This window comes from Algoriphagus yeomjeoni, from assembly GCF_049821175.1.
GTDB lineage: Bacteria > Bacteroidota > Bacteroidia > Cytophagales > Cyclobacteriaceae > Algoriphagus > Algoriphagus yeomjeoni_A.
Map to the genome: position 1 here is coordinate 807,398 of NZ_CP187512.1, position 115,343 is coordinate 922,740.

Annotated in this window: 107 protein-coding genes and 1 pseudogene (1 of these 108 cut by a window edge); 57 read left to right on the top strand and 51 right to left on the bottom strand. The window is 39.8% G+C overall.

Annotated features, from left to right (window positions below; genetic code table 11):
- The first annotated feature begins 68 nt into the window (after positions 1–68).
- Positions 69–989, top strand: a complete 921-nt coding sequence (locus ACPUEN_RS03150) for a 2-hydroxyacid dehydrogenase (protein ID WP_425638380.1) — start codon at positions 69–71, stop codon at positions 987–989.
- A gap of 27 nt (positions 990–1,016) precedes the next feature.
- Complete coding sequence (locus ACPUEN_RS03155) at positions 1,017–1,859, top strand: universal stress protein (RefSeq protein WP_425638381.1); 843 nt, start codon at positions 1,017–1,019, stop codon at positions 1,857–1,859.
- 119 nt (positions 1,860–1,978) lie between these two features.
- On the opposite strand, the gene ACPUEN_RS03160 is transcribed toward ACPUEN_RS03155, so the two are convergent.
- On the bottom strand, positions 1,979–2,692 hold the full coding sequence (locus ACPUEN_RS03160; RefSeq protein ID WP_425638383.1) for a tetratricopeptide repeat protein: 714 nt from the start codon (positions 2,690–2,692) through the stop codon (positions 1,979–1,981).
- Positions 2,693–2,915: 223 nt separating this feature from the next.
- Here ACPUEN_RS03160 and holA point away from each other — a divergent pair, with 223 nt between their 5' ends.
- The 15 genes from holA to ACPUEN_RS03235 all read left to right on the top strand — a co-directional run bounded on the left by holA (position 2,916) and on the right by ACPUEN_RS03235 (position 20,418).
- Positions 2,916–3,944: a DNA polymerase III subunit delta gene (gene holA / locus ACPUEN_RS03165; protein WP_425638385.1), complete on the top strand. Its 1,029-nt coding sequence runs from the start codon at positions 2,916–2,918 to the stop codon at positions 3,942–3,944.
- Positions 3,945–4,165: 221 nt separating this feature from the next.
- Complete coding sequence (locus ACPUEN_RS03170) at positions 4,166–7,168, top strand: tetratricopeptide repeat protein (RefSeq protein WP_425638387.1); 3,003 nt, start codon at positions 4,166–4,168, stop codon at positions 7,166–7,168.
- A gap of 3 nt (positions 7,169–7,171) precedes the next feature.
- On the top strand, positions 7,172–8,890 hold the full coding sequence (locus ACPUEN_RS03175; RefSeq protein WP_425638389.1) for a TonB-dependent receptor: 1,719 nt from the start codon (positions 7,172–7,174) through the stop codon (positions 8,888–8,890).
- A 69-nt stretch (positions 8,891–8,959) separates the two neighbouring features.
- The gene (locus ACPUEN_RS03180) at positions 8,960–9,745 is read left to right on the top strand and encodes a hypothetical protein (RefSeq protein ID WP_425638390.1); all 786 of its coding nucleotides are present in this window, start codon (positions 8,960–8,962) and stop codon (positions 9,743–9,745) included.
- Position 9,746: 1 nt separating this feature from the next.
- Positions 9,747–10,436 (top strand): MotA/TolQ/ExbB proton channel family protein, encoded by a 690-nt coding sequence (locus ACPUEN_RS03185; protein WP_111610408.1) that lies wholly within the window; start codon positions 9,747–9,749, stop codon positions 10,434–10,436.
- Between the two features lies 1 nt (position 10,437).
- On the top strand, positions 10,438–10,827 hold the full coding sequence (locus ACPUEN_RS03190; protein WP_111610407.1) for an ExbD/TolR family protein: 390 nt from the start codon (positions 10,438–10,440) through the stop codon (positions 10,825–10,827).
- 4 nt (positions 10,828–10,831) lie between these two features.
- On the top strand, positions 10,832–11,788 hold the full coding sequence (locus ACPUEN_RS03195) for an energy transducer TonB (protein WP_425638392.1): 957 nt from the start codon (positions 10,832–10,834) through the stop codon (positions 11,786–11,788).
- A 3-nt stretch (positions 11,789–11,791) separates the two neighbouring features.
- On the top strand, positions 11,792–13,126 hold the full coding sequence (locus ACPUEN_RS03200; RefSeq protein WP_425638393.1) for a bifunctional folylpolyglutamate synthase/dihydrofolate synthase: 1,335 nt from the start codon (positions 11,792–11,794) through the stop codon (positions 13,124–13,126).
- Positions 13,127–13,786, top strand: a complete 660-nt coding sequence (gene trmB, locus ACPUEN_RS03205; RefSeq protein WP_425638394.1) for a tRNA (guanosine(46)-N7)-methyltransferase TrmB — start codon at positions 13,127–13,129, stop codon at positions 13,784–13,786. It begins immediately after the preceding gene.
- A 165-nt stretch (positions 13,787–13,951) separates the two neighbouring features.
- Complete coding sequence (locus ACPUEN_RS03210; protein ID WP_425638395.1) at positions 13,952–14,650, top strand: SIR2 family NAD-dependent protein deacylase; 699 nt, start codon at positions 13,952–13,954, stop codon at positions 14,648–14,650.
- A gap of 49 nt (positions 14,651–14,699) precedes the next feature.
- Complete coding sequence (locus tag ACPUEN_RS03215; RefSeq protein ID WP_425638397.1) at positions 14,700–15,635, top strand: DUF5996 family protein; 936 nt, start codon at positions 14,700–14,702, stop codon at positions 15,633–15,635.
- Positions 15,636–15,727: 92 nt separating this feature from the next.
- On the top strand, positions 15,728–16,846 hold the full coding sequence (locus ACPUEN_RS03220) for a serine hydrolase domain-containing protein (RefSeq protein ID WP_425638398.1): 1,119 nt from the start codon (positions 15,728–15,730) through the stop codon (positions 16,844–16,846).
- Between the two features lie 13 nt (positions 16,847–16,859).
- On the top strand, positions 16,860–18,194 hold the full coding sequence (locus ACPUEN_RS03225) for a YfcC family protein (protein WP_425638400.1): 1,335 nt from the start codon (positions 16,860–16,862) through the stop codon (positions 18,192–18,194).
- A gap of 23 nt (positions 18,195–18,217) precedes the next feature.
- Positions 18,218–19,237, top strand: coding sequence for an L-glyceraldehyde 3-phosphate reductase (gene mgrA, locus ACPUEN_RS03230; protein ID WP_425638401.1), 1,020 nt, complete (start codon positions 18,218–18,220; stop codon positions 19,235–19,237).
- Complete coding sequence (locus tag ACPUEN_RS03235) at positions 19,234–20,418, top strand: MFS transporter (protein WP_425638403.1); 1,185 nt, start codon at positions 19,234–19,236, stop codon at positions 20,416–20,418. The genes mgrA and ACPUEN_RS03235 overlap by 4 nt, the downstream gene beginning before the upstream one ends.
- Before the next feature lie 112 nt (positions 20,419–20,530).
- Here the strand turns inward: ACPUEN_RS03235 and ACPUEN_RS03240 are convergent, their stop codons facing one another.
- Positions 20,531–21,322 (bottom strand): hypothetical protein, encoded by a 792-nt coding sequence (locus ACPUEN_RS03240; protein ID WP_425638404.1) that lies wholly within the window; start codon positions 21,320–21,322, stop codon positions 20,531–20,533.
- Positions 21,323–21,520: 198 nt separating this feature from the next.
- On the opposite strand from ACPUEN_RS03240, the gene ACPUEN_RS03245 reads away from it, so the two are divergent.
- Together ACPUEN_RS03245 and ACPUEN_RS03250 are read left to right on the top strand one after the other, a co-directional pair.
- Positions 21,521–22,645 (top strand): pyridoxal phosphate-dependent aminotransferase, encoded by a 1,125-nt coding sequence (locus tag ACPUEN_RS03245; protein WP_425638405.1) that lies wholly within the window; start codon positions 21,521–21,523, stop codon positions 22,643–22,645.
- Positions 22,645–23,193 (top strand): GNAT family N-acetyltransferase, encoded by a 549-nt coding sequence (locus tag ACPUEN_RS03250; protein ID WP_425638406.1) that lies wholly within the window; start codon positions 22,645–22,647, stop codon positions 23,191–23,193. The genes ACPUEN_RS03245 and ACPUEN_RS03250 overlap by 1 nt, the downstream gene beginning before the upstream one ends.
- On the opposite strand, the gene ACPUEN_RS03255 is transcribed toward ACPUEN_RS03250, so the two are convergent.
- The 3 genes from ACPUEN_RS03255 to ACPUEN_RS03265 form a co-directional block, all read right to left on the bottom strand.
- On the bottom strand, positions 23,190–24,089 hold the full coding sequence (locus tag ACPUEN_RS03255) for a hypothetical protein (protein ID WP_425638408.1): 900 nt from the start codon (positions 24,087–24,089) through the stop codon (positions 23,190–23,192). The genes ACPUEN_RS03250 and ACPUEN_RS03255 overlap by 4 nt on opposite strands.
- Positions 24,090–24,097: 8 nt before the next feature.
- Positions 24,098–26,137 (bottom strand): hypothetical protein, encoded by a 2,040-nt coding sequence (locus tag ACPUEN_RS03260; RefSeq protein WP_425638409.1) that lies wholly within the window; start codon positions 26,135–26,137, stop codon positions 24,098–24,100.
- Between the two features lie 247 nt (positions 26,138–26,384).
- Positions 26,385–27,614, bottom strand: coding sequence for an Nramp family divalent metal transporter (locus ACPUEN_RS03265; RefSeq protein ID WP_425638410.1), 1,230 nt, complete (start codon positions 27,612–27,614; stop codon positions 26,385–26,387).
- Between the two features lie 96 nt (positions 27,615–27,710).
- Between ACPUEN_RS03265 and ACPUEN_RS03270 the strand changes: the two genes are divergently transcribed.
- From ACPUEN_RS03270 to ACPUEN_RS03285, 4 genes are all read left to right on the top strand, one after another.
- Positions 27,711–28,721 carry an alpha/beta fold hydrolase gene (locus ACPUEN_RS03270; RefSeq protein WP_425638411.1) on the top strand — a complete coding sequence of 337 codons (1,011 nt, stop codon included), beginning with the start codon at positions 27,711–27,713 and terminating at the stop codon, positions 28,719–28,721.
- Positions 28,711–29,955, top strand: coding sequence for a DNA recombination protein RmuC (gene rmuC, locus ACPUEN_RS03275; protein ID WP_425638413.1), 1,245 nt, complete (start codon positions 28,711–28,713; stop codon positions 29,953–29,955). The genes ACPUEN_RS03270 and rmuC overlap by 11 nt, the downstream gene beginning before the upstream one ends.
- Before the next feature lie 163 nt (positions 29,956–30,118).
- On the top strand, positions 30,119–31,465 hold the full coding sequence (gene trkA, locus ACPUEN_RS03280; RefSeq protein WP_425638415.1) for a Trk system potassium transporter TrkA: 1,347 nt from the start codon (positions 30,119–30,121) through the stop codon (positions 31,463–31,465).
- 3 nt (positions 31,466–31,468) lie between these two features.
- Complete coding sequence (locus ACPUEN_RS03285) at positions 31,469–32,917, top strand: TrkH family potassium uptake protein (protein ID WP_425638416.1); 1,449 nt, start codon at positions 31,469–31,471, stop codon at positions 32,915–32,917.
- On the opposite strand, the gene ACPUEN_RS03290 is transcribed toward ACPUEN_RS03285, so the two are convergent.
- The gene (locus tag ACPUEN_RS03290) at positions 32,914–35,373 is read right to left on the bottom strand and encodes a ligase-associated DNA damage response DEXH box helicase (protein ID WP_425638419.1); all 2,460 of its coding nucleotides are present in this window, start codon (positions 35,371–35,373) and stop codon (positions 32,914–32,916) included. The genes ACPUEN_RS03285 and ACPUEN_RS03290 overlap by 4 nt on opposite strands.
- 143 nt (positions 35,374–35,516) lie before the next feature.
- On the opposite strand from ACPUEN_RS03290, the gene ACPUEN_RS03295 reads away from it, so the two are divergent.
- Positions 35,517–36,029: a hypothetical protein gene (locus ACPUEN_RS03295; RefSeq protein WP_425638421.1), complete on the top strand. Its 513-nt coding sequence runs from the start codon at positions 35,517–35,519 to the stop codon at positions 36,027–36,029.
- A gap of 71 nt (positions 36,030–36,100) precedes the next feature.
- Here ACPUEN_RS03295 and ACPUEN_RS03300 read toward each other — a convergent pair whose 3' ends face one another.
- Both ACPUEN_RS03300 and ACPUEN_RS03305 read right to left on the bottom strand, forming a co-directional pair.
- The gene (locus ACPUEN_RS03300; protein WP_425638423.1) at positions 36,101–36,700 is read right to left on the bottom strand and encodes a hypothetical protein; all 600 of its coding nucleotides are present in this window, start codon (positions 36,698–36,700) and stop codon (positions 36,101–36,103) included.
- A gap of 11 nt (positions 36,701–36,711) precedes the next feature.
- Positions 36,712–39,018, bottom strand: coding sequence for a TonB-dependent receptor (locus ACPUEN_RS03305; RefSeq protein WP_425638424.1), 2,307 nt, complete (start codon positions 39,016–39,018; stop codon positions 36,712–36,714).
- A 220-nt stretch (positions 39,019–39,238) separates the two neighbouring features.
- Between ACPUEN_RS03305 and ACPUEN_RS03310 the strand changes: the two genes are divergently transcribed.
- Positions 39,239–40,603 carry an exonuclease domain-containing protein gene (locus ACPUEN_RS03310; protein WP_425638427.1) on the top strand — a complete coding sequence of 455 codons (1,365 nt, stop codon included), beginning with the start codon at positions 39,239–39,241 and terminating at the stop codon, positions 40,601–40,603.
- 6 nt (positions 40,604–40,609) lie between these two features.
- Here ACPUEN_RS03310 and ypfJ read toward each other — a convergent pair whose 3' ends face one another.
- Positions 40,610–41,512 carry a KPN_02809 family neutral zinc metallopeptidase gene (ypfJ, locus tag ACPUEN_RS03315; RefSeq protein ID WP_425638429.1) on the bottom strand — a complete coding sequence of 301 codons (903 nt, stop codon included), beginning with the start codon at positions 41,510–41,512 and terminating at the stop codon, positions 40,610–40,612.
- 207 nt (positions 41,513–41,719) lie between these two features.
- Here ypfJ and ACPUEN_RS03320 point away from each other — a divergent pair, with 207 nt between their 5' ends.
- On the top strand, positions 41,720–42,493 hold the full coding sequence (locus ACPUEN_RS03320; protein WP_425638432.1) for a 3-keto-disaccharide hydrolase: 774 nt from the start codon (positions 41,720–41,722) through the stop codon (positions 42,491–42,493).
- Between the two features lie 531 nt (positions 42,494–43,024).
- On the opposite strand, the gene ACPUEN_RS03325 is transcribed toward ACPUEN_RS03320, so the two are convergent.
- Positions 43,025–43,492 carry a SixA phosphatase family protein gene (locus ACPUEN_RS03325; protein ID WP_425638434.1) on the bottom strand — a complete coding sequence of 156 codons (468 nt, stop codon included), beginning with the start codon at positions 43,490–43,492 and terminating at the stop codon, positions 43,025–43,027.
- Positions 43,493–43,646: 154 nt separating this feature from the next.
- On the opposite strand from ACPUEN_RS03325, the gene topA reads away from it, so the two are divergent.
- Together topA and ACPUEN_RS03335 are read left to right on the top strand one after the other, a co-directional pair.
- The gene (topA, locus tag ACPUEN_RS03330) at positions 43,647–45,974 is read left to right on the top strand and encodes a type I DNA topoisomerase (protein WP_425638437.1); all 2,328 of its coding nucleotides are present in this window, start codon (positions 43,647–43,649) and stop codon (positions 45,972–45,974) included.
- A 26-nt stretch (positions 45,975–46,000) separates the two neighbouring features.
- A complete protein-coding gene (locus ACPUEN_RS03335) occupies positions 46,001–47,125 on the top strand; it encodes a carboxypeptidase-like regulatory domain-containing protein (RefSeq protein ID WP_425638440.1) in 1,125 nt (374 codons plus the stop codon).
- Between the two features lie 53 nt (positions 47,126–47,178).
- Here the strand turns inward: ACPUEN_RS03335 and ACPUEN_RS03340 are convergent, their stop codons facing one another.
- The 3 genes from ACPUEN_RS03340 to ACPUEN_RS03350 form a co-directional block, all read right to left on the bottom strand.
- Positions 47,179–49,566 (bottom strand): 7TM diverse intracellular signaling domain-containing protein, encoded by a 2,388-nt coding sequence (locus ACPUEN_RS03340; RefSeq protein ID WP_425638442.1) that lies wholly within the window; start codon positions 49,564–49,566, stop codon positions 47,179–47,181.
- 75 nt (positions 49,567–49,641) lie between these two features.
- Entirely contained in the window at positions 49,642–50,520 is an 879-nt protein-coding gene (locus ACPUEN_RS03345; RefSeq protein ID WP_425638445.1) for a 3-hydroxyacyl-CoA dehydrogenase, read from the bottom strand.
- An 8-nt stretch (positions 50,521–50,528) separates the two neighbouring features.
- On the bottom strand, positions 50,529–51,296 hold the full coding sequence (locus tag ACPUEN_RS03350) for an SDR family NAD(P)-dependent oxidoreductase (protein WP_425638447.1): 768 nt from the start codon (positions 51,294–51,296) through the stop codon (positions 50,529–50,531).
- 111 nt (positions 51,297–51,407) lie between these two features.
- Between ACPUEN_RS03350 and ACPUEN_RS03355 the strand changes: the two genes are divergently transcribed.
- The 3 genes from ACPUEN_RS03355 to fabF all read left to right on the top strand — a co-directional run bounded on the left by ACPUEN_RS03355 (position 51,408) and on the right by fabF (position 54,371).
- The gene (locus ACPUEN_RS03355) at positions 51,408–52,388 is read left to right on the top strand and encodes a zinc-dependent alcohol dehydrogenase family protein (protein ID WP_425638449.1); all 981 of its coding nucleotides are present in this window, start codon (positions 51,408–51,410) and stop codon (positions 52,386–52,388) included.
- Between the two features lie 73 nt (positions 52,389–52,461).
- Complete coding sequence (locus ACPUEN_RS03360; protein WP_111610375.1) at positions 52,462–52,884, top strand: hypothetical protein; 423 nt, start codon at positions 52,462–52,464, stop codon at positions 52,882–52,884.
- A 233-nt stretch (positions 52,885–53,117) separates the two neighbouring features.
- Positions 53,118–54,371: a beta-ketoacyl-ACP synthase II gene (gene fabF / locus ACPUEN_RS03365; RefSeq protein WP_425638451.1), complete on the top strand. Its 1,254-nt coding sequence runs from the start codon at positions 53,118–53,120 to the stop codon at positions 54,369–54,371.
- Between the two features lie 436 nt (positions 54,372–54,807).
- On the opposite strand, the gene trpS is transcribed toward fabF, so the two are convergent.
- A complete protein-coding gene (gene trpS, locus ACPUEN_RS03370) occupies positions 54,808–55,782 on the bottom strand; it encodes a tryptophan--tRNA ligase (RefSeq protein WP_425638454.1) in 975 nt (324 codons plus the stop codon).
- Positions 55,783–55,852: 70 nt separating this feature from the next.
- On the opposite strand from trpS, the gene ACPUEN_RS03375 reads away from it, so the two are divergent.
- Both ACPUEN_RS03375 and ACPUEN_RS03380 read left to right on the top strand, forming a co-directional pair.
- Entirely contained in the window at positions 55,853–56,947 is a 1,095-nt protein-coding gene (locus ACPUEN_RS03375; protein WP_425638457.1) for a DUF1573 domain-containing protein, read from the top strand.
- A gap of 122 nt (positions 56,948–57,069) precedes the next feature.
- The gene (locus ACPUEN_RS03380) at positions 57,070–60,999 is read left to right on the top strand and encodes a T9SS type A sorting domain-containing protein (RefSeq protein WP_425638459.1); all 3,930 of its coding nucleotides are present in this window, start codon (positions 57,070–57,072) and stop codon (positions 60,997–60,999) included.
- 108 nt (positions 61,000–61,107) lie between these two features.
- Here the strand turns inward: ACPUEN_RS03380 and ACPUEN_RS03385 are convergent, their stop codons facing one another.
- The 10 genes and pseudogenes from ACPUEN_RS03385 to ACPUEN_RS03430 form a co-directional block, all read right to left on the bottom strand.
- Entirely contained in the window at positions 61,108–61,434 is a 327-nt protein-coding gene (locus ACPUEN_RS03385) for a helix-turn-helix domain-containing protein (RefSeq protein WP_425638461.1), read from the bottom strand.
- A 16-nt stretch (positions 61,435–61,450) separates the two neighbouring features.
- Positions 61,451–61,789, bottom strand: coding sequence for a type II toxin-antitoxin system RelE/ParE family toxin (locus ACPUEN_RS03390; RefSeq protein ID WP_425638463.1), 339 nt, complete (start codon positions 61,787–61,789; stop codon positions 61,451–61,453).
- A 457-nt stretch (positions 61,790–62,246) separates the two neighbouring features.
- On the bottom strand, positions 62,247–62,534 hold the full coding sequence (locus ACPUEN_RS03395; RefSeq protein ID WP_425638465.1) for a DUF86 domain-containing protein: 288 nt from the start codon (positions 62,532–62,534) through the stop codon (positions 62,247–62,249).
- Positions 62,535–62,572: 38 nt separating this feature from the next.
- Positions 62,573–62,875, bottom strand: a complete 303-nt coding sequence (locus tag ACPUEN_RS03400; RefSeq protein ID WP_425638466.1) for a nucleotidyltransferase domain-containing protein — start codon at positions 62,873–62,875, stop codon at positions 62,573–62,575.
- A 143-nt stretch (positions 62,876–63,018) separates the two neighbouring features.
- On the bottom strand, positions 63,019–64,059 hold the full coding sequence (locus ACPUEN_RS03405; protein ID WP_425638468.1) for a serine hydrolase domain-containing protein: 1,041 nt from the start codon (positions 64,057–64,059) through the stop codon (positions 63,019–63,021).
- Positions 64,060–64,239: 180 nt separating this feature from the next.
- Positions 64,240–64,665: a hypothetical protein gene (locus ACPUEN_RS03410; protein WP_425638471.1), complete on the bottom strand. Its 426-nt coding sequence runs from the start codon at positions 64,663–64,665 to the stop codon at positions 64,240–64,242.
- Between the two features lie 164 nt (positions 64,666–64,829).
- Positions 64,830–64,994: pseudogene (locus tag ACPUEN_RS03415) on the bottom strand (acyl-CoA dehydrogenase family protein); the annotation flags it as partial.
- A 38-nt stretch (positions 64,995–65,032) separates the two neighbouring features.
- Positions 65,033–65,950 (bottom strand): ORF6N domain-containing protein, encoded by a 918-nt coding sequence (locus ACPUEN_RS03420; RefSeq protein WP_425638473.1) that lies wholly within the window; start codon positions 65,948–65,950, stop codon positions 65,033–65,035.
- Positions 65,951–66,315: 365 nt separating this feature from the next.
- Entirely contained in the window at positions 66,316–66,933 is a 618-nt protein-coding gene (locus ACPUEN_RS03425) for a hypothetical protein (protein WP_425638475.1), read from the bottom strand.
- Positions 66,934–67,011: 78 nt separating this feature from the next.
- The gene (locus ACPUEN_RS03430) at positions 67,012–68,217 is read right to left on the bottom strand and encodes an acyl-CoA dehydrogenase family protein (RefSeq protein WP_425638477.1); all 1,206 of its coding nucleotides are present in this window, start codon (positions 68,215–68,217) and stop codon (positions 67,012–67,014) included.
- A 118-nt stretch (positions 68,218–68,335) separates the two neighbouring features.
- Here ACPUEN_RS03430 and ACPUEN_RS03435 point away from each other — a divergent pair, with 118 nt between their 5' ends.
- From ACPUEN_RS03435 to ACPUEN_RS03465, 7 genes are all read left to right on the top strand, one after another.
- On the top strand, positions 68,336–69,295 hold the full coding sequence (locus ACPUEN_RS03435) for a tryptophan 2,3-dioxygenase family protein (RefSeq protein ID WP_425638478.1): 960 nt from the start codon (positions 68,336–68,338) through the stop codon (positions 69,293–69,295).
- Positions 69,296–69,569: 274 nt separating this feature from the next.
- Positions 69,570–70,958 (top strand): MATE family efflux transporter, encoded by a 1,389-nt coding sequence (locus ACPUEN_RS03440; RefSeq protein WP_425638480.1) that lies wholly within the window; start codon positions 69,570–69,572, stop codon positions 70,956–70,958.
- A 24-nt stretch (positions 70,959–70,982) separates the two neighbouring features.
- Positions 70,983–71,696, top strand: coding sequence for a 6-phosphogluconolactonase (locus ACPUEN_RS03445; protein WP_425638482.1), 714 nt, complete (start codon positions 70,983–70,985; stop codon positions 71,694–71,696).
- Positions 71,697–71,837: 141 nt separating this feature from the next.
- Positions 71,838–73,217: an MATE family efflux transporter gene (locus ACPUEN_RS03450; RefSeq protein ID WP_425638483.1), complete on the top strand. Its 1,380-nt coding sequence runs from the start codon at positions 71,838–71,840 to the stop codon at positions 73,215–73,217.
- Positions 73,218–73,280: 63 nt separating this feature from the next.
- Positions 73,281–73,577, top strand: a complete 297-nt coding sequence (locus ACPUEN_RS03455) for a hypothetical protein (RefSeq protein WP_425638485.1) — start codon at positions 73,281–73,283, stop codon at positions 73,575–73,577.
- 45 nt (positions 73,578–73,622) lie between these two features.
- Positions 73,623–74,069, top strand: a complete 447-nt coding sequence (locus ACPUEN_RS03460) for a VOC family protein (RefSeq protein ID WP_425638487.1) — start codon at positions 73,623–73,625, stop codon at positions 74,067–74,069.
- Between the two features lie 114 nt (positions 74,070–74,183).
- Complete coding sequence (locus tag ACPUEN_RS03465) at positions 74,184–74,774, top strand: DUF1456 family protein (RefSeq protein WP_425638489.1); 591 nt, start codon at positions 74,184–74,186, stop codon at positions 74,772–74,774.
- On the opposite strand, the gene ACPUEN_RS03470 is transcribed toward ACPUEN_RS03465, so the two are convergent.
- Complete coding sequence (locus tag ACPUEN_RS03470) at positions 74,775–74,990, bottom strand: YwbE family protein (RefSeq protein ID WP_425638491.1); 216 nt, start codon at positions 74,988–74,990, stop codon at positions 74,775–74,777.
- Between the two features lie 169 nt (positions 74,991–75,159).
- Between ACPUEN_RS03470 and ACPUEN_RS03475 the strand changes: the two genes are divergently transcribed.
- Both ACPUEN_RS03475 and ACPUEN_RS03480 read left to right on the top strand, forming a co-directional pair.
- Positions 75,160–75,618 carry a hypothetical protein gene (locus ACPUEN_RS03475; protein WP_425638494.1) on the top strand — a complete coding sequence of 153 codons (459 nt, stop codon included), beginning with the start codon at positions 75,160–75,162 and terminating at the stop codon, positions 75,616–75,618.
- A gap of 22 nt (positions 75,619–75,640) precedes the next feature.
- Positions 75,641–76,117: a hypothetical protein gene (locus tag ACPUEN_RS03480; RefSeq protein ID WP_425638497.1), complete on the top strand. Its 477-nt coding sequence runs from the start codon at positions 75,641–75,643 to the stop codon at positions 76,115–76,117.
- A gap of 95 nt (positions 76,118–76,212) precedes the next feature.
- On the opposite strand, the gene ACPUEN_RS03485 is transcribed toward ACPUEN_RS03480, so the two are convergent.
- The 8 genes from ACPUEN_RS03485 to ACPUEN_RS03520 form a co-directional block, all read right to left on the bottom strand.
- Positions 76,213–76,461: an acyl carrier protein gene (locus tag ACPUEN_RS03485; RefSeq protein ID WP_425638500.1), complete on the bottom strand. Its 249-nt coding sequence runs from the start codon at positions 76,459–76,461 to the stop codon at positions 76,213–76,215.
- 282 nt (positions 76,462–76,743) lie between these two features.
- A complete protein-coding gene (locus tag ACPUEN_RS03490; protein ID WP_425638502.1) occupies positions 76,744–78,642 on the bottom strand; it encodes a monovalent cation:proton antiporter-2 (CPA2) family protein in 1,899 nt (632 codons plus the stop codon).
- 11 nt (positions 78,643–78,653) lie between these two features.
- On the bottom strand, positions 78,654–79,214 hold the full coding sequence (locus ACPUEN_RS03495; protein ID WP_425638505.1) for an NAD(P)H-dependent oxidoreductase: 561 nt from the start codon (positions 79,212–79,214) through the stop codon (positions 78,654–78,656).
- An 11-nt stretch (positions 79,215–79,225) separates the two neighbouring features.
- Complete coding sequence (locus ACPUEN_RS03500) at positions 79,226–79,660, bottom strand: (4Fe-4S)-binding protein (protein WP_425638507.1); 435 nt, start codon at positions 79,658–79,660, stop codon at positions 79,226–79,228.
- 181 nt (positions 79,661–79,841) lie between these two features.
- On the bottom strand, positions 79,842–80,336 hold the full coding sequence (locus ACPUEN_RS03505; RefSeq protein WP_425638508.1) for a hypothetical protein: 495 nt from the start codon (positions 80,334–80,336) through the stop codon (positions 79,842–79,844).
- 68 nt (positions 80,337–80,404) lie between these two features.
- Positions 80,405–80,749, bottom strand: a complete 345-nt coding sequence (locus tag ACPUEN_RS03510; RefSeq protein ID WP_425638511.1) for a hypothetical protein — start codon at positions 80,747–80,749, stop codon at positions 80,405–80,407.
- 63 nt (positions 80,750–80,812) lie between these two features.
- Positions 80,813–82,300, bottom strand: a complete 1,488-nt coding sequence (locus ACPUEN_RS03515) for a glycoside hydrolase family 32 protein (RefSeq protein WP_425638512.1) — start codon at positions 82,298–82,300, stop codon at positions 80,813–80,815.
- Between the two features lie 9 nt (positions 82,301–82,309).
- Positions 82,310–83,587 carry a glycosyltransferase gene (locus tag ACPUEN_RS03520; RefSeq protein ID WP_425638514.1) on the bottom strand — a complete coding sequence of 426 codons (1,278 nt, stop codon included), beginning with the start codon at positions 83,585–83,587 and terminating at the stop codon, positions 82,310–82,312.
- A gap of 303 nt (positions 83,588–83,890) precedes the next feature.
- Between ACPUEN_RS03520 and rfbA the strand changes: the two genes are divergently transcribed.
- A complete protein-coding gene (gene rfbA, locus ACPUEN_RS03525) occupies positions 83,891–84,751 on the top strand; it encodes a glucose-1-phosphate thymidylyltransferase RfbA (protein ID WP_425638516.1) in 861 nt (286 codons plus the stop codon).
- A 6-nt stretch (positions 84,752–84,757) separates the two neighbouring features.
- Here rfbA and ACPUEN_RS03530 read toward each other — a convergent pair whose 3' ends face one another.
- The 5 genes from ACPUEN_RS03530 to ACPUEN_RS03550 form a co-directional block, all read right to left on the bottom strand.
- Complete coding sequence (locus ACPUEN_RS03530; RefSeq protein WP_425638517.1) at positions 84,758–85,780, bottom strand: hypothetical protein; 1,023 nt, start codon at positions 85,778–85,780, stop codon at positions 84,758–84,760.
- 3 nt (positions 85,781–85,783) lie between these two features.
- Complete coding sequence (locus ACPUEN_RS03535; protein WP_111610342.1) at positions 85,784–86,101, bottom strand: DUF3817 domain-containing protein; 318 nt, start codon at positions 86,099–86,101, stop codon at positions 85,784–85,786.
- Positions 86,101–86,676 carry a hypothetical protein gene (locus ACPUEN_RS03540; RefSeq protein WP_425638520.1) on the bottom strand — a complete coding sequence of 192 codons (576 nt, stop codon included), beginning with the start codon at positions 86,674–86,676 and terminating at the stop codon, positions 86,101–86,103. Before ACPUEN_RS03540 ends, ACPUEN_RS03535 begins: the two co-directional genes overlap by 1 nt.
- An 89-nt stretch (positions 86,677–86,765) precedes the next feature.
- Positions 86,766–87,284, bottom strand: coding sequence for an acyl-CoA thioesterase (locus ACPUEN_RS03545; RefSeq protein ID WP_425638521.1), 519 nt, complete (start codon positions 87,282–87,284; stop codon positions 86,766–86,768).
- Positions 87,285–87,424: 140 nt separating this feature from the next.
- A complete protein-coding gene (locus ACPUEN_RS03550; protein ID WP_425638524.1) occupies positions 87,425–88,087 on the bottom strand; it encodes a protein-L-isoaspartate(D-aspartate) O-methyltransferase in 663 nt (220 codons plus the stop codon).
- A gap of 110 nt (positions 88,088–88,197) precedes the next feature.
- Between ACPUEN_RS03550 and ACPUEN_RS03555 the strand changes: the two genes are divergently transcribed.
- On the top strand, positions 88,198–88,794 hold the full coding sequence (locus ACPUEN_RS03555) for a riboflavin synthase (RefSeq protein ID WP_425638527.1): 597 nt from the start codon (positions 88,198–88,200) through the stop codon (positions 88,792–88,794).
- A 58-nt stretch (positions 88,795–88,852) separates the two neighbouring features.
- Here the strand turns inward: ACPUEN_RS03555 and ACPUEN_RS03560 are convergent, their stop codons facing one another.
- From ACPUEN_RS03560 to ACPUEN_RS03575, 4 genes are all read right to left on the bottom strand, one after another.
- Positions 88,853–89,950 carry a formylglycine-generating enzyme family protein gene (locus ACPUEN_RS03560; protein ID WP_425638528.1) on the bottom strand — a complete coding sequence of 366 codons (1,098 nt, stop codon included), beginning with the start codon at positions 89,948–89,950 and terminating at the stop codon, positions 88,853–88,855.
- A 72-nt stretch (positions 89,951–90,022) separates the two neighbouring features.
- Positions 90,023–91,033 carry a hypothetical protein gene (locus tag ACPUEN_RS03565; RefSeq protein ID WP_425638530.1) on the bottom strand — a complete coding sequence of 337 codons (1,011 nt, stop codon included), beginning with the start codon at positions 91,031–91,033 and terminating at the stop codon, positions 90,023–90,025.
- Between the two features lie 199 nt (positions 91,034–91,232).
- A complete protein-coding gene (locus ACPUEN_RS03570; protein WP_111610334.1) occupies positions 91,233–91,775 on the bottom strand; it encodes a ferritin in 543 nt (180 codons plus the stop codon).
- Between the two features lie 100 nt (positions 91,776–91,875).
- Entirely contained in the window at positions 91,876–93,222 is a 1,347-nt protein-coding gene (locus tag ACPUEN_RS03575; RefSeq protein ID WP_425638531.1) for a M20/M25/M40 family metallo-hydrolase, read from the bottom strand.
- Positions 93,223–93,290: 68 nt separating this feature from the next.
- Here ACPUEN_RS03575 and ACPUEN_RS03580 point away from each other — a divergent pair, with 68 nt between their 5' ends.
- The 4 genes from ACPUEN_RS03580 (at position 93,291) to ACPUEN_RS03595 (ending at position 97,000) form a co-directional block, all read left to right on the top strand.
- Entirely contained in the window at positions 93,291–93,806 is a 516-nt protein-coding gene (locus ACPUEN_RS03580) for a DinB family protein (RefSeq protein WP_425638533.1), read from the top strand.
- Between the two features lie 132 nt (positions 93,807–93,938).
- Positions 93,939–94,733: a PhzF family phenazine biosynthesis protein gene (locus tag ACPUEN_RS03585; RefSeq protein ID WP_425638535.1), complete on the top strand. Its 795-nt coding sequence runs from the start codon at positions 93,939–93,941 to the stop codon at positions 94,731–94,733.
- On the top strand, positions 94,734–95,438 hold the full coding sequence (locus ACPUEN_RS03590; protein ID WP_425638537.1) for an ion channel: 705 nt from the start codon (positions 94,734–94,736) through the stop codon (positions 95,436–95,438).
- A gap of 80 nt (positions 95,439–95,518) precedes the next feature.
- Positions 95,519–97,000, top strand: a complete 1,482-nt coding sequence (locus ACPUEN_RS03595) for a S10 family peptidase (protein ID WP_425638539.1) — start codon at positions 95,519–95,521, stop codon at positions 96,998–97,000.
- Positions 97,001–97,078: 78 nt separating this feature from the next.
- Here the strand turns inward: ACPUEN_RS03595 and ACPUEN_RS03600 are convergent, their stop codons facing one another.
- Positions 97,079–97,957, bottom strand: a complete 879-nt coding sequence (locus ACPUEN_RS03600; RefSeq protein WP_425638541.1) for a glutamate--tRNA ligase family protein — start codon at positions 97,955–97,957, stop codon at positions 97,079–97,081.
- A 132-nt stretch (positions 97,958–98,089) separates the two neighbouring features.
- Between ACPUEN_RS03600 and ACPUEN_RS03605 the strand changes: the two genes are divergently transcribed.
- Positions 98,090–98,821, top strand: coding sequence for a carboxypeptidase-like regulatory domain-containing protein (locus tag ACPUEN_RS03605; protein WP_425638542.1), 732 nt, complete (start codon positions 98,090–98,092; stop codon positions 98,819–98,821).
- Here ACPUEN_RS03605 and ACPUEN_RS03610 read toward each other — a convergent pair.
- A complete protein-coding gene (locus ACPUEN_RS03610; RefSeq protein WP_425638547.1) occupies positions 98,818–99,264 on the bottom strand; it encodes a DUF4442 domain-containing protein in 447 nt (148 codons plus the stop codon). The genes ACPUEN_RS03605 and ACPUEN_RS03610 overlap by 4 nt on opposite strands.
- Positions 99,265–99,406: 142 nt before the next feature.
- Here ACPUEN_RS03610 and ACPUEN_RS03615 point away from each other — a divergent pair, with 142 nt between their 5' ends.
- On the top strand, positions 99,407–100,201 hold the full coding sequence (locus ACPUEN_RS03615; protein WP_425638549.1) for a M48 family metallopeptidase: 795 nt from the start codon (positions 99,407–99,409) through the stop codon (positions 100,199–100,201).
- 35 nt (positions 100,202–100,236) lie between these two features.
- Here ACPUEN_RS03615 and ACPUEN_RS03620 read toward each other — a convergent pair whose 3' ends face one another.
- A complete protein-coding gene (locus ACPUEN_RS03620) occupies positions 100,237–101,040 on the bottom strand; it encodes an exonuclease domain-containing protein (protein WP_425638551.1) in 804 nt (267 codons plus the stop codon).
- A gap of 91 nt (positions 101,041–101,131) precedes the next feature.
- Positions 101,132–102,487, bottom strand: coding sequence for a UDP-N-acetylmuramate--L-alanine ligase (locus ACPUEN_RS03625; protein ID WP_425638553.1), 1,356 nt, complete (start codon positions 102,485–102,487; stop codon positions 101,132–101,134).
- A 325-nt stretch (positions 102,488–102,812) separates the two neighbouring features.
- Here ACPUEN_RS03625 and dnaB point away from each other — a divergent pair, with 325 nt between their 5' ends.
- Together dnaB and ACPUEN_RS03635 are read left to right on the top strand one after the other, a co-directional pair.
- Positions 102,813–104,393 carry a replicative DNA helicase gene (gene dnaB, locus ACPUEN_RS03630; protein WP_111610322.1) on the top strand — a complete coding sequence of 527 codons (1,581 nt, stop codon included), beginning with the start codon at positions 102,813–102,815 and terminating at the stop codon, positions 104,391–104,393.
- Between the two features lie 9 nt (positions 104,394–104,402).
- Positions 104,403–105,401, top strand: a complete 999-nt coding sequence (locus ACPUEN_RS03635) for a quinone oxidoreductase family protein (protein WP_425638556.1) — start codon at positions 104,403–104,405, stop codon at positions 105,399–105,401.
- On the opposite strand, the gene ACPUEN_RS03640 is transcribed toward ACPUEN_RS03635, so the two are convergent.
- Together ACPUEN_RS03640 and ACPUEN_RS03645 are read right to left on the bottom strand one after the other, a co-directional pair.
- Positions 105,402–105,887, bottom strand: coding sequence for a hypothetical protein (locus ACPUEN_RS03640; protein ID WP_425638558.1), 486 nt, complete (start codon positions 105,885–105,887; stop codon positions 105,402–105,404).
- A 112-nt stretch (positions 105,888–105,999) separates the two neighbouring features.
- The gene (locus ACPUEN_RS03645) at positions 106,000–106,332 is read right to left on the bottom strand and encodes a tetratricopeptide repeat protein (RefSeq protein ID WP_425638560.1); all 333 of its coding nucleotides are present in this window, start codon (positions 106,330–106,332) and stop codon (positions 106,000–106,002) included.
- A 74-nt stretch (positions 106,333–106,406) separates the two neighbouring features.
- Between ACPUEN_RS03645 and ACPUEN_RS03650 the strand changes: the two genes are divergently transcribed.
- The 5 genes from ACPUEN_RS03650 (at position 106,407) to ACPUEN_RS03670 (ending at position 111,204) form a co-directional block, all read left to right on the top strand.
- On the top strand, positions 106,407–107,144 hold the full coding sequence (locus ACPUEN_RS03650; protein WP_425638562.1) for an electron transfer flavoprotein subunit beta/FixA family protein: 738 nt from the start codon (positions 106,407–106,409) through the stop codon (positions 107,142–107,144).
- A gap of 34 nt (positions 107,145–107,178) precedes the next feature.
- On the top strand, positions 107,179–108,147 hold the full coding sequence (locus ACPUEN_RS03655; RefSeq protein WP_425638563.1) for an electron transfer flavoprotein subunit alpha/FixB family protein: 969 nt from the start codon (positions 107,179–107,181) through the stop codon (positions 108,145–108,147).
- A 6-nt stretch (positions 108,148–108,153) separates the two neighbouring features.
- A complete protein-coding gene (locus ACPUEN_RS03660) occupies positions 108,154–108,750 on the top strand; it encodes a bifunctional nuclease domain-containing protein (protein ID WP_425638566.1) in 597 nt (198 codons plus the stop codon).
- Positions 108,751–109,276: 526 nt separating this feature from the next.
- The gene (locus ACPUEN_RS03665) at positions 109,277–110,563 is read left to right on the top strand and encodes a NupC/NupG family nucleoside CNT transporter (protein WP_425638568.1); all 1,287 of its coding nucleotides are present in this window, start codon (positions 109,277–109,279) and stop codon (positions 110,561–110,563) included.
- A 161-nt stretch (positions 110,564–110,724) separates the two neighbouring features.
- Positions 110,725–111,204, top strand: a complete 480-nt coding sequence (locus ACPUEN_RS03670) for a hypothetical protein (protein WP_425638569.1) — start codon at positions 110,725–110,727, stop codon at positions 111,202–111,204.
- Between the two features lie 434 nt (positions 111,205–111,638).
- On the opposite strand, the gene ACPUEN_RS03675 is transcribed toward ACPUEN_RS03670, so the two are convergent.
- From ACPUEN_RS03675 to mnmA, 3 genes are all read right to left on the bottom strand, one after another.
- Entirely contained in the window at positions 111,639–113,114 is a 1,476-nt protein-coding gene (locus ACPUEN_RS03675; protein WP_425638570.1) for a M28 family peptidase, read from the bottom strand.
- Positions 113,115–113,257: 143 nt separating this feature from the next.
- A complete protein-coding gene (locus ACPUEN_RS03680; RefSeq protein ID WP_425638572.1) occupies positions 113,258–113,965 on the bottom strand; it encodes a pseudouridine synthase in 708 nt (235 codons plus the stop codon).
- Positions 113,966–114,177: 212 nt separating this feature from the next.
- Positions 114,178–115,343, bottom strand: partial view of a tRNA 2-thiouridine(34) synthase MnmA gene (gene mnmA, locus ACPUEN_RS03685; protein ID WP_425638573.1) — the 3' portion only. 49 nt of this gene lie beyond the right edge of the window; 1,166 of the gene's 1,215 nt are visible here — the last part of the coding sequence; its start codon lies off the right edge, out of view; it ends in the stop codon at positions 114,178–114,180.

Consider the following 115,343-nt stretch of genomic DNA (forward strand, 5'->3'; position numbering starts at 1 on the left):
TTTTGCAACAAATTCGAACCTTTTCCAATGATTTCCATCTTCAATTAATATCCTTCGTATAGAACAGTATGAGTTTAGCTATTATTAGTCCCGGTAAGAATCCTGATATATGGATCGAACAATTCAATAAACTTGATCCTGAGCTTTCTATTAAAGTATATCCTGAGATCACCGAACCCGAAAAAGTAGAGTATGTCTTTCTTTGGCAACATCCCGAAGGTATCCTTTCGGACTTTCCTAATTTGAAGCTGATCAGCTCAATGGGAGCTGGAGTCGATCATATTTTGCGCGATAAATCGATTCCAACAGATATACCAATTGTGAGAATTGTTGACGATAAACTCACCTTTTCCATGACTAATTATGTGGTGATGGCTGTTTTAAATTACCACAGGCAGATTTCTCGCTACCAGATGAACCAAACTCGAAAAGTCTGGGATATGAGTACTCCTGAATTGGATGTTACGATTGGAGTGATGGGAGTAGGGGCTTTGGGTAAAGATGTTATGGATAAGCTGAGCTATATGGGGTTTCCTGTTGTTGGCTTTGGATTTTCTGAAAAGACGGATTTCGAATATCCATATTATGCCAAAGACCAGTTAGATGAGTTTTTGAAAGAAGTGAATGTGTTAGTCTGTCTTCTTCCGCTCACGCCAGACACGGAGAATATTCTTAATGCTGAGCTTTTTGAAAAATGCAATCCGAATACCTACCTCATCAATGTAGCTCGAGGAAGACATTTGGTTGAAGAAGATTTGACAAAAGCCTTGGAAACAGGTCAGCTTTCAGGTGCTATGCTTGATGTGTATCGTGAAGAACCTTTGCCAAAGGGTCATCCGTTTTGGGAGAACTGGAAAATAACCATGACTCCACATATTGCTAGCGTAACTAATCCACAGGCAGCTGCCCCTCAGGTAATAGAGAATATTAAGAGAATCCGCGAAAACAGGGAGTTAGTTAATGTTGTCAATCGTGTAAAAGGATATTGATTACCTAGAGGTTAAAAAAGGAATAAAATGGATCAGACTTTTAAGATATTGTGCCCTACAGATTTTTCTGAATGCTCCTTGAATGCCATCGAGTATGCGACAAGGTTGGGTGAAAAGTACAAGGCTGATCTAGTTCTTTTTCACGTGCTCAACCGGGAGGATTATGAAAAGCTCTCTCCCTCCGACACTGATGGAAAGCATCAGATGGATTTTGTATTAGAAAAACTACAGAATTTACAAAATGCGGTTTTGAAAGAGGGAATAGGTAATGGATTACTTAGCTGCACTTCTGTTGTAAGAGAGGGGAGTATAGTCAAGGAAACTTTGGCTTTTGCTTCTGAACTGGATGCTGATTTGATTGTGGTTGGCACGGAGGGTGTGAATGATTTCCGGGAAAATATGATAGGATCTCGGGCGAGTAGGATAGTGGAGCAGTCAAGCACGGATATTTTGGTTGTCCCTCGGAAAGTATATTTCAAAGCTCCCCGTAAGTTGGTTTATGCGAGTGACTACCTGGAAGAGGATAAAATAGCTATTCAGAAAATCGTTGAATTTGCGAAGTTTTATGATTCCGAGATTGATTTGGTGCATATCAGTTCTACGCATAAAGCACTTGACAAATCGCTTCATATGACGATGGTTGAAGAGATTGAACCCTTTATAAAATACGATAAAGTAAATTTTGTCTTGAAATCTTTCCGAGATGATATTGCCTTAGGTTTGGAGAATTACCTACAAACTGCCAAAGGTGATATTCTGGTGACTTTGAGTGAAAAAAAGTCTTTTTTTGATCAGATTTTCTCGAAAAGTTTATCAAAAAAAATGGCCTATTTTATCAATAAGCCACTTTGGGTTATTAAATCGTTTTAGGTTTTTTTTAACTACTGAGTGCGCCAAGAATGGCACGGAGGACGCTGTAGTTAATTCCTATTTAGTTATAGATCTCGACTCCACTTGATCTGACATGCATGGATATTCAATGTATGCTATTAACTCTTTTTCCCTCCAAACAAGCCCTTCAAATAATTTCCAAATTCCTTTCTGGTATGTGGATTATTGAAAACAGAGCCGAGTGTATTCAGGAAATGATTAAATGTCATTTCCTTTTTTTGCGCGGGGACAATGGGTTTTGCATCTGGTTTTGAACCTATTTTAGGAAGGTCAGAGCTTTCTTCTGGAGATTTTGGAGTTTCAGTTGGCTTGTAACCAACCAGGTCATCTGCTTTTTCGAAGCTCTTTTTTGACTTAGACTGGTAACCCATTTTCTCTTCGACCAATCCTTTATTGTTGTGAGAAACTGCGTCTTCAGGGTCTAACTCAATTGCTTTTTCATAATCGGCTATTGCGCCTTCCAAATCGCCGATTCTATCTTTTAGATAGGCTCGGCTACTGTAACGATAGGGGTTTTTAGGATCAAGATTAGCCGCTCTATCAAGTTCTGAGAGAGCCTCCTCATTTCTTTTGAGTAAATGCAAAACCACTGCCCGATCAGAGATGAAATCTGTATTGTAAGGCTCTAGTGAAATAATGAGATCAAAATCTGCTAAAGCTTCTTCTGTTTTTCCAAGTCTGGAAAGGATCCTTCCGCGACCAAGGTGTAGCTGCGGCTGGTCTGGAGTGGCTTTAACCAGTCCATCAAAAATGACCAATGCTTCCTCAAACTTACCTGTTTTGTATAATTCTACTCCTTTTTCGAAACTCATAATATTTTTTTTAACGGTAAAGGACACAAATGTTAACGCATTCGATCTTTTGAAACCTGTCCTTAATTGAAAACTTTCCCACTTTCATACTTTCCCACTTTTCACTCTTCTCATTTACTAAGACAAATTTAACCCCTGAATAGTTTAGCGAAGAATCTTTCATAGGTTTTTGTAGTCAAATGGATAGGCCTGTTATCTTTAAGCCTGAGAATCTTCTGAATTTATGCCCCAACAACCACAAGCTGTACTTAAAGATCTGAAAGAGAAAAAGTTTGCTCCAATTTACTTTTTGGATGGGGAAGAACCTTTCTTTATAGATCAGATTACGGACTTTATTGAAAAGAATGCAATAGCAGAGCATGAGCGTGGATTCAATCAAGTTGTCCTGTATGGAAAGGATTCCAATGTTGGGCAAATTCTGAATAATGCTAGGAAATTCCCCATGATGGCAGATCGGCAAGTAGTTATCATCAAAGAAGCTCAAAGTCTAGCAGATTTGGGCAAAGAGGATATGCAAAAGCTATTGATCAGCTATGTGCAGAACCCGCTTCCAAGTACCATTTTAGTTTTTGCGCATAAGTATAAAAAGCTGGATGGAAGATCTGCCCTTTACAAAGAACTGGACAAAAAAACTGTCTATGTACGCTCTGATAAAGTCAAAGATTATAAACTAACTGACTGGATAGAAGACTTTATCAAAGAAACTGAACACTCCATTGATAATCGTGCGGCTCAACTTCTTGCTGATTCCATCGGCAATAATCTGGAAGTACTTTCGAATGAAATTGGGAAGATGTTGATCAATTTTCGTGAACCCACGAAGATCACCAACGAGCATATATCCAAGTACATTGGCATAAATAAGGATTACAACAACTTTGAATTTTTAAAAGCCATTGGTTTTAAAGATGTGGTCAAGGCAAATAAGATCATTCATTATTTCATCCAAAACCCTAAGGCGAACCCAGTGATTCCTATGTTTTCGCTGATGTTTAACTATTTCACTAGAATTGCTTTGATTCATCAGGCAAAAAAAACTGGTGCCTCAGAACAACAACTTGCCAGCCTCTTGGGACTACCTCCTTTTGTGGTCAAAGAATACATGGTGGCGTCCCGAAACTACAATTTGGGCAAGGTAATTGATGTGTTCGCATACATCAAAGAGGCCGATCTTCGTTACAAAGGAGTTGACTCCGGAAGTCTCAGCGAAGCCGAAAACCTCCGAGAGCTTGTTTACAAGATTTTGCATTGATTACCTAAGCCACACTATGAAATCGAGTAGTTTTTGATTGTCTTCCAACGACATGATTTTCACTTTTCGAGATTCCCTATCCGACTGGAGTCAGCCGGGCGGGCATATGGCTTTTAAAGGATAAATTTTAATCATATGAAATCGAGCATACCCGAAGGAAAGTCAAATTGGGATGATTACATGCGAGATTCCATCTGGCCATAAGAGAAAAATACAAACAGATGAAATATCACCTTTTGCTCCTTGCGAGCCTACTCGTGCCGAGCCTTGGACTTAGTTTGGAGGCGTATTCTCAGTCTTCCCTCTATCAAACTAGTCCTCAACAGAAGCTAGACCACAATCTGGAGCTTTTTGATAAGCAGCTATTTTCAGCAAGCATTTATGATAATTCAAGACTTTTAGCAAAGCCAGTGAATTCAGGCCAGGCCAAAGCTGCAGAATTGAATCGTGCCATGGCAGCTCTCCAATTGGAAAGTCCAGATGGTCCAGGTTTAATGAAAAGCTATATTTATGAGCATGGAAATGATCCGTCAGTTACTACTGCGGGGTTGTACTTGGGAGATCATTTCTTCTTTAAAAAGAATTTCGCTGAGGCAATCGATAGCTATAAATTAGTAGATGCAGGAAAGTTACCTGTAGAACAGCAAGCCGAAGTGCTTTTTAAGCAAGGTTATTCTCATTTTCAGCTGAATCAATACGCACAAGCTGCGCCTTACTTTGATGCTGGCAAAGCACTAAATCAGCAAGCGAGTTTTGATTCCTATTATTACAGCGGATTCATCGCTATGGAAAATGGGAATACAACAAAAGCCATTTCTGATCTTCAAACGGCCTCTCAATCTCCTTACTATGCCAATAAGGTTCCTTACCTACTAGCAGCTCTGTATTACAAGCAAGAGAGCTATGATCAGTTAATTAGCTATGCAGAACCTAAATTGACGAATGGTCAAAATCTGGAGAAAAGAGAAGTAATCCATCTTTATTTGGCAGAAGCATATTTTGCGAATAAGAACTTTGCAAAAGCTGCTGAAAATTATGATGCATTCATCAATTCCCGAAAAGGTGAGTTAGGACGAGAAGAGATTTATAAGGCTGGGATTTCTCAGTTTGAAATCCAAAACTACCAGCGAGCTACAGATTACCTGAAAGTGTCCGCTTCATCATCCGATGAGATAGGCCAAGCTTCCAGTTATTATTTGGCTCAGGCTTACTTGAAGTTGGAGAATTATCAATTTGCTTCTACGAGTTTCCAATCAGCTGCAAAATCTGATTTTAATCCAGCCATCAAAGAGGAATCTATTTTCAACTATGCTAAAGTGAATTTGCAGAAAGGTAGTTTTCAGTCTGCAATCACAGCCTTGGATGAATATGTAGAAAGTTATCCTTCAGGGAAATACAGAGTAGAGGCTGAGAATTTGCTTTCTGAAGCATTGGTCAATACCAACGATTATCTGCGTGCAATTGAGCAGATGGATAAAATCACCACTAAATCTCCTAGAATTCAAGAAGCTTATCAAAAAGTGGCTTTCTATCAGGCAATGGTCTATTACCGTGACCAGAAGTGGAATCCAGCTTTAGCCTATTTAGATAAGTCTCTGAAGTTTCCTGTTGATAAAAACTTGGTATTGGATACTTATTTCTGGAAAGGAGAAATCAGTTCTGCAGCGGATAATTTGTCGCAGGCGATCAAATCCTACGAGCAAGTGCTAAGCAATCGTCCTTCTGGTACGAATGGTACGGTTACCAAAACTTATTATGGTCTTGGCTACGCATATTTCAATTCCCAGCAATACCCAAAGGCTGAAGATCAATTCAGGAGATTTACTGAGAACAGACAGATCATTGCAAATAAGCAGCAATATGACGATGCAATCTTGAGACTTGGGGACTGCTATTATGTTCAGAAGAGATTTCCTGAGGCTGCTGCTACTTTTCAGAGAGCTATCAATGAGGGGAATTCAGGAGTTGATTACGCTTACTATAGATTGGCAGTGGTCCAAAATTTCCAATCCAGAAACCAAGAAGCTCTTGGTCAATTGGATGTGCTGATTTCTCGCTATCCAAATAGTCTTTATTACGAAGATGCACTATTCCAGAGAGGGCAGATTTACATGGAAGAGACCAGCTACCAAGCTGCTTCTGTTTCTTTCTCTGATTTAGTGAATTCTAAGCCAAATAGTCCATTTGTTCCTTATGCCTTGGAAGGAAGAGCTGTTGCTAATTTCTCATTACAAAATTACGATCAGACGATTAGGGATTACAGCACCATTTTAAACAATCATCCAAATGCTCAAAATGCAGAAACGGCATTGAAGGGACTTCAGGAGACGCTAGCGCTGCAAGGTAGATCTGGTGAGTTCTCAGATTATTTGGACAAATACAAAGGAGCAAATCCAAGTAATGGATCTGTGCAATCATTGGAATTCGAAGCGGCTAAAGGCACATTTTTCGATAAAAATTATACCCAGGCTATTCGTGGTTTTGAAAATTACCTGAAGAGTTATCCTCAATCGGCACAACGAGCAGATGCTTTATATTTCTTAGGAGAAAGCTATTTGCAAGTTGGAGATGAAGATAATGCGCTGGTTCAATTCAAAACTTTAGAAAGAGAGCCGGCTTCTCCCCAGCGAATTAGAGCAATGCAAAAAATAGGGGTGATAGAGCTGGAAAAAGGGAATTATGCTCAGGCAATTCCTTATCTAGAGACCTCCGTACAAAATGCCCGTAGTAAACCGGAAGAAGCCGAAGCTGTTCAGGGTTTGATGATTGCCAATTTTGAAACAAGGAAATATCAACAAGCAATCACTCAAGCAGAGCGCTTGGCATCATTAGATGGGGTAATTCCTGAGTCTTCGCCAAAAGCTTTACTCATCAAAGCGAAATCACAGATTGCGCTGAATCAAAAGCCTCAAGCTGAATTAACACTGACTGCTTTGGTTGCTGATTACAAGACTGAGCAAGGAGCTGAAGGGCTTTATCTGCTGGCACTTGCTTTACAGGAAAAAGGTGAGATCACTCAATCGAATGAGTTGATATTTGACCAGTCTGGGTCATTTGTCAATTATGATTATTGGTACGGCAGGATCTTCTTGCTCTTGGCAGATAACTATGTGAAAAGCGGGGAGGAGTTCCAAGCGAAAGCGACTTTGGAATCCATAGTAGAAAACTCTACAAATGCAGAAATTAAAGAAATGGCTCAATCCAAACTTCAAACCCTTAAGTAAACCATGAAAAAGCTAGCGAAAACTATCCTTTTTACAGGAATTATCGGTTTGATATCTGGATTAGCGATGGCTCAAACCCAAGAAAGAGGTGCAGTCACAGATCAGGAATTTGTGATTAGAAAAGATCGAGTATTGACTGTTCCAGTGCAGCCTAGGATGTATGAGAAACTTCCCGTATTACCAAAGCCAACAGGGCTAAATGAGTATAAGTACCTGGTAAGTAGCTACCCTCTAAATCTAAAGCCCCTGGATTTGAAGGCTGAACCTTCACAAAAAGTTTATTCACCTGAGCAACTTGACTTATACCAAGGATATATTCGTGCAGGCTATGGGAACTTTGCTTCGCCACTTTTAGAGGCTAGGTATATGGGAACGGACATAACAGACTTTAATTATTCTTTGCAGCTCAATCATCAGAGTTTTGGAAAAGGCCCAGTTTTGGCTGAAGAGTCCAAGGAATCGCATACTAATTTGGGATTTGACGGAAGCTATTTTACAGATCTCTTCGAGGTTTTCGGTGGGCTGAGTTGGAATCAGGACAGCTATCAGTTTTATGGATTAGATCCAAATTATTTGGTAGATGAAACGGGACAGTTTACCGGCTTTGATGGAAATGTCTTGCAGACGGTAGAAGCGAAAGCAGGGATCCGTGAATTAGAAAAAGTTGGTCCGATTTCCTATGAGGGTCAGTTGAGCTTCAGAAACTTCACTGATAGCTACATGGTGAAGGAAAACCAATTCGGAGCTGAGGCAAGTTTGACTTTCAGACCTACAGAAGATTGGGCTGGGAAAGTTGGGTTGTCTTATTTCTCTACGAATCCTGAAGACGTAAACTATTCTTTAAAGAGAACCTATTTTGCTGTTCGTCCTACGATTTCCTATAAATATGAGGCATTTAACTTCACAGCTGGCTTGAATCTAGTTTCGGAAAATGATTCTCTGGAGGATAAATCAAGTGATTTTCATGTATTTCCAGTACTGAAAGCGAACTATCAGTTTGCTGAAGAATTTGGCTTTTTCGCAGAATTCTCTGGGGATGTACAGAGAAATACCTACTACAGTTTTGTCAATGAAAATCCTTATTTGGGTCCAAGTGATCAATTGCTTAACACCATTCAGAATTACAAAGTAGAAGGCGGGATAGAAGGTCAATTCAATGGTGCGTTCAGCTATCACGGGGCTATAAACATGAGCCGATACAATCAGATGCATTTCTTTGTGAATAATTACACCAACAACCTCGTTACAACTGATTCGGCTAGGTTCAGCTTGGTGTATGATGATAAGACAACTGTTTTCAATATCAATGCAGAACTGGGATATAAATTCTCAGATATGTATACGCTTAACAGTAGATTGGATTTGTACCAATACGATCTAAGTACGCAGGCTGAAGCATGGAATAGGCCTATCTGGGAATTAAGAGTAAATAATCAGTTCACGCCAATTGCTCGCTTGATAGTTCAGGCTAATTTGAATTTGATGGGTGGAGTTAAAGCACGTGGACAGGATGTAAGCGATATCTTTGGAGAATCTGGACCATATGAGGTTGTTAAACTTAAAACCATCACAGATTTACAATTAAAAGCGGACTACGGAATCACGGATAGAATCTCAATTTTTGCCGAAGGAAACAATCTCCTGAATGCACGAAATATGCGCTGGTTGAATTATCCAGTTCGAGGAATTCAGTTTATTGGTGGGGCTTCTTTTAAATTCTAAGATTTGTTTAAGCCTTTCGGTTGGGCTTTAGGCTCATTTCGCTTAGTTTCGTAACATTCCCCGAAAGCAATGACTGATAAAACTGCAGATAATAAGCATTGGACTGATCCAAAGGATTATGGACTTCCATTTGTAGAAATAGTGCCATTGGCTCAGGCCGAAACTCCTAAAAAAGAGGAAGAAAAAGCAGCTCCAATTGATGTCAGTGAGGTTAAGAAGAGAACCATTCAATCCATAAAACCTCCTGTAACCGAAGCGGAAAAAGTAGCTAAACCAGCGCCTAAAGTAGAGGCAAAGAAATCCAATAGTTCTTGGATATGGATAGCCGCAGTTATGACATTAACTGTAGTAATGGTCATTATCTGGCAAATGAATAAAAGCAGTATCCCAGTTCAAGGTTCAGAGGGCCTAGTTTCTGAATCTACAGAGGGTTCAGAAACGGAAGAGAATGATGCAGTTGCACTCAATTCTAGCCCAAGTGAAGAAACACAAACGATTGATAATCAAGAAAATATTTCAGATTCTATAACTTCTGTTTCACCTGTCGCAGAATCAGCTCAAACTGGTACAACTATTGCGTCAGAGGTAGCTGGAACTTTGGTTCGAGTTGAAGAAAAAGCTGAACGAGCTCAATTCTATATTATAGTGGGAAGCCTTCCAAATGAGGCTTTGGCTTTGGAAGAGGCAGAACAATATAAGAATAGAGCAGAGACGATTTACCTCATCACGCCATACGAAGATGTCACAAATTATCGTTTGGCTATAGGAACTTCAAGAGGATGGACTGCCATCAATGAAGAGCTAGCTCGGGTCAAAGATCAGTACACAGAAGATTTATGGATTTTGAAATATTAATATGATTCTACTTCAAACGCTCTCTACAGATACACTTTCTGCAGCAGATAGCCTGGCGATGGGTGCCACCAATAATGACATCGGACTTCTTGACCTTCTAATCAAAGGCGGATACATGATGGTTCCGCTTTACCTTTTATTCATTTTGGCTATTTTCATTTTTGTGGAGCGATTAATTACACTCAATAAAGCCTCAACAACCTCTTCGCACCTGATGGATCAAGTGAAGGTCTTGGTACAAAGTGGTCAGACTGAAAAAGCGAAAATCCTTTGTGCAGGTGAACGTACTCCAGTTGCAAATATGATTGCTAAAGGTATTGAACGAATTGGTTCTCCTTTGAAAAATATTGAAGTAGCGATAGAGAACGTCGGGAAAATCGAGATTTATAAATTGGAAAAAAATCTAAATCTTCTGGCAACTGTCTCCGGTGCTGCGCCAATGATAGGTTTCTTGGGCACTGTGGCCGGTATGATTCAGGCTTTTATTGCCATTGCGCAGGAGGAAGGAATGGTTTCTCCAAAGCTTCTTTCCGAAGGTATCTATGAAGCCATGATCACTACAGCAGCTGGTTTGGTGGTAGGTATTATTGCCTATTTAGGATATAATTTTCTAGTATCGAAAGTTTCGAAGCTTGTCCATAACATGGAGTATTCTTCGATCGAATTTATTGACTTGTTACAAGATAAATAAAATGGGACTTCAGGCTAAAAATAAAGTAGATCCAGCATTCAGCATGTCATCCATGACAGATATCATCTTTCTGTTGTTGATCTTTTTTATGCTTACCTCTTCCTTCATTACACCTTCAGGATTGCCTGTGAATTTGCCTTCCAGCGAGACATCTGATATCGTAATGCAGGAAGTTACCGTTACAGTTACTAACGACTTGAAGTATTCGGTAAATGACAAAATCGTCTCAAGGGAACAAATCAAGGACGAATTGACTTCTCTACTTAAGGGAAAAGATAGTCAGGTTGTTTTACACATAGACAAAGATGTCCCTGTAGAATACCTAGTAGAAATCGGAGGAATTGCAGCGGGATTGGAAGCAAATGTTTCAATTGCAACAAAACCATTCTAAATCAATGGAATACTGGAATGCAGATAAAATAGAGAACGAGAGCAAAAAGAAATCGTGGATAATCACCATTATCTTCAACGTGTTGCTTTTGATTGCGCTCTATTTTATTGTGGTTTGGAAGCAACCAGTTCCGCCATTACCCACCTTCGGTTTGGAGTTGAATCTTGGATTTACTCCTACAGGTTCGGGTGAAAGAAACAGTCCAGTAGCACCTTCAGAGACACCTACTCCGGTAGTGGAGGCTGCTGCACCTGGGGAAATAGCTGAAGCAGTCAGCAAACCAGCCACACCTCCACCAAGTCCAAAAACAGAAACTGCAAAGCCAACAGCTCAGCCAAAACCATCAGTAAATAAAGCTGTGACTACAAAACCTTCTCCAATCAGAGGAGAGGAAAAAGCTACAGAGCAGACTAAAAAACCAGAACCAGTTAAAAAGGAAGTTGCCAAGCCAGTAGAAACCCCTGCCAAAGCTGAGGAAAAAGAAACTGTACAAAAAGCACCTGAAAAGCCAAAAATCGATCAGCGGGCTGTCATGGGAGCTGGAGGTACATCCGGAACAGGTACAAAACCAGCTTCTGGTGGAGCTCAGGGCACATCTAACGAAAAAGGCGATGAAGGCGATCCGAAAGGAACTGTTGATGGTAGAGCAATCATGGGCGTTGGTTCTGGAAAAGGTGCAAATTCAGGCGATGGCTATAGCCTAGACCTTGCAGGTTGGGATTTCGCCCAGCGACCTAACATCAATGATAGAGTGTCTACCCGTAATGGTAGAATAGTTTTTAAAATCACCATTGATGATTTGGGGAGAGTAGTTCAAGCAGTTCCTTTGGAATATAATGTGTCCAATGATGTATTGGCTTATTACCGTCAGGTAGTAAATCAGATTTCCTTTAAGAAGCAAGGTGGCGCAGCTGCTGAGTTTTCTACTGGTAAGATTACATTTGTTATTAAGGTGGATTAAGTAATGAATTACCAGGAGACGCTGGATTATTTATTCAATTCTCTTCCCATGTTTCAGCGAGTGGGAGCTTCAGCTTTCCGAAAGGACCTTCGAAGCACGATTTTGCTTTGCGATCATCTCGGAAATCCTGAGCGTAAATTCAAATCAATTCACGTGGCAGGTACCAATGGGAAAGGAAGTTCTTCCCATTGTTTGGCTGCTATTTTTCAGAGTGCTGGTTACAAAACAGGACTTTATACTTCCCCCCATCTCAAGTCATTCACTGAGCGAATCAGAATAAACGGTTTGGAAATCAGTCCTGATTTAGTGGTACAGTTCGTAGAAGAAAACAAAACCTTTCTTGATGAACTGAAGCCTAGTTTCTTTGAAATGACTGTCGGAATGGCTTTCTGGCACTTTGCGCAGCAAGAAGTCGATATAGCTATCATAGAAGTGGGCATGGGTGGGAACTTCGATAGTACTAATGTTATTACGCCCGAACTTTCTTTGATCACCAATATTGGTTTTGATCATATGCAGTTTTTGGGTGATACTCTGCCGTTGATTGCAGGTGAAAAAGCTGGGATTATCAAGGCAAATGTACCTGTGGTAATCAGCGAAACACATGAGGAAACAAGCTCTGTTTTCCTTGAAAAAGCCAAGAAAATGAATGCTCCGATCACTTTTGCGGATGAAAAGTGGAAGGCTGAGAAAATTGCGGAGGAAGATGGGAGGGCTAGGTATCAGATTAACTCTAAGAAAGCAGTGTTTCTGTCTGGAAAGACACAGACCAAAGCGGCGGCCAAGGAGAAATCGTATGATTTGACTTTTGGGCTGAATGGAAATTACCAGAAATATAACCTTCCTGGAATCTTAGAATCCGTCTCTCAAATGAGGCATATGGGATGGAGCTTGCCTGATGAAGCTGTATTCGAAGGATTGAAAAATGTCACAGAATTGACTGGACTGAAAGGAAGATGGCAAACGATCTCTTTGAACCCTACAGTGATTTGTGACACGGGTCATAATGAAGCTGGGTTTCGAGAAATTCTTTCTCAATTGGAAACCTACAACTATGAGCAGTCATGGTTTGTCATAGGAATGGTTCAGGATAAGGATATATCCAAGGTGCTTTCTATGCTTCCAAAATCTGCAAACTATGTCTTTTGTGAAGCGAAACTTCCTAGAGCTTTACCGGCAGTGCAATTGGCAGAGAAGGCGCTTTCTATGGGTTTGAAAGGTGACATAATCCCAGATATCAATGAAGCTTTAGCATTTGCCAGAAAAAATGCCGACAAAGATGACTTGATTTTTGTGGGAGGGAGTACTTTTGTGGTTGCAGAAATCGAAGAGCTTTAGATGAGTAGAAAAAAACTGGTTCGCTTCCAAGAGAACGACGAGAACCCAAATGTAATCCAGGCTGGTAAGCCAATTTTTGAAACGATCAAAGGAAATTGGAAAGAAGTTCAGTTTCAAAATCAGAATCCTTTAGTCGTAGAACTTGCTTGCGGAAGAGGTGAATTCACAGTTGGTTTAGCTCGTAATTTCCCAAACCAGAACTTTATTGGCGTAGATATCAAAGGAAGCCGTATTTGGAAAGGTAGCTCTACCGCCACCAAAGAAGGTATTCACAATGTGGCTTTCCTCAGAACACAGATAGAGCTGTTAGAGAAATATTTCGCCGCAGATGAGATTTCTGAGCTGTGGATCACATTCCCTGACCCCTTTCCTAGAGATGGAGATGAGAAGCGTAGATTGACTTCTCCACGCTTTTTGGATATGTATAAGCCCATGCTGAAGAAGGACGGCTTTTTACATTTTAAAACCGATAATACAGACCTTTTTAATTATTCATTGGAGCTTTTTCAAAGTAGAGAAGATATTGAAGTCTTAGGATTTACGCATGATTTTTACCAATCTGAATGGAAAGATGATCATTTTGGGATTCAGACACGATACGAAAAGATGTTTTCTGAAAAGGGGGAGAAAATCAAGTATTTGAAGTGTAGGTTTATATAGGATTCAGCAGATTTATTTTCTTCGGATTCATTTCCTGCAGATTTGCGCGGATAAAAACCGCAGATTATCGGATATTTTAAATTCTGGACCAATTGAATCAAATCGAATCATCAGCGAATATCTGCGACATTTATCTGCGAGAATCTGCGGGCAAAAAATAAGATCATGAGCAAAAAGAAACATTTGGTAATTCTGAGCGGTGCAGGAATTTCTGCTGAAAGTGGTATCAAAACTTTTAGGGATTCTGGAGGACTGTGGGAAGGTCACGATGTGATGGAAGTAGCTTCACCGGAAGGTTGGAGGAGGAATCGAGCACTCGTTCAGAATTTTTACAATCAACGGAGGAAGCAATTGCTGGATTGCGAGCCTAATGAGGCACATACGATTTTAGCGGAGCTGGAGAGAGACTTTCAGGTGTCCATCATCACTCAAAATGTCGATGACCTACATGAACGTGCTGGTTCTACCAAAGTCATTCATCTTCATGGAGAATTGAAAAAAGCGCAGAGTAGTCTTGACCCTAGTTTGGTTTACAACTTAGATCATTGGGAGATAAAAGAAGGAGATAAATGTGAAAAGGGAAGCCAACTGCGCCCACATATTGTGTGGTTTGGTGAGCAGGTTCCTATGATGGAAAATGCCATAGAAATTGCCACTACTGCAGATGTTTTTGTGGTGATCGGAACCTCACTTCAAGTATATCCAGCCGCTAGCTTAGTTGATTTTGTCCCAGATGACACACTTATTTATGTGATTGATCCAAAAAATCCAGAGGTAAATTTTAGAAGAAAAGTGGTTAATATCCTTGAAAACGCCACAAAAGGCATGAAAACTTTGGAGAAATTGTTAAAGTCTCAAATTTAATTTTTGTTCAGGAAGGAAAACCTATAAATTGAAGGATAAACTTTTACTTATGGCATCTAAAAAGAATTCTTGGCCAGTATTTCAATTTGAGGAGAATAAAGACACCATTTATCTCTTACATCAGTGGACGCAGATAGTAGGGAAGGTGAGGCTAAAAAAATCTCCATGGCAAAATCACTCCTGGCATGTGTCATTATATGTGGATGCGCAGGGATTAACAACGGGAAATATCCCTTATGACGGTGGCGTTTTCGAAATCAAATTTGATTTCATTCATCATGAATTGCGGATAAAAACCAGTAATGGTTCCCGTGATCGATTTGCACTTGGAGGTCAGACTGTTGCTAGCTTCTATGAACAGTTGATGGAGAAATTGAAGTTTTTGGGAATTAATGTGAAAATACATGAGAGTCCCAATGAAGTTCCTGATCCAATTCCATTTCCAAAAAACAAGAAAAGAATCATTTACCAAGCAAATACAGCCCAAAGTCTTTGGAAAGTGTTGGTTCATATTCAGAATGTTTTTGGTTATTTTAGAACGAAATTCACTGGAAAAAATAGTCCAATTCACTTCTTCTGGGGGTCTTTTGATTTAGCGTACACACGATTTTCAGGAAATAAAGCTCCGGAATTTACTGGTCAGGTTCCAAATATTCCTACTTCAGTGATGCAGGAGGCTTATTCACATGAAGTATTTAGTGTTGGGTTTTGGCCGGGCAGTGAAGCCTTCAAAACTCCTATTTTCTACGCATACACTTATCCAAATTATCCTGACTTTAAGGATGCAAAAATATCTCCTGAGAAAGCCTTTTGGAGCAAAGAAATGGGTGAGTTTATGCTGACTTATGAAGATGTACAGAAGTCGTCCGACCCAACTAAGACCCTTCTTGAATTTTTACAAAGTAGCTATGAAGCTGCTGCTAAATGTGGGAATTGGAACCGTGAGGAACTTGATTGTGATTTTTCACACTTGGAAAATAAATAGGATATGCACGCTTTTCTTGGATCATAAATTAATCCTGAAAGCACTGATAAAGAGGGAATACAATTTTAAATTGATTAAAAGTTCTTTTATCTATGGCCAAGAAAATCAAAGTGTTAGCAGCTGTTTTGGTTTTCTGGACTGCTCTTTTTATAGCTTGGGAATGGTGGAATAGCTTTCCTAAAGTTCGTATAGCCCCCAACGCCAAAGTGAATAGCATGCAAGACGGAGTAGATTCTATTTTGCGAGAATCAATGTTAACTTACTTATTGCCAGGAATATCTGCTGCAGTAGTCAAAGATGGAAAGGTGATTTATTTGAATGCCTTTGGTTTTGAAAACCTGGAAACAAAGGATTCACTAACAGTGGATAGCAAAATTTTAGTTGCTTCCATTTCCAAACTATTCATTGCTTTAGGAGTGGCAAGTTCTTTTCAGGATAAAGAAATTCGCGCCACGGACTCTTTATATTCTCTTAAACTGGATGAAATCCCTAATTCCTCCAGCCTTACCAATATTCAAATTGATAATCTTTTATTACATCAATCAGGAATCCGAGACAAAAGTTTTTCTGAGCAAATCCTTTCTTTTTCAAAATCTCAAAACCTAAGTGAGTGGGGGATGGGATTTGTCGGGGATGTGACTAGCTATCACTCAGATTCGATTACCTATGAGTATGCTGATTCAAACTATGACTTATTAGGTTTTCTGCTTTCAGCTCTTGATGATTTTGAGTTGGATTCCATTGTCAAAACTCATGTTTTTAAACCTACAGAAATGATAAACTCTGAATATGTGAGTGACTGGCCTTTGGAGGAAAATGGTCTAACAGGATATCAGAAAACCTTTATTTGGAAAAGAATAGAGCCAAAAAGAATTAAGTTCAAAATTCTGCCATCACCTTCTTCTGGATTAGTTACGACTACAAAAGACATGAGTATTGCTTTGATCCATTTATTGAATGACCAAAGAGGGAAGTTTTCTAAACATCTTAGCTGGCTCACTACTGATTCCGAAGTTCCTTTGGGTTTTCAGAAAATCCAAGTTAATGGCTCAGACTGGGTTGGTCATTTTGGAGGCCAAGCTGGTTATTCAAGCTTATTTTTTTATTCCGGCGAAGAGAACACTGGTATATTCCTCTTTTCTAATTCAAAAGATGAAGAGGGTTTTAGAACTAAAATTGCAAATCAAGTCCTTTCATATATTTCACCTTGAATTCTGTTTTTAAATGAGGTTATCTTTTCCACATCCGATTATTATTCTTTTAGGATTTGTTGTTTTGGCTGGATTGTCTAGCTATTTTATTCAATCAGGCAGCTATGAACGGATACTGGATTTAGAAACTGGCAGAGAGGTGATAGTTCCCGGCAGTTTCGACTCAATTGAAGATCACAATGCGTCTATCTATGACATAGCTTTAGCGGTCCCTGAAGGGATTATTTTAGGAGCTGACATCGTTGTTTTGATTTTACTTATTGGAGGAGCTTTTTATGTGGTTGAGAAAACCGGAGCACTTCAGGAAGGGATCGAAGCTTTGATTTATAGGTTTAGGAATAAGAAATATTTGCTTCTCTATTTCATCGGGTTTGTTTTTGCTTTTTGTGGCGCCACGATTGCGATGCAGGAGGAACTGATTGCTATGGCGCCTATTTTCGTGCTTTTAGCAAAGAAAATAAACTATGATATAAGATCGATTATTGCACTGGCATTAGGCTCTGCACTTGTTGGTGCAAGTTTTTCTCCTGTCAATCCCTTCGGCTCTTTGTTGTCACAAACTATTGCTGAACTTGATTTTCAGGAAGGGTTTGCCTTCAGGATTTTATTTTGGGTTGTAGCTATCTTGATTTGGTGTGCTTACCATATTAAGTACGGTAAACTGAATAAATCAACCTCCGAATCCTATGAAATGAAACCTGTTAAGATTTCACTGAGACATACAGTGATTTTGATACTAACCTTTAGTGGGATTGGAATAATGGCTTGGGGCATTGTTTATCAAGATTGGGGTTATAATGAAATGAGTGCATTGTTTTTTGTTGTTGGGATGAGTTGTGGTTTGGTTGGAAAATTAGGGCTTAATGGCACTGCTAGAGCATATACAGAGGGTTTTGGTGAGTTGATTTTTGCTGGAGTTATTGTGGGATTAGCTCGAAGTGTTTATTTGATTCTTCAGAAAACAGCTATCATTGACCCGATCATTCATGGATTATTTGTCCCTTTAGAAAGTTTACCTATTCAATTTGCAGCTATTGGACTATATCTAAGTCAAGCTATAATTCATATTCCTGTGCCAAGCACTTCAGGACAGGCGGTCCTGACTACGCCTCTTGCAGTCCCTTTAATGGATCTATTAGGGATTTCCCGTCAAGTAGCTGTACTCACCTATCAGTATGCTGCGGGATTAATGGATCTTATTACCCCTACAAATGGTGGGATGATGGCGGTAATTGCAGCTGCGGGAATCAAATTCAACAATTGGATCAGCTACTTATGGAAAAGTTGGTTACTTCTTATGGGCTTAGGTTTGATATCAGTTTTAATCGCTCTATTTTGGTTTTCCTAAACTAACATATAAACCTTCAATAAATGGACATTAACGATCATTCCCCACTTTTACCTTATCAACCTGCGGCTGATCGCTACCATCAGATGAAATACCGTAGATGCGGTAAAAGTGGCTTAGTTCTACCAGAAATCAGTCTTGGACTTTGGCACAACTTCGGTCACAACGCAGATTTTACACTAGGTAGATCTATTCTTCGTCGGGCTTTCGATCTTGGTATTTGTCACTTTGACCTAGCCAACAATTATGGGCCTCCTTTTGGATCCGCGGAAGAGAATTTTGGAAGAATCTTGAAAAAGGACTTCGCTTCCTTGAGAGATGAACTGATTTTATCTTCAAAAGCAGGCTGGGATATGTGGCCAGGTCCTTATGGAAACTTTGGTTCCAAAAAGTATCTAGTAGCCAGCTGTGATCAAAGCTTGAAAAGAATGGGAGTGGATTATGTAGATATTTTCTATCATCACAGACCTGATCCAGATACTCCACTTGAGGAGACAATGGGTGCCCTTGATCTTTTAGTAAGACAAGGCAAGGCACTTTACGTTGGTATTTCCCAGTACAGCGCAGAAGATACTGCCAAAGCTTACGCTATCTTAGAACGCTTGGGCACACCTCTTTTGATTCATCAACCACGCTATTCCATGATCGATCGCTGGGTGGAAAATGGCCTGATGGATGTTTTGGGTGAAAAAGGAGTAGGGAGTATAGCTTTTTCTCCATTGGAGCAAGGACTACTTACCGACAAATACTTAAAAGGTATTCCTGAGGATTCCCGAGCTGCAAAAGATGGTAGGTACCTGAAAGCCGCACAGATTTCAGAAGAGAAGATTAGCATGATTTCAAGATTAAATGATATTGCGATTGGCAGAGGCCAAACACTTGCTCAAATGGCTATTGCTTGGTTATTAAAAGATGAGCGAATCACATCAGTTTTGGTGGGAGTATCGAAGCCAGAGCAATTAGACGATAATGTAAATGCTGTGAAGAATTCTGTTTTCAGCACTGAAGAAGTGACTATGATCAGCCGAATCTTAGGAGCTTGAAATCCCAATTAACAGCTGGAAGTGCCTTAATCTTGATCGTTGTAGCTCAATTTCTAGGCACTTCTCTTTGGTTTGCAGGAAATGCTGTGGCGCCAGAAATCAGCCAACTTCTTGAAGTTCCTGAGATTTTAGCTACAATCACTTCAGTGGTGCAGTTAGGATTTATTTTGGGCACCTTATTGTTTGCTGTTTTTTCTATTCCAGATCGTTTTTCTCCGAGCAACGTGTTTTTGGTCAGCTCTATTCTGGCAGCTAGCTTTAATCTCCTAATTGTCCTTTTACCCATTCAATTGACAGTGGTGCTGATCTGTCGTTTTATGGTTGGGTTTTTCTTGGCGGGTATTTATCCTGTGGGAATGAAAATCGCTGCGGATTACTTTCAAAAAGGTCTAGGTGCAGCTTTGGGTTTTTTGGTTGGTGCTTTGGTTTTAGGAACTGCTTTTCCTCACCTTTTGAAAGGATTAGATCTGAATTTTTCATGGCAACAAGTACTCTTGTCTACCTCTGTCCTAGCAATGATAGGAGGGGCTGTAGTTGGTTTTTTTGTTCCTGATGGACCTTTTCATAAAATCAACTCACAATTTGATATTCGGCTTTTGCCAAAGCTCTCTAAAATCAAAGCATTGAAAAGTGCAGCTTCAGGGTATTTTGGACATATGTGGGAGCTCTATACTTTCTGGGCTTTTGTACCTGTTCTGGTTATTTTTTTTAATGGAAATGAAGCAATGCAGGCAAGTGATAGTTTACTTTCATTTTTTGTGATTGCAATAGGAGCATTTTCTTGTGCTTTTGGAGGGGTAGTAGCCAAGCGAATTGGCAGCTCAAAAGTCGCTCAGGTGGCACTTTTTGGCTCCGGTATATGCTGTGTTTTAGTCCTATTTACCGGTGGTTCTTCAAGTTGGATATGGATGAGTCTACTGTTATTCTGGGGAATGTTTGTTACGGCAGATTCACCACAGTTTTCCACTTTGGTAGCTCAAAGTGTTCCGGCAGAGTATCGAGGAACTGCACTTACTCTTGTCAATTCCATGGGTTTTGCCCTTTCTATCATAAGTATTCAACTTGCTCAATTTTTACTTACTTGGTTGAGGATTGATGTAGTATTGGCTTTGCTATTTATCGGTCCAGTTTCAGGGTTATTCTTTTTTAGGTTGTACGCCAACCAAAAGACTTCTATATAAAATAGGCCATACAATTACATAAAAAGTACATAAACCAGATTCACCACTGATTTAAAATAAATAAAAAAAAGGAGGCTTTTTTCAAAACCTCCTCACGTAAGTTACAACCGGACTATCGAACTACGTTTTCTAATGTTGCTAGATAAACCCATTTTTGGTCTCTTGAGTTTAAGCCTTCATTTACAGCTATTCTTTGCTCCTCAGTTTGAGTCATATCCTCATAGGATTGAGCGTTAAAGAACTGCATATAATCTTTGTATATATTCATTGTCAAGTGAGTTGATTTGGCTTCAGATCCAAGTGGTAGTGCCGTTCTTAGCAAACTCCAGTGACCCATTAAGCCTTGCTCTACAAATTTCTGATGTATAGGTTTAAAAACCTCTGATTCAGCTTCCTCATACGCTTCGAAGTTTCCTTCTTTTGCTTTCATCAAATCGAAGGAAGCCAATACTCCAGGTTTCATTTGGAAATTATCATTTGTTTCAGCGATTTCCCTCATATACAGCCGCATAGGCATATCCCGCATACTAAGAGACTCCTGAAACAAATTGCTTACTTGAATGCTACTCAGATGAGGATATGCTATTCTAGTATATTCCATCATAGATTTTTCATCTAGCCCATTCATCATTTTGACAGGGTCATCGTAATAGGTGACCATGATGTATTGAAAATCTGAGTGATCGCCACCAGATTGAAGTGACCAAAAATCCCAACCTTTAATTCTTTTGTCGCTCAGAGCCTGGCGATAAACTTTTTCCATTAAATCTTTAAACTCGATGTAGTCAAACAGTTGATCATTTTCAACCTTGACAAATTCGAATACCATATACTGTGATTGTTGAGCCTTGAGACTACTTACCCAAAGCATCCCAAAGACTAAGAAAAGTAATAGCTTTTTCATGAATATTAGGGTTTAGGGTTAATTTCGCTTTTGTATAATTTAAATAATTATTTTGAGCCACAAACAAATAATAATAGATAATTTTACGGGGACCCACTTTTTCCAAATATGCTATTATTAATAAAAATACTTTAATGATGAAAATATTATAATATGTGTGGTTGTACATTATTATTTTAACAATTAAATGGTAAAATCATGTCAGGAATTTCAAGAAGATCATGGCTAAAAAAAGCTTCTTTTGGTAGTGGATTAGCTGCCTTAGGAACGACTGGGATATTCAGTTCTCTTTCTGCCGAGGAAATCAGAAAGTATAATCCTAGACCCATTGATTCACCAATTCGCCTGGGTTCTAATGAGAATCCGTACGGCCCATCAGAATCCATGCGAAATGCTATGATAAAAGGATTTGATAATGGCTGTCGCTACCCTTGGGGATTCAATGGTGACTTAGTCAAAATGATCGCCGAAAAAGAAGGAGTTCCTGAAGACCACATTGTGTTGGTAGCAGGTTCTACCGAAGGATTGAAAATAGCCGGGATCACTTTTGGAGGTGGGGGAGAGATCATCTCATGTTCACCTACCTTTTTATCAATGATGAGCTATGCTGAGCTTTGGGGCACAGATATCAATTGGGTGCCATTGAACAAGGACTTGGATTTTGATTTGGAGGAAATAGAGAAACGGGTTTCCTATAAAACCAAAATGGTTTTTCTTTGTAATCCCAATAACCCAACTGGTAAATTACTTCCTGCAGATCAAGTGGTGGATTTTTGCAAAACAGTGAGCAAGCAAGCTGTAGTTTTCTCTGATGAAGCCTACTATGATTACATCACCGAACCGGATTACCCATCGATGGTTGAGTTGGTGAAACAAGGTTACGATGTGGTAGTTTCCCGTACTTTTTCAAAAGTTTACGGTCTGGCAGGGATTAGGATGGGTTATTTGATTGCAAAGCCTGAGTTGGCCAAATTACTTTCGGATCGAGTAGTTGCCAATACTAATATAATGGCTATTGAAGCAAGTAAGGCTGCGCTCCTTGACAAAGACTTTTACCAATTTTCTCTTCAAAAAACTGCGGAAGCTAAATCTTTGCTTACAAAAACACTGAATGATTTGAAGTTGCCCTATTTGGATTCGCATGCGAACTTCATTTTTTTTCACTCAGGAAGGGATATCAAAGAATTGAATAAGACGATGTTTGATAAAGGGTTTATTGTCGGTAGGCCTTTCGAACCGTTGAATGACTGGTGCAGAATTTCTACCGGTACTATAGAAGAAGTAGTACTTTATAACGAAGCAATAAAAGAAGTTTTAGGCTAATGTTGAATTCCAATATAGTTTTAGAAAATGATAAAATCCTGCTCAGACCTCTTACAGAGCAGGATTTTCCAATTTTGATGCCACTGGCAAATGATCCAAATCTTTGGACTTACTTCACATATGACCTGAGTATTCCTTCAGAATTTGAGGAATGGGCAAAGCCTGCTTTAGCTGGAGCTCGCCTGCAATTTTTGGTTTGGGATAAACAATTAAACCAAGCAGTAGGGAGCACTGCTTTTGGAAACTATTCTGAAAGAGACCAAAGGATAGAAATTGGTTGGACTTGGCTCGGCAGGGAATTTCATGGTACAGGCATCAATCAGGCCATGAAGCTTTTGATGCTTGAATATTGCTTTGAGACTTTAAAACTCAAGCGTGTTGAAATCAAAACCGATGTACTGAATTTACCTGCTCGAAAGGCATTGATGAAATTTGGGGCGGTCGAGGAAGGAGTACTAAGAAGCCATACTTTACTCACTCACGGTAGACGAAGAGATACTATTTATTATAGCGTGCTGGATAGTGAGTGGAGACCCAAGCTGGCTTAATTTTGATCTCCTATGCCCGCGTGTACCCAAGGATTTCCGAGGAGATAGTAGTTTCTAAGTACTTCGGTTATTTCTTTTGATTCTTCCTGAATCAGTTTTAAGATAACAGCAGCAATACTTGCTATTGGTGGAGATTTTGAAGCGGCTAACCAAGCTGCCGAAAGCATCTGGTTTGCTTCTGTATTTATTTTATTCGGACTTGCTAAAAGACATTTGGTTGCGCCGCTACGATACCAGCTGAGAGCAATATTTTCAGTTGAATGCTTTTCAAGAGTGGAACAGGTAAACCAAAGTGTGGCATTCAGTGGTTTAGCTGGAATATGAGCTAGTAATTCGTCCTTTTCGAGATGGCCATAGCCTCTCAGAAGATTTGCCTCCCCATGGCCCCAATACACCCAATTTCCAGTCATAGTCGAGATTGCAGAAAGAATCTCGGTTTTGTAAAAATCGCCTGGGTGAAAATCTTCGGCTCCGGCTTCCGACCACAGTTTTAGCATTTTAGTGTACGGTTGTTGATATTGACAAGTCAAATGTGTTTTAGGAGCCAAATCAATTTTATCACAGAGAAAATCCAATAGCGCATTCTCCAATTCCTTCCATTCATCGGCAAAAAAGATTGAGTTTACCACTGGTCGAAATTTCTCATTGCATACAATAGGAGGCCAATCTTGCATTTTATTAACCTTAGCCCAAGAATGTGGCAATACGACCAATGCTGAATTTGCAGCATGCTGATCAACTGCGGCATATAGCTTAGTTAAAAATGACTCGGAGTCCAAATAAACAGCATCTGGAATGGAAATGGTGAAAAAGCGAGGTTGAAATTTATTCAACCTCGCTACAAAAAATCCAGCTGGTATAGACCATGATTCTGGTATTACAATCGCTTTATTCATTTAAAAAATTATTTAGTTGCGAAAATAAGTTTGCTACTAAGCTGTAAATCCTTTAAAGCAAATCGGTTGATTACAAATCGAGATTTGTGGACTTGCTTAGCATAAGGCCGAAGAAGGTCAACTGGAATCATGGTCCTTTGCCCGTCAAATTCTGCTTTCCAAAATTCCTGAACTACTACAGCTTGTTGCTCTCTTTCCAAATTCAGTAATTTACCTCCGGCATTTCTCAGATCATCTTCTGATAGGTTATAGGCTTTGCCAAAGAACTGAGAATGCAATGCCTCAATCATATATACACCACCAGAAGTAACTGCCTGCCAAACGTGAGTCAATTCATGGATCAAGACGTCCATGCTTAGGGTCGCACCAGACTTATGATTGATGACGTACATCGTTGTAAATGGACGGTTTTTGTTCATCCACATAATCAAGTCTGCGGCTAAACTTGCATCAGTTAATTTCACTCGATCCAAGTCAATTGAAACCCCAAACACTTTTTCAGCCTCAGCTCTTTCACTTGCATTGAGGCCCCGGTGTGACCCAAAAATATCCATCAAAATAGCAAAAGTAACTGCAGCAATACTTGCTCCTAGCTTTGTTGCTTCGATCATCAAAGTCACAGCAGATTTGCCAATTTCGATTAAGCCTTTAATTAGTCCTTCTCTGAAAGCGTCTCTGACATTGGTGATGATTTCCTTAAACACTTCGCGCCAATGATTAACAGTGCCAACGATCGCTGTAATCAACGTACGAATAACAGAAACTGATTTTTGGGCAATAACTTCAAGGATCTCTTTCATTCTAGTCCAAATGATTCGTAATGCCTGCATGAGTTTTCTAGCTTCAGCTGCTACAAATCGTGCAATGTCATTGATGATAGCGCTTAGGGAAATTGCCATATCTTTCATTGCTCCAATAATTACTGCCAATTGCTGGGCTGTTCGAGAAATCACCTCTTTCAGCATGCTAAATACTGTAGTTCCCAAATCCTTCAATGCTTCTATCACCACTCTCGCTATTAAACGAGTTTGATTGATCACTGCCAGCATTATTTCCCGGACAGTTCTTCCAATTTTTTTCAGTTCTTGAACCAGCCTTTTCCCAAAATCAAGCGCAAATCGATTCAATCTGGAAATGAAGTCTATCACTCTTTTTCCAGCACTTACTAGGGCTCTTACTATCGCATTTAGCCTGGATGCTGCCATTTTTGCTACTTCAATCAATAAAGAAGTGAATGAACCAAGAAGTTCTTCTAGCTTTTTGAGTACTTCTTTTAAAATGTTTGTTGCTTGGCCGATTGCCCAGTTAAGAATATCCAGCGCTTTTTTACCAGCTTCGATGATTGCTTGAACAAATTTCTTCACAGCCGATAGACCCTTCTTCACAGCTTCAGATAATAATTGAGAAATGGATTTTCCGGCAGCGAGAACTGCCTCTACAAAGTCATCTATTTTAGCTTGTGTCCAGGTTACTACCTTAGCTACCGCATCTGCCAAATTTTTGCCGGCAGCAGCAATAGCATCTGCCACAGTATTAATGGCTCCCACCACGGCATCTACTACATTGCTAGCTGTATCTTTGATCCAGCCCCAAAGCCCATCTGTTTCGTCTGGTACCACACCAGTTTTCAAGATTTTGCCCGCTGCACTCATCCATTCTGCTACGTCCTTTATATCTCCACCTTCTCCGAAGTAATCCTTCATCATATCCCCAGCTTCAGATCTTTTCAGCCTCGCAATCTGATGAACTAAAAGGGGAGCCTGTCTATTTTTCAAAAAACTCTTCACTACCACTTTTCGGGACTCAGGATTTGCTTTTGATGACCAGGAAGCCAATTCAAAAGCTTCTTCGAAATCCCCTTGTTGGCTTCTTAGTAGAATTGCTTTAGATGTAAGGTCTAGGTCTGCTTTGCTTTTGCCCTCGCTACCTTTCAAGACTTGCGTGATGTTTTTTCTATCTACCTGCAGGAGCTGCATTGCCTGAAATTTTGTCTTGAGGCTTCTACTTGCCTGTATTTTTTTTAATTGAGCATCATTAAGATTTCCCATTTTGATAAAAATTTAGAGTATAAAAATTGATGTTAAATAATATCCCAAAGGTGACTCCTTAAGGTTTTCTATTGAAAAAATAAGACCAGTGTTATTATTGATTTGAGCCATTTCCAGAATAAAAATTGGCAAAAAATGCACCTAGCACTTAAAGTTTGACAGGGTTGCCCGCTTTTCAGTTAGAAAATACGTAAGATGAAATGAAGGATTTAAAAAAAAATGTGGTAAAAAAAATGAAGGAATGTGTCTAAAGACTAACCCCCAAAACCGCCAAAATGCTTTTCAATCCAAGTGCTAAAGTGACAAGCCAGATTAACACTGCTAGGATTGTTTGAAATGGCTTATTTCGGAAATCTCCCAAGACCGACTTTTGTGAAGCAATCCAAATAATCCAGCCACTGATGAGAGGAAGTAGAACTCCATTTGCCAGTTGGGCGAGGGTGATTAATTGCACAGGTTTGATTCCAAGTGAGGCAAAGAGAAGTCCAAGACCCACGATTACCCCCATAGATATGCGCATGGATCTTGAGCGGATTTCCTGACTCCATCCCATTATTCCGCATATTACAAGTCCTGCTGCAAGCGGTGCTGTGATGCTGGATGTAAGTCCTGCAGCCATCAATCCAAAGCCCATTAAGTACTTTGCATAGCTCCCAAATACTCCCTCCAGACCTTTGGACACGTCAATCGCGCTAGAGATTTGATTGCTGGTATTCGCTGCTCCTACCATCAAAATAGCCATGGAAACGAGTCCGCCAAGAATGATGGAGATAGCAATATCTCTTCGCATCCAAGAGATGTCATCAGCTCCTGACCAGCGATTTTTAGCCAAGCTGGCGTATAGAAATAGATTGTAAGGAACGACTGTAGTCCCGATCAAAGCAACCAAAGTAGGTAGATTGTCATCATTCCATTTTGGAACAAAGCCTCCAAAAACAGCCGACCAATCGGGCTTTGTCAGTATGGCTGTTACAGAAAAAGCAATAGACATGAAAATAACTAAGCCCACAAGCACCCGCTCCAAGGCTTTGTAATTACCCAGCCAAAGTAAAATGAAAGCAAAAATACCTAAGATTAAATTTCCAGTCTGAATCTCAAAACTTGCAAAATTTAACGTTGGAGCTTCCCAGAAAACCTGAAGTCCTAAGTTTGTTCCCGATATATTCCCCGATTCATAAGCTGCATTTCCGAGGCCAATTGCAGTTAGCACCAGAATCATTGAAAAAATCCTGAAAAGCGGCTTTCCGGACTGATTTAGAATCAATTGGCTAAGATCCTGACCTGTAACTAGACCTATTCTGCCGGAGATTTCTTGTAAAATCACGGTAGAAATAATTGATAAACCCAAGGCCCAAAGTAAGCTGAAGCCGAAATTCACTCCGGCTAAGGTACACACGGTCACAGTGCCAGGACCGATGAAAGCCGCTGCGATAATTGGGCCTGGCCCAAGGTTATTAATGAATGATTTAAATCTCAAAGTTTATCTTTAAATATCAAGCTAAAGAATAGGGTAGGATTTTTGTACTTTTTTAATTCTGGAGCAATTAATCACAAACTCAAAAAAGCCGATTTTATGGTTTGGATCAAACGAATTTTAAAAGTATTGACGGTTATAGTTTTATCGTTTGTATTCTTTTTGATTTTACTTTTTAGGAATGATATTCCGACCGAGGAAGTTGACCAGAAATATGCTACGCCCGAATCACATTTTATATCCATCAATGGAATGAATGTACATGTGCGGATCATGGGAGAGGGAGAACCGATAATTCTGCTTCATGGAAGTTTTTCTTCACTTCATACCTGGGATAGCTGGCAGCAGGAATTGAGTCCTTACTTTCTTACGATTTCAGTTGATTTTCCTGGTCATGGACTTACAGGTCCAGATGAGTTGAAGCGATATAGTTTAACGGATTATTCACTTTTGATTTTGGAATTATCCGAAAAGCTGAACCTTGATAAGTTTCATTTGGCAGGAAATTCTATGGGAGGAGCTGTAGCGATGCAAATTGCATCAACTCGGTCGGATAAAGTTCTATCATTAAACCTCATCGATGCCTCCGGAGCACCTTCTATTCCTGAGTTGAGGATGGATGAGCAAGCGCCTGAGAAAACTGATCCCTGGATTATTAAAGTGGCTAAGAATCCGGTTTTTTCATCTATACTTTTGAAATGCACACCTAAGTTTCTTTTCGGGATGAATATGAAGCAGGTCTATGCAGATCCCGATAAGGTCACTGATCAGGCAATCACCCGATATTATGAATTAATGCTTCGTGCAGGCAATCGGAAAGCTACGTTGGATAGATTAGAAGCACCTCGCGAGACGCGTATAGATTTTGAAAGGCTGAATATGCCAACTTTGATTATGTGGGGAAAGGAAGATTCCTGGATTCCTGTGTCTCAGGGATATGCTTTAGAAAAAGCTATTCCAGGTTCTAAATTGGTAGTTTTTGATAATGCAGGTCATGTGCCTATGGAAGAAATACCGACGGAGTCTGTCGCTAAATATCTCTCGTTTTTAGGGGTGGAGGTACGAATGGACTACTTTCAGGAACCCAAACTAATGACATATGCCGATTGAATATTTGATTGTTTTAGTGATCATTCTTCAAGTGATCTTCATAGTTCTATTTTTCCTGCGAAAGAACAATGAGCAGGAAAAAACTTTTTTGCAAGCTGAATTGGCTAGAATGAGCAAGGAATTAGAAATAGCTTTAGCTCAATCTAGAAGAGAGGCAAGTGAGAATCTAACGAACCAGTTTCAGCTGGTTTTCAACAGTATTCGTGCTAATTCCAAGGATCAAAATGAGGCTTTGAAATCCTTTGGAGAGGTTTTTAGGCAAAATGTCCAAGAATTCAATACTCTTCAAAGAGAGAAATTTACCGAGCTCAATCGTAGGCAAGAAGACCTAATGAAGACTACCGAATTGAGACTGGAAAAGATCCGGGAGACTGTGGATGAAAAGCTACAGAAGACTCTTGAAACGCGATTAGGACAGTCTTTCGAAATGGTCAGCAATCAGTTGCAAGCCGTTCAAAAAGGCTTGGGCGAAATGCAAAGCCTGGCATCTGGTGTTGGGGATTTGAAGCGTGTTTTGACGAACGTAAAGAGTCGAGGCGTTCTAGGGGAATATCAGTTGCAGGCTATTTTGGAGAATTTACTTTCTGCTGAGCAATATGTTTTGAATGCTGAAGTAGGCAAGGGGAATCGGGAGCGGGTGGAATTTGCTGTGAAAATGCCAGGACAAAATGATCCTGTTCTCCTACCAATAGATTCTAAATTCCCACAAGAATCTTATTTAAGACTGGTTGACGCCTATGAAATAGCCTCTAAGCCGGAAATAGAAATGAACCGAAATGAGCTTTTCAAAGCAGTTAAAAAAGCAGCACTTGATATTCAGAATAAATACATAAACCCGCCTTACACTACTGATTTTGCCATACTTTTTCTTCCCGTAGAAAGTCTTTATGCTGAAATCCTCCGGGAACCTGGACTCACTCAGCAAATCCAGCAAGATTATAAAGTGCTGGTAACGGGCCCAACTACACTTTCTGCCATCTTAAATAGTCTCCAAATGGGATTTAGAACCTTGGCGATACAGAAGAGAAGTTCTGAGGTTTGGCAAGTTTTGGGAGCGATCAAAACCGAGTTTGGGAAATTCGGTGAGCTGATCGAAAAGACCCAGAAGAAGCTTTCAGAGGCAAATTCTGAACTAGACAAACTGGTGGGAGCAAGAACAAGAGTGATTCAGCGGAAGTTGAAAGATATCCAGGAATTGCCAGAAGCTGAAAGTAGTAAACTGCTCGAGGACTGATGTTTTAGAATAGAGGAAGGTTGAAAAAACCTCTCAAAAAGTGAATTTTTAGATTTTAGGTTTGTTACTTTGACTCATAAGGCCAAAAGAAATTGCTTATTATCTGATTACCATTTAGAAAGCTATTATTTTTGCCAATTCAAAAATCACCTGAATTACCTCTATGGGGATGAATATAGTGATTGCCGGTGCTGGAGATATGGGTTACCACCTCGCTGAGCAATTAAGTTTTGATAATAAGGACATCACGCTGATCGATACAGACAGAGAAGTCCTGGACTATGTGTCCTCCAAACTCGACGTATTAACAGTTCAGGGAGATGCTACCTCTTTTGAAATTCTCAAACGTGCCAATGTGAACAGAGCCAGCATGGTTTTGGCCGTTACAACCTCCGAGAAAACCAATATTGTTACTGCTGTATTAGCAAAGCAACTTGGAGCAAAACGTGTGATGGCTAGAGTGAGAAATCACTCGTATATGGAGTCTGATAATTTAGCCTATTTCAAAAATTTAGGCATTGACAATCTGATTTCGCCTACAATGCTTTGCAGCAAGCACATATTTAACATGATCGAAAACTCCAGCTTCACGGAAGTTTTCGATTTTGAAGGCGGAAAACTCAATATTGTTGGAATCACCTTAGATCAAAGCAATCCTTTGGTCAACCAGCGGATTATGGATACCAAATCCAATCCAATTTTTGATGACATTCGAATAATAGCGATTCTGAGGGATCAAAAAACACTAATACCTAGAGGGAGCACGATCATTCGTAACAATGACCACGTATTTTTTATTTCGAATAAGAAAAATACACAGACTATCATGGAAGTGCTAGGTCAAGAAAAGCATACCATCAAAAATGTGATGATTATAGGTGGTGATGACATGGCCTTGACTACTGCGCTCAGGCTAGAAGATCATTTCAGAGTAACTCTAATCAATAAGGACAAGGAACGCTGTAAATGGCTAGCTGAGAATCTTAAAAATTCGCTAGTGATCAACGGCGATTATAAAAATGTAGAATTACTTATTGAAGAGGGCTTGGAGCAAATGGATGCATTTCTAGCGTTGACCGAATCATCTGAGACGAATATTATTGCGAGTTTGACTGCCAAAAATCACGGTGTCTACAAAACAATTGCTCACGTGGATACGCGGGAGTATATCCATATTTCTCATAGTATTGGTGTGGATTCTCTTATCAACAAGAAGCTGGTTGCAGCAAATGAGATTTCAAGATTCTTGAAAAAGGGTACAGTAGAGGCTGTTTCTGGTATTTATGGTGTAGACGCTGAGTTTATCCAATACTCCGTTTGTAAGAATAACAGATTAATTAAAAATCCACTTAGAGAGTTGCACTTTCCAGATTCGGCTATTGTAGCTGGAGTTATCCGTGGGGAAGAAGTCTTTATTCCAGATGGGGATTTTCAGCTGGATTTGAACGATAAAGCTATTGTATTGGCATTGCCAGAAGCCAAGAATGCACTAGAAAAACTGTTTCATTAAGGGATGATCCATTTTAAAGAAATCGGGAAGATCATGGGAGCACTCTTGGTGTTAATTTCCCTTTTAATGCTTCCTGGAATTATTTTTTCAATTCATTTCGATGAAGACCCTTGGCCTATATTGAGTTCAGCCCTGATTACTATGGTTATCGGAGCCACACTGTTTTTCTCATTTTCTAAGCAAGATCAGAATATTCGGAAGCGGGAAGGGTACCTCATAGTTGCCCTGAGCTGGGTTTTTATGGCAGGATTTGGAATGCTTCCATATGTGCTGAGTAACCAGATAAATGGATTTTCGGATGCGCTTTTCGAGACCATGTCTGGCCTCACTACCACAGGAGCTTCTATTTTGACAGATATTGAAGCTATGCCTAAGGGGTTGCTTTTTTGGAGAAGTATGACACAGTGGATCGGTGGATTGGGAATCATCGTTTTGACAGTTGCTATTTTCCCGCTGTTGGGGATAGGCGGGATTGAGCTCTTTGTAGCAGAATCTCCTGGACCTACTTCTGATAAAGTTCACCCGAGAATTTCTGAAACAGCGAAGCGTCTGTGGTACGTCTATGTAGGGCTTACTGTCTTGGCAACTTTACTTTATTGGGTGGGAGGAATGACCTTTTTCGATGCGATCAATCATGCCCTTACCACGCTAGCTACCGGAGGATTCTCTACCAAGAATGCGAGTATGGCTTATTACGATTCAGCATTCATTCAGTATGTAGCCATCTTCTTCATGTTTTTGGCGGGCACAAACTTTACAGTGATTTATTTTGGTCTGATCGGGAAATTCAAAAGAGTGTTGCAAAGTGATGAGTTCAAAACCTATGGGTTTACCCTTCTTGCCCTGGCAATTATCCTGTATTATCCGATTTTCGCAAATGGTGGTGTAAGCCATGAATTGGCCTTCCGCAAATCTTTATTTCAAGTTGTTTCGATTGTTACAACTACCGGATACGTAACAGATGATTATACCCAGTACAGTCAAGGTCTGACATTCATCTGCTTTATGTTGTTGTTTTTAGGTGGTTGTGCAGGCTCAACTGCCGGTGGGATCAAGTTTGTAAGACATCTGACATTCATTAAGAATTCATGGCTTGAATTTAAGCGTTTGGTTCATCCAAGAGCGATTGTCCCTTTGATGATCAACGGGGATAGAGTTACAGGTAGAATCATCACGCATATCATGAATTTCTTGTTGATCTACCTGCTTACTTTTGTACTTGGGGCCTTGGCTCTTTCTCTGATGGGCTATGATTTGGCCACTTCGCTAGGCTCTGTCGCCACTTCACTCGCCAATGTCGGTCCAGGAATCGGCAAAGTAGGTCCGGTTGATAATTTTGCTTTTTTCTCGCCTTCGGCAAAAATCTTCCTATCTGTAATTATGCTTCTTGGACGATTGGAGCTATTTACGCTCTTGATTTTATTTACTCCATTCTTCTGGAGAGCTAATTAATCTGTCACCTGAAACTGCGCCTGGATCTTCGCTATTCGGTCTTCAATTGATTCCGAACTGATCGATGTTCTGCTCAATCTATCCACCATTATTGGAAAGGAAAAAGGAGTGAATTGTACAGGATGTTTCACTACCAATCGCTGACGATTGATTTTTTGCAATGCATGAATCATTTTATCTTCTTCCATCTGTTGATCTATAGCCTCGCCGTGTGCTTGTTTTAGCAATAAATTCTCAGGATCATATTGCTCAAAAACCTGAAAAAGTAAACTTGAATTAGCTTGGATATGCTTGAAGGTAGTTGGCTTTCCCGGATAACCCTGAAAGACTAACCCTGCAATACTTGCGATTTCCCTGAATTTTCTTCGTGTCATTTCCGTCTCATTTACACAGCGAAGGATATCTTCCCGAAGGTTTTTGAGAGAAAAAAGATCCTCCTCAAGTATTTCTTCGATATTCACATAGCTGTCGCAAAGCAGTTCAAACCCATAATCATTCATGGCCATGCTAAAAGTAACCGGATAGCTGACGCTGATTCTGTAGGCGATTAATGCGCTCATTAATTCATGAATTGCCCTACCCTCGAATGGATAAAAGAAGATGTGAAATCCTTGATTAGTCTGGTGTGATTCTATCAAAAAGGTATCCCTGTTTGGGACGATAGAAAGACGGTTTTGCAGTTCCAAAATTGGGGATGCCTGGACAATTTCTTCTGAGATTGAAATTCCCTGATTGTAGAGTTCGAAGATCTCCCGAATCTTGTCAGCCAATTTAGATGAAAGTGACATTCTTGCGCCCATCCAACTTACTACATTAGTCGTCTTTTTTTCTGAAACTTTTACCGTGGCTATCAATCCATTTACTCTTAGCAATTCAAGGCTTCTTCCAGTAAAGAAAAATCGGTCGCCAATTTTCATTTTTGAAATAAAGGACTCTTCCACAGTACCGAGGTAAGCTCCATTTTTGAACTTTACTTTAATCATAGCCTCTGAGACGATTGTTCCCATGGACAAGCGGTGCTTCATCGCTATCTTTTTATTCGTGACCTTATAAAGTCCATCCTCAGTTTGAATTACCTTCAAAAAGTCCTCATAACTTGCCAATGAAGCACCTCCTTTTGTGATAAAGTCCATAACCCAAGACATCTCCGCTACAGATAAATTTTTATAGGAATGACACTTTTTCACAACTTCATAAATTGACTTTTCATCAAATCCATCACCGACAGCCAAGGTCACCAGAAATTGAATCAAGACGTCATAGGCTAGAATAGGTGGGAATTGGGACTCCATTTCTTCCTTCTCGATCGCATCTCGGAGTGCAGCAGCTTCGATTAACTCCAGTGAATTAGTTGGCACAAAAAATATCTCCGAAGGTAATCCAGGCTGATGGGAAGCACGCCCGGCACGCTGCATGAATCGAGAGACTCCTTTTGGACTGCCAACTTGAATAACTCGGTTCACAGGCCGGAAATCTACACCTAGGTCTAAACTGGAGGTACAAACTACCAGTTTTAATTTTCCTTCATGTAGGGCGTTTTCTACCCATCCACGAACAGACATATCTAATGAACCATGATGCATAGCAATCCAGCCTGCCCAATCCGGTCTGGACTCGAGGATCTTTTGATACCAGATTTCAGTTTGCGATCGGGTATTGGTGAAGAGTAAAACGGTTTTGCCTTCTTCTATAATTGGAATAACCTGGTCAAGCATTCTGATTCCCAAGTGACCATGCCAAGGGTATTTCTCAACCTCCTCGGGGATCACCGTATTTAGAATTATCTGTTTCTTTATATCTGCTTTGACGATATGTACTGGAAAATTTTCTCCCAAAAGTGTCTTTGCGGCAGCTTCCAAGTTTCCGATTGTCGCGGATACTGCCCATCTACGAAAAGTATCTGGGCAGATGGATTGAATGTATTCAAGTGCTAACTGAACCTGCACGCCACGCTTGTTCCCAACCAGCTCATGCCATTCGTCTACAACTACAGCCTGTACATTTTGAAATAAATCTGCATGGTCTTTCTGGGAAATCAGCACATGAAGGGTTTCAGGTGTGGTAATCAAACACTCAGGTGGCCGTCTTTTAATAGCCGCACGAGTTTTAGCATCTGTGTCACCATTTCTTACTACTACTTGCCACGGAAGACCGATGGTCTCACAGACTTCCTGCATTGCTTTTTGGATATCCTGAGCCAAAGCACGAAGGGGAGTTACCCAGATCAACTGAACCCCATTTTTCTTGTGGCTCTGCCAGGAATCGGGATTATTTTTTATGTATTCCAAAATGACAGGAAACCAAAGGGCAAAAGTTTTACCTGAGCCTGTAGGAGCATTGAGAAGCCCGGATTTCCCGTCGAGGTAATCATTCCAAGTTTGCTCCTGAAATGGAAAAAGCGTCCAACCTTTCTTTTGAAAATAATCCAAACCAACTGCTAGACGCGTTTCTTTCATTAGTAAAATTTATAAGGAGATTTAGTTAAGTTTATGAAGCTAATCGATTTGAAAAAACGGGAAGAACTCCAAATGAATTGATAATTTTAGAAATAACCGAACAGGTGGAAATCTGTTTGCGTTGAGTTTAGAAAAAAAGATCTATGAGAAATGTAATTATAGTACTTCTGGTTTTGATTTGCTTTGGATCTTGTACTGAGAGTGATCAAGATCTTTATACTGGACAAAGATTGGATTTTCAATTGTTTAAAGCCAGTGATTTTAACTACAGTGGGACGTTTTCCGTCCGGGAATTGATAGATGGTAATTTGGAGGCTACCATTCAGTTAGTAGGAGAAAGAAGTTCTGCTGCCACTACTTTTCCGGCCCATTTACATCATGGAGATTATACTGACCCAGAAGCGCCAATGGCTCTGATGCTTACTCCGGTAAGTGGAGATGACCTGCAGAGTAAAACCGTTCTTGGTAGTTTGATGGATGGTACAAAGCTAAGCTTTGAGGATATGAAGATTTTTGATGGACATGTTAAAGTGCATTTGGCGAGTGAAGGTCCGGATTATCAAGTGATTTTAGTCGCTGGCAATGTTGGGTCGAATGTAGATGAGGTTGGAGGTTTCGATGCGGGTTTAATAACGATTTGCTCTCCTGATTTTTAATAGTCTGAATTTACTCTAAACATAAAAAGCAGCTCTAAAGCTGCTTTTTATGTTTACTACTAGAATAAAAATTACTCTACTACAACAGGGAAAGTGATATCCAGATCAGATTCTCCGCCTGCCTGAGCATAGTCTGTGAAATTTGGATTGTCTGCTCCCGGGTAGTTTTTGTCCAAATCATGACGAAGGATCACACGCATTTCAGCGTTGTTGAATCCTGGAAATTCCTGTACAGTTACGATGCCTTTCAGTCCTATCAACTCACCACCTTCATCATCATAGGAATACGAAAGGAATGGAGAGCTATTGAATGCAGAACCCAAGAAATAGAATTGATGCTCATCACCTTCTTCTTGAATCTCTTCAGTGATATCTTCATTTTCGATGGAGTTATAAACTTCGATAGACATTTGATACGTTTTACCCTTTGTCAACCTGACGGTTTCAACCGTTGGCACTCCACCCACTTCAATTCCTTCTGCGTCAGAAGCTGTAAATTCAAAAGGCGAGCCCACTGCATTTCCGCTGGCGTCGATTTCTTGGAACATCAGCGTGACATCTGTGATCACTTCTCCGTCATTTTCTGGAACAGGATCTTCACTTTCGCAGCTCGAAATTGAAAATGCACCTAATGCTAGTGCAAGGAGGTAAAGTTTGTTTTTAGTGTTCATAAAATAATTGGTTAGAATTCGTAGTTGATTTTTAATAAGATATTTCTTCCCATATCATAGGTGAAGTATCGAAAGCGGTTCATATAATCTTTATACTCGGTGTTGAATACATTTTGTACCTGAAGGCCAAGATTCATCTTGTTTTCACCGATGTTTATTTGCTTGGTGTATGCTAGGTTGAATAAACCATAAGCTGGAGGAGCAGGAGCAATGTCAAAATCCGGCTCTCTGTTTTGCTTTGCGACCAAAACATTACTTAAAGTGATTTTATTTGTTTTGGGATCAGAATCCATTGCAAAGCTGTATGAGACGCCCCAGTCCATTCTATTAGATGGAATAAAAGGGAAGTAGCTGTCATCTTCTGTGTTCTTTGCCTGCACGATTGATCCTTTTAAATATCCACTGATTTTCTTCGAGAATTCATAGCTTCCTGCAAAGTCGAATCCATAAAAAAATGCATTTGCTTGCAAGTACTCATAGACATTGAATGTCCCTCTCAAACTCACATAGGTTTCACCCGTAGGATTTAGGTAAATGTAATCTTGAATAGGATTCAGGTAGGCTGTGAATTCCAGATGGGTTTTGTTTCCGTCGTATTGAAGCTCATTTATCCATTTAAGTGACTTCTCAGAATTCAAATCAGCATTGCCAATTTCTACCGCAGCAGCGCCATGATGAAGACCTTCAGAGAATAATTCATTCACATTAGGCGGTCTCCATGCAGAGCCTAGATTGGAGTTGAAAGTTAGGTCTGGACTGATGTGATATAGACCACCTAGAAATGCTGAGAAATTTTGATAATCCAAATCAGCAGTTCTTAGCTCATTATCAATATATCTGGCAGTATTCACATTTCTGAAGTCATATCGTACTCCAGCTTCTACTTCGAGTGGACCTTTGGAATATTTCTCCATAGCGTACATTCCTACATTGACCATGTCGTAATTGGGGATCAAAGGAGTCACACCCGTTCCCGGAACATTACTGTTTGCCTGCTGTATAAGGTTTACGCCCCAAGTGCCACTTAATTCATTTTTATGCGTGTGATTTACATAGAGGTCTAGCGTATTGGTAAAAAGCTCCAAATCCAAACTTGCTTTTTCATTCAGATCTCCTCTTCGTTTGTCAAATTCCTGTCGGTGATTCAATTGAAAGCCGTATTGAAAATTAACTTTCCAACTTTCGGAAATGTGATAATGAGATTTCAACTTCGCCAAATGATGCGTTACCCGTTGTTTTGGGTTGAGTATATCATAAGTGAATTCTCCATCTGAGAATGGCCTTCCATTTTCAATAATGTTTTCTAAATCAGAAAGATTCCCAGTATGTGAATCGTTCAATATCCCCAATTCAGAATGGAATAAACTGTAATAAGCTTCCACACCAAGTTTTGAACTGCTATACCCTAGGGAACTGCTTAGATTAAGCTCACTGACACCTGTATTGTCCTGAAAATATCCAGGTGATTTTATATTACCTGATCTTTTAGCAGATCCTTGAATTCTGTACCCTAGGCCTTTAACTTTTTCCAAACCTCCCACATGCACCAGATTGATATTACCCATTCCTCCATTTGTTGCACCGATCAGGTTTAGACTTGTCTTGCTAAATTTATTTGTTGGAAGTGGAGCAGGATTCACTAGAATAACACCTCCCATTGCTTCTGGGCCATATCTTACTGTCTCGGCACCTTTTACCACGGTGATCTCATCTGCTAGAAAAGGGTCAATTTCCGGCGCATGTTCTGCTCCCCATTGCTGTCCCTCCAGTCGAATCCCATTATTCATGATCATGATTCGATTGCTGTGCATGCCGTGAATCACAGGTTTGGCTATGCTATTTCCGGTAGAAAAAGTAGACACTCCAGATATTCTCTTTAGACTTTCTCCGAGGTTTTCTCCTCTTGCTTCAAGTAGATTTTCTCCGTAAAGAGCAGAGACAGATGTAGTAGTCTGAACAGCATCTCTGTGTCCGTGAACTTCTACGCCTTCCAGACCTAGCGCTTCATCTTCCAGCCTATAGGTTTTACTAAAGGTGTTTGATTCTAATCGTATAGTGTCTTTAATGTCTTTATGTCCTAAGTATTGTATAGTTAATGTGTATGTTCCGCTGCAAAGATTTTTGACTGTGAAATTACCGTTCTGATCACTAACGGCACCTTCTTCAGCTTCGACTACCCAAACATAAGCAGCTTCGATAGGTTCGTTATTTTCCAGATGGATGATTTTACCTCTAATGGATAGCTTACAATCCTGCGCCTGAAGCGTAGTGTAAACCAGTAAAATCAATGGTATTAGTATTCCTGTTTTCAAATTCACGTTGCAAAAATAGCTGGCGTTGAATTTATAAACTAGTATAAATGAAACAAAGTTGCATTTATAGGATAAATGGTGAAAAAATAAAAGGAACCGATTCTTTGCGGTGTGATTGGACTGGAGAATTGAGCTTTTACAGGTGTTGAAAATCTAATCCTGTTGATTCTTTGTCATTCTCTGACATCTTTGCTTATCTGAAATTTCTAATACTTACTTTTAGCCAATGGAATTTGCCATAGTAGATATTGAGACCACAGGCGGTGCACCCAAGCATGGTGGTATTACAGAAGTTGCCGTGTTGATTCATGATGGAGAATCAATTATCAGAGAATATCAGACTCTTCTTAATCCTGAACAGGCAATCCCAACTTACATCACTGGGCTGACTGGAATTGACAATTTCATGGTTAGACATCAGCCAACTTTTGAAGATATTCATGAGGAGTTGTGGGAATTGCTGAACGACAGAGTGTTTGTCGCTCACAATGTCAGTTTCGATTATGGGTTTCTTCGTGAAGCATTTTTTAAAGTTGGGAAGGAGCTTAAAACTCCAAAACTGTGTACGGTTCGGCTTAGCAGAAAAGTATATCCGGGGATGAAATCTTACAGTCTGGGCAGACTCTGTGAAAGTCAGAAAATAGAGATTGAAGCTAGGCACAGAGCTATGGGCGATGCGAAAGCCACAGCTATTTTGTTTGATCGAATGATCAAATCAGACTTTCAGATCATTAATCAATCGCTTAAGAAAAATACAGGAGAGTCCTTTCTTCCACCCAATTTCCCTCACTCCAAATTCAAAGAAATACCAACCACCTGCGGCGTATATTATATGGTGGATGAGCGCGGAAAGGTGATTTATGTTGGGAAGGCAATTAATATAAGAGAGCGTTTTAAAAACCACTTTTCCGGTCAATTACTTCCTAACCTCAAGCAAAAACTGAAGACTGAAGTCTTTGATTTGAAATGGGAATTGACCGGAAGTGAAATAATGGCTCTTTTATTTGAGGCTATGGAAATCAAGCGGTTATGGCCTAAATATAATTCTGCTCTGAAGTTACCAAAACGACTTTTTGGCTTATTCCATTACGAGGATAATTCCGGGTATGGGAGATTTCAAGTTTCGAAGATCACTAAATTTTTCAAGCCACTTGAATCATTTTTCTCCATGGAGGAGGCAAATACTTTTCTCAAAACTGGGATCAAAACTTACAACCTTTGTCCCAAATTATGTGGACTCAGGAAAGTGAATTGCTCTCCTGAGGAAGAATTGCACTGTGACGGAGCATGTCATTTCACAGAAAAACCAAAGGATTACAATGAGAAGGTTGCGGAGTTTGTAGGGAAAATCAAGGAAAGCCAAAAAGAACTCCTGATTAGCTTAGAAGGCCGTAACTCTAATGAAACTGCTTACTGCATGTTTGAAAGTGGGATGCTCAGCAGATTTGCCTACTTGGAAAATGATCAAATTACAGATGATATTCCTTCCCAACTAACTGTGGTTGCACAGGTGCCAGAGACCTATTATATCTTACGGCAATACATACATCAGATAAACCCAGAGCAGATTCAAGTATTGGAAACGAGTTGATCTTACCTACAAGTCATTTGTATTAAAGGTATCACCCTGATTGATGTCTCCAGTTTCAAACCCTTTTTTAAACCACTTCATTCTCTGAGCGGATGTTCCGTGGGTAAAAGAATCTGGAGTCACTCGGCCGCTTGATTGTTTTTGAAGACGGTCATCTCCGATAGCATTTGCAGCATTTAGGGCTTCATCCAAGTCGCCCTTTTCCATCCAGCCTATAGATTTTTGACTATGATTTGCCCATACACCAGCTAAGAAATCAGCCTGAAGCTCGAGTTTTACTGAAAATTGATTGTACTCTTTTTCACTCACTTGGCCTCGAAGTTTATCCATTTCAGCAGTGATTCCAGAGATCTTTTGAATATGATGCCCGACTTCATGAGCGATTACATAAGCCTGTGCAAAATCTCCCGGAGCATTCAACTTAACTTCCATTTCTTTAAAGAAACTCAAATCTATGTATAGCTTTTCATCACCTGGACAATAGAATGGGCCGGTGGCGCTGGATGCCATTCCGCATGCAGAAGATACCTGCCCGCTAAAAAGAACCAGAGTGGGCTCTCTATAATTTTCTAGTATGTTATTCCAGACGTCTTCTGTATCGGCCAAAATAGTTTCACTAAAAGCTGCTAATCGATCTTCTTCCGCAGAGGGAGTGTAATTGGTCTCAGTAGTGAACCCCTGTCCACCCCCTTCTCCTATAAAGTTTCCCAAAAAGGTGAGAGGATTAGTGCCTGTGATGACAGAAATGGCAATTATTATTCCGACGATTATGAGTCCGGTTTTGGAGAATAAAACCTTAAGGAGTGGTCCGATGAGCATGGGACTGAATCCTCCTCCGCCCGATCCTCCAACTCGTTGACCGCGTCTATCTTCTACATTAGAGCTTCGTCTTCTTCCTTCCCATTTCATAGGTATTTTATTTAGTTTTTTGGGGTATTATAGTCTATCCAACCCTGTTCACCGAAACTGAGGGAGTGATTATTCTTCCATCTTCGTCGTTCCAGTTAATGTAGTATTCAGATAATAAAAGGTTCAATTTTGTTTAAAATTAACCAAATTGGGCAATTGCACATTGACTTATACTTAATTTGCCAAATTAATTAAACCCTAAAATCCATGAATAATAAAGTTTTTCAAAGACTTGCACTTACACTTTCACTTGCCTGTGTCTTTACCGTAGTTCAAGCTCAAACGGGAGTAGGCGTAAAACCTGAGAAGGGTTCCAAATTATATCTGGACGGCTCTAAAAAATCCCTTGAAAAAAATTGGGAGTATTGGGAAGGACCTAGGTTTATGGCTGAAAAGCCAATTAAATGGCCTGAAGTGACTGATCCGGTAGATGGAGGAAAAGCAATAAGTAGTAATGACCCGGCAGCAGCTGGAGGTCTTTATGGCGCTGCTGATATCGTTACCAAAGATAAATTTGAAGATTTTCGTGCCCATGTAGAGTTTTACATAAAAAATGAAGGCGGAAATAGTGGAGTTTATTTACAGAATAGGTATGAGGTACAAATTCTTGATGGTGATTATGGTGATCATGGAATGGCCGCACTGATAAACGAACATATTCCTACTTCTAAAGAGTATTATGGAATAGGAAAGTGGAATGCTTATGATATTATTTTTAAAGCAGCTCGTTTTGAAAATGGGAAATTAGTTGCAAAGCCTCGAGCGACAGTCTATTTAAATGGTGTGAAAATTCATGAAGACAAGGAAATTCAGCAGGTTTGGGGTGGCCCAAACTCAGGTCTTGACGGAGGAAATGATGGAGGTAAAGGAATTACGGATACCCCAGGAGGATTGAAACTTCAGGCTGAAGGACATGATGTCTTTTATAGAAATGTCTGGATCAAAAAGTTAGATTTAGATGGGAAATCAACTGATTTCTAATCGTATTTATCAAGCATTAAAAAGCCCTGAATTTTATTGTTCAGGGCTTTTTGCATTTAATTTTGTTTCTCAGCAACTCATAAGTCTTTTTGTTTTTCTAAACTCAATTTGAAATTATAATCAAGTTTGATGCTGAGTGAATAAAGCAACCGGTTTTTCTCATTGTCTCCTGAGATGATTTTTCTAGCACTTTAATCGGGTAATCACAATTTGGGTATGTATATTCTTATAAAGGGTACTCAAGATTTAGCCAATTGATCTAAAATCAAATTCTGGTTCCAAGGCGGTGGATTCGTAAGAATATTTTGGGTTGCTTTTGTGGGATCTACCAAAACTCTGTGAGTCAGGCTTACTATAAATTCAAAGAAGGTGAGTTTTTCAGAAGGTGGTTATTAAATATTACTATTCTTTGAATTATTTTGTGAAGATAGAAGAACTAGGGTGTAATAGCTGATATATTTTTAAAAAATTTTGAAAAAAGATTAATAAGTGGTTTCAAGTGGATTTGCTCAGTGTGTACTTGATATGATTTTATTGAATGACCTCATTTAAGGTTCCTGTTCCATAACCTATCATTTTCCAATCTGATATTTCCAAGTCTATAATTGCCATCATTCCTGGCTGTAATCCTAAGTAATTATCACCGGAAATATGAGAAAGTAGTAAGCTTATGGTAGGATTATGCCCTACCACAAGGCAAGTATTTACCGCAATCGAAGTTTTTTCAAGCATTTCAATAATATTTCTCATGTCGCCAGTGTATATATCTTTTGTGAAAACTGACTCCTTTATAGAGATGTACTTTTCTATTATTTCGGCTGTTTCCATTGTGCGCGTAGCAGCTGAACAGTACATCAAATCGACAGTTTGCAAAGAGGAATTGAGTCTTCCACCCATCCTGATAAGATTTTCTCTCCCTTTTTTGGTTAATTGCCTTTGAAAATCTGAGCTATTAGAAAAACTTGCTTCTCCGTGTCGAAGTAAAAACAATCGCTTCATGATAAGTGGTTTATACCGTTGTAAATGCTCATCTCTTTGTTCAAAAATCCCTCCAAAATGAGTCTATGGAATTTTAATTATTTGGACGAGAAAACAATGCCCTCTATTTTTAGCTTTTCTAATAGGGGATAAAACCCTTAAAAAATCGCCATATATGTCAAAAAACCTTGTTATCGTCGAGTCACCTGCCAAAGCTAAAACCATTGAGGGATACTTGGGTAAGGACTATAAGGTAGCATCCAGCTACGGTCACGTTCGGGATCTTCCAAAAGGCGATAAAGCAATCGATATTAAAAATAGATTTAGTCCCACCTATGAAGTCACAGCCGATAAAAAGGATGTGATTAAGAATTTAAAAGCTTTAGTTAAGGATGCCGAAACTGTCTACCTAGCGAGTGATGATGACCGCGAGGGAGAGGCTATTTCTTGGCATTTAAAGGAAGTTTTAAAGCTAAAGGATGAAAATACCAAAAGGATCGTATTCAGAGAAATCACAAAAAATGCGATTGTAAAAGCGATTGAAAATCCGCGCGGAATAGATATAGACTTGGTGAATGCGCAGCAGGCCAGACGTATTTTGGATCGATTGGTAGGTTTTGAGTTATCTCCAATTCTTTGGAAGAAAATCAAAACTGGTCTTTCTGCAGGACGCGTTCAATCTGTAGCAGTTAGATTAATTGTTGATAGAGAAAGGGAAATTGAGCAGCATAAGGCAAAATCAAGTTATAGAGTAACAGCGATTTTTGAAGTAGAAGGCAAAACCTTCCAAGCTGAGCTTCCAAAGAAATTCGACACCAAAGCTGAAGCAGAGGAATTCCTCAAGAAGTGTTTGGAAGCAGATTTTTCCGTAGCTAACCTTGAGAAAAAACCAGGAAAGAAATCTCCAGCTGCTCCTTTTACTACTTCAACCCTGCAGCAGGAAGCAAGTAGAAAGCTTTATTTCTCAGTAGCACAGACGATGTCTGTCGCTCAGAAGCTTTATGAAGCTGGTAAGATTACTTATATGAGAACAGATAGTGTGAATCTATCGGATGACGCGATGGCTTCTGCCAAAAATGCTATCCAAGGTTCATACGGTGACAAATACCATAAATCAAGAAAATTCACAACCAAGTCTGAAGGTGCTCAGGAGGCTCACGAAGCCATTCGGCCTACAGACTTCTCCAATACTCATGGGTCTGGTGATCGCAATGAACAGCGTCTCTATGAGCTAATCTGGAAGCGTGCCATTGCTTCTCAGATGGCTGATGCAGAATTGGAGAAAACAATAATTACGGTTGATATCTCAAATCAGCCCCAAAATCTGGTTGCAACAGGGGAGATCATCAAGTTTGATGGATTCCTAAAAGTGTATCTTGAAGATACCGATGATGAGCCAGAAGAGGAAGAAACCAATGCAGGCAAAGCTTTGTTGCCTCCATTGACAATTGGTCAAGGTCTTGCGCTTCAGGAGATGAAAGGTCGGGAGACTTTCTCCAGAGCTTCTCCTAGATATACGGAAGCTTCTTTGGTAAAGAAACTTGAAGAGTTGGGAATTGGTCGTCCATCTACCTATGCACCTACCATTTCCACCATACAAAGACGTGAATATGTAATCAAGGAATCCAGAGATGGTACTCCTAGAGATTATGTAGAAATGATCATCGCGAAGGGAGAGTTTAAGGACAATACCAAAACCGAAAATACCGGTGCTGAGAAGCAAAAGCTTTTCCCTACCAATATTGCAATGGTTGTAAATGACTTTCTAGTAGAGCATTTCCCTAATGTAATTGACTTTAGCTTTACTGCAAGAGTAGAGAAGGAGTTTGATGATATCGCTGCTGGCGGTCAAGTTTGGCAGGATATGCTTGATTCTTTCTATGGCAATTTCCATAAAAATGTAGAAGATACTGAGCAAATCGCAAGACAGGATCTAAATACCAGTCGTGAACTAGGTAACCATCCTGTAAGTGGTAAGCCGATGATTGCTCGACTTGGAAAATTTGGGCCATTGGTTCAGATTGGTGATTCTGAGGATGAAGAGAAGCAGTTTGCCAGTTTAAAGAAAGGTCAGTTCATCGAAAACATCACGATGGAAGATGCGTTGGAATTATTCAAACTTCCTCGTGACATCGGAATGTTTGAGGACAAAAAGATGGTCGCTGCGATTGGTAGATTTGGGCCGTATGTGCGGCATGATGGTAATTTTGTTTCTCTTCCAAAGGAAATGGATCCTTTAAGTATCACTGAAGAAGAGGGAATCCAACTCATCAAGGATAAGCGCGAAGCAGATGCCAAAAAGCATATCAAGTCATTTGATGAGAATCCTGAAATTCAGGTATTGAACGGCAGATGGGGACCTTATATCAAAATGGGTAAGAATAATTATAAGATTCCTAAAGATAAGGAAGCAGAAACTTTAACTTACGAAGAGACGATTCATATCATTGAAAATCAGCCGGAACCAAAGAAAAAAGGTGGCAGATTCGCAAAGAAAAAGTAACTTTTAATTCAAGTCAATAAGAGTTTATGAACAGGCCTAATTCAATTCTAGTTAAGATTGTTTTAGGCTTGTTTTTGTTTTTAGGCGGGAATATGGCTATTGCGCAGCTGGTTTTTCAGGGGACCGTTGCGGATTATGATACAGGTGATGGGATTCCATATGCCACAGTTTTTATCACAAATACCACCTTTGGTGTTTCTGCAGATGAAAATGGAAAATTCTCACTTTCTATTCCCGAGGGAAACTATGAAGTGATTATTCGAATGTTGGGATATAATGGGTTGGTATTCAGTTTATCAACAGCAGAGCTAAAGCCTCAGGGTTACCGGTTTTTGCTAACACCAAGTGAGGAGGAGTTGGACTTAGTAGAGGTAAAGGTAAACCGTGACCCAGCCTGGTACAGGAATCTGGAGAATTTCAAAGCGTATTTTCTTGGTACATCAGAAAATGGCATCAAATGCAAGTTTCTCAATGAAACTGTATTAAGACTGGATGATCAAAGCGAAGCAGGTGTGCTTAAGGTGACCGCCGCAGATATCCTGAGAATTGAAAATCCGAATCTTGGCTACCGGCTTGACTATTTGCTGGAAGAGTTTAGGTTTCAAAGGAAGGATGGTTATGTTTTCTACGCCGGTTATCCACTCTTTGTGCCTGATTCAACCTTGTCTCGGGGCAAACAGAGAAAAGTCGAAAAACAACGTGAAAAAGCCTACCGTGGAAGTTTACAACACTTGATCAGGTCTATTTATGAAGGAAACACAGAAGAAGAGGGATTTATCCTAAGGAAGCTCTATCGAATTCCTGATCCATCCAACCCCGGTAAGTTCGTCAATCAATTGGATTCCAATCCTTTTTCCGCAGAGGAACTTATCAAGAAGAATGCAGAGGGCAAAGTCATGCTACGCTTCAGCGACTACGTACATGTCACCTTTACCGAGGAGTTGGAAAGTGTGGAATTTAGAGGTAGGGCCAGCTCTGGAAAGCTTGGAAATCAGGTTTCTACCCTGCACCTCGAAATGGAGGAATTGGAAATATATGCAAATGGAAGTTATGCAGATCCTTTTGGGATTTTGGTCGAAGGATATATTGCCTGGGAACGGGTTGGAGATTTGTTGCCAATGGATTATATGCCAGAAGTTAGCATTGATTGAGAAAGAAAATAGGATTTCCGCGTTAGCTCAATTTCATTCTGGCTGATTCATAATTAAATATCAAGCTTGATATTTTCCAAATACAGCGCTTTTTCCACGCTGGAGTAAAGTAAATCTGCATCAATCGGCTTAGTGATGTAATCATCCATTCCTATTGCAAAAACCCGCGCTTTGGTCTTTTCAGTTGTGTCTGCTGTTACTGCAATAATTGGGATATTTCTAGAATTCATACCTGAATTTCCAGATCGAATCTGTTCGGTGGCTTCATAACCGTCCATTTCAGGCATTTGCAGGTCCATTAGAACAGCGTCATACATTTTTGAATTCATTGCTTCCAAAGCTTCTAGCCCGTGGTTTGCAAAGTCAAAAGTCACCCCTTTCCATTTTCTTAAAATTGATTTGATCACGAGTTGGTTGACCATATTATCCTCGACTACAAGCAGGTGCTTGTCCTTCATAAGTTTCTCAGATTGGGCAGGAGTCATCATTTCTTGATTTTGCGAATTGACTATCGCCTTCTCTAATTCGAGGTTTATTCTTACCTGAGTCCCTTTATTTTTCAAAGAGCTGATTTCTATCTTACCATGATGGAGGTCCACCAAAGCTTTGACAATGCATAAGCCAATCCCAAAACCTCCATATTTTCTCTTATCATTGATTTGCTCCTGACTGAAAGAGTCAAATACCCGATCGAGTTTTTCTTTAGCAATTCCCACTCCTGTATCCTCAATCTCTAAGGAGATTCTAAGCTTATTTCCACGGGTTTCTTCCGTGTTTATCGATAGCTTTACTTGGCCTTTATGAGTGAATTTGGTGGCATTATCCAAAACATTTGAAATGATTTGCTTCAGGCGAATCGGATCACCAACCAATTTTGTTTTAATGCTATTTCGCTCTTCATAGATGAATTCCAGGCCTTTTTCACGGGATTTCAGATTAGTCACCACTTTTAATTCCTGGATGATTTTATACAAGTCAAACTCTACATTTGCTAGCTTCAAATCACCTTTTTCAATTTTGGAATAGTCCAGAATATCATTGATAGAGCCCAATAATGACATCGATGAAAATTGGATTACTTCTAGGTTGTTTTTGATAGTTGGGTCGTCTGTACTACTTATAATTGATTTGGAAAGTCCCAAAATCGCATTCAATGGAGTCCTGAGTTCGTGACTCATGTTAGAAAGGAAATAGGATTTCATTTCATTGGATTCCTCTGAGCGTAGTAATGCAATTTCCTGCATTTCCTCTTTTTCAGTCTTTAGCAATCGAATTCTATTTGCCATAGAAAGTGAGAGAAATATGATCTCTGCTCCGGTCCCAATTTTGGATGCATTCGCAGTGAAAAAAGAATTAGGAATCAGAGAGAAATTATTCAAAATAAAAATGACAAAACCGAAGGTTAAGCAGGCTATACCTATGGTAAAAAAGAAATCAATTCGAATGTTCTTAAGGTAGCTATAGATAATCGTGGATATGATTAGTGCCAAAATTAATATGCCCAGAATATTCACTGCAGGATAATAGATTGCTTGACCAGCGGCGTAAGTAAGAATTGCTACCAAAAGGATGATATGAGCTATAAACAGGATGTGGTAGGAGCTCTTAAGGATTTTAGATTGTCGTCCAGCAATGATGTAAACATAACTATAGCCACACAGTGCCATAGAGCTCAATGTGGCAAAGATCAAAAGCGAGCGGTTGGCAAACCAACCTGGTTCAAGCGTAATATATTGGAAAAAGTACCCATCCAGGTTTAAATGAAGTAAGGCTATGGATACTACATAGGCTACATAAAACAAGAAGCTGGACTCCCGCATTCCAAAGTAGAAGAACAGGTACATTACACTCGCTATAAATAGAATCCCATAGAAAAACCCGAAAATCAGTTGATTGAAAAACGAGGAATTTACTAGCGACGAGGTATCGTTCAACAGTAAAGGAACCGAAACTACTTCTCCGTCACTTTGGTATTTGATGTAAAATTTTGAAGTGGAATTTGGAGCAATTGTGATTGGAAAAATAAGCTTTCTATGCTGGAATGGTCTATCCTCAAACTTTATTAAATCTCCGCTCAATTGATCAGAGATAATGGCTCCTTGAGATACTTGATATAGGTGTACTACGTCGGTGATTGGTCTTCCAGTTTCCAAGTAAAAGGTTTTTTCTTCGTCAGAATCATTCTCAAGTGAGAATCTCAACCAGTAAGTTTTGTCAGTGAAACCGAGATCAGTAATTGTGTTTTTTAAGGGATTAAAAGCTAGGGAGTTTTCTTTTTCAAGCAATTCCTCCAAAGTATAATTTCCAGAATCGATTTGAGCAATTTCAGCCAAGTGATGGATGGAGATTGGAAATTCTTGGTTTGGTGTAGGTTGACCCTGACCATTTCTGACCAACATAAAAAGCATGCCTATGGCTAGACAATAATAAACATGTTTCATAAAGGTGATTAAAGGATAGGGATAGGTACGAGGTCTTTTTAATATTAGATCTTTTTAATGCCAAAATTGTTTGAATTAATGTAAAAAATCAGGGCTTTTATATCGTGGGTTTGGGTATTTATAGAAACCTTCCCCGGATTTGGCTCCAAGTTTTCCTTGATCTACATAAGTTTTTAAAAGTGCTGCGAAGGCACGTGATGCAGGATTTCTACGTGAGCTGGTAATGTGCCAAGCTGTATCTAAGCCTACATTGTCCAAAATACCGAATGGCCCGGCAGGCATATTGAAATTAATCATCCATGATTTATCTATTGCTTCCACCTCTGCAATTTCTCCTGTTAGTAATCTGCCTGCAGCATCGATCCAAGCTATAAGCAAGGTATTGAAGATGTAACCGGAATGTTCTTTTTTTACAAGAATGGGGATTTGATTGAGCTGTCTTCCGACCTCTTCCAACACACTTATAAGTGCCTGGTCTGTTTTAGGGTGTGGCATAATGTCCACTACTCTGGAGTGAAAAACATCATGGAAATGAAAAGCACAGAATTTCTCTGGTCTTCCTGAAATTTCTGCAAATTGTGAAGGTAGTAAGTAGGATGTGTTGGTGGTGAAAATAGTATGTGCTGGGGCCAGTTGTCCTATTTCTCTCCAAACTTCAGTTTTGATATCAGGGTCTTCAGTGACACTTTCACTAAGTAAATCTGTATGTTTTAGTGCTTCTTCGAGATCTAAAGTAAAGGAGATATTATCCAGTGCCTTTTTTCCTTCATCTTCTTTGATCAACTCTGCTCGACTCAATTTTGCCAGCAGTTTTTTCATAGCTGGTAAAGAATTTTTAAGACTATCCTCCTGATTATCATATACATTAACTTTATAGCCTGACAGTGCTGCTTGTAATCCGATTCTGGTTCCAAGGTTGCCAGCGCCTATAATACCAATAGTAGAAATAGTCATTATCTAGGTTAAATAGTGAAGCCTCCATCTGCTGTGAGCACAGATCCAGTAGTATAGGAAGATGCTGGTGAGGCCAAGAACAATGCCATGGCTCCAATTTCCTGAGCTGATCCCAAGCGCTTGATGGCAAGTTGATTCATGACCATTTTCATGATTTTCTCATTGGACCAAAGTGGTTCTGAGAATTTAGTCTCGATCAGGCCAGGGCAAATCACATTAACCCTGATTTTTGCTTCTCCCCATTCCTTAGCCAATACTTTGGTCATGGAAATCAATGCAGCTTTACTTACGCTATAAATACCTAATCCATGTTCAGGGGAAATTCCGCCTATAGAGCTGATATTGATGACAGAGGCGTTAGCTGAAGCTCGTAAATGTGGCCAGCATAATTTTGAAAGTTCAAAAGGAGCTTTCAAGTTTACATTCATGATTTTGTCAAAAGCTTCGGAGCTCGTTTCATGTACCGGACCGAAAACTGGACTCGTTGCTGCATTATTAACCAAAATATCAAGTTGCCCGCAAGCAGCTATAGTTTTCTCTACCAAATGTGGAAGTTCCTCAATATTTCCCACGTTACAGGAAATCCCAATGGCTTCGTATCCTTTTGCCCGAAGCTTGGCAGCCATCTCGTCTACAGCTTCCTGTTTTCTGCTGCAGAGCACGACTTTAGCTCCTGCAGCAGCGAATATTTCTGCAATACTGAACCCAATTCCTTTACTAGCTCCGGTAACCAAGGCGACTTTTCCGTCAAGTGAGAATAATGTTGATAGATCCATAGGTTGCTTTTTTTCTACTTTCAAGATATAAAAGATATACTAGATGCCTGAACGAATGGATATTATTCTCAGTTAAATTACAGCAACAGAGAATTGGAAACTTAAAAAGCTATGATAGAAGTAATTTTTGAAAGGACTGGACTGCCTGAGGATGTTTTACAAGTCAAAGAATCCCCCGCTCCAGAACCGAAGCCACACGAAGTTCAGATAGAAGTAAAGGCAAGAAACATAAACCCTTCAGATCTGATGTTTATCCAAGGCCGGTATGGAATCCAACCAAATTTGCCAAGTAGTGCAGGGTTTGAAGCAGCTGGTATTGTTAGTAAATCTGATGCAGAAGGTAGGGTGCCAATTGGTACGAGAGTTATGTTTACAGCGCAGGGTACGAGTATGGGTACTTGGCGAGAATACATTACGCTTCCGGCTAAGCAAGTAATTCCTATGCCTGATGAGATGCCTTTTGAAGTAGGATGCCAAGCATTTGTTAACCCTGTAACCGCCGTGGCGATGGTCAACCAATCTGCTTTAAAGGAAGGAGAATGGCTTTTGCTGACTGCGGGAGCTTCGGCTTTTGGGAAATTTGCAATTCAGGTAGCAAAGTCTAAAGGTATACGAGTTGCATGTACCGTTCGGCATGATGAGCAAAAAAAGTATTTGACTGATTTGGGTGCAGATCTAGTAGTTAACACCGAGAAAGAAGATTTGAGAAAAGTGATCACTGAAGTCACAGAAGTAGGTGTTACTGCAGTTTTTGATGCGGTAGGTGGAGAACTTGGAGCAAAGGCTCTGACCTGCATTAAGCAACTAGGGACTATGTATGTTTTTGGTGTTTTAAGCTTGGAAAATATGTCTTTAAACACAGGGATGATGATTTTCAAGGAAGTTAAAATAGAAGGGTTTTGGTTGAGTAGTTTGCTACAAAGAATTAGCAGTGAGGAAAGAGCGAAACTATATAAAGAGACGCAGGCCTTTTTGATGAAAGATGATTCAAAGGCAGAAGTGGCTGAGAAGTTTCCGCTTTCAGAAATAAAAGCGGCAATAGCAGCTTATAATAAGCCTGGCAGAAATGGAAAAATCCTCTTGGTGAGTTAATTTCTTTGAAATAGTTCTTCATAAAAAAAGGGATTCCCCATCTTTGCATTTCAAATCAAAAAAACTGAACAGAATGAATTGGGATACGCTGGATAAAGAGCTTACCGAAATAGTAGAAAAAAGAAATCAACTTGCAGCTATGGATTATAGTGACGAAAGCTATGACGATCTAGAAGAGGCAATTCATGACTTGGAAGATGATTTCAATGAGAACTATGAGGATAGACTTGAAGCCGAAATTGAGAAAATTCAAGATAAGTTGCAGTCTGACACGGACATACTTTTGCCAACGGCATACATAGCAAACGTTTATAAGCCACTTTTGCCTGATGCAAATGGCATAGTTAGCTATGAGGTCTCAGGCCAGCAAGGTGTTCCGATTGAATCTGAGCAGTTTGATAAACAGGATGTTCGCATTGTTTTGATCCCGAATCCAGCTCGGTTTGTAATGCTGATTAATGGGAAACAATTGAAAGACCTTTGGAGAAGCAGATAATTCTATAGTATCAAGACATAAGTATCAAGATGTTAGATTTCAGAATCTAGATTCATGGTATGATCAATAATAAAGACCTGGTGAATAGCCAGGTTTTTCTATTTGAGAGGGATTTTGTCCAGTCATGTAAGTCAAGTTTATTTAGTTAAAAGTTGCGCTTACCTTTGTCATTCGAATTAAAGGCTTCATCCTAAAGTTTGTTGGCTTTTTCGAAGCATAGAAAATTTAAAGTAATGAATTCAAAAAGAGTAGTAATCACAGGTTTGGGAGCGTTATCAGCGCTTGGAAATGATGTGAAGTCCAATTGGCAGAGTGCAAAGGAAGGAAAAAGTGGTGCGGGTAAAATCTCTTATTTTGATGCAGAGAATTTCAAAACCCGTTTTGCAAGTGAATTAAAGGATTTTGATCCTACGCTCAGGCTTGATCGAAATGATATAAAACGATCTGATCTTTTTACCCAATATGCCCTATATGTTGCTGCAGAGGCGATGGAGGATTCAGGATTGGATGTTTCCAAATTAAACTCTCCATTTGATGCAGGTGTTATCTGGGGAACTAGCCAAGGCGGAATGAATACACTCGAAAAGGAGATGAGTGAATTTATAGCTAATGATCGATCTCCTCGTTTTAATCCTTTTTTCCATCCGAAATTTCTTGTAAACATGGCTTCAGGAGTTATTTCTATGAAGTTTGGTTTGATGGGGATCAATTATACTGCTGTGACGGCTTGCGCTTCGTCCAACAGTGCGATCATGGATGCATTCAATTATATCAAGTGGGGAAAAGCAAAAGTGATCATCACTGGTGGTTCGGACGCGCCAATCACTGAAGCCTCAATGGGAGGTTTTAATGCTTTGAAAGCACTTTCTACTAGAAATGAGGATCCAACATCTGCTTCAAGACCTTTTGATGTTGACAGAGATGGATTTGTGATGGGAGAGGGAGCAGCAGCTTTGATTCTGGAAGAATATGAACATGCGAAAAAACGTGGTGCCAAAATTTACGGGGAAGTGGTAGGCGCAGCCATGACTGCCGATGCGTATCATTTGACAGCAACTCATCCTGAAGGTGCCGGAGCACATCAGTGTATGAAGTTTGCCTTGGAAGAGGCTGGTTTAGCTATGCAGGATGTAGATTACCTCAATGCACATGCGACTTCCACGCCAACGGGTGATCTAAGTGAAATTAAAGCAATAGCCAGATTGCTGGATGGTGACTATGACAACATGCATATCTCAGCCACAAAATCCATGACAGGACATTTGTTGGGAGCGGCTGGAGCGATAGAAGCGATATTTTGCGTGAAGACTATCAATGAGGGGATCGTGCCCCCAACGATCAATACTGAAAATCTAGACCCAGCTATTCCTGAAGGAATTCAAATCGTAACGAAAACAGCAATCGAGAAAAAGGTAAAAGTAGCCTTGAGTAATACTTTTGGCTTTGGTGGGCACAATGCTTCGGTGGTATTTAAAGAGTTTGTATAGGTTTCCTAACCTTCGAGGTCTTTAAGACCTACAAAGGATTTTGTTTTTTACCGCGAAGTCGCAAAGGACGCGAAGAATTCCGCAAAGGAATTTATTGTAGTATGTTTTTGAATCGGTACGATCAGTAATCAAATACAAATGGCTCCGTCAGATAGTGACGGAGCCATTTTTAATAAAATATGAAATCAAACCTTCGAGGATCCGTCGACTTCGCTACCAATGACAGATTGGCTTAAGTGCACTAATAGCGCGTCAGTCCGAGCGGAGTCGAGGACCTTTCGACTTCGCTCAAGGTGACTAAGCTTAATGTTCCAAAACAAATTACTGTCATTCTGTTATTGTATGTTCGCAGAATATTTAAGACTCAGGATGACTACACTCAAAGTTTTAAAACGTTGCGCCGTTGCGTCTCCGATATTCTATCGGGAGAGAGAACTTACTTAAACCCTAGCTTTACTCTTACTTTGTCTAGCAATTGTGCTCCGACAGCTTTCGCTTTCTCTTCTCCGGCAGCAAGCTTCATTTCTATTTCTTCCGGATGATTCATATAGAAATCAAATAGCTCGCGCTCTTTTTTATACTTATCCAAAATCAACTGAAGGAATTCTTTCTTAGCATGTCCGTAGCCATAATTTCCTCCTTCGTAGTTAGCTCGCATCTGCTTAGTTTGCTCTTCTGATGCGATTAAGCTGTATAGCTTGAAAACATTGTCTGTGTCAGGATCCTTTGGTTCTTCCAGTTCCTTACTGTCAGTTACGATGCTATTTATGTTTTTCTTTAAAGCCTTTTCCGGAAGGAAAATATCGATGAAGTTATTGTACGACTTACTCATCTTCTGACCATCTGTGCCTGGTATGGTTTTCACCACTTCATCAATTCTAGCTTCCGGAATAGTCAGGATATCCTCGCCTACGATTCTATTGAAAGTAGAAGCAATATCACGTGTCATTTCCAGATGTTGCATCTGGTCTTTTCCCACAGGGACTAAATCCGCTGAATACAGTAGGATATCAGCTGCCATCAAAACCGGATAAGTAAAAAGCCCGGCGTTCACATCAGCTAGTCGCTCTGCTTTATCCTTAAAACTATGTGCATTTGCAAGCATAGGGAAAGGAGTGAAGCAGTTTAGATACCAAGTCAATTCCGCTACTTCTGGTCTTCTAGATTGACGGTAAAAAGTAGTGTTTTCTATATCTAAACCGAAAGCCAGCCAAGCCGCAGCCACTGCAAGTGTGTTTTGCTTACGAACCTCGCCATCCTTTGAAGTGGTAAGCGAATGCAAGTCTGCAATAAAAATGTACGATTCTTCTTTGTTCTGTTTGATCAATTCAATCGCTGGGACTATCGCGCCTAGGATATTTCCCAAGTGTGGTCTGCCGCTGCTTTGAATGCCTGTTAATACTCTTGCCATTGGTCTGATTTTGCTGCAAATTAAGTAAAACAGTCCTTAATACGTTTGAAATTATGCGTTAATTGCGGGCATGATTAGAATAGAAACGACCCTGTATACTCTATTAATTCTCTGTTTTTTCTCCCAACTCGCACTGGCTCAAGAGACTATCACTCCGAAGGTCATTTGGACGGTGAATAAAGTGGATTTGGGAACAGTCTTGGAAGAGCAGGGACCGCAGATAGCTGAGTTTGAATTCACACATACACAGGATTCTCTTTTTTATATTGAGACAGTAGTGACTGATTGTGGTTGTACTACGGTAGAATACACTCAGGATACTTTGGTGGTAGGAGAAAGTGGAACTTTGAGAGTTTCATTTGACCCATCATCAGGTGCAGGTTTTTTTTCTAGAATGATTGTGGTAAAAGGCAATCTTCAAGGAGTTCAGGACACGCTTTATATAGAAGGAAATGCGATTCCAAGAGCAAGTGATCCAGAAGGAACTTATAGGGCCAGGAAAGGGGATTTAGGCTTTCGACTGGAGAAAATCAATGTCGGTGAAGTCTTTACCAATGTACCAAAACTAAAGCAGGTGGAGGTATATAATTTTGGAGAAAAGCCTTTCTATAAAGACAGTCTAACTTTCGTAGGGCCGGAATATATACAAATTAGTCAGCTTACGGATTCTATCATGCCGAATGATCGCGGATTACTTCAGGTAGCCTATGATGGAGCGATGAAAAATGATTTAGGGTATTTCGAAGATCAAGTTTCACTTACTTGGCAGGATACAACAGGGTTTATTGTTTTAACCGTTTTGGCAGATGTTTTCGAATATTATGCCCCTTTTTCTAAGGATGATCTGAAGCAAGTCCCTCAACTGGTAATAGACCCTAAGGAGATCGATTTGAAAACAATCAAAAGTTCGTCGATTCAGGAAAAAGAAGTCCTTCTAACGAATAAAGGAAGACAGCCCTTGGAAATAAAGAAGATTCAAGGCAATTGTACTTGTCTGAAGCTTGAAATGCCAAAAACTACTCTTGACCCTGGGGAATCAATTTATTTAAAGGTGACTTTTAACCCAAAAGGTAGGCAAGGAATAGATCAGCGTAATATCTACATTTTCAGTAATGACCCGTTGAATCCAGTTCAGTTGTTCTTATTGAAAAGTAGGGTGGAATAGACAGACATTTCACGAGATTAGATTTTTTGAATTAAAACAAATAGAGCGATAATTTCTGCTTACATCCTGTATTCCATGCAATTATCGTTTAGCTTTGTTTAGCCTACTTTTATTGTTTAATCATGAAAAAGCAATTACTATTTAGTATTGGATTGTTGATATGCTTGACTTTTATGTCCCTAAAAGTCACTGAAGTAAATCCCTACAGAATATACCCCTATTTGCAAGTTTATGGAGAGGGTAAGATGCAGTTGACTTGGTTTAGCAATTCTCTGGCAGCTAGCTCTATTAAACTTACAGGAGGCTATGGGTCAGTACTTTATGAAGGTGAAGTAACAGGTGAGTCTGTACCGAATATTTACTATACCTCACAGGAAAAAAATCAAGTTATTAATGGCTTAGACCAAGGCAGCTGGATAAAAAGTGATCAGGTTTTTCGCTATAGAATGCCTATTGATTTGCCGGCTGGAGTTGCTGTAAACTATGTAGTGAAACTCGGAGGAGTAGACTATGCAGGATCATTTGCTATGCCGGCCACGAAGGCTAGTTGGGATAAGATTAGGTTTATGGCTTTGGCTGACTCTGAGACAGACCCAAGAGGAAGAGTGACCAACAGAGCTTGGTATCCAGGAAATCCACTTTTTAGACCAATTTCGACTGTCCCAGAACTTTGGAAACAAAAGTTTGGTAGCACAGTAGAACAAGGAATAGAGCTACCAAATTACATGCTGACTGAGGAAGTTGGCTATAAAGAAAATCTTAAAATCATCAATGAACGCGATCCTGATTTTATCATCATGCCAGGAGATTTGGTGCAGGGAGCAGGCTATCAGCCCGCTTGGGATGAGTTTTTTAGACAGAATGCAGGGGATTTGGGAAAAGGGTTGTCCAGTTATGCAATCATACCAGCCCTAGGTAATTGGGAGTCCTATGGAGCTATTAGTGGTGGATACGGAAATAATGAAAGAGGGGAGTTCCTTCCGGTTGTAGGGAGAAATCGTTTCCACACTTATTTTGAAACACCTATTGAAGATCCTTTGCAGAAGCATAAGAAGAGCTACTACAGAGTTGATTATGGTCCTGTGACTATTTTGACACTGGATTCCAGCAATGGTTCGCCTGATCAGACTGCCGCTGATTTTGAAGGACAACCAAAACTTACTGGCAAGCAATACACTTTACCCGGTACAGATACCCAGGAAAACTACACGCTTGCTCAATACAATGCTGCAGGGGGTAATGATTTAAGTGGTTTTGAACCCGGATCCGATCAGTATTTATGGCTGGAAGAAAATCTGAAAGATGCCAAGGAAAATGGACAGTTGATTTTTGTTCAATATCACCACATTGCTTATTCCTCTGGTGAGCACGGCGTGCCGATGAATCATGAACTTTCTGTTGGGCAGGTAGGAACACCTTTGCGGGTCTTGAATCCATTGCTGGAAAATTATGGCGTAATAGCGGTCTTTTCTGGACATGATGAAATATTCGAGCGAAGCTTTGTAGATGAGGATGGAGATGGAAAAGGGATCTTATATTATGATGTAGGTGTAGCTGGTGATGGAATGAGAGGGGAAAAGAGAGATTGGTTAGGTAATCCTTTTAACACACTTGATTACAATCCTTATCGAAAATGGACAGCTGATCAGAGTTCTGTGGAGCAATGGAATACTTCTGGCGCTAACCCCGTTTTGGTTGATGGAGGAAAGCATTACGGACACCTGGAAGTGAACTTGGAGAAAAAGGTTGAAGGAGATCAGGAGTTTGCTTTGATTAATTTTATTCCTGTCTATGTTTTCCCAGTTATGGATCAAAACTATAACCTGCAGAAAATAGAACGCAGAGTTTATAATGATGAGGTGAGCTTGAAAATTCCTCTCAGGATTATCGAGGAAAGGCCTCAGGTGAAAGAAAGGGTAGAGCTGGAGCTTTCAAATGAAGGAAAAGCAACCTTAACCCCTGAACAGGTTTTTACGAATTGGCCAATCAGTTCTATATACACGGTATCATTAAGTAAGTCTGACTTTACCTGTGAAAATCTAGGCGCTCAAGAGGTCACTGTCCTTGTCAAAGACGATAAGGGAAATACTTGGGAGGATAAGATTGAGGTAGTAGTTCAAGACAAAATAGCGCCAGTTCTAGAAACCAAAAATCTTGTACTTGAGCTTGATCTGACCAAAGGTCAGGTAGAGTTGAGTCCAGAGGATTTTATTCAATTAATTACTGATAATTGTGGCGTCAAGGAAGTGACCTTAAACAAAACAAAAGCCACTTGTGAGGATGTGGGGAAAGAGATTAAGGTTGAATTGAGAGCCGTGGATAATGCGGGGAATGTAACTGAAAAATCCGCTGTACTTGTGGTGAAAGGTATTACTTCTAGCCCTGTCACTATCGCTGGTTCTAATTCTATTTGTGGTGGAACTAAGCAAACCTTGACATTGAAGTCAGATGCACCTTTTGAAGTGGTGAGATGGCGAAAGAATGGTACTGAAATAAGTGGTGCAACCGGAAAAACTTTGGAGATCGAAGAAAGTGGAAGTTACCATGCTATAGTTCGATATGTTGGAGGCTGTCTTTTTGAAACGGAGAAATTCATCGTATATCCTGCAAATGCCAACTCAGTCACGATTACAGGCTCAGAATCCATTTGTGCGGGTGCAAAGCAAACTTTGGAGCTAAAATCTGAAGCTGGTTTTGAAGTAGTGAAATGGAGGAAAAATGGAAGCGAGATAACTGGAGCCATTGGAAAAACATTGGAGATCGAAAGTGCAGGAACCTATCAGGCTATCGTAAGAACGGAAGGTGGATGTCTAGTTGAAACCGCAGACTTTATAGTCAAGGCAGCTAGTGCAAAGCCAGTGACAATTACTGGCTCAGAATCCATTTGCGCTGGTACAAAGCAGACGTTAGAGCTAAAATCTGAAGCTGGCTTTGAGGTAGTGAAATGGAGAAAAAATGGAACCGAGATAACTGGAGCCACCGGAAAAACATTGGAAATCGAGAGTGCAGGAACTTATCAGGCTATCGTAAGAACGGAAGGTGGATGTCTAGTTGAAACGGCTGATTTTATTGTCGAGGCAGCTAATGCCACACCAGCCACGATTACAGGCTCTGAATCCATTTGTGCGGGTGTAAAGCAAACTTTGGAGCTAAAATCTGAAGCTGGCTTTGAAGTAGTGAAATGGAGAAAAAATGGAACCGAGATAACTGGAGCCACCGGAAAAACATTGGAAATCGAGAGTGCTGGAACCTATCAGGCTATCGTAAGAACGGAAGGTGGATGTCTAGTTGAAACAGCTGATTTTATTGTAAAAGAAACTGCCACTGCAGACGTGAAAATTACTGGTCCGGTTTCTATTTGCGCTGGAGATAATAAAACACTGACTTTGACTTCAGAAGCTGAATTCGAAGTGGTAAGATGGAGAAGAAACGGAACTGAGATTACTGGAGCAACAGGCAAAACCTTGGAAATAGCCGAGGGAGGAGGTTACCATGCCATAGTTCGATTAGCTGGTGGTTGCTTGGTAGAAACTACCAAATTCGAAGTGAAAACTGAGGCTAAGCCTAATGGAGAGATCGCTGTGGACGGTAATATTCTAAGGGCTCCAGAAGGTAATTACGCTTATCAATGGTACAGAAATGGAGAGAAATTGGTTGGAGATACACAGCGAATGTTGACAGTAAATCAAATGGGTGAATTCTCTGTAGAATTGACCAATGAGGCCGGTTGTACCACGCGACTTGCTGCAGTTACGATGACTATCTCAGGAATTTTCAATCCTGGAATCTTAGTATCTGAGGAATTGAAAATCTATCCTAACCCGGCTTCTTCTCAAGTGGAAGTCCAAGCCTTGGGAGATCTGGAGTTTGCGGAGAATTCTATGCGAATTTTTGATAATAGCGGTAAGGATGTCAGCTCCAGTGTGGAGGTAATTCGTCAAAGTTCGAATGCTGTTACACTTGCCATAGCTAGACTTTCTGCAGGAACTTATGTGATTATGGTCGAAAGCCAGGATAATCGAGTTTTTGTAGGGAGGTTGATTAAGCAGTAGGAATTCAATTGTCATTTAAAAAGCCTCACAAAATCATTTTGTGAGGCTTTTCTATAATTTGTAACTAACAAATCAAACTACTTAAAACTTAACTTGCCTTAAGTTAAATTAAGCGAGTTTGATGAAATTGTCTTCAAGTTTTACATTAAAATTGATATCTGCTTTGAGTGCTTTAAATACTTTCAAAATAGTGTCGATAGTTGCGCTATTTGCACTGCTTTCCAGTTTGGATATTTGAGCTTTCTGAACTCCAACTAGCTGACCAAGTTCTTCTTGTGTCAGTTTTCTTTCCTGCCTTGCAGATTTAATCATTTTGCCCAGAACGTCCATGCTTAATTCATATTCGTATTGGTCGCGGTCTGTAGTTCCAGCTTCTCCGACATATTTATCCTTCATTTCGGAAAGAGAATATGTCTTAATTTCTTTAGTTGTCATCTGAGTAAGTGTTTTACTATTTTTTGAATCCGGCAAGGTAATTCTCTTTAAGCCTTAGAGCCCGATTAATTTCATTTGCAGGAATTTTATCAACTTTCTTTATGAATCCGTGCGTTGCAATAACCAATGTTTCTTTGTTGTCTCTCTTGTCCCAAAAAGCTAGAAGTCGGATTTGAAGTCCGCCGAATTTTGTTCGAAACTCCCAAATATCATGTTGTAGTTTCTTAAAGAGTTTTGGGTCATTGGTTTGTTCGGCTAGGTCAATATTATAAATGATTTTTTTAACAGTTTTAAGGTCGAGCTTCGAAATGAACTCCTCCGCTTCTTCCAAAAATTTAGTCTCAAAATATCTCATAAAATATTGAAATGCTAAACGTTATAACGGAACAATAGTTTCTAAATATAGAAACTATTTCTGTTATCTCTAAAAATATGATCTTACTTTCTTAATCCTCTCTATTCCGTCTCACAATCTTCACCACACGGCCGTAGATAATTTCCGCCAAACTCCAGTCGTAACCATCAAAATTGCTGGTGTTATTAAACTGAAATACCACTGTATCTATGTCTGGGAAGTACTTGGCGATACTCTGATAGATTGGAAGCAAATACAGTTCAATCGTCAAGTAGACCCGTCAAAGCTCACATGAATTCACACTTGCCATAGCTAGACTTTCAGCAGGAACTTATGTGATTATGGTCGAAAGCCAGGATAATCGAGTTTTTGTAGGGAGGTTGATTAAGCGGTAGGAATTCAATTGTCATTTAAAAAGCCTCACAAAATCATTTTATGAGACTTTTTTGATGAATCATTACTTCATTAATTTTATTACTTCTTTTTTAAGCTTAGGTAACTCTCGGATAATAATAGTCCAAATAAGTTCGTCGGAAATATTATCATATTCGTGAGCGATCCTATTTCTTGTTCCAATGATTTTTTGAGCGTTTTTTATTTCAACCTGACTACTCTTGTTTTTTGAAATCCTATTAATTGCTTCTCCAATTATTTCGATATTTTTCTCAACTGCTTTCTTTGTTTTGAGGTCAGATTGATATTCGAAAAAAATCTCTTTTTTCTGGAAGAAACTCGAAAATCTCATCGATAGATCTATTTATATCTTCCAGACAAGCACTTATCTCATTGTCCATAAATTAGAACTTTTGTTTCATCAAGCTCTTTTTTAAAAAATCTATTTTTTATTCCTCGCTCTTCAACCAGATCAATCTGGCGTTTTAATAAATCCTCAAGGTTTTCTTTAAGCCCAAAATATAAATCGGTGTATTTGAATGGGTCACTTTCATTAAAATCCACAACAAAGTCTATATCGGAATCATCACTAAAATCATCGCGGTTAACTGAACCAAATGCAGAAAATGTCCGCACCCTGTATTTTTCACAGAGCTTTTTGATATGGTTTAGATCTTTGTCTTTGATGTTCATATACCAAAAATACTTAAAATTTGTCTTTCCCTGATTTTTTTGCTGTATCTGCTTAACGGTATTGAATTAGTGAATGAGTGTTTCCGGCAGATTTACGCAGAAAAGTACGCTGATTCTACGTAGATTTTTCATTTTTAGAGCAATCACCCTTCCATGTTCCGTCTCACAATCTTCAACACACGGCCGTAGATAATTTCCGCCAGGCTCCAGTCGTATCCATCAAAATTGCTGGTGTTATTAAACTGAATTACCACCGTATCTATGTCTGGGAAGTACTTGGCGATGCTCTGATAGCCAGGAAGTAAACCTGTATGTTCGTACACGTAAATGGAAGAATAGATTTCCTGTTCGCCTTCCTCGAAAACCGAGCCATCGTTCAGAGCTCGGAGGAAAATACCCACATCTTCTGCGGTGGCAAGCATTAGACCTGTGTCTTCCGTCTTGAAATCTTGGTCAACCCCCACGTAATACCCGCTCATCACCTCATCCATATTTACTTCACTTAGGGAAGTGTAGGTGTTTTTCAGCCCAAGTGGGGTCAGAATCTCTTCCCGGATATATTGCTGATGAGGATAGCCAACCGTCTTGTCAATGAGATCAGAGATCAGCATGTAATTCGTATTCGAATAGCCATAGCTTTCACCGGGTTCAAAGTCAGCGGGTAAATCCAATCCATAAGCTAAAGTCTCTTCCTTATTCTTGGGAGGATTAGTCCAGTAATCTGGATGATCTACAAAGTTGGGTATGCCTGATCTATGCTGCACCATCATTCTCAGCGTGATTCTATCCGAATTCTCAATCCTTCCTGCCAGTTCCGGAAAGTATTCAGCTACAGTTTTGTCCAGAGACAAACGTCCTTCCTTGACAAGCTTAGTGGTAGCCACAGCAACATAAAGCTTGGTGATACTGGCGATCTTAAATAAGGCTTCCGGATAAGCAGGTATTTTCTTTTCCCGATCATGCCAACCAGCAGCATAAAACTCCGCTGGCTTTCCACCCTGATCCACGTAAACAATCATTCCATCAAACCCCTGTGCTACTCCTTCTTCCAGCTGTTCCTGAACCGTATCGGGTAGGGGCATGATCCAAGCTTTCACCAACGGCCAAGGAACAAAATACAGGGAACCTATACTTGCAAGAATAAAGAGGATTCGGAGGATTTGTTTGGTTTTGGGGGAGGGCATTTTTTAATAGGTCTGGATTAACGGTTTGGCGCTAGGCGCGGTGGCGGATTTCGGAGCATAAAACTGTCAATAAACGACAAAAGTTGATGCGCGTTAGAATGTTCAAGTAACCTCTTCACTCGACATTGAGCCAAACGCTTGTTACCTGCCGTATTCAATTTTTATTTATTTCTGGTCATACTATTCTTTGATCAGAGTATCAACTTTATATTCTTTTACCTCAAATATATTGGCAGATGAATCCACTAGTACTGACAAGTGGATTTTCGCTGTACTTCCAAATAAGGTAAAGTTTATGGATGTGGGAAATTCTTTGATTTTAGTTATTTCATTTTTATTATAACCGTATCCTATAAAAGATCCTATTTCCTTTTTTATTTTAGGGTTCACCTTTAATTGCTCAATAGTTTGAGTGACAACTTCTGGCTCCAAACTAATCCAATTAACTAATAGCTCAGATCCAAACGCTAGAATTAATAGTATTGCAAAGTATTTGAAAAACATCATGTCAAATTTTTTTTCACTTTTACCCGACCACTGTCTTATAATGAAATAAGCCACAAAAACACCAACAGCGGTGTATAATATCTTTTCAATGAATTCCATCTAATCACTGTTTTTTTGCAGAGTCTCTTTAATTACAGGTTACGTTAATGTATTCACTAGTTCTATTTTATATCCATCTATTTGGATTGATATACACTAGTTATTGTGGATATATCTTTTTTAACTAATAAGCTTAGGTAAATCTCTTGTCAATTAGGTTCTGCTCACACAAAAGCCGCTATCCCCGTAATCTCCTGTCCTAAAATCAGCAAGTGAATATCATGTGTTCCTTCATAGGTGATCACTGATTCCAAGTTCATCATATGACGCATAATCGGATATTCTCCGGTGATGCCCATTCCACCATGGATTTGTCTTGCTTCATGAGAGAAATAATTTTAATGATTTTTGTCTACCAATCATATGCTTAAATTAACAATGATATCTTATTCAACATGCTACTTACGCTTTCTTTTTCAAGCTTGGAAAAAGCGAACCATTTTTTACCTAAATCCTTTAGCGATGCCCCTAGATGGTAAATCTCCGTTTTGTCAATTATTAGAAAACGATCATGGCTGTTTGTGAAGGGCTTTACTATGAACTTGCCATATTGGGCATTGGCTTTTTCTACATCCAAGCTCAGTTGCTTGCTAATTACCTTGGTTAGTAAAAGCACTTCCACATTTTCATTTTTCTTTGATAAAAGGGTAAGCGTACTTTCATCGATGTAGTTGTCTATCAATAGTATACTTTGCTTGGAAGATCGAATAATTTTTGATGCTAGTTCATACGCATCAAATACTTGCCCATCAAAAAAAACACCTTGATTCGGGATCAATTCTTTACTTTCTAAGGCTTTAAATACCTGTTCAAATTGTTGATTGGTTTCAAGTTGCTTTAATTCTATTCGATCCAAGCGGTCGTAAATTAACTGGTTTCCCTGAATCAGTTTGCGCATTGCTACGAAAGCTCTCATAATTGCCACATGAACTTTTGTAGCAGTTTCACTTTTCAGTACTCCTGACAATCCAGCTACTCCTTGTTCGGTGAAAACGTAAGGAAGGTATTTACGATGTTTGCCTCGTTCATTTTCTAAGATCGCATTTTGCGATCTTAGATTCGATTTAGCAAGTTGTACTAACAAATTTTCCCATTCGACTTGCGTAAGCTGAAACATAAAGTCTTCAGGAAATCGCTCACTATTTCTCTTTACTTGCTCATTTAGTCTTCCTGTGGTGACATTATAAATCTCCGCTAAGTGACTATCTAGCATAACCTGAACTCCTCGGATAGAAAAAATCCGATTTTCAATCTGCTTAGGGGATAACGAAAAATCTTTGTCCATTCATTTTTCAAGTTATACTAAAAACTAATCTACCTAGAAATATAGATGACACTATTCTGGATATGAATTTTTATTCTCGCGCCCTCCGCGTCTCCCACCGCGCCCTCCGCAGTAAATCACCCTAAACAAATGCCGGAATCCCAGTAATCTCATGACCCAGAATCAGCAAGTGAATATCATGTGTGCCTTCGTAGGTAATCACCCATTCCAAATTTATAATATGAAGTAAAAGCTGAAATGCCAATAATCTTCTAGTAAAATTGATTCAATTTTTTACTCTTTGTAAACTAGCAATTATTTTATAGCTCAGAGAGGGTGAAACATAGTTTTTATAACCAATTAACATTTCTTTTGGTGTTCTTTGGTCAATTATTGCTTGAATTAAATCCTATTGCCCTATTTTGCACAAATAAATCGTCTAATTCCTTTATTTTTTGTTTGTGTTCTTCACTATTTAGAGCATTGTTGTGTCTTAACCAGTTTAAGTTTTCGTATTGCTTTTCATAGCTAATGTTTTTATTTAAACCACCATATTTTTCTAATAAAACCTCCTTTTTTTTATTTTTAAGCTCTAATAAAAAATTGTCTAAATGAGTTTTAGATGGATTGTTTAGCAAGAATTCAATTGAATTTGTATTGTCATCTTTAGTAAGGTGTAAAGATTGTTTGAAAGTTAACAAGTATACCACTAGACAGCTCATGCTAATTCCGAAATAAAAGGCTTCAAAACTTCTTTCTACATTACCGTTAAATTTGTTGTCTATATATAAAGATAATGACAATGCCAGTAAAACCCCTGTTGCAATAAGCCAGCCTTTTTTTCCTGATTTATTTATTATTATTTTAGTGCCAATGTTTTCATATTTCACAAAAACTTCAGTGGACTTAATTAGACTTTTATAAACAAGGTGAAGCCCATCCTCTTTAAGAGTGAAATGCTTTCTATTAAATAAGAAATCTTTTTGTGAAAATTTTTTGTCCATTTATTGTTTAATTAACAGTATAAAAGGGTATAATTAAATGCTACGTAATTCGATTCTATTACACAAAGATTTATCACTCTACACAAAAGCCGGAATCCCAGTAATCTCCTGACCCAAAATCAACAAGTGAATATCATGGGTTCCTTCGTAGGTAATCACTGACTCCAAATTCATCATATGACGCATAATCGGATATTCTCCTGTGATTCCCATCCCGCCATGGATTTGTCTTGCTTCGCGGGCGATGTTGAGCGCCATTTCCACATTGTTTCTTTTTGCCATGGAGATATGGACGGTTTTGGCTTTTCCCTCATTCATCATCTTACCTACTTTCCAGGCTAAGAACTGGGCTTTGGTGATTTCAGTTAGCATTTCAGAGAGCTTCTTCTGCACCAGTTGAAACCCTGCGATAGGTTTGCCGAATTGGATCCGCTCAGCTGCATACTTTCTTGCAGACTCGTAACAGTCCATCGCAGCGCCAATCGCTCCCCAGGCGATTCCAAAACGTGCTGAATCCAAGCACATCAGTGGAGCACCTAAACCTGATTTGCCAAGAAGTAGGTTTTCTTTGGGAACCTTCACGTTATCAAAAACCAATTCGCCGGTGCAGGAAGCTCGAAGTGACCATTTGCCATGAGTCTCTGGAGTAGTGAAACCTTCCATGCCCCGCTCTACGATCAAGCCGTGGATTCTACCTTCTTCATTTTTCGCCCAGACTACCGCAATGTCTGCTTCCGGTGAATTTGAAATCCACATTTTGGCACCATTCAGCAAGAAATGATCTCCCATATCTTTGAAGTTGGTGACCATGCCACTTGGGTTGGAACCGTGATCTGGCTCCGTAAGCCCAAAGCAGCCCAGCATTTCTCCTGAAGCTAGTTTTGGTAGGTATTTGTTTCGCTGTTCCTCGGAACCGAATTTATAGATGGGATACATCACCAGCGAACCTTGTACAGATGCCGTCGAGCGCATGCCTGAATCCCCACGCTCTATCTCCTGCATTATTAAGCCATAAGAAATGTAATCCAAGCCACCGCCTCCGTATTGCTCGGGAATCTGCGGTCCAAAAGCTCCCACATCACCGAATTTCTTGACGATTTCGGTAGGGAAGTGAGCCTTCTGAGCCCAGTCTTCTATGTAGGGAGAGATCTCCTTTTTGACAAAATCCCGGATGGAAGATCTGATCAATTTATGCTCATCTGAGAGTAAATCATCTAGGTCTAAAAAATCAACTCCTTCGAAGGTATCTTGCTTTAATGACTTTCGGATTTCAATTGACTCCATGGTTTTTTTGGTTTTATAGAATGAATCTGTGACTTTTGTCGGGATTTTAATATCTCCAGCCGATCCTAATTAACTAGATCGCTGACGAAAATACTACCTTTTTATCCTAAAAGTACTCATGGAGGAATCCCAATTTGATCCCAAGATATTAGATAAAATTGAACTGCTTCAGCAGAAATTCAAAGCTTCCGGTCAGGATATGCTTTCTTACCTGGAAGGTTTACAATATGCGGATTACTTGGCCTATTGGGACTATATCAATCTGGATGTGTTGCTTTCGCTGCAGCAGCCAAAGACCTCATTTAAAGACGAGAAAATCTTTATTATCTATCATCAGATCACGGAGTTATATTTCAAGTTGATTATTTCTGAAATGGAGCAAATTTCAGATTTACAGCCAATTACAGAGCAATTTTTTAAGGCAAGACTGGAGCGAATCAATATGTATTTTGATCAGTTGATTGGCTCTTTTGCGATGATGTGGAAAGGCATGGAGCAGGAGCAATTTCTCAAATTCCGCATGTCTTTGCTTCCTGCAAGTGGTTTCCAAAGTGCTCAATACCGTGAAATAGAATTAATGGCTGCGGATGCTTTTAACCTCGTAGCATTGGATAAGCGAACTGATCCTGATTTTCATACACCTACGGATGAGATTTTCGAAAACCTCTATTGGCAGCAGGGAGCAGTTGAATTGGCTACCGGCGAAAAGACGCTCACGCTAAAGAATTTTGAAGCGAAGTACAGCAAGAAATTGATGGACCTCATCGATGCCTACAGACGGAAAAATCTCTGGCAACGGTATATAGATCTGAATGAACCTTCAGCCGAATTGACCGAGACAATGAAGCAGTTTGACCTAAAGGCTAATGTATTTTGGCCGCTTGCTCATTACAAATCAGCAGTCCGTTTTCTCCAAAGAGATCCAGTGGATATCGCTGCTACGGGAGGTACTAACTGGCAGAAATACCTGCCTCCGCGCTTCCAGAAGGTGATTTTCTATCCAGAGCTTTGGACAGAGCAGGAGAGAGAAGAGTGGGGCAAAGGATGGGTAGTAAATGAGATTTTTGGGGAAGAGTAATTAGTAGCAAGTAGCTAGATATTAGTATCAAGATTTTAGATTCAAGATTCAAGAGTCAAGAAGTTAGACATTAGTGATAATATTAAAAAAATAGCTAAGAGATAGGTTTAAGTCGCAAGTCAAGCCTACGTTGGCGGGGAAAACAGCATGATAGAGTGTAGCTGATCCCAAATAAAAATTCAATCAAAGTGGATTCTTCTTACAGCACAAATTTCTGATTCCAGATTATTACTAGCATCTTAAGATTTCAAGTGAAAAGCTAGATTTTAGATGCATGAGTAAAAAGTCAGATTTGTCACAAGGGAGTTTAATCAGGAGCCTCTTTACCTTGGCTTGGCCAATCATCATGGCTAATATTCTCCAGACTGCTTATCAATTAATCGACACGTTTTGGTTAGGACGACTGGGGGCAAATGCTGTAGCTGCAGTCAGTATAAGTTTTCCGATTTTGTTTTTGGTGCTTTCACTTGGTGCAGGATTGACGCTTGCTGGGACAGTAATTGTTTCGCAATTCAAAGGTGCTGGTGATAAAAAAATGATTGATTTCGCGGCTTCGCAAACTGTTGTCATTGTCTTTTTGATTTCGATTCTACTGGCTTTTCTCGGCTTCGCCGTTGCTTCCCCTTTGATGAATTTAGTAGGAGCAGGGCCTGAAATTCTAAATGATTCAGTCACGTATTTCCAAGTGTCTTCTTTCGGGTTCGTATTTCTGTTTATGTTTTTTGTTTTCCAATCTCTGATGAGAGGAATTGGAAATGTCTTGCTCCCGATGTACATCGTTTTTGGAACTGTTCTTTTAAACCTGATTTTGGATCCTTTATTCATTTTTGGATACGGAAGCATCGAGGGATACGGTGTGGCTGGTGCTGCTATTGCCAGTATAATTACTCAAGGCTTGTCAGCAGCAGCCGGATTATACATTTTGTTTCGAGGAAAGCAAGGAATCAAAATCAAGCTGAGCTGCATGAAACTGGAGTTTAAATGGGTGAAGCGAATGTTTGAACTGGGAATACCGGCTAGCCTGGAACAGTCCTCCAGAGCTGCAGCCATGACGGTGATGGTCATGCTGGTTACCAGTTTTGGAAGTGAAATTGTCGCTGCCTACGGCATAGGAGCTAGAATTCTCAGTTTGGTAATCGTCCCCTCCATAGGTATGGGCATCGCTACGACCACTTTGGTTGGTCAAAATATAGGTGCTGGGCAAATCAAACGAGCGGAAAAAATCGGTGATCTGAGTGTCAAAATAGCTTTCTTTGGACTTACAGGAATTGGCTTAATTCTCTTTTCATTTGCTGAAACGCTGACAGCTTTCTTCGTGCCAAATGATCCACAGGTGATCAAAGATGGAGCGAAGTTCATCCGGATTATGAGCTTGAGTTTCGGACTGTTGGGAGTGCAGCAAGTACTCAATGGGGTGTTCAACGGTTCTCGTTTTACTCAAGCTTCCATGCTGATTTCTATCTTTAGTCTTTGGATGGTTCGCTTTCCAGTTGCTTTTGTACTTTCTGCCAAAACAGAGCTCAGTTTTGAAGGGATTTGGTGGGCTTTTCCAATTTCTAATTTGATCGCAGCTTTGGTAGCTTTTACATATTATAAAACAGGATACTGGAAAATTCGGACCTTCAGAAATAGAAATGAGTTGATACAATCAGGCTTGGGATGATGATATAAATCAAATGACTAGTAAATGAAACTACACAATTGTAAGAATTACGAAGAGATGAGTAGGCTAGGAGCAGAACTTGTCCACGCTGAAGTAGAGATCAATCCCGATTTGCTTTTCTGTGCTGCAAGCGGGAATTCTCCATCTGGATTATATGAATTGATGGCAGAGAAACACGGGGATTCACCTGACTTTTTTGATTATATGAAAGTGATCAAACTCGATGAATGGGTGGGTTTAACGAATGGTTCCGTTTTTACTTCAGAATATGATATTCAGGAAAAACTGCTTAAGAAGCTGGGGATCGATGGAGATCGTTACATCTCTTTCGTAGAGGAAACGCAGGATCCAGAATCCGAATGTGATCGAGTTCAGGATGAAATTGACAACCACGAAGGTATTGATATCTGTATTCTAGGAATTGGGATCAATGGGCATATTGCGCTAAATGAGCCAGCAGAATTTCTACAGCCAAACTGCCATGTTGCGATCTTACATCCGCTTACTTTAGCAAGTGGGATGATTGAAAAAGTTGGAATTCCGCTTTCCGAAGGAATGACTTTAGGTGTGGGAAATATAATGAGTTCCAAAATGGTTATTCTCTTTGTCACAGGCAAAGGCAAAAAGCAAGCGTTGGATTCCCTTTTGGAAGGTAGAATCAGAACAGATTTGCCTGCTTCTCTGCTTTGGCTACATCCAAACGTGCATGTGATCGTAGATAGGAAGTCGGTGCATTAAGGACTGGAAATGCTGAATAAAGAGGTGAAAAGCGACAAAATGTGTCCTGAATACGTTTGGTAATGCTTTAATAACTCTACCTATTTTTCGATCATCGGAAATTTCCCGTTCTTTCGCCCTTCATAATTTTTCTATCCACCCATGACTTGGCAATTAATCAAAGATGCCCTTCGCGGTAAAGAGCAGGACTTTACCAGTCTCTCGCTGAAAACAGCCATTTTCGTATTAGCTATTCCCATGATCCTCGAGATGATGATGGAATCTGCATTTGCTGTTGTGGATATCTTTTTTGTGGCCAAACTTGGAGAGCATGCCATTGCAACAGTCGGTTTGACCGAATCTGTTGTCGTTCTAGTTTATGCCATGGGTTTCGGTATTAGCATGGCGGCGACAGCATTGGTTGCTAGAAGATTTGGTGAGAAAGAATACTTTGAGGCTGGAGCAGCTGCTTTTCAGCTGTTAATCGTTGGAGGAGCGATATCGATTATACTTGGCATACTAGGCTGGATCTTCGCACCTGATATTCTTGCTTTGATGGGAGCAGAGGCAAAGGTGATAGAAACAGGTGTCAATTATACCCGGATTATTTTCGCAGGTAATACAGCCATCATGTTACTGTTCCTTTTGAATGGGGCATTTAGAGGTGCCGGTCAAGCTCATCATGCAATGCGTTCGCTTTGGATCGCTAATGGCTTGAATATGATTTTGGATCCAATACTGATTTTTGGAGTTGGAAATATTGAAGGTTTTGGGTTAGAAGGTGCAGCAATTGCGACGACTTTTGGAAGGGGAGTAGGTGTATTGTATCAGCTTTACCATCTTTTCAACGGTAAGCATAAGCTGAAAATCCTAAAGGAAAACATTGTTATTTCCTGGGAAATTATCAAGAAAATCATGGAGATAGCAATAGGTGGAATGGGGCAATTCCTGATTGATTCTGTTTCTTGGATTGCACTTACCCGAATGAATGCTGAGTTTGGCTCTGCTTCACTTGCTGGATTTACGATTGCTTTTAGAATATTGATATTCACACTTTTACCTGCATGGGGATTATCCGGAGCTGCATCTACTTTGGTAGGACAGAATCTAGGAGCCAAGCAACCTGACCGTGCTGAAAAATCTGTTTGGCTGACTACACGATACACCGTGATTTTCATGGCTTCGGTCACTGGTATCTATTTGCTTTTTAACCAGCAGCTGGCTGGTTTTTTCACCTCGATTCCTGAAGTAAAATCAGTAGCTGCACAAGGTCTTTGGGTGGTTGCGCTTGGTTACGTTTTCTTCGCTGTTGGCATGGTGCTGACACAGGCTTTCAATGGTGCAGGAGACACCAAAACGCCAGCTTGGATCAATATTGGTGTACTTTGGTTTATTGAGATTCCACTTGCATATATTTTGGCTTTTCCTTTTGGATTAGCTCATTTGGGGATTTTTATCTCTATTGCATTTAGCCATAGTTTTCATTCTGTCGTTTCTTTCTTTTTCTTCAGAAAAGGCAAATGGAAGCTCACAGAAGTTTAGGCATGAGGTGAAGTCATATGGTTTTGCTAAATTATATGACTTCAAAATTCAAAATCTACTCCCATGGAATCTGAAGAACTTATTCTGAGAAAATTAATGGTAGTTATAAAAGATGCTTGTGTTCGTCCAATTCCATCTGATGAGTATTTAGTAAAAAGAATACAGGATAGAATGGAGAGCTTCGATAGTTTGAGAGCTGGTGGTGAGAACAGCGACTTGGACTTAAGCAATTTTGCCTCACCTGTTTGCTTCTCTGCAGATGAAGAAGTACAAGCAGATTATCGGCTTGAGGATTTGTCCTTATCACGAATTGATGATTGCATTGACGAGTTGATTCAAAAGATGGCTGATAGCCTTTGAGAAAGAAAGAAGATTTATTTCAATATTTACTTAACCCTAAACCCTATGACATCTCTAAACACTTATCTGACTTTTGAAGGAAATTGTGAAAATGCGTTCAACTTCTACCGCTCTGTTTTTGGTGGTGAATTTGCCCATGTGGGAAGATTCTCAGACATGCCTGCTGACCCAACTTATCCTATTGGAGATGAGTTTCGAAACCAAATCATGCACATCAGTTTGCCGATAGGTGAGCATAGTATTCTGATGGGATCTGACACTGGCGGACATGGAGGATCTGTGACTGTAGGTACAAATTTTTCAATTTCCATCAATACCGATTCTAAAGATAAAGCAGATGTGTATTTTGCGAAGCTTTCCGCAGATGGGAAGGTGACAATGCCAATGGCAAGTACTTTCTGGGGTGATTATTTTGGAATGCTTACAGATCGATTTGGGATCAATTGGATGATTTCTTTTGCTGAGTCTGCTCCGCAGGAAGAGAAAAAGTGAATGAAGTGAAAGTCGAGAAATCCAGTTCTCGGTGAATCTAACCACCGGTCGTGTCACGCGAACGGTTTGGTTAAAAATTCAACTATTTCCTACTTTTGGAAAAGCAGAACAACTTTGAGCCAATTTCAACCTTACTCTTTTTCATCTGGCTGGTTTAATGAAAAGCATTTCATTGCTAATTTCAAACCTGCAATTCCTAATTCATCCTTACCTTTGAATTATACACGCCAAAGAGCATTCATGACAAATTCAGATATTTTACGGACTATACGCTATATTTTCAACTTCAAAGACCCTGAAATGGTCGCCATTTTTAAAGATGGTGGATTGGACCTAAAGCGGGAGGAAGTAGCAAATTTTTTGAAAAATGATGATGAGGAGCATTTTCAGGCCATTATCGATAAAGATCTCGCTGCTTTTTTGAATGGTTTCATTGTTGAAAAGAGAGGCAAAAAAGATGGTGAGGATCCAAAACCTGAAAAGTCCTTAAATAACAATATCATTTTCAGGAAACTTCGAATAGCCCTGAATCTGAAGGAAGACGATGTGCTTGAAATTCTCTCTTCCGTAGGTATGCATATCAGTCCACACGAGTTGAGTGCCTTCTTTAGAAAGCCTAGCCAATCCCAATACAGACCTTGTAAAGACCAAATTCTCAGGAATTTCTTAAATGGGTTGAAAAAGAAATATCGCCCAACCGTCTAGTTAGTCTTCGACAAAGACGTCTACTACTCTTCCCACTTCACCTGTATCCAGCATTACTTTGATTCCATGGTGATGTGTTGGAGAGGAGGTTAAAATTCGCTTGACGAAGCCTTCGGTGAGCTCACCAGATCGCTGATGGTGTTTCTGTACGATAGTGACTTCACTGTCGATTTGTATGTTTTTCCGTATGCTTCCAGGGAGAGTTTTCTTTTCCATGAGGATTGATTTCTTAAATGAAAGTGCAATTTACTTATGACTTTGCTCCTAAAATAATTTTACGCAGTTCTCTAAGTTGTAGCGTTTTGTTAGGAATCTCCGTCATTATTTAAAGTTTTGATTTTCTTTACGTTTATCAGTTGTTTCTTCTGTTCAAATCTCTTTTTATATGAAAACTAAGCTGTTGTATTTTTTATTACTTGCGTTTGTGGCCCTTTCCTGTAATGATGAAGATAAGAACCCTGATAAAACCCTGATAGGAACTTGGGAATTAGTAACTAAAGGTTTGGAATTTGACGGTGCAAGTACTTTTGAAATCAGTGCTTATGGTACTATCAAAGGAATGAATACTATCAGAGAAAAAGGCTCTCGTGTAGTTTTAGGGTATCAGAGTGTATTTTCAGGAACTTATAGTATTGAAGGGTCTAATCTAATAATTGAAAAAAATGAGACTGCATACCTGACTAATCCTGATTTTGACTATGTAGATAAGGAGGATTTAACCAGTATTGAAGGCTATTTAGATGAGGAGAGGTATACTATAAATGATTCCTATACAAAATTATATTATAGCTGTGCTCCCAACGAGCTTTGCTCTCCGCCAAAACCTTATTTGAAAATCAAATAAACTCTTCAAAAATAATAGTACTATGCTAATTAAAAGATTTTTTCCTCTATTCGTTTTAGGACTAATTCTCTTCAGTTGCAAAGAAGACGACGAAATTAACCCTGAAATATTGACTCAGAATCATTGGGAAAAAGTCTTCCAAGATGCAAGTTTAGATCCTCCCTATGAGGTAGTATATTCTATTGATTTTCAGGCTAATGGTGTTGTAAACTACGAGGCTTTTTTTAGAGATATGGAAACCAAAAATGTGTTAGGTTTTATAGAATATTACAGTGGCACCTTTCAAATTGTTCAGAATAAAATAACTGTTTCAATCACCGAACATTACACAAACCAAGTGAGTGGTGAGATGTATTCGGACAAGGAAAAGTTAAGTTTAGTGGATATAGACAACCAGACTAGAGAATTTCAACTCAGAAATAAGAATTCAGAATTGCATACCATTATGCCTTTGTATGCTAGTTCTCTAGGAATAATTTATGATCGAGTTGAGAAATAGAGTCATCCTAAATTTGACGACTTAAAAAAAGTAAAGGGCTGAATTCAAGTAAGAAATCAGCCCTTTATCGTTGGTTTAGTTTTCAAAACACACCATCAGTTTTCTTGTGGGATGTTTACAAGTAACGCTATCAAATCCTTTGGCGTATGAACAGTGCCTAGTTTTTCATCTTGAAAAATTACCTGTAGCTGATATTCCAACTCGAATATCAGACCGTTGATAAACACCGGATCCATGTGCAGTTGCTGAATAAAATCAGCATTTTTTTGCTGACCGATCAGCGTGATGCCATAGGAGTGAAATACTTCAATGGCTTTTTTTAGTAGTGTAAAGTGTTGGTTCATAGTAGATGTAAATAAAGTAATGAAAATCTAGAATCGCATAGAATTAAAATCGCTGTCAATCAGAACGGGAATTGGGTTTCTTAGTTCCCAATAATTGAAATAACGTGATAAATCGAATATTCGCTACTTCAAACTAGGGGTTTAACAATAATTAGCTTTGTTAGTTTTTGTTCCTAGTATCTTGGAAAATAGGCAAGTAAACTTTACTTCAAACATCTACGAGGACAAGATGTTTGTTGGATTGACAGAAAAAATGAACATGATAGTCCCTAGTACATCCTATTATTCTGCAGGTTTTTCTTGTGAGTTTACAGCCTCCTTGATAGAATCACTGTCCCAAGTGTGATCATTCACAGAGAATTTTCTCATCAGTTCACCAGATAGGAGACTTTCCTGCATTTCTATCTGCTGACGGCTTTTAGAAATATACTCATCTGTATTGTCTTTAAAATTCACCAACACCTTCAGTGCACTCTCGTCATAGTCTCTAAATTGTTTTGCCAGTCTGTGCACAGTATGAGCTCTAAATCCAAGCTTTTTCAATACATCTTCCCCCATTCTGATGGAGGTATCCAAGTGTTCACGATAGATATTTTTCACCCCCATTTCCATGAGCTCAAAAGCATCGTATCGGTTTTTGGCTCTTATCATTACTTCCAAATGTGGGAATTCTTCTCTGCAAAGCTCCACTAGTTTTATACTATACTCTGTATTATCCAGCGCAGAGATCAAAATAGATGCGTCCATAACTCCAGCGGAAAGTAGAAGGTCAGCACGAGTTCCATCTCCAAAATATACTTTGAAGCCCATTTTCCGAAGGTATTCCACCCGGTCTGGGTCTGAATCCAGAATAGTTGCTTCCACACCATTTGCCCTAAGGAATCGTCCAAGGGTAGATCCAAAATGCCCGAAACCAATTAGAATGACCTTGTTGTGTTCCTCAATGCTGTCCATTTCCTTTTCAATGGTTTTGTGGGTTTTATTAATTGCAGGATTTATGACTTTGTCCAGTACAACCATGAGAATAGGAGTGATGGTCATACTTAATGCGGTGACCGCCATCAAGGTATCAGAAATAGACTGATCGAAAATCCCGAGCTGTAGCGCAAAGGCATACGTTACAAAAGAGAATTCCCCGACTTGGGAAAGTCCTATCGCAAAACTCAGGTTGTCTGAAAGGTTTAGTTTTCTCGACTTTCCAATGATCAACAGAATCACTGTTTTCAAAACTATTATTCCCATGGTCAGAGAAATGACGGTGGTAGCGTTATTGAATATCAAACTGAAATTGATTGTAGAACCCACAGCCATGAAGAAAAGCCCTAAAAGCAATCCTTTGAAAGGCTCAAGATCAGATTCTAGAGCGTGTCTGTAAGGTGAGTTGGCTAGGATTACTCCTGCCAAAAATGCACCCAAAGCGGGACTTAGACCTACTAGTTCCATCAGAAACGAGATCCCAACTACAATCAATAAAGCAGAGGCTGTGAAGAGTTCGCGAAGTCTACTTTTAGCGACATAATTTAATAATGGACCAAAACCAAACTGACCGAGAAGAACTACAATCCCAATAGCTCCGAAAATTGATAAGGTCTGAGCCCAGCCCGGTAGGCTGTCTATTAATCCGTGCATTTCAGATGCATTTGTCGAAAGAATCGGGTCACCAATGATGAGGAGTGGCAATAGTGCCAATATTGGGATTACAGCGATATCCTGCATTAGAAGCACTCCAAAGGAAAGTCTTCCATTCGGTCCGTTCATCTGGTTTTTCTCCTTGAGAGATTGTAGCACAATAGCTGTTGAAGAAAGCGCCATTGAGAGCCCTATCGCAAGGGATATTTGCCATTGGACTTCAAATAGAATTCCTATTCCAAAAACCAGCGCCGAAGTAATCAGCACTTGGCTTAACCCGACTTTTAAAATCAACTGACGCATTTTCCAAAGATTCTTCGGCTCTAATTCCAAACCTATCAGAAAGAGCATCATTACCACTCCGAATTCGGTAGCATGCATGATATCTTGGCCTTGTCCTTCATTTGTAATAAAACCAAGCAAGTAAGGACCTATTAGAATTCCGGCGATCAAGTAACCCAAGACCGAACCCATTCCAAGTTTTTTGGCTACGGGAACACAGATGATTGCCGCAAGAATATATAAGATGGCATTTACCAAAAATCCATTCATAAGTTCAAATTTTAGAGATTTTTGAAATGAGAGAGATCCGCAGCATCCCGCAATTCGAGCAGAAATTCCCGATAAGATTCAGCTTTTTTCTTGAGATCAAAAGCAGAGATTTTATGTGTTCCAGCCACTTGAAATGGAGGTAAATAAGTCATGTTGCAGAGCCTGGCAGTTTGCTCAAATGGTCTAAGAAAGTCTTCGATTTTGTAGTTATTCCTTCCATCGTATTGATATGCTTCCTGAGATCCACCAGAGGTAATGGCATTTGCGATGTATTTTCCTTTAAGGTAAATACCTCCTGGCCCATAAGCCCACCCAAACTCCAATACCAGGTCGATCCACTGCTTCAGGAGCGGCGGACAGGAATACCAATAAATTGGATGATGCCAAATGACGACCTCAGCTTCGAAAAGTGCTTCTTGCTCTGCCTGAATGGAAATATTGAAATCAGGATAGAGTTCATAGAGATCTCTGATTTCTATATTTTCAATTCCTGAAATAGCCTGAATTAAGGCTTGATTTGCCTCAGAATGCTCAAATTTGGGGTGGGCAAAAAGTACAAGTACCTTACGCATGTATACTGGCTTTATCCTTGAAAATTAATTTTCTTATGGGTGCCATCACAAAATGGTTTGTTTTGGCTGGATCCACACCTGCAGAAGGCAGATACTTTACTTTGGTTTTTGATGTGACCGTCGGGAAGTTTGACTTTGAGATTTCCATAAACCATCAATGGTCCATTGGGCATTACTTCCACCAGTTGCTCTGACATCACATCTCCTGAGCTCGTTTCTTTTTGTTCCTTAAAATAGTACCCAAGAGCACCACTAGGGCACCTGTCTATCTGCTTGACAATCGCTTCAGTACTTGCACCCTCAGCATTGATCCATGGCCGTTTTTCAAAATCAAAAACAGAAGCTAGACCTGTGATACAATTTTTGGAATGGATGCATTTATGCGGTTCCCAAGTAATGGTAACCTCACCATTTGAATATTCTTTATGGATAGGAGTATCCGACATAGTCTTTTATTTATAGGTTTGACTTCTTTTTAATATTACAAATTAATCCTTGTAGCCTAGAATTAATAACCCACGGATTATAAAAAAAAGACTCAGTTAATTAACCGAGTCTTTTTGTAACCAATCAAAATTTTGCCTGCAAATTAAGTTGTCTGGCAGGTTCAAACTGAAAATAGTCGTGCTAATTTTTAAGCTGCACTTCCAGTATTTTTTGCCACTTTTCTGCTATTCCGCGTTCTCCTGCTACATCAGTAAAGAGCTCCCCATCATAGATTTCTATTGTTTTAGGGGAATGCGAAGAGTCCTTGAAGTGAAATTGCAATGCAAGGTATTCTAAGATATGACGCTTCTCTTTTCCAACTTGGACCATGCGACTTTTTTCCTGAATACTGACTTTGTTTACCTCTATTAGGTCTACCATACTTTGCTCAGGATAGCTGCCAAATCTGTGATAAATCAACTTTTTATGCTGGCTATCCAAACCAAGGTGATAATGATTTCTCCATCGCTCATGCTGCGTTGGGAAAGTATTGTTGGAGCTAGAAAACTCCTCAAATGAGGCGAGGTTAGCCGAGGTTAATTTCTTGAGTTTATAACTGTAATACACAAATGGTGAAGCTGTAGCCACCATAGCAAATGAAGTCACAATAAGTGTGACTGGATCAATTGAGATCATAGGATTGGAATTAAATTGAATAGAGTTTTTAGGCGATTGAAGATCGCCAGGCTAGTTTCTATTCAATTTTACCAGGTGTAAAAAAAGTGGATAAAGGTGTCTTTGACGTCAAAAAGTGGAAGGGACTTTTTGAAAAATGAAGGCGATAAATATGTCTTGTATGGACTAACAAATTCAAATTTGCAGTCGGAATTTAACTTGTAGTTTAAGCTCCAATCAACTTTAAATTCGGGAATTTTAAGTATTTCTGGACCAGCATTGAATTGAATGGTACTAAGCTGGATGTGATTGGAAACAGAATCGTGCGAGAGGTCTGTATTGGAAGATTCAATAGAGACCGGAAATGCAATAACAGTCACAAACCACATCACCCAACTCAGGGAAATCATGCAGAATGACAGCTGTTTTTTCATTTACTTTCGAAGAAGGATTAAAGGTAAATTAAAATAATCCGAGATGACAATAGGAGCGATATCTTATTTTTTCAAATTATAGATTTTCAAAGAATTGAGACTTTCGGAAACCGCCACATTTTTCCAAGGACTCGTAGGAAAAAGGATGGAAGTCATTACTAATTCTCCATCATTTACAAATAACTCAATAGAAGAAGCGTCCAGGAAAATTCGGATTTCCTTAGCCTCCCAGCTCATAGGGGCAGAATGCATGGCAGCAAAATCTCGCTGAAAATCACTCTGTCCAGCATTTCTCCGATCTATACTTACCAGTCCATTTTCTTTGGAAATGATTACACTTTCTCCTACTTCATTTGACAAGGTCATTGAGAAAGAATCCGATTTGACTTCTGCTTTTAATTCTACTGCCTCTGATGGCAAACCAGCTTCTTTTTGGTTAATCTCAAACTCCTCTGATCTGAGCTTTTCAAGTTCTATGGCAGGGGCAGATTTTAGAAGCAGCGTACCATCCACATCGAATAAGCTGAGTTCTCTAGGGACTGTCATCGCAGACCTCCATGCTTTAGTCGGTACCACGTTTGCATAGAGCCAATTGCTCATCCAGCCTATGAAGAGAGTTCTGTTTTGCTCAGTTGGTAGATTACTCCAAGTTACTCCAGCGTAATTATCCGGTCCGTAGTCGATCCATCGAATCATGGTGTCATCCGGAGTGAATTCACCGTTTTCGAAATCCCCGATAAAGTATTGGGTAGCCGAGCCATTTTGTGGGCCACCAGGATTTATGCTAACTAGCAATACCCATTTTTGCTCTCCTGCTGGTGTTTTGAAAGGAAGTAAATCTGGACATTCCCATACACCTCCATGCGCTCCGATTGTTTTTCCAAATTCACTTAATAGGGACCAGTTTTTTAAATCCGTTGAGCTGTAAAAATTAATATGATCAAGTACAGCAAGCGTCATAATCCATGATTTAGAACCATCTGGATTGGTGATTTGGGACACTTTAGGATCACGGAAATCTCGGATTCCAGGGTTTTTCAAGACTGGATTCTGCGAATACTTTTCCCAAGTTCTCCCTTTGTCTAGCGAAAAAGCGATTGATTGATTCTGAAATGTATCTGATGACGTCTCTGCCTCTTCTGCATTGTGATGAGTGAATATTGCCACCAAAGGAGGATTTTCTTCGGAGCCCAATCCAGAGCTATTTTCCGCATCAAAAACTGCACTTCCTGAGAAAATATATCCTAAACTATCAGGATAAAGCGCTGTGGGCAAAGACTCCCAGTTCACCAAATCCCTGCTAACTGCATGTCCCCAGTGCATAGGACCCCAGACCGTGCTATCTGGGTAAAATTGGTAGAAAAGGTGGTATTCACCATCCAGGTAAACCAGTCCATTTGGATCATTCATCCAGCCTGATTCTGGAGTAAAGTGGTAGGTAGGTCTATATTCTTCATTAACAGTGGATTGAAAAATGATTTCAGGGTCTGACTGGCAGCCAGAAATAATGAGGAAACAAACTGGGATTAGAAGAAGAATAAGTCGATTCATATGATTTGGTTAGTCTAGGCGATTGATCACAAGGTTTAGCACTGCTTCTCGCTTTGCTTCATTTTGGATTACTTTTGAGAGCGTTTTTGCGTTCTCTTTATAAACTGGATTTGTCCAAAAGTCTACCAAAGCTATCTCAAATTTGTCTGCATTCAAATTATGTATGCTGGTTCCTAAAGGCCCAAGTTCGCGCTTTGCTATAATTCTATTCCAAAAATACTGATCAATAATATGGGGAACGATCATCTGAACACATCTATGAGCTGCGCCTTGATGAGTTGTGCCTGAGCCTCCGTGATGAATTATACCGTAAAGTTTTGGTAGAATCCAATCGTATGGAATTTGATTCACGTAAAAAATCGAGTCATCACTTTCTTCAATCTGCTCCAATCCACCCCAGGAAGTATTGACAATAGCAGGGATGTTATGCTTTTGAAGTAATTCGATTATTGTTTTAGAATATTCTTTGGGCTTGGTGTTACTCATTGATCCAAAAGTGAGTAGAATAGCTTTTGGATACTTTAACAGCCATTCTTTTAGTTCTAATGAAGGTTGGTGTTTTTTGAGTTGATTTCTGAAATAGTAACCAACAATTTTAGCAGAATCTGGCCAATTTTCAGGTTTTGGAAAAAGGCTAGGGGAGATGGTATAGATAGTTTGAAGTCGATTCAGTTCAAACTCTTTGAGAGTTTTAGAATTAATTGTTAGTTGAGGAAAATCTGAATAATACTTTCCTATATACTTTTTCATAGCCAGACGTCTAGTAGCATTAATGAAATTATAGGACTTAAGATTGATTTTGCTACTAAAAGGCTTCCATTTACCTAAGCCTATATGGGGAAATTCTGCTGATGGATGTGTAAGGCATGGCAGTGGGGTAAGTAAGGTATACCGTTCAGGTTCGGCCATCGCTGCCACATAATAATAAAGGCATTTTGCATGAAACACTATTCTATCTGGGTTATGGGTAAGGGTTGCATCTCGTTGCTGAGTTATAATATTATCTTGAATTTTTAGGGAGCTTTTAGCCAGTTTAATAAAGTTTTTGAGCTGATTCCATCTACTTCCTCCTCCTCCCATGATAGTTTTGCCACTTTGAGAATCAATCAATTCCAAAAATCTTTTATCAAACCCAATGAATTCGTAATCCAACTTGGAAACAGTCTCTCTGAATTGCTCTGGAAAAAGGCAGATAACTTCATGACCAGCTTCCGCAAAAATCTCAGCTTGAGCTAAAAATGGCTCGACATCACCACGTGTTCCTATGGAAGCAAAAAGTATTTTCATCTGTTTATATTTTTCTTTGGTTAGATAGCCTGTCCCTATTTTTCATCGGGAGAATGCCTCGGATAATCATCTCTCTGTGTGAGGAGCTTTCTCATAGGCATTTCATGTCTTAATTTTTTTAATATTTCCTCATTCCGTAGCTTTGAATCATAATCTAGCTCAAATTTTTAAGCTTTTTTATCCAGTATTAACTGAATTGCCATCTTCAATGAATTGAAGTAAGTAGAGATGACTTTTGATTTTTGTCCTATTATTGGTAGAAAACCAGGGTTATTAAAATTAAACTAATAGAACCTAAGATACATGAAGGGAATTATTTTGGCTGGAGGATCCGGCACTCGTCTTTATCCTTTGACGATTTCGGTGAGTAAGCAGCTCATGCCAGTCTATGACAAACCGATGATTTACTACCCGCTTTCAGTTTTGATGATGGCGGGGATCAAGGAGATCCTGATCATCACGACTCCTGATGATAGTGAGGCGTTTCAGAGACTTTTAGGAGATGGATCTCAAGTTGGATGTTCCTTTGAATATGCCGTTCAGCCAAGCCCAGATGGATTGGCCCAAGCCTTTATTATTGGGGAGAAATTCATAGGAAATGATAAAGTAGCTTTGATACTTGGGGATAATATTTTCTATGGTTCAGGTCTCCACAAAACTTTGCAGGCTTACACCGACACAGAAGGTGGAGTAGTGTTTGCCTATCACGTGAATGATCCAGAGCGGTATGGTGTCGTCGAGTTCGATGAAAACAAAAAGGCTATCAGCATCGAAGAAAAACCTGAAAACCCTAAATCCAACTTTGCAGTTCCAGGGCTTTATTTTTATGATAATCGTGTGGTAGAAATTGCAAAGAAAATCAAACCAAGTCCTCGTGGTGAGCTGGAAATTACTGACATCAACAATGAATATTTGAAGTTGGGAGAGCTGGATGTAGCTATTTTGAATCGAGGAACAGCTTGGCTGGATACAGGGACTCACCAGTCGCTTTTGCAAGCTGCCCAATTCGTAGAAGTAATAGAAGAGCGTCAGGGTTTGAAGATTGGATGCATCGAGGAAATAGCCTATAGAGCTGGCTTTATTGGAGATGAAGAATTGCTTGAGGCTGCCCAAAAGTTAGGAAAAAGTGGCTACGGTGGGTATTTGAGAAGGTTGGTGAAGTAGGGGGAATTACTTCTTAATTAGCTCTTCAAGGCTTGTTTTCATTATTTGCCCCATGTTCTTGCATTCCAAGAACTTATCATTTCCATAATGCTTCGCTAAGTCACCTTTCAATGAAGCTATATTTTCCGGAAGGGAAATGGTATCATGCTCCATTGAGCGTAGAATATCCAGAATACCTTGCCTAGAAGATTTGAGTCGTGTTGCGATCAACGCACGCTCTTCTTTCTGGTATTGCACCATGGATTCCGGCGTGATGTACTTCATTCCCAACTGGATCAGTACATTGTTTTCCTTGAAATATTGGGGCAGATAAATCGATTTTTTCCCTTCATAAGATTGCTGATCAAAATCTATTGCTCGGATTCTATAGTGGGTTTCCTCAAAGTCAGGAGTAACGTCGATTACAAAGTTTGAAGAATGCATATCTCCAAGCAATCGCACAAAGCAACGTTCGTTGAATTTGACAAATTCCTTGGCTAATCGGATAGGATTCAAATGCGGATCATCCATGTGGGCACGCATGAATTTATCACCAGGAATTCCTGCGATGTGTTCCTCGATCAGCGTGTTTTGATGAACTAGGTACGAGATCCTGTTTGGCGAAAGCAAGTGCTCAAACTCCAATCCGTAAACCCTTGAAGCATCTGCGTTTTTTACATAGAAGTAATCAAAATTATCGTTAATTCTATTTACAATTCTCACCCGAAATGGCTGAGTATTTCCATAGACACAAAGGTCAATTCTATCCACATACAAGTGCTCCATCACCGACATGTCGCCACCTGCTTTCAGTAGGGCATATATTTTTTTGACATTCAGGTGAATCTCCTCACGATCGGATTGATCATAGAAAACCGTTTCCCAAAGTGTGTCTTGTTCCTTGGAATCGTAAAGTGCAATCGAACTAGAATAGCGTAGCAATTCGTGATAATGGATAGGGATATCCACTTCTCTGGAATACTTAATCAGGTAGCGTCTCAGTCCATTGCTGATCGGAAAAATGCGCTTCTTTTTGCTGATTAATGCCATTTTTTACAAATCCACGTGCTGACTGTTCTTCAGGTTTCTGTCAAAGATAAATGGACCAAAAGGCAAGACTGAAGCAATCAATGCAAATAAAGTTCTGCTGAAATTCCATTTTAACTTATGTGCAGTTGGGAATACGGTGTAGATATAAATGATAAATAAAATCCCGTGAGCCCAGCCTACATATTTCACTGCCAGAGGATAATCCCACATGTATTTGAGGGGCATTGCGATCAAAAGTAAAAGTAGGAATGAGGTCCCCTCAATAAGAGAAATCCATCGAAATCGCTTGGCCCAAGTATGTTGTTCTGGTGTTAAACTCATTATTTTTTAGCTATGTTAAATAGGACTTTAAGAGTGTTCCAAAGTTTGCCTTTGAGTGCTTTGTCTTCTGAAATTGTAGATAGAGCATCTGCGAAAAGGTATTCAGTTTCCTTTTCCATATGGATCTGGTAATCTGAAGCAGGCAGTGCATTGATCGGGTGTTTTATACGACCAAACTTCAGAACGATGTGTGCATTGAGGTCATAAAGTTCTGCCAATGATCTTTCTTCCAGTTCTTTGGAAGAGAGTAGTCCAACTTCATTCATGGAATGACCGACTGCGTTAATCATGTTCACTAGCATCTCCATTACTTCCGGTTTTAATTGCTGCTCCTCATGAAGGACAAGAATTCCTTTTTCGAATTTACCACGAACGACAAGAGGTTCGGGTTTTAGTTCTTCTTTTGGAGGCGTTGCTCCATCTAGATGGACAGTTTTCGGAAGAGTCTTTGGTTTTTCAGCTTCTTGAGTAGAAGTTGTTCCTTCGTTTTGCTGATCTGTCTTAGATTCTTTTTCGAAGAAAAAAAGCTCTTCGGTGATGATGTGCTGGAGCTCCTGAATGCTCATATTTTCCATGTGGGAAATTGCTTAAAATTCGCCTTAACACAAAAAAAGAGGGGCAATATCTCTAGTGCCCCTCTAATATTTATTCTCGGTGAATTGGATCAATCCAAATTGAAAATAGACTTCAATTCCACAGCATCTTCTGGTTTCATTCGTTTGGCAAGTACTAATCTAAGCTGCCTTCTTCTTAGAGCACCTTGGAAGTTTTCGATTTCTTCTGGAGTTTGTGGAACTAGCTCAGGGATTCTAGATGGTTTATTATTCTCATTTACAGCTACAAAGGTGAAAAAAGCTCTGTGAGTCATCACCTTTTTATTTGCAGGAATGTCCTCTGCAGTAACTTCGATGAAAACCTCCATGGAAGAATTAAATGCTCGGGTTACTTGAGCTTTCAGGGTAACTACATTGCCTAGAGCGATAGGTTCCTGGAAGGAAATATTATCTGCTGATGCAGTCACTACAATGCTGTTCGAATGCTTCTGAGCAGCAATGGCAGCTACCACATCCATCCAATGCATGAGCTTACCACCCATGAGGTTGTTCAATGTATTGGTATCATTGGGAAGGACCATTTCGGTCATGATCACTGCGGACTCTTTTGCAAATTTCTTGGTACTCATAAATCTAAATTTTAACAAAAATAGAAATAAAATTTGGCTGGAAAATCATCGAAGTGATTTTATCGGAATATTATATTGAAATAATGTGAAATTGTGTAAATCTAAAATCCCAAATCCGAAATCTAAAATCCCAAATCAGATCATCCCCAACCGTCTTTTCCTAAAAGAGGGACAAATGCAAAACCCTCGTATTCCTCCCGATCTACCTTTGTATTAGATTTCTTGGTGATCTTCAACATGGTCTGTCTGCGTTTATCGCCTACCGGAATTACTAGAATCCCACCAATTTTCAATTGCTGAATCAACGCTTCAGGAACGACAGGAGCACCAGCTGTCACAATTATTTTGTCATAAGGTGCATAGGCAGGCAGTCCGCCTGTTCCATCTCCATAAAAAAGATGCATTTCAATTCCCAATCTCGTTAAGAATCGCTTAGTTCCTTCAAATAATTTTTTCTGATATTCTATCGTAAAAACTTCTGCTCCAAGTAGATGCAAAATGCTTCCCTGATAACCAGATCCAGTTCCGATTTCTAAAATTCTATCTCCTTCTTTAACCTCCAGGAGTTCAGTTTGGAAGGCTACGGTGTAAGGTTGGGAAATAGTTTGACCTTCGCCTATAGGGAAGGCTTTGTCCTCATAAGCGTGGGAAATCAACGCAGAATCAAAGAAAAAATGTCTTGGTAAGGTGTTGATAGCCTGAAGAACACGCTCATTTTTGATTCCCTTTTCCCGTAGCAAAGTTACTAGAGCTCGTCGTTTTCCTTTATGTAAATAAGTGTCTTCGAGTTTGAGTAGGGGCATGGTTTTTTATGATTCTGCGGTCGAAGATAAAGGAATATTTGGCTTAATTTGAACTTGAATAGGGCATTTATTGCTTAGTCATTGAAACTTTGAAAGTTAAATTCAACGCTATGTTTACAGGAATTATTGAAGCTTTTGGCACAATACATAATATAACTCAAGATGGCACCAATGTCCACTTTGATTTGGAGTCCACTCTGGCTTCTGAATTGAAGATTGATCAGTCCCTAGCTCATGATGGTGTTTGCCTGACTGTGGTTCAGACTACTCCTGATTCTTATCGTGTGACAGCAATTGATGAGACTATTCAGAAGACGAATCTATCTCAATGGAAAGTAGGGAAGAGGGTCAATTTGGAGCGTTGCATGCCTGCAAATGGCCGTTTTGACGGACATATTGTACAAGGTCATGTAGATCAGGTAGGAACAGTGAAAAACATTACAGATCAGAATGGCTCCTGGGTTTTTGATTTGGAATTTGAGCATGGGCTAGGAAATGTGACTGTAGAGAAAGGGTCAATTACCATCAACGGGACAAGCCTGACCTGCTTTAACTCTGGTCCAGGTAGATTCTCAGTAGCAATAATACCTTACACCTTTGAGCACACTAATTTCCATCAGTTAAAGCCAGGAGACTTAGTCAATCTTGAGTTTGATATTCTAGGGAAGTACATCCAGCGAATTACAAAAGGATACGATTTGCCGTAAAAGCAAAAAAAGAGCGTTTCTAGTCAGAGGCGCTCTTTTTTTATGATTCGATGTTCTATTATTTCATACTGATTGTCTTCTCTTCAGCATCTTTTACCAATCTGAAACCTACATTAGAAGTACCGCTATCGAAAGCTTGACCTTGCCGGGCAGATGGGCGATAATTCACACAGTAATTATCTGCACATAGGTAAGAACCACCTTTGATCACGCGCTCCATGGCGTATGGGTTGTCAGGATTGTAGCAAGGATTCATGTTGGCATCCAGCTTCGGAGCTTGTCCGGCCAGTCTTGCGTATTTCAGCGCATCATACCAATCATCCGTCAATTCCCAGACATTTCCGATCATATCGTATAGCCCAAATGTGTTTGGAGCGAATGATTTTACTGGAGAAGTTCCTTCAAATCCGTCTAGATTTTGGTTGTCATTTGGAAAATTTCCTTGGAACGTGTTTGCCAAGTATTGACCGTTTGGAGTCAATTCATCTCCCCAAGCAAAACGCTTTCCTTCTGCGCCACCGCGTGCGGCAAACTCCCACTCATTCTCTGTAGGAAGTCTTTTTCCAACCCAATCGGCATAGGCTTTAGCATCTTCATAAGCAATATGAACCACCGGGTGATTTTCTAGTCCTTCCAAATTTGAATCTGGTCCCTCGGGGTTTTTCCAGCTGGCTCCTTCTACCCATACCCACCACAAGGAAATATCCTGAGTCGGAACGGGGTAGGGTGGTGGACTGAATACCATAGATCCCGCTACCAAAAGTGACTCATCTGGTTTTGGGGTGCCAGGAGGTAATTGCTGTTTGAGATCTTCCCATTCCGGTTTTTTCTCAGCTACAGTCACATAGCCTGTAGCGTCCACAAATTTCTTGAATTCTGCATTAGTAACTTCATGCCTATCCATCCAAAACCCTTTTACTTTCAGGTCTACTGCAGGTTTCTCAGCAGAATAGGCATCTGCCTCATTAGTTCCCATAACGAACTCTCCTCCCGGGATCCAAGCCATTCCTTCTATTTTTTCGGATGGTTCAGGCATGCTGGCTATTACCATTTTGTCTTCGTCAATAACCGTTTCAGAAGTCTTTTCCTGACAGGAGAAAAATGAAGTGCTAACCAAGATAAAGCTAGCTAAACTGTATTTTATTGAATTATTCATAAGTGGGTTCCTTCAGGGTTAAAAGTAGTAGAAACTATTCTTTATCCGAAAGATTTCACTAAGTAATGGTGCTTAATCCTCTTCAACAGGAAGCGCATTGATTCTTTCTGTTACTTTTTTTCGCAATTTGTTGAAGAACTGCTTTCGTTCTTTCTCGCATACTACGCTGATTTGAGTTGATTTTTTAATCAGATTTTCGAGGTTACGAAACATTGCATTATTGAATGCTGGATCTGAGGTTCCATGGAAATAGATCACGCTATGATTTAAATAGGTCACCTTTTGCTCATCCATGGTGGCAAAAAAAGTATTGTCCCCAATAATAAATTCATTCACGAAAAAGTTATAATCAGCCCCTTCAATTTCTGGATGTGAGGGTATGATTTTCTTGCCCTTTTCAGCCATTCGCTCCAAGTTGTCGATCACCTCCATCATACAATTATATAGAAATAGGGTGTCCTCTTTGGAAGTCATGATACCCATTTCGTGATATAATTCAATCTGCCGTAACGTCACACTTATACCTTCTATGTTCCAGATTTCTGTGGTTGGAATTTTATGGTAGGCTTTGAGAATTTTTTGGGTGATCTCGGCAAACTGATCGTAGGTATTATCCTGGATAGAAAACTTGGTGTCTTTCAAGCTTTCATTAAACAAAATTGATTTTCTCCAGAAAAAGAATTTGAAAGCAGCCAATTCCTTATGATAGTAATGATGAAAAGGTGGCATGTCTTTTACCAGCCAATAGATGTGTTTTTTAGAGAAGCTATTTACCAGGTTCAACTGGGCATAGACGTCTTCCATCCATTTCATGAAGCTATTTTCCTGATAATCATTTTGGTTACCATGAAAGAGAATGCTATTGGAATGTAGATTGAAAAAGGTGTCCACAGAGATATTGAAGCGACCACAAAGAGTCTCCAACTCATTGAAATCTAGTAACTTTTCACCTCGAATCCTTCTGTAAGCACTATCAATGCTGATTTCTAAAATCTCAGCTATTTCGTCGACGAGTGAATTGTAACTAGGTAATGATTGCTTTATTGCTTGGAAAAATGCCGCTTGGCTCTTATTGAAACTCATAGAAACAAGGGTGTAAGGGTATTTAAGTCGTTAAAACTATATTAAGATATAGGAAAGAAGAATAAGAAAAAATCTATACCTCTAAAAGAATTTATTCCAAAGACTTGATTGTCAAACAATAATATAATTATTGTTTGTTTTGTTGTACTTACCTAAGGATAAGACGAAAAAAAAAAGCGACTCGAAAGTCGCTTTAAATTTATTCTGCAACATGGGCTGCGGCGTGGAGCTTCCCAAGTTCTTGGTCTATGGTCCAAAGTCCTACTCCTTCTTCTCCAATGATATCGAAAAGTTCAAGCGCTCTTCTAGACATAGTTTCTTCCTCTCTTTGCTCAGTGACATACCACTGCATAAAGCTGAACGTAGCAAAATCCTTCTTGGTGAAGGCATGATCTACAATATTATTGATAGATTTTGTTACATTGATTTCATGCTCTAATATCAATTCGAAAATTTCTCTTAAGGAATTGAAATTATGTCTAATTCCAGAGATCTCAGGCTGAATGGCATGGCCTCCAGCTTCATTGATGTATTGGAAAATTTTCATCATATGCATCCTTTCTTCATCAGAATGGGTATAGAGGTATTTTGCAGCATTTTCATACCCCATCATATGACACCAAGAAGCCATAGATAAGTAATAAGCGGAAGATTTGCCTTCCATCTCTACCTGTTGGTTCAATAATTTTTCTGTATCAACAAGTAATGAACGCTGAAGCGTTACAATTTCTTTAGTTTTCATAAGATTAAGTGTTTCATAGTATAAACTAAATATCAGGATTGAGGTTCCAGTTTGGATGGTCTTTCATCGAATTTGGAATTGATTTAATTAAAGTATGAACTTATCTGGAAAGCGGAATCGGGAAAACAGGAAGGCTTTCAGCTCCAGAATCTGAAACTGACTGTACAGCAAAGAAGTAATTGTCTTTGGAATACGGTACTGTCAATGAAGTTTCTGTAGTCCAGAATTTTTGTTCCCACATCGAAGAAGAAGTTTCTCGCATCATTACATAATATCCAGCAGGGTTTCCTATTTCAGGAGCTTCCCAAAGTAATTTCGATTTATTGCTCAGTCCACGAACATCTATTTTCACTTCCTGAGGTTGACCTGGGGAATTAGCCAAAGATGCGAGAGAAGCTAGGTTTACAGCGGAGACTTTTCTCAAGTATTCAAAATCCATAAACTCCGGTAGATCGCCATATTGGATTCCATCTTCTACACGTACATTTTCGTGCTGGTGAATGAAGTTTTCGTTCATTTCAGACATTCGCACAGCAGTAAAGCCATTTCTGGCAAAAGAAGTTTGATCTCCACCTCGCAAGAATCTATCAGCACGATAAATCAATTTCACTTCAAATTGATCGACATACTTATCACCATGCTCCTTGACATACCTTGCCAATTGTCTCGATTTGCTGTCATTATCGGCATTGGTGTATCGACGAATATTACCTTCTTGCTCGGTCTCTGCCACAGGAATTGTTTCTGAGAAAACACGCATTTTTAAATTGTCTTTGATTAGAGTTTCAGAAGAACTGCTGTTTCCTACGATGTCATTATTTAGTACTGCTATGAGGTTCCATTCTTCTGACTTAGCCTTATCCGCCAAATAGGTAGCTCCTTTTAATCCCTGTTCTTCTCCAGTGAAAGCGACAAACATTATGGTGGCTGAAAACTCATGTGAAGCCATGATTCTCGCTAATTCTATCACTGCTGCAGTTCCACTGCCATCATCATTTGCTCCTGGAGAACTACCTTCAGCATCCATTACATCTTTGTTTCGAGAATCCATGTGTGCCGAAAGGATAAATATGCGCGTGTCATTTGGATTAGTCCCTTTGAGGGTCGCTATCACATTAGCGCCAGGAGAGTCTGCCGTTATTCTTCGGTTATCAGCTGGAATCGTGAAATTTTCAATTTCTGCAGTCATTCTGCCTCCGGATTGCTTCGCAAAATAATTGAATTTGGAAAGCACATAGCGCTGAGCTGCAGGCATACCATCCTTTTCATCTGTACTCAGGGTGTGGCGGGAATTGAAAGAGGCTAATGCTCGCACGTGGTGCTCGAGAGAATCTGAGGAAATTTCAGAAATCATTTGAGCAATTTCCGGATTTCGGATAATTGTAGTTTGTGAAATCGCCGCTTGGCTGCAAAGGGCGAAAAAGATAATGAGTAATTTTTTCTGCATGATATTGAGGTGGTTTATACTTATGACTTAAATTTATTGCATATATATTCCTCCCAAAGCATTTTTACATGAAAACCATAGATCAACCTAAAAAAGGTGATTATTCGCCTTTTTTTTCAACCTACCTAAATTTAGTGACAGGAAATAATTATGAAGAGCAGGTTTTAAATCAATCAAATGCCCTTTTAAAGCTGTTTGACGAGAAGGGTAAAGCATGGGCAGAAAAACCCTATGCTGAAGGAAAATGGACGCCCAAGGAAGTACTTGGTCATATTATCGATACTGAAAGAATAATGACTTTCAGAGCGCTATGTTTTGCCAGAGGGGAGAAATCGGCATTGCCGGGTTTTGATCAAGACCCCTATGTACTTAATGCTAGATTTGGGCATGTTCCGATTGAGCACTTGTTGGATGATTTTGTAAGCCAACGCATGGCATTATTGTCCCTACTTCGAATTTTGCATGAAGACACACTAGATCTGGTAGGTACCGCAAGTGGTAATTTGATTACTTCAAGAGCGCTCTTTTGGATTATTCCTGGTCATTTTAGCCATCACCTGAATATTTTAAAAGAACGCTATTAAAAATGAAATCTAGGCGATTTAGTCATTATGACAAGATATAAGAACTATACATAAGGATTATTTTCCTTCCTACGGAACTTCATAGACAGTCTCGAATAGTCGAGATTGCCATACCAAAACAATTTTAATTGTATGAAACTGCCTATAGTAACTATTGATGCTTTTACCAAAAAGCCATTTTCTGGAAATCCAGCAGCTGTTTGTTTGCTGGAGAATGAACTTAGCTCAGATCAAATGCAGATGATTGCAATAGAAATGAATCTGAGCGAGACGGCTTTTGTAAGTCGTACTGCTGAGGACGATTCATTTGGCCTACGCTGGTTTACGCCAGCAGCGGAAGTTGATCTTTGTGGACATGCTACGTTGGCATCCGCATACTGGATGGTAGAATCTGGGTTGGTAAAAGCTGGGAAGATTATCCGTTTCCAAACTCGGAGTGGAGAGCTTCGGGTGAAAAGTGATGGGGACTGGATGGAAATGGATTTCCCTTTGCTTCCAACCCAAATAGAAACACATCCTGTTTTCAAGAAGGATTTTTTCGGCTTTCCAATCAAAAGCGCAGCGAAGTTGAGAAGCAATTGGATTATTGAATTAGAAAATGCAGAGGCTGTTGAATCTTGTTCACCTGATTTTACCCTAGTGAAAAAGCACAGTGAAGAAGGTATTATTATCACTGCATCAGGAAAGGATTCTTTTGATATTTATAGTCGGTATTTCGCTCCAAATTTAGGAATTGATGAGGATCCGGTCACTGGGTTTGCTCACTGTGCTTTGATGGATTTTTGGTTTCAGGGAATTGGGAAAATCAGCTTAAAGGGCTATCAAGCAAGTAAACGAGGAGGAGTGTTATATTTAGAAAAAAGAGAGGATAGAGTTATCCTAAGAGGTCAAGCAGTTAAGGTATTGTCTGGTGAAATTGAATTTTAAATGAATCATTTTGTAAATAAAAAAAGTAGACAAGTAAAATATGCGTTCAATTCCTTTACTGAGTATTGGCTGACCGATGCGAGTTTTGCTGTGCTTCTGGTGATTTTACTTTTCACGGTTTTTATCTTACCTATTTTGATAGAATATGACCATGTACATGCATTTTTTGTCAATACAGTCTTTTTGTTTTTGTTTTTCACGGGAATTTGGTCGTCAAGGAATAAGATTTTGATAGTATTGACAACTATACTTTTTTTAACCCAACTAGGGTTGCGAATTGTGCGATTTTCCAACTATGAATTTGAATTCTATTTGATGGAGCGTTTCGTTGGTATTTTAAATATGATTGTGTTTATATTTTTGAATATCAGGCTGTTGTTTAGAGATGACGAAGTAAATATTTATCGAGTTATAGGAGCTGTCAATGTATATTTATTGGTAGCGATTTTAGGTTCCTTTGTGTTTGAAATCATCTACCTGACGACTGGTTCTGGCATCGGCGGAGATGTTGAATTAGGCGGACTGGACGAGGATTTTGCACTGTATATTTATTTTAGTTTGGTGTCACTCACCACAGTGGGCTTTGGGGATTTATATCCAATTAAGATCATGTCAAAAATGTTGTCGGTTTTTCTTTCTACCATTGGAATACTCTATCCAGCTGTGGTGATCGCAAGATTGGTTTCAGCTAATAAGACTAAATAGTTGTACCCACCTATGTAATTTTTTTTCGCTTTGCATTTACAATTAGTAGTTTCAATTCCGAATAATTATACCCACACTTTATGAGAAAATTTAGTTTAACAGTACTTTTTATGGCTTTACTTTCTGTAGTTTTTGCTCAGGAAGAAAGGCATATAGAAATAGAGTCTGCTGTGGTAACCACCCACGAGACTACAATCAAAGGAAAGAAGGTTCCATACAAGGCTACGGCTGGGACTCAGCCAGTTTGGAATCAGAAAGGGAAACCTATCGCTTCCTTGTTTTACACATTTTATGAGCGTACAGACGTTTCAGATAAAACTACTCGTCCGCTTGTGATTTCTTTCAATGGTGGGCCTGGTTCGGCATCTATCTGGATGCATATTGCTTACACTGGTCCGGTGATTTTGAATATTGATGACGAAGGCTATCCACTTCAGCCTTATGGGACCAAATCAAACCCAAATTCTATTCTTGATGTAGCTGATATTGTGTATGTGGATCCAGTGAATACTGGGTTTTCTAGAATTGTGGATGAAGAAGTGGATCGTTCTACTTTCTTTGGGATCAATTCTGATATTAAATACCTGGCGGATTGGGTAAACACATTTGTTACCCGTCAGCAGCGTTGGGCTTCGCCAAAATATCTGATAGGTGAAAGCTATGGCACTACGCGTGTGGCAGGATTGGTAGCACAGCTTCAAAATTCACACTGGATGTATTTCAATGGTGTCATCATGGTTTCTCCTACAGAATTGGGGATTGAGCGTGGCGCACCAATTCATACCTCTAACTATCTGCCTTATTATGCAGCGACAGCTTGGTATCACAAAGCATTGGATGCGTCACTGCAAAGTCAGGATTTAGAGGATTTCTTACCGGAAGTGGAAGCTTTCACCATCAATGAGCTAATTCCTGCGGTGGTGAAAGGCGGCATGCTGTCCGAAACTGAGCGAGATGCTATAGCATCGAAATATGCCTTATATTCTGGACTGGATAAAAAAGTAGTACTTGAGCACAACCTTTTGATTCCAACCAATTTCTTCTGGAAGGAATTGCTGAGAGATCAGGGAATGACTATTGGTAGATTGGATAGTAGATACAAGGGTTTTGACAATGCAGGGACTGGCTCAAGACCTGATTTTGATCCTGCTTTGTCATCCTGGAATCATGCATTTGCTCCATCTTTTCAGATTTATGTGAGAGAACATCTCAATTACAAAACTGATTTGACTTATAATTTATTCGGACCGGTACATCCTTGGGATCGCTCAAACGAAAGCACAGGATATGATTTGGCTGATGCTATGCGTCAAAATCCCTACCTACATGTCATGACTCAATCAGGTTATTTCGACGGAGGCACGGATTATTTCAATGCAAAATACAATCATTGGCAAATGGACCCATCTGGTAGGTTGGCAGATCGACTTTCATGGAAAGGCTATAGAAGTGGCCACATGATGTACCTAAGAGCTGAGGATTTGGAGACCTCCAATGAAGATATTCGTCAGTTTATAAGGAAATCTATGGTAGCGCCAGATATGCCGGCCAAGTACGATTAAAGGCGTAGCAAGTGACTAGTACAAAGAATCTTGATAGTAGAAAAAGAAAGCCGAGGAATCATCTTCGGCTTTCTGGTTTTAGGGAATTAGCTGTGTTTTGAAGCTTTCAAAGTCGGCTATCTGTTCTTTTGCACCAATCATCTCTCCCAAAATCTGGTAAATATCTCCTAGCTTCTTTCCTTCTTTTCTTAGAAATTGAATTGAAGTTGCTCCTGCAGATTTGGACAGTTTCTTGTTTTTTGGGCCTTTCAAAAGTTGATGATGGTGAAAAGTTGCCTCTTGAAAGGAAGTGAGATCAAGTCCATTTGCTACGATCTGCTGATCCAAAGTTGACCCCAGCAAGTCATTTCCCCTCACGATCAGATCAACTCCATAATGTACATCATCAATTACAGAAGTGAGTTGATAGGCTGGGAGCTTGTCCTTTTTCCTAACAATAAAAAAGGCTGAATCTTCAGGCAGAACGTAGGATTTTTCTCCAGTAGAGTAGGTTTTGATTTTAATGAAATCAGTATCGAAAGTATCCATACGCCAGCAAGTCTCAGCTCTTTCCAATGGGATATTTCTAACTTGGCAATGACCTAAATAATAGCCTGAAGAGTCTAATTGCTGGATTTTCTTGCGGGTGCAATCACAGGCAAAGACTAATCTTTTTTCACGTATTTCCTCCAATGCCTCCAAATAACTATTCATGCGGTGAATCTGAGACCATTCCTGCTCAAAGTCCTGAACTGTTTTCGGTCCTTGATCGTAGCTTATTTCCATAAACTCCAGCGTATCAAAAATATCCTGAACATATTCTGTTCTGTATCGCTCCCGATCGAGGTCATCTATCCGAAGAAGAATCTTAGCGCCAGTTTCTTCAGCTAAAGCTTTGGTAACCAAAAAAGAATAGAGGTTTCCCAAATGAAGGAAGCCGCTCGGAGTGGGTGCAATTCTTGTGAGTTTCAAATTCATCGGGCGAAATTAAATAGAATAGCGCATAATTACTGTGGAAGAAGTAGTCTAGTCATTTTTGATTTTACTCTTAAGCATCTTTAACTTCCATTAATTCAATAGCTATCAAAAGCCTGCTTATTTTTGGACTTTATGAAATTCAGATTCCTAGTTACCCTATATTTTGCTTTTCTACCAGCAATTCTCGCACAGAGAACCTATTCAGGGAACGTGCTTGATGCTACAGATAAAACATACATGGAAGGGGTGAATGTGGAAGTTCTAGGTTCCACAAGTTCTTCTCTAACCAATATTAGAGGCTATTTTTCCGTAAAGGGGAATATTGGAGATACCTTGAAAATCTCCTTTCCTGGATTTATTGAGCAGAAAATAGCATTGGGTGAAGAGACTTTTTTAATGCTCCAGATTCAGGATAGGGCAAGGTTTCTCCCGACTTTTGAGGTGAAATCTGAACCTTATGCTTTTCGATTCAAAGATGGTAAATTAACCCTGATCGATCCTGATGAAGAAAAAGAACCCTCAACTAAAGGTGGAATAAGTGCTGGATATCTTGACTCACCAAATGGGGGAATTGCAATCGCCGGTGTATTGTCCTCATTGACCAAACGGGCGAGACTAGAACGAGAATATCAGAAAAAGCTGGAGTGGATGCGTAGGCGAGAAGGATATTATGCCGTTGTTGAATCAGACTCCATTCGTCAAAATCTCATGGTGAAGTATCAGCTTGAGCGTTCCGATTGGGACAGAATAATTATTCGCTTCAATGAAGGAAATGCCTACCATGAGTTTTTGGATTGGAGCAAAGAGCGTGTTTATACGACGCTGAGTGAGTTTATTGATCGGGAGAGGAGATGGATTAATTAATCTTTTCTTTTGAAAGACCAAGTCACGTAGAATCGTGCAACTTCTTCTTGTTGCGGGTTTTTACCAGTTGAAATCATTGTCAATTTTCCGGTGTCATTTGGCTCTAAAGCCGCAAGAAGAGCAAATAATTCTTGTCCTTGCTCGCAGGTGAATGTGATTTTTTGATTGGCTTTTTTGAAGTATTCGGCTCTGAAGTCTACAACCAACATGGAATATTTTCCCAATCCACTGATAGCCAACTGGCATAATGCACCCGTGCTTAATTCTGCTGCTCCTGCCATTGCAGCAAAATAAATAGACTTAAATGGATTCTGCGTTCGCCAGGAGTAGGGTATAGTTACTACACATTTTTCCGCATCCAATTCTTTAATTCGAAATTTCCAAAAAATCGCTGAAGGAAGCTTAATCAACATACCAAACCAGAAATAAAATGGGTTACTCATTTTTTTTTGGTACGCTAAAGCAGCGGGCTTTAAGGAAGATTGGGTTTCTTTGTCGTTCATATTTCTTTAATCGAGAGCTTAAAGTAGTGAAAAATGCTTTCTGGTATTTAATTTGAAACAAGAGAAGAAAAAAACAACCACCATGAAAAAAATAGCAATAGTATTTTGCGCCGGATTAATACTGTATTCATGTGCTAAAGTGCCATTAACAGGGCGGAATCAACTTTCATTGGTTTCAAATGAAGAGATCCAACCTTTAGTGGATGAACAATACGATCAGGTATTAAAAGAAGACAAAGTCGTTACTAATACTGCAGACGGGCAAAAGGTTCTCAAAGTGGGGAAGCGCATGGCTGACGCAGTGGAGAGCTACTTGGCTTCCCAAGGATATCAGGAGCTAGCGAACTCATTCGATTGGGAGTTTAATTTGCTCCAAAGTGACCAGGTCAATGCTTGGTGTATGCCTGGTGGAAAGGTAGCTTTCTATACGGGAATTATGCCTCTCACGCAGACTGAAACAGGAATAGCAGTAGTAATGGGTCATGAGATTGCTCATGCCGTGGCATCTCACTCAGCAGAGCGTATGTCTAATGGTATGGTTACTAATTTAGGAGTAAGCGTGCTTTCCAGTGCAATCGGCCAGAATCCTTCAATGACCCAAGCCATTTTCCTACAGTCTGTTGGTATTGGTGGAGAACTAGGGATGTTGAGTTTCTCGAGAAAGCATGAGCTAGAAGCTGATGAATTAGGATTGACCTTTATGGCAATAGCAGGATATGATCCTCGTGAGGCTCCAATTTTCTGGCAAAGAATGCTAGCCAATGAAAATGGTCAAGCTCCACCTGAGTTTCTATCTACTCACCCAGCTTCGCAAACAAGAATTGACAAGTTGAATAATCATATGCCAAAGGCATTGGAGTTTTATAAAGGAAACTAATAACAAAAAACCCGGAGGTGACTCCGGGTTTTTTGTTACTGATTAAATCCTCTCAGTTTGATCTGAGTAAGTTTACGTTTCGTGTCAAGCGGGAAATCACCTCGCATCATCCAGTCGTAGTAGCCTGGCTCATCTTTGAGAACTTGGGTAACGGGGGTTCCTTTTTGCTTCCCGAAGTTGAATACCTCTACGCCTTCGTTGTTGAATACAAATCTTCCAGCCAGATCTACCATTTTTTCATTCAGCATGTCATGGAGTTTCTTCATGTCGTTTTCGAAGACGCCCATTTTATTGCCTTGCAGATCTTCCATTTCTTCTCCCAAATAGCGTTCTATTTGTGCTTTGAACACATCTAAAGTAGCAAGTGTGTCTGCTTCAGCACTGTGTGCATTTTCCAGCGTTCGACCGCAGTAGAACTTGTAAGCGGCAGTTAGGTTTCTCTTTTCCATCATGAAGAAAATCTTCTGCGCATCCAATAGATTTCTTTTGTCTAAATCAAACTCGATTCCAGCCCTGAGAAATTCTTCTACCAAAAGCGGAATGTCATACTTTAAAACATTAAATCCAGCCAAATCTGATTGACCAATGAATTGGTATATTTCTCTTGACAGTTCTTTAAACGTCTTTTCTTCTTTCACGTCCTTGTCATAAATGCCGTGAATTAGTGATGACTCAAGCGGTATAGGAATGGTTGGGTTGATTTTCTTAGTGTAGATTTCCTGTCCTCCATCTGGCTTTACCTTCACGATGGAAATTTCCACGATTCGGTCTGTCGAGATGTTGATTCCAGTAGCTTCTAGATCAAAAAATGCAACGGAATTCTTCAAGTTTAGCTTCATGTGCTTATAATTTTTTTAGTGGTCACATGGAATCTCGCATTTAAATTCATCATCCCGCTTTGTGGCGTTTGATACATGCTCGATTTCATAGTTAGTTGAATTTTGCTTTAATCGGCTCCAGATCCATTTTGTCGTAGGATCCCGAACTCATCAAAAGTAGGTTGGAATTTGAATAGTCTTGAGCCAAAAGGAATTCTTTAAGGCTTTTGCTATCGGTAAATAATTTTAAATCTGGTCGCTGGAAGCCTTCCCTTAACGTGTTTTCATCCATCAATTCTAGCTTTTTCAAAGCTACAGCATGAGGATCAAGATACACAATTGCCAGATCAGCAGCTTCCATTGATTTGGCATAGTTTGGCAAAAACTCCTTATTTAGCGATGAGTAGGTGTGCAATTCCTGCACAGCGATCAGCTTCCTGTTTGGGAATTGAGTTTTTACAGCCGATACAGTCGCTTTTAATTTGGAAGGAGCATGAGCAAAGTCGCGGAAAAGACTGGAATTATCCGTTTCCACCAATAGTTCCTGACGCTTTGCTGCGCCTTTGAAAGTCTGGATACTCTCGTAGAACTGCTCTTTGGTCAATCCCAAGGCTAGACAGATATCCATCGCACCTTGTAAATTTTGCAGGTTATGCTCTCCGAAAATATATATTGGAATCAAGCCATTTTCTGTTTCCAGAAATGTTTTTCCGTCTTTGATGATGGCTGGATGAGCGTTATAGGCAGTTTTCTTTGCTCCAATAGTTGTGTTTTCGGCTGCTTCTTTCACCAAAGGATCAGCTTCACAATAGATCAATTCTCCGGAATCAGGAGTTAAATTCATCAGTTTGCTAAACTGCTCTTTGTATTCTTCAAAGTCAGGGAAGACGTTGTAATGATCCCAGGCGATTCCACTTACCAAAGCAATATCATGTTTATAGTGGAAGAACTTCGGCGTTCTGTCTAGGGGAGAGGTAAGGTATTCATCGCCTTCTATTATGATTACAGGAGCATCAGAAAGTTTAACCATCAAATTAAAGCCTTCGATCTGTGCTCCAACGAGGTAATCAAAATCTACATTTTGATCTTTCAGTACGTGCAGGATTACTGAAGTAATTGAGGTCTTTCCATGTGAGCCAGCTACGATTACCCGCTTTTTGTTCTGGCTTTGATTAAAAATGAATTCTGGAAAAGAGTAAACAGGAATACCCAATTCCTGAGCTTTTATAAGTTCAGGATTATCTATTCTGGCATGCATGCCTAAGATTATACCCTCCAGATCAGCCGTGATTTTTTCAGGAAACCATCCATATTCAGCTGGCAAAATCCCCGCTTTTTCTAATCTCGTGCGGGATGGTTCGTAGATTTCATCATCAGAACCGGTGACCTGATAGCCTTTTTCTACGAGTGCTAAGGCTAAATTATGCATCACTGCTCCACCGACGGCTATAAAGTGATATTTATTCATTGAGTAAAATAACGAGTGGGAATTATACTTCAAACTTAAAAATAATTATTGGCAGCTTGGGGGCATAGCTATTCTAATTCAAAAGATTTTATTTGGTTGTTGAATTTTGACTGGTTAGTTAAAAGAATTTTGGGTTTGTTTTTCCAATAAATGCAACTACCTGAGAGACTGAATTAATCTCTTATAATCGGAGTTAAGGCTGGATTTCTGTGATAATTAATAGTTTGATTTCCTTTTCGAGGCTTGGTTATTGAGGGGGATAAATGTTGATAACTCTGGTAAAAGTTGTTTAGAACTCTTGCCTTTTTCAGAATACATTTGTTCTATGACCGAGAAAAGTAGCAATCCCCGTATTACCCGAAACAAGCCCACTCACCAAAATACTAACATGCTAGGCAAAGTGCCGCCACAAGCCATTGATCTTGAGGAAGCTGTGCTTGGAGCATTGATGCTTGAGAAGGATGCGTTGACAAACGTGATTGATATTTTGAAGGTGGAGAGTTTCTATAAGGACTCTCATCAGGTCATTTTTCAGGCGATTCTTGATCTATTTACCGAGAGTCAGCCGATAGATTTGCTTACTGTTACTTCTCAGCTTCGCAAAAGCGGTACGTTGGAGATTGCCGGTGGAGCTTTTTATGTGACTGAACTTACCTCCAAAGTAGCTTCTGCCGCCAATATTGAATACCATGCTCGGATTATCACAGAGCAATCCATCAAGCGTGAGATGATCAGAATTGCGTCTGATATCCAAAAAGATGCTTACGAAGAAACAACTGACGTTTTTGAGTTGCTTGACAAAATGGAGCAAAACCTTTTTGAGATATCTGAAAAGAATATCCGAAAGAATTATTCAGACATGAAGTCCATCATGCGGGAGGCAATCATAGAATTGGAAGCTAGAAAAGGTCAAAAAGATGGTCTGACTGGTGTTCCATCAGGATTAACTGCATTGGACCGTGTGACTTCAGGTTGGCAAAAATCCGATTTGGTGATTATAGCGGCACGTCCTGCTATGGGTAAAACAGCTTTTGTACTTTCTGTTTTGAGAAATGCAGCGGTAGATCACAGCCGCCCTGTGGCAATCTTCTCGCTGGAGATGTCCTCGATTCAGTTGGTGAATCGTCTGATTTCCTCCGAGGCTGAATTGGACTCAGAGAAAATAAAAAAAGGTACACTTGCTGAGCATGAGTGGGCTCAATTGGTTCATAAGACTGCAAAACTCTCCAAAGCACCGCTTTTTGTAGATGATACGCCTGCACTTTCTATCCTTGAGCTTCGGGCGAAATGTAGAAAGCTAAAAGCTCAACACGATATACAGATGATCGTAATTGATTACTTGCAGTTGATGTCAGGAGACTCTAAAGGCGGAGGTGGAGGAAACCGAGAGCAGGAGATTGCAAGTATTTCCAGAGCCTTGAAGAAAATCGCAAAAGAACTCGAGGTTCCTGTAATAGCACTTTCGCAGCTTTCCAGAGCGGTGGAAACCAGAGGAGGAGATAAGCGTCCACAACTTTCCGATTTGAGGGAATCTGGAGCCATCGAGCAGGATGCTGATATGGTTATGTTCCTTTACCGTCCTGAGTATTATGGAATCACCGAAGATGAAGATGGTAATTCAACTCAGGGCGTAGGTGAGGTGATCATTGCGAAACACAGAAATGGTTCTTTGGATAATGTCAAACTTCGATTTATCGGTAGATATACCAAATTCCAGGATTTGGATGGATTTGGTAATATGCAAGATCCTCAAGGTGGAAATGCTGTTTACCGACCAACATTCGCTGCCCAATCCAGCGGGATTTCTGAGTTTGATTCCGGAAATACGATCAAGCTTCAAAGTAAAGCCAACAGCGATGATGGCGATGATTTATTGAATAGAAATAACTCTGAAGACGCATTTTAAATTTTTGACATGAAAGCCATCACATTAAATAGTACGCAGCCGTCAAAACTACTTCTGACTGATTTTCAGACAAGGAGTTTGCTTCCTGGTGATGTACGGGTTTTGATTAAAGCAGCAGCTTTAAATCATCGAGATGAATGGTGTAGGCAAGGTCTTTATCCAAATATTAAAGATGGTGTTATTCTAGGTTCAGACGGAGCTGGAATTGTGAGTGAGATAGGAGAGGGAGTGGATTATGAGCTGTTGGATAAAGAAGTAATCATAAATCCTGCGTTGAATTGGGGAGAAAATCAAAAAGTGCAAGGACCAAATTTTGAGATTTTGGGCATGCCTAGAAACGGGACACTTGCAGAGTCAGTCATTGTTCCTGTAGACAGACTTTACGAGAAGCCAGCTCATATGTCTTGGGAGGAAGCTGCAGCTTTGCCCTTAGCTGGATTAACAGCTTTCCGGGCACTTACTTACCAGGGGAATATTCAGGCTGGGGAAAACTTGCTAGTCACTGGATTTGGTGGTGGCGTAGCTCAATTTGCTGTCCAATTTGGATTGGCACTTGGTGCAAAGGTTTCAACGAGTAGTAGCAGCACTGAGAAACTGGAAAAAGCTAAAGCTTTGGGTGTATCAACTACATTTAATTACTTGGATCACAATTGGATATCAAAAGCCATGGAAGTTACCAATGGTTTTGATTTGATCGTTGATGGGGCAGTGGGAGATACGCTAAATCACCTGATTCAGGTAGCAAAACCTGGTGGGAAAATTGTTTTTTACGGAGCTACTTTAGGGAATCCTTCTAAGTTGGAGGCAAGAAAAATATTCTGGAATCAGTTGAAAATAATGGGAACTACGATGGGTTCTGATCAAGATTTTAAGAATATGGTTTCCTTAGTCAACGAGAAAAAAATCAAGCCTATAATAGATCAGGTTTTCGGATTTGACAAGGCAGAAGAAGCCTTTAATCGGATGCGGGATGGAAAGCAAACTGGAAAAATAGTATTGGTTCCTTAATTAAACCTCGATATAAGTTTCACCAAATTCCTTTTTGGCGATTCTATAGATCTCATCTTTATCTAGTGGAACTACTAGCATATCGCCAGGTTTAGCGACCATACTGTCCTTCCAAGGCGCCTGAAACTTTAATGTTTTGGTCACTCCTAACTCTTCAAAATGTGCTTCATTCACAATAATTCCCAATATTTCCCCCTTTGGCTGATAGCAGCCCCAACCATGCTCTAGGGCTTGAACTATTGTGTATTTTTTTTCAAAAGTTTCAGCTTTTACTAAATACAGCTCATTTACACTTGTCTGATTTTCTACCAACCAGTCTCCAACCTCAGCAGTGTTTCGAGTTTCTTCTCCATCAGATGTTTTTGTGATCACCAATTGCCCCGGTTTTGCTTTTTTGGCTCGGATCATACTCTTTTTTTTATAGCGTTTACCGCTTTTTTCTAAAATAGGAAGAAAATGAGCCAGCATTTCTTGTTGGGTGATCATAGAACTGTAGGGTTAGATTATTTGATATAGGTCATATAAAACTACTATTTTCAAGTTAAGGATTGCTCACATTTTTTATGAATTCAGTACTTTTTAGCCAATCTGACTAACCTTAATCCAGATCATTTTCAAAGAGAAAATTCTGATAGGCATTTTGCAATTCCTGCTGGGCCTTTAGGTTCTTTTGCTCACGAGCTAGAGCTATTCCCTTTTCAAAAATCACTTTAGATTGCTCTAAATCACCGATTTCCGCATATAAATGTGCTGCTGGAAAATAGGTAGCTAAGTAAGATGGGTGATCGGACAGCAGTTTCGCGAAAAGGCTATATGCCTCTTCCGGGTCCGTTTCTCGGAATTCAATTGCCAAAGCATACCAGTTAAAAGGGTTTTCCGGTTCTTCTTCGGTAAACTGTCTAAGTAGCTGTATCCTGTCCAGATTGCTCATCAATAGTTTTTTTAATTAAGTGCTTACTGTTATTTTCACGATAAATAAATCTAACCTAATCTAATACTAAACCAATGAAGATTCTTGTTTGTATCACCCACGTACCTGATACTACCTCCAAGATTCAGTTTACGGCCGACAATACCAAGTTTGATTCTACTGGAGTTCAATACATTATTGGCCCATACGACGATTATGCTTTGGCTCGTGCTGTAGAACTTAGAGATGAAGCGAGTGGTAAGTTAACAGTTTTGAATGTAGGAGAAGCGGATTCTGATCCGACTTTGAGGAAAGCTTTGGCAATTGGCGCTGACGAGGCTATAAGGGTAAATTCAGCACCAAAGGATTCTTATTTCGTTGCGCAGCAAATTGCGAATTATGCCAAAGAAGGAGCATATGATTTGATTTTGATGGGAAGAGAATCCATTGATTTCAATGGCGGTATGGTTCATGGCATGGTTGGTGAATTGCTTGGAATGCCTTCTTTTTCCCCAGTGATGAAGCTGGATGTAGACGGATCTACGGTGAAAATGGCTAGAGAAATCGAAGGTGGTAAGGAAATGCTGGAAGCAAGTCTTCCGCTGATTGCTGGTTGCCAAGAGCCTATTGCAGAATGGAAAATTCCAAATATGCGTGGGATCATGTCTGCTAGAACTAAGCCTTTGAATGTAGTAGAGCCAGTTTCTCAGGAAACTCAAGCTGAAGCAAACAAATACGAGCTGCCTCCTGCAAAAGGAGCTGTGAAATTAGTCGATAAAGACAATGTCGCAGAGCTTGTAAGACTTTTGAAAAATGAAGCAAAAGTGCTTTAATTAAACCCAATAACTTGTTATAAATTAGGATATTATGTCAATTTTAGTATATATAGAACAAGCTGAAGGAAAAGTAAAAAAGACGAGTCTTGAGGCTGTCTCTTTTGCCAACGCTTTAGCGGCACAAACAGGAGAAGGAGACGTGGTGGCAGTAGCACTTGGTACCATCGGAAACGAAGAACTTGCTGCTATAGGAAAAGCTGGCGCAGCAAAAGTGATGCACGGTGCAGAAAGTAAGTTGGATGCTGGAGTGATTCAGGCACATGCTTCTGCAGTAGCTCAGGCTTACAATCTCTTAGGTGCAAAGACTTTGGTCTTGGCAAAATCATCACTGGGAGATGCTGTTGCAGCAAGACTTGCAATTAAACTTAAAGCAGGCTTGGTATCCAACGTGGTTGAATTACCAAAAACTGAAGGGGGATATGTAGTGAAAAGAAGTATTTACACAGGAAAGGCTTTTGCTGAGACCTCTGTAACGACTGAAAATAAAATCCTTGCTATCAAGAAGAATGCAATAGATTTGAAGCTTGATGGTGCTGATGCTCAAGTGGAGACTTTTGATGTGGCATTGGAAGAAGCTGATTTTGCTTCTAAAATCACATCTACGGAGCGTGCTACAGGCGATGTATTGCTTCCAGAGGCGGATATAGTTGTATCAGGAGGTAGAGGCTTGAAAGGTCCGGAAAACTGGGGAATGGTAGAAGAAATGGCCAAGATTCTTGGTGCAGCAACTGCCTGTTCCAAGCCTGTTTCTGATCTTGAGTGGAGACCTCATCATGAGCACGTAGGGCAGACTGGAGTAAAAGTAGCTCCAACTTTGTACATAGCGATAGGAATTTCAGGAGCTATTCAACATCTTGCAGGAGTCAATTCTTCAAAGTGCATTGTGGTCATCAATAAAGATCCTGATGCTCCTTTTTTCAAAGCTGCAGACTACGGAATCGTAGGAGATGCATTTGAGGTTGTGCCAAAACTAAACGAAGCATTTAAAGCTGAATTATAAATTTTTGTGGAAAAACTCATAGAACTTGAGATTCTGGGACTTTCGTCCAACCATTCCCAATCCGGGTCATTTACCTTGGTGTTAGGGGAAGTTGGTGGAGCAAGACGTTTGCCGATAGTGATCGGTATGTTTGAAGCTCAGGCGATCGCCTTAGAAATCGAAAAGATTGTTCCAAATCGTCCCATGACGCATGATTTGTTTAAGTCATTTGCCTCAGGGTTCAATTTTGATATTGAAAGAATCGTAATTACTGACATGAAAGAAGGAGTCTATTATGCTAAAATCCAGTGTAAAGGAGACAAGATTGAGACAGATGTAGATGCTCGTCCTTCTGATGCCATAGCAATTGCGATACGGTTTGGAAGTCCTGTATTTTGTACTGAAAAAGCCATGGCCGAAGGAGCTGTGGAGCATTATGAAGTAGAAAAGAAGGATGAAAAATCTCCACCGAAACCTTCCACACAAAAATTCACGACTAAAAAAGAACCTTCTTTAAAGGATTTCAGCTTGGACAAGCTCAATCAGATGCTTGATAAAGCGATAAATAATGAGGATTATGAGCGAGCAGCTCGTATCCGAGATGAAATCAATAAAAGAAACTAATACAATGTAAGGCCCGAGCTAGTTCGGGCCTTTTTTTATTGGATTTTTGTAACTGCAGCGAGCGCGAAGGTATCGCAGAGAGCGCAGTTGTCCTGCTTCCTAATTTAGTTCAAGTCTTCTGACTTGGACTTAAGTAAATAAAGTCTTCAGACTTCCAAATTCCCTTCCAATTGTCATACTTAATGGTAAAGTATGTGTTTAAATGTAGATTTTATGCATAAATCTTGAAGAGTAAATACTTTATTATATCCATTTCAAAATCGGCTATTCTGTAGAGGACTGGTCTATAAATGGTCATTTAAAGATGTGTCTCTAAATAGTTTCAGTCGGGAGACTGCATTGAGGATGGTCCAAGCCTGTCTGCCGACAAGACAGGTCTGAAGACTTGAACCAAAATCAGCTTACTGCGACTGCTCACTGATCACTTTTACCCCTAATTCTCATTTTATAGCCTAACCTCACAAAACATGATTGTTTTATGAACCTGCGTTCCTTATTTTTAGGCCTTATCTGCAATAATTACTGAATGGATTACTTAAGAGGAGTCTTTGGGCTGGCCGTCATCGTTTTGGTGGCTTTTATTTTTTCAAGCAACAAGAAAAAAATCGATTGGAGATTAGTAGGAATAGGTATTTTACTGCAGCTGGTTTTTGGATTTTTAATCACTCAAGTTCCTATCGTAGAAAGTGGCTTTGCAATGGTCAGTCGTGGCTTTGTGAAGTTCCTAAGCTTTAGCCGGGATGGAGCAGCATTTATTTTTGGGGATTTGGCTGGTGACAGTTATGGTTTCATTTTCGCATTTCAGGTTCTTCCCACAATTATCTTCTTTTCTACGGTTTCAGCTGGATTATATTATTTAGGTATTCTTCAGAAAGTAGTTTTCGGAATTGCTTGGGTTATGGCAAGAACGATGAGACTATCCGGACCTGAGAGCTTGTCAGCAGCTGGAAATATCTTCTTAGGACAAACAGAAGCTCCTTTGCTAGTTCGCCCATTTATACCTCAAATGAGTAAATCTGAATTGATGTGTTTGATGACTGGAGGAATGGCTACCATTGCAGGTGGAGTGCTAGCTGGTTATGTGGCTTTTCTGGGAGGAGATAATTTGGAAGAGCAAAGTAGGTTTGCAGCTTATCTTCTGGGAGCAAGCATCATGAACGCTCCAGCAGCAATCGTAATGTCTAAGATGTTTATTCCTGAAGTCGAAAAAGAATTGGTTCAGGATAAACTGGAAGTAAACGAAGAAGCGATGGGGGTGAATCTCATCGATGCGATGTCTATTGGAGCTTCAGAGGGGTTAAAACTAGCGCTGAATGTAGGAGCAATGCTTTTGGCATTTATTGCTGTGATCGCTGCCCTCAATTATTTGTTGATGGGAATCTTAGGCGATGTGACTGGTCTAAATGAATTTGTGGTAAGAACCACCAATGGGCAGTTTCAGGGCTTTTCTTTGGAATATCTTTTCGGTCAGGTCTTCCGGGTATTCGCCTGGGTGATCGGAGTGGAGTGGTCAGATACACTTCAGGTAGGTAGTTTGCTTGGTCAGAAAACTGTTATTAACGAATTCGTGGCTTATCTCAGTCTTTCGGAAATGAAGGAACTGGGAAGTTTAAGTCCGAAGTCTATCGTCATTGCTACTTATGCGCTATGTGGATTTTCTAACTTCAGCTCTATTGCAATTCAGCTTGGTGGCATAGCCATTATCGCTCCAAACCAACAAGCAAATATCAGCCGCTTAGGCCTTAAGTCTTTACTTGCAGCATCACTTGCTTGTTTGATGACTGCTACGATTGCAGGGATGTTGTTTGGGTGATTTTTGAGTAGGGAGTGATTAGATGCAAGTATTATGACGCAAGACTTAAGACAAAAGATATTGAGGCAAAGGATGTTGATTCATAAGAGTACAGATAGTAGGACATATCGTTGATGAAATTGAAGTCGAATGTTTTTGAGTCGGTACTAGCCATACTAACAATGTTAAGTATGGTTGGGTTTTTCTTTCACCTATATGAATTACTTAATCCAAATGCTACTCAAGGAAATCCTTTTAAACTTTATGATAACAATGCGGGAATTATAATTATCTCTATTACCTCGCTTTTGGCAAGAGTGGTTTTTGTTGTTTGTTTTTTATTACTGGCCAGTGATAAATTCAAGTATAATAAAAGAGTATTAACTGCTTACATTTTCACTGCTCTGACAATTGGATTTCTTCAATGGTTTGAACTTTATTATGGTTCGACCTTTTATTATGGAGAAGTTAGAGATAAACAAGGATTGGCGTTCCCTCTTTTATCTTGTTTTATGGTTACAATGATAATTTGGAAACTCAACTATTCTAAGAGTGATAATGCTAATTTGAATTTGAAATTCATTCTAACAATTTTAGTTAATGTAGGGCTTTATTTTTTGTGGGGACAAGTATTTGAAGCTTGGAATTTATGGCAGTCGTGAGATTAAAAAGTTTTTTTTGCGGCAATGATTATTGAAATCACTATTGTCTATTAATGATTTGTCATAGTTTACCAATCGTGCCTTTGGCACTCCGGATCACCTAATTTTTGAAAGGACCCCGAATTTCGCTTGGCTGTATTCGGGGCTTTTACTGGAATTGCCTTTGGCAATTTTCCAGAATCAAAATGAGTCACACATTAATTCAAAAAATGCTATAAAGATTTGGGTTTCGTCTTGTGCTGAAGGCACAATCTGTATCAGCCCAGAATAACATTCTGGGTTCTAAATTAATCGGAGATTTTTCTGAGTGCCGACGGCACGATCCGTAAAACAGTCTATAATCCATAAAAAGAGGTAGTAAATTGAATTCATCAGAACTTACCACCTCTCACTCTCACTTTTTTGCAAAAATTTTGACTTATAAGACAAACTACTTACTTATCCCCGTAAAGCTTTTTCCCCGCTTCTTCATACTTATCACCAGCAACCCACATTGGTTGAATTTCAGAATTAGCTATTTTCTGCGCAGCTAGGATATATGATTTCCAGTAAAGTGTCGCATAGTCCAAATCAACTGAATCAACTTCATCCCCAGCTTTGTGATAGTATTTATTGATTTCATCATCGAAAGCCGTGAATCCAAGGCTGAAAGTAGGAGCAGGGATGCCTTCTTTAGCGAAGTTTACATTGTCAGACCTGTCGTAAAGACCTTGCTCCGGAGCAGGATCCGCTATTGCTTTCAATCCAAATTCTGCAACTGCTTCTGATACTAGATCATCGGCTGTGGTTCTTCCAAGACCGATTACTGTAATTACAGAAGTGTCATTATATCCTGCACCGTCAATATTCAGGTTATAGATTAACTGGTTCAAGGGTATCAATGGATTTTCAGCAAAATATCTACTTCCCAGTAATCCTTTTTCCTCAGCAGTCCAAAGTGCCAAAAGTACTGATCTCTTTGGAGGGTTTTTAGCAAAGAACTTAGCGGCATTCATCACGGCCACCGTTCCGATAGCATTGTCACGGGTTCCATTATAAATAGAATCACCTTCTGCATCTGGTGTTCCTATACCCACGTGATCATAATGTGCCGAAAGCATAACAAACTCATTCTTCAAGTTTTTGTCAGTTCCTTCAATCCATGCAACCACATTTTTACCATCAACTGGAGTATTGTTTTTTCCTTCTACCTCAAGTTTGGCAGATTTAGCTTTGCCTGTAGCGATCTCTTTAGGAAGTACATTCGAAAGATCTTTTACCCACATGTATGGAAGTGGGCTTTCGTCTCCGTTATCAATCGTCATTTGAGCGCGATTCAGGTAATTGGCCACTAACTCCCAAGGAATTGAAGGAATGTTAAATCGCTCGATTAAAGCTACTGCGCCTTGTTTTTTGGCATTGGCTGTTTTCTCAGACCCTAGTGAGAACAAATCTGCAGGTCCCATTCTATCGGGTGCGCCTACACTACTTACAGCGATTTTGCCAGTTAGATCCTTGCCTTCAAAATCGGCAGGTGTTCCAAATCCTACATCCACCAATTCGAAAGTTCCAGAAAGTGCTTGTCCATCTAATACCAAGAGATTAACACCTTGACTATAAGTAGAGTCGCCAATGGTAAATTCACCTTTGGAAGGTGGGGAAGAAAGGCGGAAAGGAACGTTTTGAAAATATCCATCCGCTCCAGGAATTGGTTTTGCCCCTGCATCTTGCAGTTGCATTGAAATGTAATCGTAGGCCATCGACATTTCTGGAGCAGCAGGATCTCTACCTTTCAATTCATCTGAGGCTAAGTAGGTGAGGTCTGCAATTGCAGCTCTCTCATTAAATTTTTTATCGATTTTCTTCTTTTGCGCTTCTGCCACAAAAGTAACTGAGAGCAAAAGGGTGAGACCTAAAAGTGATTTTTTCATGTGTTTATAATTTGATTTTTTAAGGCCACATGGAATCTCTCATATCGAGGGTAATTCTCCGAGTATTGCTGATCATTGCTCGATTTCATGGGGCTTATATAATGTATAATCTAAATTAATTGAAATTACGTAAAAGATGGTTTCTATCCTTCTAAATCCAGTTCTGGCCAACCTAGGTCAGAAATGGTTTTTTGGAAATGAAGGGGAAGTGAAGCTGTAACTGTGATAGTCTCTAGAGAAATAGGGTGTTTGAATTCTAGTTTTCTTGCATGCAAAAGTAAGTTCTCCATGCCGAACTGCTTTTCGAAAAACTGGTTCTGCTTATTATCCCCATGTTTTTTGTCCCCTAAGATATAATGACGCAAATGGGCAAGATGACGACGGAGTTGATGCGTTCTTCCAGTTTCAGGTTTCAATTCCAGTATGCTGTAGCGACTGGTAGGATATCTTCCAGTCGTGTCAAAAGGGATTTCTGACTCAGCTATTACTCTATAATGTGTTTGAGCTTCCTGCAGTTTGTTAGAGCGTTCGCTTGTCAATGGATGATCAATCAAATCTGATTTGATAGCAGGGATACCACGCACTGTTGCCAGGTAAGTTTTCTTTACAGATCGATCCGCAAACTGCTCTTTGAGTAGGGGGAGGACTTGTTCATTTTTGGAAAACAGCAAAACCCCACTCGTCGGCCTGTCCAAACGGTGCACTGGATAGACATGCTGACCAATCTGATCACGGAGCATCTGTAATGCAAAGACCGTCTCCTCTGCTGCTATGGAAGTTCGGTGAACCAGCAAACCTGAAGGTTTATTGATCGCAATAAGGTATTCGTCTTCGAAAAGGATTTCTAACACGGGGGAATTTGAAATGATGAATGAAGAATTTAAAATAATGAGAAGTGAAGAACTATCTGTAAGTAATTATTGAGGTTCAGGTTTGGCTACTACTCCTTTACAAAGGGGGGAGGGGGATTTGTCATTTTAGATATAAAATAAGCAGTCTGAAGACTGCAGCATTATCTGCACAAGGCAGAGACTTGCGCTAAAAGCCGGATAAATCGTAAATCCTAAAATATCGTCCCAGATCCTATACTTTCTTCTCCGTCGTACCAAGCGACGAATTGACCTGAAGCAACACCTTTTTGAGGCTGATCGAATATGACGTACAGGCCATTTTCTTTCTGGATCAACGTAGCTCCACTAAGTGGCTGGCGATAGCGGATACGAGCTTCGTATCTTCTAGTTTCACCGATGTTAAGTTTCAAATCTTCTCGAATCCAATGGATATCTTCGTTTTTGACAAATAATCCATCGCGCAGCAAACCAGGATGAGTCTCTCCCAAACCTGTGTAAATCACATTTTCTTGAGTGTCCGTTGAGATCACAAATAGTGGTTTTCCAGTTCCTCCAACATGAAGGCCTTTTCGCTGACCTACCGTGAAGTAATGCGCGCCATTATGCTCTCCCAATACTTTTCCTTGATTCTGAGTGTAGTGCGTTGGCAGAGAAATAGCATCCAAAGTCTCCTGATCATAGTCTTCTGGAGCAATTCCTGCTGGTACTTGCTTATTCTGGTAAATGGCTAGTTCTTCAGGAATTTGAATAATCTGGCCTTTTTTAGGTTTCAATTGCTGCTGAAGAAAATCAGGCAATCGTACTTTCCCGATAAAGCAAAGACCTTGGCTGTCCTTTTTATCCGCAGTGATCAGATCCATTTCCTTGGCTTTTGTACGAACATCTGGCTTTTGCATATGCCCAATAGGAAAGAGAGCTTTTGCCAACTGACCCTGATTCAATTGACACAAGAAATAGCTTTGATCTTTATTTGGATCGGCTCCTGCAAGCAATTGATAGGCTGTTTTACCATCTTCACCCATGGTTTCGCCTTTCTGGCAATAATGACCCGTAGCCACAAAATCAGCTTTTAGCTTTTCAGCAGCTTTCAGGAAAATATCGAATTTGATCTCTCTATTGCAAAGGATATCCGGATTTGGAGTTCTGCCTGCTTTGTACTCCGCAAACATGTAATCCACGATTCTATCCTTATATTCTTCACTGAGATCTATGGCTTGAAATGGAATACCCAGTTTTTCTGCCACCAGCATCGCATCGGTGGAGTCTTCCATCCATGGGCATTCGTTAGAAATTGTAACTGATTCATCGTGCCAGTTCTTCATGAACATCCCGATGACTTCGTAGCCTTGCTCGATGAGTAGGTGAGCGGCGACGGAAC

Coding starts and splice junctions, on each gene's coding strand:
- ACPUEN_RS03605 (WP_425638542.1), top strand. CDS start 98,090: ATGAAATTCAGATTCCTAGTTACCCTATATTTTGCTTTTCTACCAGCA.
- ACPUEN_RS03575 (WP_425638531.1), bottom strand. CDS start 93,222: ATGCAGAAAAAATTACTCATTATCTTTTTCGCCCTTTGCAGCCAAGCG.
- ACPUEN_RS03620 (WP_425638551.1), bottom strand. CDS start 101,040: ATGAAGCTAAACTTGAAGAATTCCGTTGCATTTTTTGATCTAGAAGCT.
- ACPUEN_RS03245 (WP_425638405.1), top strand. CDS start 21,521: ATGTCAGGAATTTCAAGAAGATCATGGCTAAAAAAAGCTTCTTTTGGT.
- trmB (WP_425638394.1), top strand. CDS start 13,127: ATGAGTAGAAAAAAACTGGTTCGCTTCCAAGAGAACGACGAGAACCCA.
- ACPUEN_RS03640 (WP_425638558.1), bottom strand. CDS start 105,887: ATGATCACCCAACAAGAAATGCTGGCTCATTTTCTTCCTATTTTAGAA.
- ACPUEN_RS03405 (WP_425638468.1), bottom strand. CDS start 64,059: ATGCCCTCCCCCAAAACCAAACAAATCCTCCGAATCCTCTTTATTCTT.
- ACPUEN_RS03600 (WP_425638541.1), bottom strand. CDS start 97,957: ATGAATTTGAAACTCACAAGAATTGCACCCACTCCGAGCGGCTTCCTT.
- trpS (WP_425638454.1), bottom strand. CDS start 55,782: ATGGCAAGAGTATTAACAGGCATTCAAAGCAGCGGCAGACCACACTTG.
- ACPUEN_RS03615 (WP_425638549.1), top strand. CDS start 99,407: ATGAAAAAAATAGCAATAGTATTTTGCGCCGGATTAATACTGTATTCA.
- ACPUEN_RS03610 (WP_425638547.1), bottom strand. CDS start 99,264: ATGAGTAACCCATTTTATTTCTGGTTTGGTATGTTGATTAAGCTTCCT.
- ACPUEN_RS03535 (WP_111610342.1), bottom strand. CDS start 86,101: ATGAGTTTAACACCAGAACAACATACTTGGGCCAAGCGATTTCGATGG.
- ACPUEN_RS03580 (WP_425638533.1), top strand. CDS start 93,291: ATGAAAACCATAGATCAACCTAAAAAAGGTGATTATTCGCCTTTTTTT.
- ACPUEN_RS03270 (WP_425638411.1), top strand. CDS start 27,711: ATGGTTTGGATCAAACGAATTTTAAAAGTATTGACGGTTATAGTTTTA.
- ACPUEN_RS03190 (WP_111610407.1), top strand. CDS start 10,438: ATGGGACTTCAGGCTAAAAATAAAGTAGATCCAGCATTCAGCATGTCA.
- ACPUEN_RS03515 (WP_425638512.1), bottom strand. CDS start 82,300: ATGAATCGACTTATTCTTCTTCTAATCCCAGTTTGTTTCCTCATTATT.
- ACPUEN_RS03470 (WP_425638491.1), bottom strand. CDS start 74,990: ATGGAAAAGAAAACTCTCCCTGGAAGCATACGGAAAAACATACAAATC.
- ACPUEN_RS03160 (WP_425638383.1), bottom strand. CDS start 2,692: ATGAGTTTCGAAAAAGGAGTAGAATTATACAAAACAGGTAAGTTTGAG.
- ACPUEN_RS03495 (WP_425638505.1), bottom strand. CDS start 79,214: ATGCGTAAGGTACTTGTACTTTTTGCCCACCCCAAATTTGAGCATTCT.
- ACPUEN_RS03390 (WP_425638463.1), bottom strand. CDS start 61,789: ATGAGATATTTTGAGACTAAATTTTTGGAAGAAGCGGAGGAGTTCATT.
- ACPUEN_RS03425 (WP_425638475.1), bottom strand. CDS start 66,933: ATGGACAAAAAATTTTCACAAAAAGATTTCTTATTTAATAGAAAGCAT.
- mgrA (WP_425638401.1), top strand. CDS start 18,218: ATGGACATTAACGATCATTCCCCACTTTTACCTTATCAACCTGCGGCT.
- ACPUEN_RS03570 (WP_111610334.1), bottom strand. CDS start 91,775: ATGAAAACTAAAGAAATTGTAACGCTTCAGCGTTCATTACTTGTTGAT.
- ACPUEN_RS03505 (WP_425638508.1), bottom strand. CDS start 80,336: ATGATCTCAATTGATCCAGTCACACTTATTGTGACTTCATTTGCTATG.
- ACPUEN_RS03560 (WP_425638528.1), bottom strand. CDS start 89,950: ATGAATAATTCAATAAAATACAGTTTAGCTAGCTTTATCTTGGTTAGC.
- ACPUEN_RS03260 (WP_425638409.1), bottom strand. CDS start 26,137: ATGGGAAATCTTAATGATGCTCAATTAAAAAAAATACAGGCAAGTAGA.
- ACPUEN_RS03500 (WP_425638507.1), bottom strand. CDS start 79,660: ATGTCGGATACTCCTATCCATAAAGAATATTCAAATGGTGAGGTTACC.
- ACPUEN_RS03665 (WP_425638568.1), top strand. CDS start 109,277: ATGGATTACTTAAGAGGAGTCTTTGGGCTGGCCGTCATCGTTTTGGTG.
- ACPUEN_RS03485 (WP_425638500.1), bottom strand. CDS start 76,461: ATGAACCAACACTTTACACTACTAAAAAAAGCCATTGAAGTATTTCAC.
- ACPUEN_RS03590 (WP_425638537.1), top strand. CDS start 94,734: ATGAATCATTTTGTAAATAAAAAAAGTAGACAAGTAAAATATGCGTTC.
- ACPUEN_RS03410 (WP_425638471.1), bottom strand. CDS start 64,665: ATGGAATTCATTGAAAAGATATTATACACCGCTGTTGGTGTTTTTGTG.
- ACPUEN_RS03375 (WP_425638457.1), top strand. CDS start 55,853: ATGATTAGAATAGAAACGACCCTGTATACTCTATTAATTCTCTGTTTT.
- ACPUEN_RS03210 (WP_425638395.1), top strand. CDS start 13,952: ATGAGCAAAAAGAAACATTTGGTAATTCTGAGCGGTGCAGGAATTTCT.
- ACPUEN_RS03460 (WP_425638487.1), top strand. CDS start 73,623: ATGACATCTCTAAACACTTATCTGACTTTTGAAGGAAATTGTGAAAAT.
- ACPUEN_RS03395 (WP_425638465.1), bottom strand. CDS start 62,534: ATGAGATTTTCGAGTTTCTTCCAGAAAAAAGAGATTTTTTTCGAATAT.
- ACPUEN_RS03545 (WP_425638521.1), bottom strand. CDS start 87,284: ATGAGTACCAAGAAATTTGCAAAAGAGTCCGCAGTGATCATGACCGAA.
- ACPUEN_RS03340 (WP_425638442.1), bottom strand. CDS start 49,566: ATGAAACATGTTTATTATTGTCTAGCCATAGGCATGCTTTTTATGTTG.
- ACPUEN_RS03170 (WP_425638387.1), top strand. CDS start 4,166: ATGAAATATCACCTTTTGCTCCTTGCGAGCCTACTCGTGCCGAGCCTT.
- ACPUEN_RS03510 (WP_425638511.1), bottom strand. CDS start 80,749: ATGAAAAAACAGCTGTCATTCTGCATGATTTCCCTGAGTTGGGTGATG.
- ACPUEN_RS03435 (WP_425638478.1), top strand. CDS start 68,336: ATGGAGGAATCCCAATTTGATCCCAAGATATTAGATAAAATTGAACTG.
- ACPUEN_RS03645 (WP_425638560.1), bottom strand. CDS start 106,332: ATGAGCAATCTGGACAGGATACAGCTACTTAGACAGTTTACCGAAGAA.
- ACPUEN_RS03475 (WP_425638494.1), top strand. CDS start 75,160: ATGAAAACTAAGCTGTTGTATTTTTTATTACTTGCGTTTGTGGCCCTT.
- ACPUEN_RS03650 (WP_425638562.1), top strand. CDS start 106,407: ATGAAGATTCTTGTTTGTATCACCCACGTACCTGATACTACCTCCAAG.
- rmuC (WP_425638413.1), top strand. CDS start 28,711: ATGCCGATTGAATATTTGATTGTTTTAGTGATCATTCTTCAAGTGATC.
- ACPUEN_RS03185 (WP_111610408.1), top strand. CDS start 9,747: ATGATTCTACTTCAAACGCTCTCTACAGATACACTTTCTGCAGCAGAT.
- ACPUEN_RS03490 (WP_425638502.1), bottom strand. CDS start 78,642: ATGAATGGATTTTTGGTAAATGCCATCTTATATATTCTTGCGGCAATC.
- ACPUEN_RS03450 (WP_425638483.1), top strand. CDS start 71,838: ATGACTTGGCAATTAATCAAAGATGCCCTTCGCGGTAAAGAGCAGGAC.
- ACPUEN_RS03155 (WP_425638381.1), top strand. CDS start 1,017: ATGGATCAGACTTTTAAGATATTGTGCCCTACAGATTTTTCTGAATGC.
- ACPUEN_RS03670 (WP_425638569.1), top strand. CDS start 110,725: ATGTTAAGTATGGTTGGGTTTTTCTTTCACCTATATGAATTACTTAAT.
- ACPUEN_RS03595 (WP_425638539.1), top strand. CDS start 95,519: ATGAGAAAATTTAGTTTAACAGTACTTTTTATGGCTTTACTTTCTGTA.
- ACPUEN_RS03430 (WP_425638477.1), bottom strand. CDS start 68,217: ATGGAGTCAATTGAAATCCGAAAGTCATTAAAGCAAGATACCTTCGAA.
- rfbA (WP_425638516.1), top strand. CDS start 83,891: ATGAAGGGAATTATTTTGGCTGGAGGATCCGGCACTCGTCTTTATCCT.
- ACPUEN_RS03445 (WP_425638482.1), top strand. CDS start 70,983: ATGAAACTACACAATTGTAAGAATTACGAAGAGATGAGTAGGCTAGGA.
- ACPUEN_RS03540 (WP_425638520.1), bottom strand. CDS start 86,676: ATGGAAAATATGAGCATTCAGGAGCTCCAGCACATCATCACCGAAGAG.
- dnaB (WP_111610322.1), top strand. CDS start 102,813: ATGACCGAGAAAAGTAGCAATCCCCGTATTACCCGAAACAAGCCCACT.
- ACPUEN_RS03175 (WP_425638389.1), top strand. CDS start 7,172: ATGAAAAAGCTAGCGAAAACTATCCTTTTTACAGGAATTATCGGTTTG.
- ACPUEN_RS03200 (WP_425638393.1), top strand. CDS start 11,792: ATGAATTACCAGGAGACGCTGGATTATTTATTCAATTCTCTTCCCATG.
- ACPUEN_RS03565 (WP_425638530.1), bottom strand. CDS start 91,033: ATGAGTTTCAATAAGAGCCAAGCGGCATTTTTCCAAGCAATAAAGCAA.
- ACPUEN_RS03635 (WP_425638556.1), top strand. CDS start 104,403: ATGAAAGCCATCACATTAAATAGTACGCAGCCGTCAAAACTACTTCTG.
- ACPUEN_RS03520 (WP_425638514.1), bottom strand. CDS start 83,587: ATGAAAATACTTTTTGCTTCCATAGGAACACGTGGTGATGTCGAGCCA.
- ACPUEN_RS03550 (WP_425638524.1), bottom strand. CDS start 88,087: ATGCCCCTACTCAAACTCGAAGACACTTATTTACATAAAGGAAAACGA.
- ACPUEN_RS03420 (WP_425638473.1), bottom strand. CDS start 65,950: ATGGACAAAGATTTTTCGTTATCCCCTAAGCAGATTGAAAATCGGATT.
- ACPUEN_RS03195 (WP_425638392.1), top strand. CDS start 10,832: ATGGAATACTGGAATGCAGATAAAATAGAGAACGAGAGCAAAAAGAAA.
- ACPUEN_RS03180 (WP_425638390.1), top strand. CDS start 8,960: ATGACTGATAAAACTGCAGATAATAAGCATTGGACTGATCCAAAGGAT.
- ACPUEN_RS03380 (WP_425638459.1), top strand. CDS start 57,070: ATGAAAAAGCAATTACTATTTAGTATTGGATTGTTGATATGCTTGACT.
- ACPUEN_RS03225 (WP_425638400.1), top strand. CDS start 16,860: ATGAGGTTATCTTTTCCACATCCGATTATTATTCTTTTAGGATTTGTT.
- ACPUEN_RS03310 (WP_425638427.1), top strand. CDS start 39,239: ATGGAATTTGCCATAGTAGATATTGAGACCACAGGCGGTGCACCCAAG.
- ACPUEN_RS03480 (WP_425638497.1), top strand. CDS start 75,641: ATGCTAATTAAAAGATTTTTTCCTCTATTCGTTTTAGGACTAATTCTC.
- ACPUEN_RS03325 (WP_425638434.1), bottom strand. CDS start 43,492: ATGAAGCGATTGTTTTTACTTCGACACGGAGAAGCAAGTTTTTCTAAT.
- ACPUEN_RS03585 (WP_425638535.1), top strand. CDS start 93,939: ATGAAACTGCCTATAGTAACTATTGATGCTTTTACCAAAAAGCCATTT.
- ACPUEN_RS03295 (WP_425638421.1), top strand. CDS start 35,517: ATGAGAAATGTAATTATAGTACTTCTGGTTTTGATTTGCTTTGGATCT.
- ACPUEN_RS03150 (WP_425638380.1), top strand. CDS start 69: ATGAGTTTAGCTATTATTAGTCCCGGTAAGAATCCTGATATATGGATC.
- ACPUEN_RS03285 (WP_425638416.1), top strand. CDS start 31,469: ATGATCCATTTTAAAGAAATCGGGAAGATCATGGGAGCACTCTTGGTG.
- fabF (WP_425638451.1), top strand. CDS start 53,118: ATGAATTCAAAAAGAGTAGTAATCACAGGTTTGGGAGCGTTATCAGCG.
- ACPUEN_RS03385 (WP_425638461.1), bottom strand. CDS start 61,434: ATGACAACTAAAGAAATTAAGACATATTCTCTTTCCGAAATGAAGGAT.
- ACPUEN_RS03625 (WP_425638553.1), bottom strand. CDS start 102,487: ATGAATAAATATCACTTTATAGCCGTCGGTGGAGCAGTGATGCATAAT.
- ACPUEN_RS03655 (WP_425638563.1), top strand. CDS start 107,179: ATGTCAATTTTAGTATATATAGAACAAGCTGAAGGAAAAGTAAAAAAG.
- ACPUEN_RS03215 (WP_425638397.1), top strand. CDS start 14,700: ATGGCATCTAAAAAGAATTCTTGGCCAGTATTTCAATTTGAGGAGAAT.
- ACPUEN_RS03320 (WP_425638432.1), top strand. CDS start 41,720: ATGAATAATAAAGTTTTTCAAAGACTTGCACTTACACTTTCACTTGCC.
- ACPUEN_RS03555 (WP_425638527.1), top strand. CDS start 88,198: ATGTTTACAGGAATTATTGAAGCTTTTGGCACAATACATAATATAACT.
- holA (WP_425638385.1), top strand. CDS start 2,916: ATGCCCCAACAACCACAAGCTGTACTTAAAGATCTGAAAGAGAAAAAG.
- ACPUEN_RS03440 (WP_425638480.1), top strand. CDS start 69,570: ATGAGTAAAAAGTCAGATTTGTCACAAGGGAGTTTAATCAGGAGCCTC.
- ACPUEN_RS03255 (WP_425638408.1), bottom strand. CDS start 24,089: ATGAATAAAGCGATTGTAATACCAGAATCATGGTCTATACCAGCTGGA.
- trkA (WP_425638415.1), top strand. CDS start 30,119: ATGGGGATGAATATAGTGATTGCCGGTGCTGGAGATATGGGTTACCAC.
- ACPUEN_RS03360 (WP_111610375.1), top strand. CDS start 52,462: ATGAATTGGGATACGCTGGATAAAGAGCTTACCGAAATAGTAGAAAAA.
- ACPUEN_RS03455 (WP_425638485.1), top strand. CDS start 73,281: ATGGAATCTGAAGAACTTATTCTGAGAAAATTAATGGTAGTTATAAAA.
- ypfJ (WP_425638429.1), bottom strand. CDS start 41,512: ATGAAATGGGAAGGAAGAAGACGAAGCTCTAATGTAGAAGATAGACGC.
- ACPUEN_RS03675 (WP_425638570.1), bottom strand. CDS start 113,114: ATGAAAAAATCACTTTTAGGTCTCACCCTTTTGCTCTCAGTTACTTTT.
- ACPUEN_RS03345 (WP_425638445.1), bottom strand. CDS start 50,520: ATGACTATTTCTACTATTGGTATTATAGGCGCTGGCAACCTTGGAACC.
- ACPUEN_RS03300 (WP_425638423.1), bottom strand. CDS start 36,700: ATGAACACTAAAAACAAACTTTACCTCCTTGCACTAGCATTAGGTGCA.
- ACPUEN_RS03530 (WP_425638517.1), bottom strand. CDS start 85,780: ATGGCATTAATCAGCAAAAAGAAGCGCATTTTTCCGATCAGCAATGGA.
- ACPUEN_RS03400 (WP_425638466.1), bottom strand. CDS start 62,875: ATGAACATCAAAGACAAAGATCTAAACCATATCAAAAAGCTCTGTGAA.
- ACPUEN_RS03220 (WP_425638398.1), top strand. CDS start 15,728: ATGGCCAAGAAAATCAAAGTGTTAGCAGCTGTTTTGGTTTTCTGGACT.
- ACPUEN_RS03250 (WP_425638406.1), top strand. CDS start 22,645: ATGTTGAATTCCAATATAGTTTTAGAAAATGATAAAATCCTGCTCAGA.
- ACPUEN_RS03350 (WP_425638447.1), bottom strand. CDS start 51,296: ATGGATCTATCAACATTATTCTCACTTGACGGAAAAGTCGCCTTGGTT.
- topA (WP_425638437.1), top strand. CDS start 43,647: ATGTCAAAAAACCTTGTTATCGTCGAGTCACCTGCCAAAGCTAAAACC.
- ACPUEN_RS03290 (WP_425638419.1), bottom strand. CDS start 35,373: ATGAAAGAAACGCGTCTAGCAGTTGGTTTGGATTATTTTCAAAAGAAA.
- ACPUEN_RS03240 (WP_425638404.1), bottom strand. CDS start 21,322: ATGAAAAAGCTATTACTTTTCTTAGTCTTTGGGATGCTTTGGGTAAGT.
- ACPUEN_RS03335 (WP_425638440.1), top strand. CDS start 46,001: ATGAACAGGCCTAATTCAATTCTAGTTAAGATTGTTTTAGGCTTGTTT.
- ACPUEN_RS03355 (WP_425638449.1), top strand. CDS start 51,408: ATGATAGAAGTAATTTTTGAAAGGACTGGACTGCCTGAGGATGTTTTA.